The following is a 114153-nucleotide window of genomic DNA, read 5'->3' as shown; positions in this document are numbered from 1 at the left end:
GGTTCTTCACCAGCGTGCCGCCCGACCAGCCGAGCGCCGCCCCGAGCGCCCCGTGACCCGGGATCAGCGCCACGTCGAGGGCGATCGTCACGGCCGTCGCGGCGACCAGGTTGACCAGGCTGGCCGTGGTGTGCCCCGCGGCGGTCAGCACCACGTCCACCATGCCGCAGGCCGTCGCCACCATCATCGTGGCGGCCAGCACGAGCGCGACCGGCGCCGCCGAGGAGTACACGGGGCCGAACAGGCCGAGCGCCCACGGCGCGAGCGCCGCGTACCCCAGCCAGACCGGCCACGTCACCAGCACCAGCCACGCCGTCGTCGCCTGGTACAGCTCCCGGGCGCGGGCCAGCTCGCCCTCGGCCATCGCCCGGACCAGCCGGGCCTGTACGGCCTGCGCCATGCCCTGGCCGGCGAGCTGGCCGACGACCTTGAACCGGGTGGCGGCGGTGTAGACGGCGGCCTGGGCGGGACCGCCGAGCAGGGCGACGACCACGATGTCGAGCCGCTGGAACACCGCCTGCACCGCCCCGGCCACCGCGCGCGGCGCCGTGTGCCGCCACAGGTCGCGGGCCGTGCCCGGCAGGTACGGGGTGCGCGGCGCCCGCCCGCGTACCCCGAACGCGGCCAGGACCAGCACGGGGGCGTACGGCAGCGCCCACGCGAGCGGCAGCCAGCCGGGGGCGGCGGCGAGGGCGGCGGCGGCCACCAGCATGAGCTGGGTGACCGGCAGCAGGAGACCGTCGAGGAGCACGGTGGGCCGCATCGCGCCGAACCCGCGGGTGGCGGCCAGCAGCACGTCGCCCGCGACGATGACCGGGAGCGCCAGCGCGAGGAGTCCCAGCCGGGGGAGCAGGACGGCGGCGGCGAGAGCGGACACCACCGCGCACGGCACCAACGCCGCCCGGATATATCCGGATATGCCGCGGTAGTCGTAGGTCGCGGCCCGGGCGATGAAGAACACCAGCCCGTTGCCCGCGTCCAGCTTGGCCATCCCGGCCGCCATGAGGGCCAGCGCCGTGGCCGTGAAGAACGCTCCGGCCTGCTCGGCGGTGAACACCCGGGTGACGATCACGACGAGCAGGAACTGGGCCAGCGCACCCGCGGCGGCCCCGGCCAGGCCCGCGGCGCCCGCCCGCGCTACCCGCCCCATCGGCGACGCCCCGCCGAGCCTGGGACGCCCGAGGGCCTGCGGAATCAGCGACGCCACGACGGGTCACCGCCCAGCCAGCGCACGAGCCGCGTGTCGTACGCCTCGAAGTGGTCGAGCAGCCGCCGCCGCACCGACTCGGGCAGGGACTTGGGCCGGGACCGGCCGTTGTGCCGCTCGAAGACCGGGTAGCCCAGGTGCGGCACGTCCAGGAACTCCAGCACCCGATCGTAGGCGCGCTCCGGCTCGGCGAAGAACTCGTGGCTGTCCAGCACCAGGATCCGCTCGCGCCCGAGCAGCGGCTCCAGCCGGTCGAGCTGCTCGGCGTAGCGGCCCCGGGCCAGGTAGGCGTGGTGGCGGTGCGAGTGGTGGATCGAGTACGGCCGCGCCCGCAGGCTCTCCTCGGCCCCGGCCAGCCGCCCGGCCTCCAGCTCCACCGCGTACTCGAAGTGCGACTCCGTCTCGAACCCCCGCGCCAGCTCGTGCGCGTGCGCCGAGCAGGCCCGCTCGACCGGGTCACGCACCAGGACGATCAGCTTCACGTCGGGCAGGTCGGCGGCGATGCGCTCGCCGGCCAGCGGATGGAACAGGTAGTACGGCGACGACTCGAACGCCCTCGGCCGGCCGCCGTACCTGCCGGCCAGCACGGCCGCGCCGACCCGCAGCGGGAAGTGCGCCCGGTACCACGCCAGACCGCGTTCGTAACCGACGTCGAAGTAGTGGACGCCCTTGTGCAGCACCGGCTTGAGCAGCAGCGGGTGCTGCGCCAGCGCCCGGTACAGCGACGTGGTGCCGCACCGCTGCGCCCCCACGACGAGGAACGACGGCAGCAGCCGCGCCCCGGCCGTCAGCCGGCCGGCGGTGCGCGACACGGCCAGTACGGCCTGCTTCCGGGTCTTCACGGCAGCAGCTCCTCGTGGTCGACGAGCGGGCTGAGCCACACGTCCGGCGGGCCGAGCGGGCTGTGGCCGTCGGCGGCGTGCCGGTCGGCCAGCTTGATGAGGTACAGCAGCGCCGTCCGCCGCGCCTGCGCGCCGGACAGGCCGTACGGCGCCAGCAGCCGTACGGCCTGCGCCAGGCAGGCACGGGCGGCCGTCGCCGGGTCCATGCGGCGCAGGGCCCGCTGGAAGAAGTGGTGGACCGCGTCGAACCCGTACGGCACGCCCACCTCGTACCGCTCCCAGTCCCACACCAGGAGCCGCCCGTCTGCGGAGGGCGCGATGTTCCACGGCGACAGGTCGCCGTGCCAGGCGGCACCCTCCGTGGCGCCGGTGGCGGCGATCTCCCGGACGGCGTCCCGGAGCAGCTCCCCGGGCACCCGCCCCCGGCCGGGACGGAGCGCCGGGCCCCGGCGCACGGGCAGCGGAGTGACGGCGAGCAGCTCCAGGCAGCGCCAGCGACCGTGGTGCAGCACGGTGGGCGCGACGACCGTCTTGAGCGGCACGGCGGCCAGCTTCCGCAGCGCCGCCGCCTCGTTGGCGACGAGCGCGGCGGTCCGCTCGGTGTCGCCCACCTTCACGTACGCGAGGAGCTCCCCGCCGGAGCGGGCCTCCAGGACCGGCTTGCGGTTGGCCCGCCGGGCGGGCCGGACGTGCAGCACCGTCTCGACGGGCACTCCGAAGACCTCGCCCAGATGGGCCGAGATCGACCCCTCGACGGGCACCACGAGCCGCCGGCCGACGTGCCACCAGCGGCGGGGCGCCAGGCGGCGGGGCAGCAGCGGATGGGGCAGCAGGCTGTGGGCCCGGGGCGAGCCGGAGCCGGGATAGAGCAGCCGGACCGTCTCGTCGAGGTAGCCCAGGCGCATCTTGGCGTCGTTCACGAGGTGTTCCTCCACAGCAGGGCGAAGGAGATGAGATAGAGGATGAGGGGGGTGACCAGGCCGTCGTAGACGAGCATGTAGAGCAGGACCAGGGCCATGACCAGCACCCCGGCCAGCCCGACGGGGCTGCGGTCGGTCCAGTGGCGGCGGATCGCGCCGACGAAGAACGCCACGTACAGGGCCGCCCCGGTGAATCCCTGCGTGATGACGAGCAGCCACAGCTGCCCGTCGCTGCCTAACGGCGGATGGCCGCAGTCCGTGCACCAGGCGGTCCTGCCGGTGGTGATCGTGCGGTGGTTGCCCAGGGCGTTGCGGGTGTTGCCGTAGCCGATCACGGGGGAGTGGGCGGCGGCCCTGATCGTCGCCGTCACCGTGAAGGCCCGGATGTCGTTGGAGTGGGGGTTGTCCAGCCGCTGGCTCACCAGCCCCGACAGCGGGCTCAGCGCGAACACCAGCGCCCCGGCCACCGCGGCCCCGCACAGCGCCGGCCGGGCCCGGCCGCCCACGCGTATGACCACGTACAGGGCGGTCAGCCCGAGCCCGATCCACAGGCCCCGGTTGAGCGAGTAGACGATGGGGACGGCGGCCAGCGCCACCAGCGCCACGGCCGCCACCCTGCGGGCCCGCCCGCCGTTCACCCACCAGCCGACCACGAACCAGATCAGCAGCACCGACACGTTGCTGCCCCAGGCGTTGGCCCACTCGAACGGCGCCTCTGGGCGCGGCGAGGCGTAACCGAGCACCTTCTGGGTCTGGGCGGCGGTGGGGTGGACGAGGTTCTGGACGAACGCGTTGCCGCCGATCCAGTCGGGCAGCAGCAGCTCCACCGGCGAGGTGAACGCGAACCCCGGTGCGAGCACGCCCAGCAGCCCGCCCGCCACGGTCACGACGAACAGCACGCCGAGCATCCGCACCAGCCTGAGCTGCGGCAGCTCCCGCTCGGTGAGGTTGCCCAGGTAGAGCACCATGACCAGCAGGGAGAGGTAGAGGGCCAGCCGCATCACGTACCCGAGGACCCGGCCCGCGCCCAGCTCGCCGTAGGTGCCGGGGGGCGACTCGGACAGCATGAGGGCGCTGAGCCCGTAGCCGGCGATCAGCAGCAGCCACAGCCCGAACCCGCGCGGCACCCGGATCGGCCTGCGCCGCCACAGGATGACGGCCATCGGCACGGCCAGCACGACCACCGAGAGCCCGCCGAACCCCAGCGCCCACCACACGGGATAGCCGAGCAGCAACGCGCCGACGGGCCACGCGGGCCCTCTCACGAGGATAGGCCGGGCGGACGGGGCCGCTCCCACAGGGGCCCGACGTCGGCCACGACGCCCGGCCGGCTCCCGCGCCCGGTCACGCTCGGCTTGCCGGTCGGGTCCGGTCCCCGGAGGGGCGCCACGCCCGGCATACCCGTCCCCGCTTGCCGGACGGGGGACATCTCGGGATCGGTTGCCCCGGGCCGCTGGAAGCTTGCCGCGCCTGGGTCGGGTGCTCCTCCCGGGCCCCGGCGACCGGACGGATCAGGGTCGGTCGTTCCCGGTCGGCGCAGGGGCGTGACGCTCCGGTCGGTCGTTCCGCGCTGCCGGATGCCGCCCACGCCCGGATCGGTGGTCCCCCGGCGCCGGGTGCTCCCGGCGCTCGGATCGGTCGCTCCCAGCCGCCGGAGGCCGGATGGGGTGGAGTCGGCCGGTTGCGGGCGGCGGAGGACCGTCGCGTCCGGGTCGGTCGGAGGGCCGCCGTCGGAGAGAGCCGGCGGTGAGTCACTTCTGGAGCCCGCGACCAGCTTGCCGAGCGCCGTCTGCGAGTCGGCGGGAGCGGACGCCGGGGACGCGGGCTCGCCGGGCGTCGTCACCACGCCGATGACCGGCACCTGATGCCTGCCCAGGTGGCGCGCGGCGTCCAGCACCTGTGCCGAGGTGGTCCGGCCGAGCCCGACCAGCAGCAGGGCGGCGTCGGCCCGGGCCAGGTCGCCCGTGTCGGACCCGTCGAGGACCGACAACAGCGTGCTCGCCGACAGGGATGACGTCACGATCGTCGTGGAGAGTCCGGCGGGCACGGCGCGTACCAGGAGCCGCTTGCCGGGGCACGCGGCGACGGCGGCGGAGGCCAGCTCGTGCAGCGCGTCGCCGAGCCCCGTGCCGTCCCCGTCGTCGCCCTGCCTCCCGGCTCCGCCTCCGGCCCGCTTCCCGCGCGCGCCGTCCGCACCTCTGCGGTCCGCACCCCTGCGGTCCGCGTTCCTCCGGTGGGTGCCTTCTCCGGCGGTGCCGTAACCCGCGCTCGCCCGACCTGCGTCCTCGGACGCCGTGCCCGGTCCCGGTCCGGCGCGTCCGCCGCCGTCCGCCCACATGCCCCGGTCCCTGCCGGTACGGCGGCCGCCCTCCAGATCCGTGTCCCGATCCGTGCCGGTACGGCGTCCGCCTCCCAGGCCCGTGCTTCGGCCCGTGCCGGGACGTCGGCTGCTCTCCGTGCCCCAGTCCGGGCCGGCGCGGCGGTCGCCCTCCGTGACCGGTCCCCAGTCCGGGCCGGTACGGCGGCTGCCCTCCAGATCCGTGCCCCGGTCCGTGCCGGCGCGGCGGCTGCCCTCCGTGCCCCGGCCCGGACCGCCACGGCCGCTGCTCTGCAAGCCCGTGCTCCAGCTCGCGCCGGGACGGGCGGTGTCGTCGGCTTCCATGCCCTCCGCCACCGCGGAGCCCGTGCCCGCGCGGCGGGTACCGTCCGGGCTCGTACGGCCAGCGTGGGGCAGTGCGGCGACCACCGGGATGCCCGTCAGTCGCTCCACGTCGGCCGGTGTGCGCAAGCGCGTGTCGAGGCGGTCGCGGGCCGTCGCGGCGCCCGCCCCCAGCAGGAGCCCGAGCATGAGGCCCGTCCCCAGGAACAGCGGCAGGCTCGGCCACGCCGGGTCGGTGGGCGGCACGGCGTCGCTGATCACCGAGCCGGGCGTCACGGTCGTCGTCTTCAGCGCGTCGTACTTGAGCGTCAGGGTGTATGCCTGCCGGTTGAGCACGCTCTGCCGGTGGGTCGCCAGGGTGTGCTCGGCGGTGCCCTTGCGGAGCGTCTGCAACTGCCTGGTGACGACGGCGAGCGAGGAGTTGACCTGCTTGAGCTTGGCCAGCATGGCCTTCTGCTGGAGCGCCAGCGCGGCCTGCGCGGTGGCGGCGCGGTTGGCGAGGTACGCCTCGGCGTAGGCGCGGGACTGGGCCGCCGCGGCGCCGGGGGTGCCCGCGGTGACGGACAGCGAGAGCACGGCGGAGTTGGGCGGCACGGCCACCTCGACCGGCTCCAGCGCGGGGGCCTTCAGCAGTCTGGCGGCCCGGACGGCGACGACGGCGGAGCTGGCGACCTGGGCCTCGGTGTCGAGGTTGAGCGGCTCGCGCTGCCGGTTGGTCACCTGGTTGCCCTGCTCCTGGAGGCCGACGGCGGCGACGAGCACCTGCGTGGTCGCGTTGTAGGCGGGAGGGGTCAGCCGCATCAGCCCCAGCCCCGCCGTGCCGCCCGCCAGCACGAACCCGGCGAAGATCAGCCGGCGTCTGCGCAGCAGCGACAGGTGCTCCCCCAGATCGGTGCCGGACCGGCGGGCCGGGAGATCCGGCGGCAGGCTCATGAGGCTCCCTGGAGTAAGTGCGTTGCGTGGTGGCGCGGCGACGGTGCGTCACGGCCGGAGGGTGTGTCCACTATAGGCGGGACGAATTTCCCCCAAGTCGAATACGCGAGATTTTCTGCTCTACGGCCGTCGATTTGCTCCTCTATAAAGCGATATATGGCATCCAACTGACAGGCTGATACCTGGGATCACCAGCGGGAACGCCCGCACCGGCTGACGTTCATGAGAATCACATGGCATGGTTCAGGTTTGATGTGTCGGGGTCTTCCGGTGAGAGGGGGCGTACGGTCGTGCTGCCAGCTGGCATTTCGCGTATTTCATGTATTTCGCGGGCTTTTTCGTATGAATGGCGAAGAACGGACACCGGGAGGGGTAAGGGGGGCGGCGCCGGGACCCGTGCCGGCATGGTGGTGCTGCTCGCGGTGGTCCTGGCCGCCTGCTCGGGCACGGGGGGCTCGGGCGCGCGCACGGCCGGAGACGCGGGCATGACCGGCGGCACGAGCACAGGCGGCCCGAGTACGGGCAGCACAAGTACGGGCGGCCCGAGTGCGGGCGGCACCAGTACGGGCGGCACATCGGCCGGTCCGACCTCGCCCGGGGCCGGGGCGACTCCGGCCTGCGCGGTGACCGACAAGCTCATCCCGTCCTGCGGCGCCTGGTGGGGCCTGGCGCCGGAGATCTTCACCGGCGCGCCCGTGGACAAGGCGCTGCGCGGCGCGGAGACCCGCATGGGCGCCAGGGCCGACGTGGTGCACGTCTACCACCGGGGCAAGGACCTGTTCCCCACGGAGCGGGAGATCCGGATGGCCCGCGACCCGGCCGGCCCCCGGCTGCTGCTGGTCAACTGGAAGCCGTCGGTGGACCGCACGTGGGCGCAGATCGCCGACGGCGCCATCGACGGCCGGATCGACCGGCTGGCGGCGCACGTCCGGCGGGCGTTCCCCGAGCGGTTCTTCCTGACCATCCACCACGAGCCGGAGGACGACGTCCGCCCGGGGCCGGGGTCGGGGATGGAGGCGGCCGACTACGCGGCCATGTACCGCCACGTGGTGCTGCGGCTGCGCGAGAAGGGCGTGCGCAACGCGGTGACGGTCATGACGTACATGGGGGCGCCGAACTGGGCGGCGAAGCCCTGGTTCGAGGAGCTGTACCCTGGCGACGACGTGGTCGACTGGGTGGCGATGGACCCGTACGCCGACGACCGGGTGCGCGACTTCGACGGCCTGGTGAACAAGACCCGGCCGGAGTACTCCCGCTGGCCGGGCTTCTACCGGTGGACGCAGCTGCGCTTCCCGGGCAAGCCGGTGATGGTGGCCGAGTGGGGGGCGTTCCTGCGGGGCGAGGACCGGGCGTTCCAGCGGGCCTTCTTCGAGTCCGTACGCGCCCAGTTGTGGCACTACCCGCAGATCAAGGCGCTGGTGTACTTCGACTCCCCGCGGGCGCCGCGCGGGGACACCCGTTTCGACGCCGAGCCGGCGGCCGCCCGTGCCTTCAGCGAGCTCGCGCGAGATCCGCACTTTCGCTCGACGCCCGTGCCGCTGCCCTGACCTGCCACACGCGGCCGCCGATCGTGACGGCGACGGCGGCGGCCAGCGCCCAGAGGGTGGCCACGTTGCCGACGTTCAGCAGCTTGAGCGCGGAGGCGAGCAGCACGATCGCGAGCAGGGCCCTGATGAGGCCGCCGGGCGCCCGGGAGGAGATCCGGGCGCCGAGGTAGACGCCGGGGATCGAGCCGATGAGCAGCGAGACCGTGAGGTGGAGCTGGAAGTCGCCGAAGAGCAGATGGCCGAGCGCGGCCGACGTGACCAGCGGCACGGCCTGCACCAGGTCGGTGCCGACGAGCTGGTTGGCCTTGAGCATGGGGTAGAGCGCGATGAGCGCCACGATGATGAGCGACCCGGACCCGACCGACGACACACCGACGATCAAGCCACCTACCGTACCGACCAGTAGGGTCGGGATGGGGCGTACGACGATCTCGTCGGCCTCCGCCGTGCCGCCCCGGCCGCCCAGCAGCGTCTTGGCGGCCAGGCCCGCGACCGCCAGCAGCAGCGCGACACCGAGGGCGTACTTCACCCCGTCACCCACCGCGAACGCCCGCGCCACGAACACCCCGGCGAACGCCGCCGGCACCGATCCGGCGCACAGCCAGCCGACCAGGCGCAGGTTGACCGTGCCGCGGCGCAGGTGGACGACGCTGCCGACCGGCTTCATCACCGCCGAGGCCACCAGGTCGCTGGAGACCGCGGCGAGCGGCGGCACGTTGAAGAAGAGCATCATCATCGGGGTCATGAGGGCGCCGCCGCCCATGCCGGTCAGGCCGACGACGACGGCGACGAGAAAGGACCCCGCGATCAGGGGAAGGTCGATCAACGGACCCATCCTCCGCTCCGCAGCGCTCCCAGCACCTGGGAGACGGCCGCCTCGATCGAGATGTGCGTGGTGTCGATGACGAGGTCGGCGTCGTCCGGCTCCTCGTACGGGTCGGAGACGCCGGTGAACTCGGGGATGATCCCGGCCCGGGCCTTGGCGTACAGGCCCTTGCGGTCGCGCCGCTCGCACTCCTCCAGCGGGGTGGCGACGTGGACCAGCAGGAAGTCGGCGCCCACGGACTCGACCATCTCCCGCACCTCCTCGCGGGTGGCCGCGTAGGGGGCGATGGGGGCGCAGATGGCGAGGCCGCCGTGGCGGGCCGCCTCGGCGGCGACGAAGCCGATGCGCCGGATGTTGAGGTCGCGGTCGGCCTTGGAGAACGTCAGGCCCTTGGACAGCAGCGAACGCACCACGTCGCCGTCGAGGTAGGTGACGGTGCGGCTGCCGAGCTCCAGCAGCGCGTCGCGCAGGCCGCGCGCGATCGTGGACTTGCCGGAGCCGGACAGGCCGGTGAAGAACACCACGAGACCGCGCCGGTGCGGCGGCCCCGGAATGCTCACCGGCTCCGGGCCGGCCAGGTGCTCGGTCGCGCCGTAGGCGGTGGCGACGTGCTCGCGCAGCTCCAGGTCGAGCTCGGGCTCCTCGCGCGGCGCGAGCGGCACCGGCACGACGAGCGTGCCCTCGGGGAGCCGGTCCTTGGCCTTCAGCGCGGCGCGGACCACGGCGGGGCCGGGCTCGCCGTACGCGAGGGGGAGGAGCACGATCACCGCGTCGAGCTCCTTGGCGGTGGCGGTCACCTCGGCGAGGTCGTCGAGCGGCCCGCGCATGGTGACGACCAGCGACGGACGGCCGCAGAGCAGCTCGCGCACCTCCGCGGGAGTGCGCCGCAGCCGGGCGAACGGGCCGTGCTCGGCGGCGCCGAGACCGCGGAGCGGACCGGCGGCCAGGCCGTCGTGACCGCGCTCGGTCACGGTCAGCACGGCGAGCGGGGCGCCCTCCGGGTCGAGCAGCGTGACCTCGTCACCCGGGGCGACCTCCTCGGGCAGGCGCAGCGTGACGGGCGCCGGCCAGGGAGTGCCGTCGGCCAGGGTGCCGCGCTCGTGGACCGCGTGCAGGTCGTCGTGGCCGAGGAAACCCGTCAGCGGCTCGAACGCCCCCGACAGCAGCAGCTCCAGATCGGCCAGCTCCCGCGCCCCGGGGGTCCACTCCACGTCTCCGCCATCCCAACTATTCCGATTGAATTGGTAGGAAAGGAGTTTAGCGGGTGTCCGCGTGCGTCGCTAGATGAGACGGGCGAAGTGGTTCTGCGGCTTCCTGATGACCATGGTGATCTCGTCGTGCGCCGAAGGGTAGCGGCCCCGCGTCAGCCTGTCGGCCAGCGCCACCGCGGCGCGGCCGGCGGCGTTCATCGCGGGCGCGCTCGTCGCCGTCTCGTCGTCGGTGATCATGAGCCCCCGGCTGAGGCAGAAGGCGTGGATGCCGTCGCGCGAGGTCAGCGGCTCGTACACGGCCGGCAGCGGGCCCGGTGTGCCGTCGGTCACCAGGCGGCGCCACAGCGGGCGGCGCAGCCACCCCGGCGTGAGGCGGTCGCACAGGCCGTAGGCGGAGCGGCGGTCGCGCATGCGCAGCAGGATCAGCCCGCCCGGCCGCAGGGCCTGGAGCAGCCGGTCGAGCACCAGCTCGGCGTGGTGGATGCGCTCCAGCAGGAACGAGACCCGGACGACGTCGAACGACCTCGGGCGGATCGGCGCCGAGCGCAGGTCGCCCAGCACGCACGTGGACAGGTCGGCGCGCCGCCCGGTCGCGCTCCTGGTCACCGGCAGGTCCTCGTCGACCCCGGTGATGCGCGCCTCGATCCAGCCCGGGGCCGTCGCCTCGTCGCGCAGGCAGCCCGCCACCAGCACGTCGAGGCGGCGGCCGAGCTGCTCGGCCCACAGCTCGCGCAGGCGCTGGTCGAAGACGTCGCGGCGCGGGGAGACCGGCCGCAGATCAGGCATGCTACTCACAGTAGTCATCATATGACGGATGGTGGCGGGCCTCTCGTTCCCCTGCCTCGCCCCGCCGTGCCGTCCCGGGACACTGCTAGCGTGCCGCCCCATGGGGGACCAGGTGTACGTGGGCAACGCGGGCGTCGACGGGGCGGCGGACCACGGCTGGCTGCTCGGCCACTTCAAGCCGTACGGCGACCCGCGGCACAGCGAGGACGTCGAGATCAAGTGGGGCGTCCACCCGGCCGGCGAGGAGCGGGCCGCGTGGGTGACCGGCGAGCGGCGCACGGCGCTGCTCGTCCTGATCAGCGGCAGGTTCCGGGTGATGCTTCCCGGGCGCAGCGTCCTGCTGGAGCGCAGCGGCGACTACGTGGTGTGGGGGCGCGGGGTGGACCACTCGTGGCGCGCCGAGGAGGAGTCCGTGGTGCTGACCGTGCGCTGGCCGTCCGTGCCCGGGTACGCGGTCACCGACGGCCCGCCGCCAAGTACCCTTGATGGCTGAGACCCCCGCGACCACACTCGGCCGGGGGTAGTCGTGTTGCCGTCGTGGGGCTGTGGGCGTATCTGATGAGTCTTTCCGGGCTGCTTGACCTTGTTGCCGCCGACCCTAAGCTGACCGCCGCCCTGGATGAGGGCGGCGACGTCGCGCTGGTCGCTCCCGCCGCGCTGCGCCCGTTCGCCGTGGCCGCGCTGTCCGGGCACGACCAGCGCACGGTGCTCGCCATCACCGCGACCGGCCGTGAGGCCGAGGACCTGGCCGCCGCGCTGACCAGCCTCGTCGAGCCCTCGGCCGTCGCGGTCTTCCCCGGCTGGGAGACACTGCCGCACGAGCGGCTCTCGCCGCGCAGCGACACCGTGGGCCAGCGGCTCGCGGTGCTCAGGAGGCTGGCGCACCCGATCAAGGACGACCCGGCGGCCGGCCCGCTCAGCGTGATCGTGGCGCCCGTCCGCGCCCTGCTCCAGCCGCTCATGAAGGGGCTCGGCGACCTGTCGCCCATCCGGCTGCGGGCGGGCGACGACGCCGACCTCGAGGACGTCGTGGCGCGGCTCGTCGAGAACGGCTACCACCGCGTCGACATGGTGGAGCGGCGCGGCGAGGTCGCGGTGCGCGGCGGCCTGCTCGACGTCTTCCCGCCGACCGAGGAGCACCCGCTGCGCCTGGAGTTCTGGGGCGACACGGTCGAGGAGATCCGCTGGTTCAAGGTGGCCGACCAGCGCTCCTTGGAGGCGGCCGAGGGTGGCCTGTTCGCCCCGCCCTGCCGCGAGCTGCTGCTGACCCCCGAGGTGCGGGCGCGGGCCCGGGAGCTGGCCGCGCAGTACCCCGCGCTGGCCGAGGTGCTCGACCAGCTCGCCGAGGGCACGCCGGTCGAGGGCATGGAGGCGTTCGCCCCGGTCCTGGCGGGCGAGATGGACCTGCTGCTCGACCACCTGCCCGCCCGGTCCGCGGTGTTCGTCTGCGACCCCGAGCGCATCAGGGGGCGGGCCGAGGAGCTGGTGCACACCTCCCAGGAGTTCCTGGAGGCGTCCTGGATCACCGCGGCGGCCGGCGGCGAGGCGCCGATCGACCTCGGCGCGGCGGCCTTCCGGACGCTCGACGAGATCCGCCTGCACGCCGACGTGCTCGGCCAGCCGTGGTGGTCGATGGCGCCGTTCGGCGACGGGGTCGAGCTGGACGCCCACGACTCCGAGGCGTACCGGGGCGACACCGCGCGGGCGCTGGCCGACGTCAAGGGCTGGCTCGCCGAGGACAAGGCGGTCGTGCTGCTCAGCGAGGGGCACGGCCCGGCCGAGCGCATGGTCGAGGTGCTCAAGGGCGTCGACGTGCCGGCCAGGCTCCACACCCACCTCGACCAGCCGCCGGAGCCCAAGGTCGTGCACGTCAGCACCGGCCTCATCGAGCACGGCTTCGTCACCCCCGGCCTGGCCGTGCTCACCCACCTCGACCTGGTCGGCCAGAAGGCGTCCACCAAGGACATGCGGCGCCTGCCGTCCCGCCGCCGCAACATGGTGGACCCGCTCCAGCTCAAGGTCGGCGACCACGTCGTCCACGAGCAGCACGGCGTGGGCCGCTACGTCGAGATGGTCCAGCGCACCGTCCAGGGCGCCACCCGCGAGTACCTCGTCATCGAGTACGCCAAGGGCGACCGCCTGTACGTGCCCACCGACCAGCTCGACGAGGTCACCCGCTACGTCGGCGGCGAGGCGCCCACCCTCAACCGGATGGGCGGCGCCGACTGGGCCAAGGCCAAGTCCCGGGCCAAGAAGGCCGTCAAGGAGATCGCCGGCGAGCTGATCCGCCTCTACTCCGCGCGCATGGCCTCGCCCGGCCACGCCTTCGGCGCCGACACGCCGTGGCAGCGCGAGATGGAGGACGCCTTCCCCTACGCCGAGACCGGTGACCAGCTCGAAGCCATCGACGAGGTCAAGCGCGACATGGAGCGCGGCATCCCGATGGACCGGCTGATCTGCGGCGACGTCGGCTACGGCAAGACCGAGATCGCCGTGCGCGCCGCCTTCAAGGCCGTGCAGGACGGCAAGCAGGTGGCCGTGCTCGTGCCCACCACGCTGCTGGTCCAGCAGCACCTGTCGACGTTCACCGAGCGCTTCTCCAGTTTCCCGATCACCATCAAGCCGGTCTCCCGCTTCCAGACCGACGGCGAGGTCAAGGGCACCCTCGAAGGGCTCCGCGCGGGCGCCGTGGACGTGGTCATCGGCACCCACCGGCTGCTCAGCCCGGAGGTGCGGTTCAAGGACCTCGGGCTGATCATCATCGACGAGGAGCAGCGGTTCGGCGTCGAGCACAAGGAGGCCATGAAGCACCTGCGCACCCAGGTCGACGTGCTGGCCATGTCCGCCACGCCGATCCCGCGCACGCTGGAGATGGGCCTGACCGGCATCCGCGAGATGTCCACCATCCTCACCCCGCCGGAGGAGCGGCACCCGATCCTCACGTTCGTCGGGCCCTACGACGAGAAGCAGATCACGGCGGCGATCCGGCGCGAGCTGATGCGCGACGGCCAGATCTTCTTCGTGCACAACCGCGTGGCCTCCATCAACAAGGTCGCCGCGCGGCTGCGCGAGATGGTGCCCGAGGCGCGGATCGCGGTGGCCCACGGCCAGATGAACGAGCACCAGCTCGAAAAGATCATGGTGGGCTTCTGGGAGCGGGAGTACGACCTGCTCGTCTCCACCACGATCGTGGAGTCCGGGCTGGACGTGCCCAACGCCAACACGCTGATCGTGGACCGGGCCGACAACTACGGCCTGTCGCAGCTCCACCAGATCCGCGGCCGCGTCGGGCGGGGCAGGGAGCGGGGTTACGCGTACTTCCTGTACCCGCCGGAGAAGCCGCTCACCGAGACCGCCCACGAGCGCCTGGCGACCATCGCGCAGCACACCGAGATGGGCGCCGGCATGTACGTCGCGATGAAGGACCTGGAGATCCGCGGCGCCGGCAACGTGCTGGGCGCCGAGCAGTCCGGGTTCATCGCGGGCGTCGGCTTCGACCTGTACGTCCGGCTCATGGCCGAGGCCGTGGAGGAGCAGAAGGCCAAGCTGTCCGGTGTGGAGACGCAGGAGGAGCACCACGACGTCAAGGTCGAGCTGCCCATCAACGCGCACATCCCGCACGACTACGTCACCTCCGAGCGGCTGCGGCTGGAGGCGTACAAGCGGATCGCCGCGATCACCACGGAGATCCACATCCACGAGGTGCGGGAGGAGCTGACCGACCGCTACGGCAGGCCGCCCGTCGAGGTGGAAAACCTGCTGGAGGTCGCCCGCTTCCGCATCAGGGCGCGCCAGGCCGGGCTCACCGACGTCACCCTGCAGGGACAGAACATCAAGTTCGGCCCGGCCCGGCTGCGCGAGTCGCAGCAGGTGCGGCTCGACCGCCTCTACAAGAAGGCCATCTACAAGCAGGCGGCCGAGACGCTGCTCGTGCCCGTGCCGAAGACGAAGCCGCTGGGCGGGCAGCCGCTGCGCGACCTCGACCTGCTCAAGTGGTGCGGCGACCTCGTCGAGGCGATGTTCCTGGAGCCTGTGAGGGTAAGCTAGCCGACGGCTTTGAGGCGGACAGCGAGTTTTGTCGTGAAGGGACGCAAGTGAAGTCGATTCGAATGGCTGTGGCCGCCGTCGCGGCAGGGGTGAGCCTCGTCGCGCTGACCGCCTGCTCCGCGCCCATGGAGGCCGGCGCCGCGGCCGTCGTCGGGAACGAGCGCATCTCGGCGGGCGATCTCAAGCGCAACGTCAAGGAGTACGACGCCGCGCTGGCGAAGACCGGCCTCAGCGCCCAGTCGCTCGGCATCCCCGGCTCCACCACCGAGGTGGTGCTCTACCAGCTCGCCAACATCGAGCAGGCCGAGCAGCTCGTGCAGAAGGCCAAGGTCAACGTCACCGAGGGCGAGGTCGACCGGGCCATCACGGGCGCCACCCAGCAGGGCGGCAGCTTCGAGCAGTACATGGTCTCCCAGGGCATGGCGCCAAGCATGGGCCGCCGGTTCATGCGCATCTCGGTGGGACTGCAGAAGCTGCTCTCCCAGTACGGCGGCGGCACGGACCAGGCGGCTCAGCAGCGCGGCAGCGAGCGGATCCAGAAGGAGGCCGCGACCATCCCGATCACCTACAGCCCCCGCTACGGGGTGCTCAACGCGCAGCGGTCGCAGGAGAACCCCGCCCTGTTCGTCGACGGCGGCCGGTTCGGCAAGGCCGTGCCGCAGGGCAGCGCGCAGCAGCAGGGCTGACCGGTGCCGCTGGTCGTCGTCACCACCTCGCCCCGGGTCGCGCCGGGGCTGCTCAGCCACCAGGCGTGGCAGGCGCTGCGGTCCGGCCGGGTGCTCGCCGGGTCGCCGGCGCACCCGCAGCTCCCGTACCTGGCCGAGGCCGGGATCGAGGTGACGGTCGTCGCGCCCGACGCCCACCGGCTGGCCCGTGAGGCCGTCGAGGGGACCGTGGTGTGGCTGGCCGAGGACGACGAGGACTTCATGCGCGCGCTCGGCCACGCCGCGATCGCGCTGGAGGACCCGCCGCTGATCGAGGTCGTGCCCGGCTCGTACGACCTGCCGGGCGCCCGGGTGCTCGACCTGGTGGCGGTGATGGACCGGCTGCGGACCGAGTGCCCGTGGGACCGCAAGCAGACCCACGAGTCGCTGGTGCCGTACCTGCTCGAAGAGGCCTACGAGGTGCTGGAGACCATCGAGCAGGGCGACCACGCGGCGCTGCGCGAGGAGCTGGGCGACCTGCTGCTCCAGGTGGTGTTCCACGCGCGGGTGGCCGAGGGCTTCGACGTGGACGACGTGGCCGCCGGCATCGTCGAGAAGCTCGTGCGGCGGCATCCGCACGTGTTCGGCTCGGTGCGGGCCGACAGCGCCGACGAGGTCAACGACAACTGGGAGGCCATCAAGGCCGCCGAGCGGGCCGCCAGGGACGAGGAGCCGTCCGTGCTGGACGGGGTCCCGCTGGGCCAGCCGTCGCTGTCGCTGGCGGCCCAGCTCCTGCGGCGTGCCGGGCGCGGGGGCGCCCCGGACGCCCTGGCCGCCGCGGTCGGCGAGGGCCTGGGCCGGGAGCTGTTCGACCTGGTACGCCGTGCGCAGGACGCGGGCGTGGACGCCGAGGCGGAGCTGCGCGCGGCGGCCCGCTCCTACCGTGACCGGGTACGCGCCTGGGAGTCCTCCCGGTCCTGACCCGTCCCTCGGTCCGTGCCGGATCACGCGATCCGGTGGCGCCGGACGACGGTGAAATGTCAGGATCGCGGGGTTACGGGGGTGATGCGGGGTGCCTGAGCCACGGGTGTTGCACGCCGACGAGCCGCCGGAGATCGGCGGCTACCGCCTCCTGGGCGGCCTGGGCGACGGCGGCCAGGGGTCCGTGTACCTGGGGAAGGACGCCGGTGGCCGCCGGGTCGCGGTCAAGGTCCTGCACGCCCGGCTCATGGGGAACGACCGGGCCACGCGCCGGTTCCTCCAGGAATGCGTCCTCGCCGGCCGCGTCGCCGCCTTCTGCACCGCCAGGGTGATCGACTCCGGGCTGGCCGACGGCCGGCCGTACATCGTGAGCGAGTACGTCCCCGGCCCGTCGCTGCGGGAGCTGGTGGCGGAGGAGGGCCCTCGGACGGGCGGGGCGCTCGACCGGCTGGCCGTCGGCACCGTGGCCGCCCTGGGCGCCATCCACCGCGCCGGGATCGTCCACCGCGACTTCAAGCCGGCAAACGTCCTGTGCGGCCCCGACGGGCCCCGGGTCATCGACTTCGGCATCGCGAAGGGCGTGGAGGCGGCCACCTCGGCGAGCACGGTCGTCGGGACGCCGGGCTACATGGCGCCCGAGCAGATCGCCGGTGACCCGGCCACGCCCGCCTCGGACCTGTTCGCCTGGGCCGCCACGATGGCGTACGCCGCCACGGGGCGGTCCCTGTTCGCGGGGGAGTCGATTCCCGCGGTGATGCACCGGATCCTCACCGAGGAGCCCGACCTGTCCGGGGTGGACGAGCCGCTCCGCTCGCTGCTGGCCGCCTGCCTGGACAAGCGGCCGGCAGCCCGTCCCTCCGCCGCCGACGCGCTGTCCGCGCTGATGGAGGGCGGCCTGATGGAGGGCGGGCCGGCGGAGGGCGGGCCCGTGCTGGAGCGGACGCTGCTGGAGGGCACCCCGTTCGAGGACGCGGGCCGGCGAGGCGTGGGTGGACGGGGCGAGGACGGGCGGGGCGAGGACGGGCACGGCGCGTTCCCGGCTGAGGTCCGGACCGCCCGCCCCGGTCGGCGTCACGGGCCGCGCGGGACGTCACGGGACGACGGGAACCCCCCTGCCGGGCGGCTCCGGGCCGGAAACCGCCAGGTCGAGGGCCTCGAATCCGGGGACCCGGAGCGGGACGAGGGGTTGGTGGTGAGCCGGCGCGGCCGGGCGGTGGCCGTGGGCGGGCTGGCCGTGCTCGTGCTCGGCGGCGTGGCACTGGGGCTGAACTGGAACGGGAGCTCGCTCGGGAGCAGATCCGGGTCCGCCTCCTCCGCCGCCGGTCGCGGCGGGCCGGACGGTGCCGACGTCGCCGAGGCGTACGGCCCGTCGTCCGGTGTGGCGCTGCGCGGGCGGGAGGCCGCCGCGCTCGCGGTCGGCGAGATGGGCGGCCGGGCCGTCGTGGCCGTCGCGCGGGAAGGGGAGCCCGTCCAGGTGTGGGACGCCGCCACGGGCGGACGGCTGGCCGCCGCGCCGGAGCCGGCTCGGGGCGTGACCTCGCTGGCCTTCGCCGAGGTGGGCGGCGCCCCCACGGTGGTGTGGGCGGCCGAGGACGGCCGCGTCTCACGCTGGACCCCGACGCTCACGCCTGCCGGACCCACCGCGTCACCTGCCGCGGGGGAGGTCTCCGCCGCGTCGGCCGGGGCGCGCGGCGCCGTACGCGCCTTCACCGCCTGTACCAGCCGCAGCCCCCAGGCCGCCGCGACCGCGGCCGTGATGGCCGTCGTGGGCCGCGAGGAGGGCCCCGCCGTGGCGGTCGGCTGCGCCGGCGGCATGGTGCGGGCGTGGGACCTGCTGAGCGGGCGCAAGTCCGGCCTGTTCTTCGCCGGAGAAGCCGCGATCACCGGTGTGGCCTGGCCGGGCAGCGGTTCGCGGGTGGTGTTCGGTACCGCCGCGACCCACTTCCAGATCGGCGACCTGTGGGGCCACGAGAAGGCCGTCAAGGTCCACGTGGACGGCCGGGTCTCCCACGTCGTCAGCCGGGGCGGGCTCGTCGCGGCGAGCGTCGAGGGGAGGGGCGGCGCCACGGTGTACGACGTGACGGGCCGGGAGGTGTGCCGGGTCCCCGCGCAGGAGGCTCCGGGCACGGCCGCGCTGGCGCTCACCGAGGCCGGAGGGCGCGCCCTGCTCGCCGGAGCCGTCACAGCGGGTGGTGGGCTGCGCGTGTGGGACGCCCGTACCTGTGGGCGGGTCGCCACGCTCCTGCCCTCCGGCTCCGTCACGGCCCTCGCCGCCGGCCCGCTCGACGGGAGTCCGGGCCTGGTCGCGGCCGTCGGCGGCACGATGCGCGCGTGGACCCTGCGGGCCGGGAGGTAAGGGTACCGATAGGCTCTGAAGGCATATCGCCTTTCGACTTAGGAGCGCATCCCGTGGCTACCATCGAGGTCGTTTACGCCCGCGAGATCCTCGACTCCCGGGGCAACCCCACGGTGGAGGTCGAGGTCGTCCTCGACGACGGCAGCAGCGGCCGGGCGGCCGTGCCGAGCGGCGCCTCCACCGGTCAGTTCGAGGCCGTGGAGCTGCGCGACGGCGACGAGCGGTACGGCGGCAAGGGCGTGGAGAAGGCCGTGCTCGCCGTCACCGACGAGATCTTCGACGAGATCCACGGCGTCGAGGCCGAGGACCAGCGCATCATCGACCAGATCATGATCGACCTGGACGCGACGCCGAACAAGTCCAAGCTGGGCGCCAACGCCATCCTGGGCGTCTCCCTGGCCGTGGCCAAGGCCGCCGCCGACAGCGCCGAGCTGCCGCTGTTCCGCTACCTCGGGGGCCCCAACGCCCACGTGCTGCCCGTGCCGATGATGAACATCCTCAACGGCGGCGCCCACGCCGACACCAACGTCGACATCCAGGAGTTCATGATCGCGCCGATCGGGGCCGAGACGTTCCGCGAGGCGGTTCGCATGGGCACCGAGATCTACCACACGCTCAAGAAGGTGCTGAAGGAGAAGGGCTACGCCACGGGCCTCGGCGACGAGGGCGGCTTCGCCCCCAACCTGCCGTCCAACCGTGACGCCCTCGACCTCATCCTGGTCGCCATCGAGCGGGCCGGCTACACGCCGGGTGAGGACGTCGCGCTGGCGCTGGACGTGGCCGCCTCCGAGTTCCACAAGGACGGCGTCTACACGATCGACGGCAAGGGCCTGTCGGCCCAGGAGCTGATCGCCTTCTACACCGACCTCGTCGACAACTACCCGCTGGTCTCCATCGAGGACCCGCTGGACGAGGAGGACTGGGAGGGCTGGAAGGCCATCACCGAGGCCCTCGGCGACCGGGTCCAGCTCGTCGGCGACGACCTGTTCGTGACCAACCCCGAGCGGCTGGAGCGCGGCATCCGGAGCGGCACCGCCAACGCGCTGCTGGTCAAGGTCAACCAGATCGGCACCCTGTCGGAGACGCTCGACGCCGTCGACCTGGCCCACCGCAACGGCTACCGTTGCATGATGAGCCACCGCTCCGGCGAGACCGAGGACACGACGATCGCCGACCTCGCCGTGGCCGTCAACTGCGGCCAGATCAAGACCGGCGCCCCGGCCCGCTCCGACCGCGTGGCCAAGTACAACCAGCTGCTCCGCATCGAGGAGCTGCTGGACGACGCCGCTCGCTACGCGGGTCGCGGGGCGTTCCCGCGTTTTCGCCGCTAGTTTCGGGTACGGTCCCCGCGGCCGCCGATCGACCGCGGGCCCGTGACCGGGCCCGCCGCGCGGGCGCGACGTGAGGGGGGATGCGCAGAGCATGGCGAAGAGACCGCAGCTGACCGGCCGGGCCGCCATTCTCGCGGTCGTGGTGTGCGCGATCGCGATGAGTCTGGCCTACCCCGTGCGCGAGTACATCGCCCAGCGCCGCGCCATCGCGCAGTTGCAGGCGGAGAAGGCGCGGGTCGAGGCGGACCGGCGGACGCTGGAGGCGCGGGTGCAGCAGATCCGCGACCCCAACTGGATCAAGCGGACGGCCAAGGAGCGGCTGCACTACTGCGGCGCGGGCGAGAAGTGCTACGTGGTGATGGACGCCGACGAGGGCAGGACGCCGGCCACGGTGAAGCAGCCCGCCGCCCCGCCGCCGTGGTACCAGACGCTGTGGCGGTCCGTCGAGGCGGCCGATTCGGGCACGGGCCACCAGGTGGGCACACGGGAGAAGGAGAGCGTTGGAAAGCCCTGAGAACGAGGCCGGCACCGGCCGGGTCGCCGAGCGGGACCTGGAGGCGGTGCGCCGGCAGCTCGGCAGGCCGCCCAGGGGCGCGCGCGGGGTGGCGCACCGCTGCCCGTGCGGCAACCCCGACGTGGTGGAGACCGCGCCGCGCCTGCCGGACGGCTCGCCGTTCCCGACCCTGTACTACCTGACCTGCCCGCGGGCCGCCTCGGCGATCGGCACGCTGGAGGGCTCGGGCCTGATGCGGGAGATGCAGGCCCGCCTGGCCGACGACCCGGAGCTGGCCGCCGCCTACCAGGCCGCGCACGACGACTACATCGCCAGGCGCGACAAGGCGGCCGAGGACGAGGGCATGGAACCGCTTCCTCGTGGCATGCAGAGCACCGGGGGCATGCCGGCGCGGGTCAAGTGCCTGCACGCGCTCGTCGCGCACGAGCTGGCGGTCCCCGGGGCAAACCCGTTCGGCCGGGAGGCGCTCGATGCCCTCCCCGACTGGTGGAGTGACGGACCATGCGTGTAGCCGCCATCGACTGCGGCACCAACTCCGTACGCCTGCTCATCGCGGACGTCTCCGACGACACGCTCACGGATGTGGAGCGGCGGATGGAGATCGTGCGCCTGGGGCAGGGCGTCGACCGTACCGGCCGGCTGGCCGCCGACGCGCTGGAGCGCACGTTCGCCGCCATGCGCGGCTATCGCAAGCTGATCGACCAGCACGGCGCCGAGCGCACGAGGGTCGTGGCGACGAGCGCGACGCGTGACGCGGCCAACCGTGACGAGTTCACGGCCGGGGTGCGGGAGATCTTCGGGGTGGACCCGGAGGTCGTGACCGGCTCGGAGGAGGCGGAGCTGTCGTTCACGGGTGCGACCAGGGGGCTGGTGCATCTGTCGCGCGAGACCGAGGTGCCCGAGGGGCCGATGCCTCCGTACCTGGTGGTGGACATCGGCGGCGGCTCGACGGAGTTCGTCGTCGGCTCCGCGCACGCGGAGGCCGCGATCTCGGTGGACATCGGCTGCGTGCGGCTCACCGAGCGGCACCTGCGCGACGCCGGCGACCCGCCGTCGGCGCAGGCGCTGGAGGCCGTGGTGGCCGACATCGACGACGCGCTCGACAAGGTGACCGACGCGGTCCCGGTGGAGCGGGCGCACACGCTGGTGGGCCTGGCGGGGTCGGTGACCACCGTCGCGGGCATCGCCCTGGACCTGCCGGCGTACGACCCGGCGCGCATCCATCACTCCCGTGTCGCTGCCGAGCGGGTGCACGAGGTGACGCGGCGGCTGCTCGCGATGACCCATGGTGAGCGAGCCGCCATTCCGGTGATGCATCCGGGTCGTGTCGACGTCATCGGCGTGGGCGCGCTCATCCTCGACCGGATCGTCCGCCGTTTCGCGTTTGCCCAGGTCGTGGTGAGCGAACACGACATTCTGGACGGAATTGCCTGGTCGCTAGCCTGAAACGCCTCTAAATCCGGACATTTCATCTTCGCGTTCGTGTTGAGCGTGCAATCAGTTTTGTGCTTAGGTAAAGGGGCAAAACGGGGGCTTTGCCATATTGCCGTGCATAGGTATGCCGGCGTGGCGACCGTTCCCGAGCGCGTCTTTTCCCTCACGGAATGGAGCACTCTCACATGCAGTCCTCTCCCTTAGCACGCAAGGCGGCGGCGTTCGGCGCCTCCGCCACCGTGCTGGCGGGCATGGTCGCGGCGCTGGTCGCCAGCCCCGCCCAGGCCGCCACCCCGGTCGCGACGGCGGCGCCCGCCGCCGGTACGGCGGGCCTGTCCGCCGCCGCGTCCGCCACGAAGTCGCCCAAGGTCTCGATCTCCACGCCGAAGGCCTCCACGGGCAACTACGAGGGGTCGTGCCCCGTCAACGTGACCGTGTCCTCCAGGATCAAGGTCACCGTCGACGGCAGGACCACGCTGGCCTACCGCTGGCTCCACGGGGACGGTTCCAAGGGCAAGATCAAGACGGTCAAGCTCAAGGGCCACGGGGCCAAGTACGTCAAGGTGAGCGAGAAGCTGAAGTTCGAGGAGAACGTCAAGGGCTGGGAGGCCGTCCAGGTCCTCGGCCCGCGCAAGGCGGTCTCCAAGAAGGGCTACTTCTCGGTCAGCTGTCAGAAGCCGATCGTCATCGAGGAGGAGCAGGGCCCCGAGGTCTCGGCGCGCGTCTGGGCGAGCCCCAGCCGCTACGTCGGCACCTGCGCCACCTCCAGTGACAAGGTCGACTTCACCGGTGTCATCCGGGTCAGCGACCCGGCCTGGGTCAAGTACCGCTGGGTCCTGAACGGCCGCGTCGTCGACTACGGCAGGACCAAGGTCTACGGCAGCAAGCGGGTCGGCTTCGGCATCTCCCCGCGGGAGAGCCAGCGCGGCTACGCGCAGCTGGAGATCCTCGGCCCGGACCGCACCTCCTCCAACCGGGCCTACTACAAGGTCTGGTGCAAGGACGAGGCCCCGGCCACCCGCGTCTCGGTGTCCAGCCTGGTGACCGCGACGAACAACATCGGTTGCAAGGTCGGCGCACACGCCACCCTGAGCTCCACCGGCCGCGCCCGCGTCGAGTACGCGTGGAAGGTCAACGGCACGACCGTGGACACGGACGACGTGTACTTCTCCGGCGCCGGCTCCCGCACCGTCACGCTCTCCGACCAGGTGCTGGCCGGCGACGCGACCAAGGGCGGCAAGATCACGCTGACGGCCTCCGGGGCGGGCAGCACCGACTCGATCACGCAGTCGTACGCCGCCTGCGAGGCTCCCAAGCCCACCGTCTCGGTGTCGGGCGTCTCCCAGACCGGCCAGCGCAACGACATGTGCGCCTCCGGGCGTGGCCCCGGCGTGGACTTCAAGGCCACCCTCACCAGCACGGGTCCCACCACCGTCAAGTACTACTGGCTGGTCAACGGCCAGAAGGACGGCGGCGACCTCACCCGTGAGGTGAACGGCAGCACCGAGGTGCTCTGGGGCGTCGGCGGCACGCACAAGGCCACCGAGACCAAGGGCAACATCGAGCTCGTCGTGGTGAGCCCGAACTCGGTCACCTCGGGCAACGCCGCCTTCTCGGCGGTCTGCCCGAAGCCGGTGGCCGGCTGAACGGCTCGGCACACCGGTTGATCTAGACCGGATGGCGTCCCCGTGGCGCCATCCGGTTTTTCTTGTTGGCAGTACTGCGCAAAACACAGTAGTGTGCAGCGCGTGGATAGCACCCAGCTCCTCAAGGGCGTGCTCGACCTGGCCGTCCTCGCGGTGCTTGCCGAGCGCGACGGCTACGGCTACGACGTCGTGCGCCGGCTGCGCGAAGCCGGCCTGGAGGAGGTGGGCGACGCCTCGGTCTACGGCACGCTCCGCAGGCTCTTCAAGGCGGGCGCGCTCAACTCCTACGTGGTGGCCTCCGACGAGGGGCCGCACCGCAAGTACTACGGGCTGAACGACACCGGCAGGCGGATGTACGCCTCCTACGCCGGCATCTGGGGCTCGTTCGCCGCCACCATGGCATCCCTGCTCAAGGAGGGACACGCATGACAAGCATCGCAGAGTACGCGCAGGCCGTACGGGATGCCCTGGCCGACCACCCGGAGCGGGAGGAGTTGCTGGAGGACCTGGACGACCACCTGGCGGAGATCGCGGCCGAGTCGGACGCGACGCTGGAGGAGCGGCTCGGACCGCCGGCCACGTACGCGGAGGAGCTCGCGGCCGCCTACGGGGGCCGGCCGGCGGGCCGCCAGAGGCGCCGGCTGGACCTTCGCAGGCGGCTGGAGGATCTTCATGCCCTGCTGCTCCGGAAGGGGCCCTACCGCGCTCTCGTGGGCTTCCTGCCGGGCTTACGGCCCGGCTGGTGGGTGCTGCGCGGCTACGTGCTCGCCATGCTCCTGGCCGACCTCGCCACCGACGACCATGTCGTGCCCGACAACCTCGGCGAGTGGGTGATCGTGGCCGCGGCCGTCTGGGCCTCGGTCTGGCTCGGCAGGCGGGGCGGCGGCCGGGTGGCGCTCCCGGTCGCGCTGGTCGCCAACGCGGTGACCGGGGTGACGCTGCTGGCCGGGTACGCGCTCGCCATGCACCTCGCCACCTCGGACGACAGGCTGCAGGCCATCGGGTCGGACCGGGTCATGATGGAGACCGTCTCAGGGGTGGACGGCGAGGTCTACAACATCAAGCCGTACGCCAAGGACGGCACGCCGCTGACCGACGTCTACCTCTACGACCAGGACGGCAACCCGGTCATCACCCACCCCGAGAACTACGGCTACTCGGTCGACCGCTCCTGCGGTGAGCCCATCCTCAACCGCTACCCCCTGCCGCTGGTCGCCGACGAGGGCACCACCGAGGAGTCCGGCGTCACCCGTATGGCCCCGTGCCCCTCCGTCTCGTCGGCCCAGCCCATGCCGAGCGTGCAGCCGGAGGCCACGGCCAGTGCCACGGAAGCCGCTACAGTCACGCCGACCCCCGAGAAGCCGAGCGCCACGCCCACGCCGAAGCGGTCCCGCTGATCGGGCACCATCGGAGGCATGAGCTTCGTACCTCCAGGCACCGGCTGGCCCGGCGACCCGGCGACCGCTGACACCCCGGTCGCCCAGGACCCCGCGGACGTGCGCCGCCTCGCCGCCACCAGTCCCACCCTCGCGGAGCTCACGGCCCGGCAGTCCGTCTGCCGGGCCTGTCCCCGCCTGGTGGAGTGGCGTGAAGAGGTCGCCCGGGTGAGGCGGCGCGCGTTCGCGGACGAGACGTACTGGGGGCGGCCGGTCGCCGGCTGGGGGGACGAGGAGCCGGGCATCCTCATCACCGGCCTCGCCCCGGCCGCGCACGGGGGCAACCGGACCGGCCGCATCTTCACCGGCGACCGCAGCGGCGACTGGCTGTTCGCATCGCTGCACCGCTGCGGCCTGGCCGCGCAGGAGACGAGCACGCACGCGGGCGACGGGCAGCGGCTGATCGGCACCCGGGTGGTGGCCTCCGTCCGGTGCGCGCCGCCCGCCAACAAGCCCACGCCGGAGGAGAAGGCCGCCTGCTTCCCGTGGCTGGCGCGGGAGATCGGCATGGTCGCGCCGTCCGTGCGCGTGGTCGTGGCGCTCGGCGGCTACGCCTGGCAGGCCGGGTGGCCCGCGCTGAGGGAGGCCGGCTACACCCTGCCGCGCGTCAGGCCGCCGTTCGGGCACGGGGCCGAGGCGGTGATCGCGTACGAGGGGACGCCGGTGACGCTGCTCGGCTGTTATCACCCGAGCCAGCAGAACACCTTCACCGGCCGCGTGACGGCCCGGATGCTCGACGACGTCTTCCTCCGGGCCCGCGAGCTGTCGGTGTGACGCGTTGCATTGCTCACGGATTGGAGTTATCGGGTCCACTTGACGTAGGCTTGTGAATGATTTCACAAGCTCCGCGAGGGATGGGCCTCAGGATGAACAAGCACATCTTGATCGTCGGCGGCGGCTACGTCGGCCTCTACACCGCTCTGCGCCTCCAGCGCAAGCTCGGCCGAGAGCTGCGCAACGGCGAGGCGAGCATCACGATCATCGACCCCCAGTCCTACATGACCTACCAGCCGTTCCTGCCCGAGGCGGCGGCGGGCAACCTGTCGCCGCGGCACATGGTCGCGCCCCTGCGCCGGGTCCTGCCCAAGGCGCGGATCCTCAACGGCACGGTGACGGAGGTCGACCACGCCGCCCGCGTGGTCACCTTCCAGCCGGCCGAGGGCGAGGCGCGCAAGGTCTCCTACGACGTCATCGTGATGGCCGCCGGCTCGATCTCGCGGACGCTGCCGATCCCCGGGCTCACCGACATCGGCATCGGCTTCAAGACCGTCGGCGAGGCCATCGCGCTGCGCAACCGCGTCCTGCACCTGCTCGACGTGGCCGAGTCCACCGACGACCCCGAGGTGCGCCGCCGGGCGCTCACCTTCGTCGTGGTCGGCGCCGGCTTCGCGGGCGTCGAGGCGCTGGCCGAGCTGGAGGACATGGCCAAGGACTCCACCCGCTACTACCGCAACATCAGCCCCGCCGACATCCGCTGGGTGCTGGTCGAGGCCACGAACCGGGTGCTGCCCGAGGTCGGCCCCGAGATGGGCAAGTGGACGCTGGAGCAGCTGCGCGAGCGCGGCATCGACGTCAAGCTGGACACGCGTCTGGAGTCGTGCCTCGACGGCCACGTCGTGCTCTCCGACGGCACGGAGTTCGAGGCGGACACCCTCGTCTGGACCGCCGGCGTCAAGCCCAGCGTGGTCGTCAACTCCACCGACCTCCCGCTCGACGAGCGCGGCCGGATCAAGACCACCGCCGCGCTGACCGTCGCCGGCACGAGGGACGCCTTCGCCGCCGGTGACATCGCGGGTGTGCCCGACGTCACCAACCCCGGCCAGTACTGCGCCCCCAACGCCCAGCACGCGGTGCGGCAGGCGAAGGTCCTCGCCGACAACCTCATCCGCCACCTCCGCGGGGAGCAACTGGTCGACTACCGCCACAAGTATGTGGGATCGGTCGCCGGTCTCGGCCTGCACCAGGGTGTGGCGAACGTCTACGGCGTCAAGCTTCGCGGATTCCCTGCGTGGTTCATGCACCGCACCTACCATCTGTCGCGGGTGCCGACGCTGAACCGCAAGGTCCGCGTCGTCGTCGACTGGACCCTGGCGTTGTTCTTCAAGCGGGAGACGATCTCGCTCGGCGAGGTCGAGCACCCGCGTGACGGGTTCCGGGCCGCCGTGGCGACGATGCGTCACTGAGCCCAGTACGGCAGCGCCCCGGTGCACTACGCGCCGGGGCGTTCCGGCGCCCCCGACCTGGCGACTGAAAGGGGAACCCGCGGGTGGCGCTCTCAGCGGTGACCGTGCTCGGGATGGACCGGCCCGGAGTCATCGCCGCGATCACCGGCTCGCTCGCCGAGTGCGGTGCCAACATCACCGATTCGACGATGACGCTGCTCGGCGGCCACATCGCGATGATGTTCCTGGTCTCCGGCCGCCTCGGCGCCGAAGAGATCACCGAACGGCTGCGCACCTCCGACCTCGTGGTGACCGCCGCCGCGGTGGAGGCCCGCCGCCACTTCGACTGCGTCTCCACCGGCCACGGCCACGTGCTGACCCTCCACGGCCCCGACCGGCCGGGGATCATCTCCGCCGTCAGCGCCGTCCTCGCCGCCGTCGGCGGCAACATCACCGGCATGAGCACCCGCCTGACCGGGCGTCTCTACGTGCTCATCGCGGACGTCGACCTGCCGGCCGCGGTCGACACCCGCGCGCTCGCGCGCGATCTCGCGGAGGTCGGATCCGGCCTCGGCTCCGAGATCACCTTCCGCCCCGCCGAACCGGTCCGCTCATGATCGGGCGCTCCGGGATGCCCGGCGGCACCGGCCTTCGATGCCCTCACCTGCACTGCTTGCGAGGAACGAGAGATCCCGTCACCATCGAGTCCGATGCCTCCTTAGCCGGGGGTATTCCGCACCTACGGGACCACTTGATGGGGCTGCCCTTCCTGGACACAACGTCAGGAGCTCTATCACTTGACCGCACACTTCACAGTTGTGACGCATGATGCGAAGTTGTGCTCAACGGAAGCATGGTCCGTTTCGTATGATTGCGGCGCCCCCGTAGCCCAATGGCAGAGGCAAACCCCTTAAAAGGGTTGACGTGCGGGTTCGAATCCCGCCGGGGGCACCTGCGTCTACCACGGGAAATGCGTTTCTCCGGCGATACCGGGTCCGGGAACTCACCGGCCGGCACGTTCGTTGTCGTCCTGGTTGAAGTCTCGAAACTACATAGATCTGAGCGCGAGTTGACCTAGGCGGCGACCCGTCCCATAGGCTCGGCGCACAGGAGGCAGCGATGGAGAGCAAGAACCCGGTTTTCAGCAGGACACGACAGCAGTCAGCCGGGTGGGGCGCCCCCACCCCGACTCCCGGCCAGTTGCAGAACATGTACGACACTCCGTCGTACGCTCCCCCCGTCAGGCCGGCCTTCCGCACGATGACGCTCGACGACGTCGTGGTCCGCGGGTTCATGACCCTCGGCACACTGGTCGTGGGCGCCGCCGCCGCCTGGTACTTCCAGGTCTCGATGGGCGTGGCCGCCGCCGCGGCCATCGTCGCGCTGGTCCTCGGCCTCGTGGCGTCCTTCAAGCAGAGCGTCAACCCCGCTCTGATCCTCGGCTACGCCCTCTTCGAGGGCGTGTTCCTCGGCGCGATCAGCCGGGTGTACGAGTCGTTCTTCAACGGCATCGTGCTCCAGGCGGTCCTCGGCACGGCATTGGCCTTCGGCGCGGTCCTGGCGGTGTACGCGCTGCGCATCGTGCGCGTCACTCCCAAGCTCGTGAAGTTCGTCGTCGCCGCGGGCCTCGCGGCCGTCGGCCTCATGCTGGTCAACCTCGTGGTCGGCATCTTCGTGGACGGCGGACTCGGCCTGCGCACCGACAGCCCGCTCGGCTGGGGCTTCAGCCTCCTGATGATCCTGGTCGGCTGCTTCTTCCTCCTGCTCGACTTCGACTCCATCGAGCAGGGCGTCCGTGAGGGCGCTCCGGAGAAGTTCGCCTGGCAGTGCGCGTTCGGCCTCACGCTGAGCCTCGTGTGGATCTACCTTGAGGTGCTGCGCTTCATCAGCTACTTCACCAACAGCGACTGACCACCCGCGCCGGCGGTGTCCGGCCGGTCGAAGGGGCTCCGCCGATCCGGCGGGGCCCCTTCTGTGTCGCCGGATGATGAACCCCGCGTAACGAAGTGGTGGCGACTTGGGGGTTGCGATCACGGAAGAGGTGTTGCAGTGTCAAGCAAAGGACCTTATTCCGTGGAGGTGCCCATGTCCTTGAACCACTCACCGGAGACGCAGACAAAGCTGATCGCCAGAGTCCCATCGATAACGGGACGCGAACTCCCCGAGTGGTTCCTAGCCATCGACAACGGCCCGTCGTTCCTCAGATGTGACGAGCGGGCCAACTGGCTCGCCGACGAGCACGGGCTGACACACGGCTACGCCGCGGCGATCGTCCACGAGCACGAGCGTCACCGCCGTAACCGGATGGGCTTCATCTAGAGCGCCCCAAGTCCAGATCGACGCGCCCGTGCCTACGGTCCGGGCGCGTCATCATGAACGGATGGATCTGGACAAGGCACGAGACTTCCTGCGGCGCGCGCACCGCGCCGTCCTCCACACCCGGCACGCCGACGGCCGCCCGCAGCTCTCGCCGGTGACGGTCGGCGTGGACGCCGAGGGCCACCTCGTGATCAGCACGCGCGAGACGGCGGTCAAGACACGGAACGTCCGCCGCGACCCGCATGTGTCGATCTGCGCGTTCACCGACGCCTTCTTCGGCGACTGGGTGCAGGTGGACGGCACCGCGGAGGTCGTCAGCCTGCCGGAGGCCATGGACCACCTGGTCTCCTACTACCGGGACATCTCCGGCGAGCATCCCGACTGGGACGACTACCGCGCGGCCATGGTCCGCGACCGCCGCGTCGTCCTGCGGATCACGCCCACCCGCGCCGGGCCTGACGTGCACGGCTGAGCGGCTTTCCCGGCCGCCCGGCACTCAGGTGCCGGGCGGCCGGTGCGCGTCGCTACGAGAGGCGCTCCAGGACCATGGCCATGCCCTGGCCGCCACCCACGCACATCGTCTCCAGGCCGATCGTCTTGTCGTGGTGCTGGAGGCTGTTGACGAGCGTGGAGGTGATCCGGGCGCCGGTCATGCCGAACGGGTGTCCCACCGCGATGGCGCCGCCGTTGACGTTGAGCCGGTCGAGGTCGATCCCCAGGTCCCGGTACGACGGGATGACCTGGGCCGCGAACGCCTCGTTGATCTCCACGAGGTCCACGTCCTCGATGGCCATCCCGGCGCGCGCCAGCGCCTGCCGCGACGCCTCGACCGGCCCCAGACCCATGATCTCGGGCGACAGGCCCGTCACGCCGGTCGAGACGATGCGGGCCAGCGGCGTGATGCCCAGCTCGGCTGCCTTGACGTCGCTCATGATGATCACTGCGGCGGCGCCGTCGTTGAGGGGGCAGCAGTTGCCGGCGGTCACCGTGCCGTCGGGGCGGAAGGCCGGCTTGAGCCCGGCCACGCCCTCGTACGTGGTGCCGGGCCGCGGCCCGTCGTCCTTGCTCACCACGGTGCCGTCGGGCAGTGTCACCGGCGTGATGTCCTTCTGCCAGAAGCCGTCGGCCAGTGCCTTCTCGGCGAGGTTCTGGGAGCGGACGCCGAACTCGTCCTGCTCGCGCCGGGTGACGCCCTTGATCTGGGCGAGGTTCTCGGCCGTCTGGCCCATGGCGATGTAGATGTCGGGCACCTGGCCGTCCTCGCGTGGGTCGTGCCACGTGTGGCCGCCCTCGCCGAACGCCTTGGTCCGCGCCACCGCGTCGCCGAAGACGGGGTTCTGCGTCTCCGGCAGCGAGTCGGAGTTGCCCTTGACGAACCGCGACACCATCTCCACGCCCGCCGAGACGAACACGTCGCCCTCGCCCGCCTTGATGGCGTGGAAGGCCATCCGCGTGGTCTGGAGCGAGGAGGAGCAGTAGCGCGTGATCGTGGTGCCGGGCACGTTGTCCAGGCCGAGCAGGACGGCGACCACGCGGGCCATGTTGAAGCCCTGCTCGCCGCCGGGCAGGCCGCAGCCCAGCATGAGGTCGTCGATGGTCGCGGGGTCGAGCTGCGGCACCTTGGCCAGCGCCGCCTTGATCATCTGCACGGTGATGTCGTCGGGCCGGAGGTCCTTGAGCGACCCCTTGAAGGCACGCCCGATGGGCGAGCGGGCGGTGGCGACGATGACTGCCTCGGGCATGTGGCCCCTCCTTTGTCAGCACTCTAACCAGAACTAGATTTCCAGCGCTGTCGGGGAGCCAGATGCCGTCGGCCGTGGGGATCTCTGCTGTTTTTACCGTCCTGCGAAGTTCGTCAGCCGTACATGCCGGGTGCCGGGGCGGTGTTGTCATTGACGGCGTGCATGCCGCCCTTCTCGTCGCGCCACAGCCGCCAGCCGTTCTGGCTGCCCGTGAACCACGACGGCGGCGCCTGCGTCCCGGAGGTCCGCTTGCCCGTCGCGAGGTCGTACTCGCACAGGGCCGCCACCGAGTAGAACCCGGCCGGCTGCCCGCGCAGTGGCAGCGGCTTGGGGTCGGTCACGCAGAACGACCAGCCGTGCTCCTCCTCGACCGGCACCGGCCGGCCGGTGCCGAGGTCGTAGACGGTGCCCTTGGCGTCGTGCTTGAGGAAGCCCAGCTTGTCCAGGCGGTCGGGGAAGGCCAGCCACCAGCCCGAGCCGGGCACCTCGGCGGCGCTGATCTGGCCGACCACCCGCCCCGTGCCCGCGTCGAGCCGGGCGAAGCCGCCGTAGCCGCCGCGCTGGTCGACCGGGCGCACCACCGGCGCGAAGCCGGGGTTGCCGCTCGGGTAGACGCGGACCACCGACGGCCGCATCCAGTTGACCGTGCCGTCCGCGATCTTCACCGAGAACAGGCCGAACGTGGAGATCTTCTTCGTGCGCGGGTTGGTGTAGGGGGCGACGTAGCCGACCAGGTCGGGCCCCGCCGCGCCGAACGCCCAGCCGCCCGACAGGTCGATGCCCGGGCCGAGCGCCTGCTCGATCGGCTGCTGCCACTGCGGCTTGCCGGTCTTCAGCTCGTACGACTCGATCACCGGATCGGCGGCGAGCCGGAGCACGAGCACCCGCTCGTCGTCGGACCACTCGACCTCGGCGATGCCCGGCAGCTTCCACTTGAGCGCGCCGGTGGCCGGGTCGAGCACGACCACCCGCGCCGACGACAGCGCGGTGTTCTCCGCCAGGCACACGTAGGGGCCGCAGCGCTGCGGGCCGAACGTGGAGTGGATCGGCCGCGTCCACCGCTGCGCTCCGGTGCGGGCGTCGCGGGCGACGAGCGTGGAGGTCCAGTGGCCCTTGTGAGCGGGGTCGAGCGCCACGACCACGGCCTCGCGCCCGCCGCCCTGCCCGGGGAAGTCCACGAGCGCCGGTGCGGAGACGCCCATGCCGGGCAGCCGGCCCGCCATCGTGGCCGGGTGCGCCCACAGCCGCCTGCCGTCGGACAGGCCGAGGGCGACGGTCTCCAGCGTGCCGTCGGGCTTCAACGAGGTGGCAGCGGCGACCCCGCCGGCGGTGACCATCCGGCTGACGACGTTGGCCTGGGTGTCGTGCCAGGCCGGGAAGGCCGCCGTGGCCGCGTCGCTGCCGGAGCAGCCGGCCAGGGCCGTGGTCACGGCGAGGACGCCGGAGAGGGCGAGGGCGGGTTGCGCGAGAGGCCGGAGCACGGGCCATCCACTCCAAAGGGGACGAGGGGTGACGGCCCCGGAGCGGAGAGTGACCGGTGTCAGGCGTCGTTGACCATCTCGCCGGGGCGGCGGCGGAACAACGTCACCCATCTGCCATAGGGACCCGTCGCCCGCCCCGCGACCCGGGTCGCGGAAACCTCGGTGCCGGACTCCTCCGCGGCCGTGGCCGCCGCGAGGTAAATCGGTTGCAGTCCTTCGCCGCGCGCGGGTCGCGGCTCGGGCCACAACCCCAACGCAGTGCATACAGAAGGTAGCACCGCGTAAGCGGCCGAGGCGTAACCTCGGTCAGATGGATGGAAACGATCCGGTCCGAACATCTCGCCCGGATTTGTATCGAATTCCGGCCCCAGGAGGTCGGCGAAGGCCACCGTGCGGCCGCCCGCGTCGACCACCGCCACCATCTGCGCCGCGGCGAGCTGCCGGCTCCAGCGCCTCGTCACCCAGCGCAGGGGCTGCGCGATGGGCCGTACGGTGCCGAGGTCCGGGCAGGTGCCGACGACCACCTCCGCGCCCGCCTCGCGCAGCCGCCGCACCGCCTTGACCAGGTGGCGCACGGCCATCGCCGGCGGCGTCTGCGTCACCACGTCGTTCGCGCCGACGAAGATGACCGCCACGTCCGGGTCGAGGCGCAGGGCCCGGTCCACCTGCTCGGCCAGGGCGGCCGACGGCGCGCCCGACTTGCCGAGCACGTCCAGCCGTACCGGCCGCTCCGCCACGTGCGCGAGGCTGTTGGCGAGCAGCACACCGGGAGTCCTGTCCGGCGAGCTCACGCCGAGCCCGATGGAGGTGGAGTCGCCCAGCATCACCAGCCGCAGCGGCGGGCCGGTGTAGGCGCCGTAGACGCCGTCGGAGGGCAGCCCGTCCAGGCCGTGCGGCTGGCCGATCACCTTGCGCGCCACCAGGCTCTCCACGATCAGCAGCCCGTACGCGGTGGCTCCCAGGGCCGTCAGACCGCCGCCTCCCAGCGCCGCCGCGATGGCGATCTTCCGGGCGGCTCGCGCCACCCCCGCTGCCCAGACCATGTGGGTTCTCCCCTCATCCGAACTCGGCGGTAGCGTTTGCTTGAAAACTAGCCGAGCGCCCGCCACCCCCACGGGATCCCGGCGACGGGCAAGCTGATCAAGCTTTTGCAAAGAAGGTGAACACCTCGGTGCGCGTACACGATTCCCTGGTCGAGCTCATGGGCAACACTCCGCTCGTCAGGCTGCACAAGGTTTCCGCGGGGGTGCCCGCCCAGGTGCTCGCCAAGGTCGAGTACTTCAACCCCGGCGGCTCGGTCAAGGACCGGATCGCCGTCCGCATGATCGAGGCCGCCGAGGCGTCCGGCGAGCTGCGGCCCGGCGGCGTCATCGTCGAGCCGACCTCGGGCAACACGGGGGTCGGGCTGGCCATCGTGGCCCAGCAGAAGGGCTACCGGTGCCTGTTCGTGGTGCCGGACAAGGTGGCCCAGGACAAGATCGCCGTGCTGCGGGCCTACGGCGCCGAGGTGGTGGTCTGCCCGACCGCCGTCGCGCCCGACCACCCCGAGTCGTACTACTCGGTGTCCGACCGGCTGGCGCGCGAGATCCCCAACGCCTGGAAGCCCGACCAGTACTCCAACGTCAACAACCCCGACTCCCACTACCACTCGACCGGGCCCGAGCTGTGGGAGCAGACCGAGGGCAGGATCACCCACTTCGTGGCGGGCATCGGCACGGGGGGCACGATCAGCGGCACCGGCCGCTACCTCAAGGAGATCTCCGGGGGCAAGGTCAAGATCATCGGAGCCGACCCCGAGGGCTCGGTCTACTCCGGCGGTTCCGGCCGGCCGTACCTCGTGGAGGGCGTCGGCGAGGACATCTGGCCCGCCACGTACGACACGAAGATCTGCGACGAGATCATCGCGGTCTCCGACAAGGACTCCTTCACCATGACCCGCCGCCTCGCCCGCGAGGAGGGGCTGCTGGTGGGCGGCTCGTGCGGCATGGCCGTGGTCGCGGCGCTCCAGGTGGCGGCCAAGGCGGGGCCCGACGACGTGGTGGTCGTGCTGCTGCCCGACGGCGGCCGCGGCTACCTGTCCAAGATCTTCAACGACGACTGGATGGCCGACTACGGGTTCCTGACCGAGTCCTCCGACGAGGGCCTGGTGGGCGACGTGCTCGCCCGCAAGGGCGCCGGGCTGCCGGAGTTCGTGCACGCGCACCCGCACGAGTCGGTCGGCACGGCCATCTCGATCATGCGCGAGTACTCCGTCTCGCAGCTCCCGGTCATGAAGGAGGAGCCGCCGGTCATGGCGGCCGAGGTCGTCGGCTCGATCGTCGAGCGTGACCTGCTGGACGCCCTCTACCGCGGCAAGCTGTCGTCCGACGACTCGATCTCCGAGCACATGTCGGCGCCGCTGCCGACGCTCGGCAGCGGCGAGCCGGTGGCGCGGGCGGTCGAGGCGCTGGAGAAGGCCGACGCCGCCGTGGTGCTGGAAGACGGCAAGCCGGCCGGGCTCATCACCCGCCAGGACCTGCTCGCCTTCCTCGCCAACCACTGACCGAGCCGGTCACCGATCGGGCCGGTCACCGATCGGGCCGGTCACCGATCGGGCCGGCCACACCGGCCGATCAGTGGCCGGCCGTTACGGCTTCCTGATCGACTCGAACACGGTGCCCAGGCCCTCGTGGCCGCGCCCCTCGGCGACGGCGCGCTCGAACAGCTCCTTGAGCGCGCCGGGCACCGTGGTCTCCAGCCCCGCGTCACGCAGCGCGTGCACGGCGTGGTCCAGGCCGACGGCCTGCATGAGGAGGCTGTTGAGCTCGCCCGGGTACACCCCGGCCGTGATCTCCTCGGCCAGGATCTTCGCGAACCCCATCGGGCCCTCGCCGCCCAGCTGCGTGAACATCTCCCGGGCGTACGGCAGGAAGCGCGCCGGCTCCACCCCGGCCGTGCCCAGCAGCGCGACGGCGTGCATGTAGCTGGTCAGGCTGGACCAGAAGACCAGGAGCTGCGCCTGGTAGAACATCATCGCCAGGCCCTCGTCGGCGCCCATGTAGTGGACGTCCCCGAGCGCTCCCAGCGTCTCGGCGTGCCGGTCCACGGCCTCCTGGGGGCCGCTGTAGAAGACGTACGAGCCGGGCTTGCCGATGCCGGGCGGCGGCACCATGATCCCGCCCGTCACCAGGACGCCACCCCGCCCGGCCACCCACCGCGCCGCGGCGCGCAACTCCTCGGGAGTGCCGGAGCTGAGGTTCACCAGCACCTTCCCGTCGAGCCTCAGGTCGCCGAGGCTGTCGTACATCGCCTGGTAGTCGAGCTGGCTGAACACCAGCAGCTCGCCCGAGTCGCCGGGGGAGGCGGCGTGCCTGGCCCCCTTCGCCACCAGCGGCTCGGCCTTGCTCGCCGTGCGGTTCCACACCGTCACGTCGTGGCCGGCGTCGAGGAACGTCGCCGCCATGGTCGAACCCATCGGCCCGAGGCCGATCACCGTCACATCAGTCATGCGGCCCAGCCTGCGCCGGGCCGCTACGGAATTCCTTCGGGGCGGCTACCGGTGTCGTCGGTGGTGCTCCGGCCTTCCGGCCGGGGGGTGAAGCCGACATGCCCGCGTAGGGGGGCAGGAGCAGCTGATTCGCCGTCAGGTGAATCGGCGTCCACCCCGTTCAGGTGGGCCGGTTCTGTTGCTCGATGTACTGGCGTAGGACGGACAGGGGTGCGCCGCCCACTGACCCGGCGAAGTAGGAGCCCGACCACAGTTTGTTGGCCCGGTAGTAGTGGCGGGCGAGTTCGGGGAACTCCTGACGCATCCGCCGTGAGGCGTCACGAAAACCAAATGGGCGTGGAGCAGGAAGACGCAGTGTCTGCCGGTCCGGATCTCGCTGTGTTGGGCCATAGGCCAACTGTAGGATGCGCCTCGTGCGGCTTCGTTACTCCTTCCGGCTGGACCCGACCCCGATACAGCGGATCGCGCTGGCACGGGCGTTCGGGTGCGCACGGGTGGTGTTCAACGACGCGCTCACGGCCCGCCGTCAAGCGCACGCCGACGGCCTGCCGTTCATCAGCGACGGCAACCTGTCCAAGCGCGTCATCACCGAGGCCAAGCAGCGCCCGGATCGGGTGTGGCTGGGGGAGGTGTCGGCGGTCGTGCTCCAGCAGGCCCTGGCTGACGCCTGCATGGCCTACCGCAACTTCTTCGCCAGTCTCAGCGGGAAGCGCAAGGGGCCGAAGGTCGCCGCGCCTCGGTTGCGGTCGCGCAGGGACCAGCGGCAGGCGATCCGGTTCACCAGGAACGCCCGGTTCAGGGTGGGGGAGAAGCTGACCTTGCCGAAGATCGGCGACATCGCGGTGCGCTGGTCGCGGCGCCTGCCGTCGGTCCCGTCCAGCGTGACGGTGATCAAGGACGCGGCGGGCCGGTACTTCGCCTCGTTCGTCGTCGAGGTGACCGAACGCCCCTTGCCGCCGGTGGAGGCCGAGGAGAAGAAACTCCGCAAGCTGCACAAGGCACTGTCGCGTAAGGAGAAGGGATCGAACAACCGGGCCAAGGCCCGGATCAAGGTCGCCCGCCAGCATGTCAAGGTCGCCGACGCGCGGCGCGAGTTCCACCACCAGGAATCCACCAGGATAGTTCGCGAGAACCAAGCGATCTTCGTGGAGGACCTGGCGGTCAAGGGACTGGCCCGTACCCGGCTGGCCAAGGGCGTCCACGACGCGGGCTGGTCGGCGTTCACCGCCATGCTGGAGTACAAAGCGAAACTGTACGGGCGGACGTTCATGCGGATCGACCGGTTCTTTCCCTCCTCCAAGCTCTGCTCGGTCTGCGGGACGCTCGCCGGGCAGATGCCGCTGGCTGTACGGGAGTGGGACTGCTCATGTGGGGCACACCACGACCGGGACGTCAACGCCGCGATCAACATCCTCGCCGCCGGACGGGCGGAGAGGCTAAACGCCTCCGGAGGGCAGGTAAGACCACCAGGTGTGGTGGCGCGGCCCGATGAACGAGGAAGCCTTCGAGGTGCCGCATGAACCCATACGGCACGGGCGAGAATCTCCGGGCTTCAGCCCGGTGAGCGCGTCAACGGTTGGGACTGTCGTGGTGCGTTTCGGAGTGCTCGGCCCGCTCGCGGTGTGGGCGCAGGACGGCGGCCCGGTCCGGGTGGCCGAGCCGAAGGTGCGCGCCCTGCTGGCCGACCTGCTGGCGCATGGAGGCGGCCCGGTGCCGCCCGACCGGCTCATCGACGACCTGTGGGGTGAGCGGCCGCCGCGCAACCCGGCTGGGACGCTTCAGGCCCGGGTCTCCCAGCTCCGGCGGGCGCTCGGCGACGCGGGGCTGATCACGTACGGGCCGGCCGGCTACCGCCTCGCGCCGGCCGACACGGACGCGTCCCGCTTCCTCGCCCTCCTCGCCGGCCCTCCCGCCCGTCCCGGGCTCCGGCGGCTCGCCGACGGCCCGCGCGGGGACCAGGGGACCGCCTGGCTGAGGGAACGGCTGGCGCGGCTGGACGAGGCGCTGGGGCTGTGGCGCGGCCCGGCCTACGCCGAGTTCGCCGACGCGGGCTTCGCGCGGCCGGAGATCGCGCGCCTGGAGGAGGCGCGGCTGTCGGCCCTCGAAGAGCAGGCGGAGGTGCGCCTGGCGCTCGGCGGCGACGCCGACCTGGCGGGGCTGGTGACGCTCCACCCGCTGCGCGAACGGCTGCGCGGGCTGCACATCCTCGCCCTCTACCGGCGCGGGCGGCAGAGCGAGGCCCTGGCCAGCTACGCGGAGCTGCGGGAGCTGCTGGCCGAGGAGCTGGGGCTGGACCCGTCGCCGGAGCTGTCGGCGCTGTACCAGGCCATCCTCCGCCACGACCCCGCCCTGTCCGCATCCGTCGCGGACCCGGGTCAGCCCACCGCGGGCTCGGTGCAGGCCGTCGCGGGATCGGGGCAGGCCGGCGCGGACCGGCCCGCGCCGGACCGTGGGCCCATGACCAATCTGCCCGCCTCTCTGACCGACCTCGTGGGCCGCGACGGCGAGCTGGCCGCCGTACGCGACCTGCTCGCCGCGGGCCGGCTGGTGACGCTCACCGGGCCGGGCGGCGTGGGCAAGACCCGCCTCGCCCTGGAAGCCGCCCGCGCCCTCGCCGGACCGGATGTCCCGGACGGCGTGTGGCTGGTCGAGCTGGCCGGGGCCGCGGACGTGGCGGAGGCCGTGGCGGCCGTGCTGGGCGTGCGCGACGACGGCGCGGAGCCGCTGGCCCCGAGGCTGGCGCGGGCACTGGCCGGCAAGCGGGCCCTGCTCGTGCTCGACAACTGCGAGCACGTCGTGGCGGACGCCGCCGGCCTGGCGGCGCGGCTGCTGAAGGCAGTGCCCGGGCTGCGCGTCCTCGCCACCAGCCAGGAGCCCCTGGACGTCACGGGGGAGCGGCTGCTGCCCGTGCCGCCGCTGCCCGAGCCCGAGGCCGTGCGGCTGTTCGCGGCCCGCGCCGGGGTCGAGCCGGACGCCGCCGTCGCGACCATCTGCCGCCGGCTCGACGGCATCCCCCTCGCGCTGGAGCTGGCGGCGACGCGGGTGCGCGCGCTGGGCGTCGAGGGCGTGGCCGCGCGGCTCGACGACCGGTTCAGGCTGCTCAGCGCCGGCATGCGCGACGCCCCCGCCCGCCAGCGGACGCTGCGGGCCGCGATCGACTGGAGCTGGGAGCTGCTGACCGCGCAGGAGCGGGTCGTCCTGCGGCGGCTGGCCGTCCACGCCGACGGCTGCACGCTGGAGGCCGCCGAGGAGGTCTGCGCCGAGCCCGGTGTCGACGTGCTCGACGCCGTCGCGCGGCTCGTGGACCGGTCGCTGGTCGTGGTGACGCCGGGCCCGCGCTACCGCCTGCTGGAGTCGGTCGCCGCCTACTGCGCCGAGCGGCTCGCCGAGGCCGGCGAGCTGGACACGATCAGGCAACGGCACGCGCGCCACTACACCGAGCTGGCCGTACGGGCGGAGCTGCGCGGCCCGCGCCAGCTCGCCTGGCTGGAACGACTCGACCTCGAGACCGCCAACCTCCGGCTCGCCCTGGCCGGGCCCGAGCCGTTGCGCCTGGTCAACGCGCTGGCCTGGTACTGGTACCTGCGCGGCCGGCTGGGCGAGGCCCGCAGGTCGCTGACCGCCGCGCTCGCCCGCCACGACGGTGAGTCCGGGGGCGCGTCCGGTGCGGCGGCCGTGGCGTCCGTGTGGCTGGCCGGGATGACGCTGCTCAGCGGCGAGACGCCGTCCGCCGTCCGCCATGCCGGCCTCGACGCCTCCGGCAGGGCGCTCGCCTCCTGGTTCCTCACCCACGTCCAGTGGGCGTACGGCGACCACGAGGAGCGCCGGGCCGCCGCCGACCGGGCGCTGGCCGCGTACGAGGAGCTGGGCGACCGGTGGGGCGTCGCCGCCGCGCTCTCCCTGCGCGCCAAGCTGGCCCAGGTCCGGTGCGACCTGGAGGTGATGCGGCGCGACGGGGAGCGCAGCCTGGCGCTGTTCACCGAGCTGGGCGACGACTGGGGCCGGATGGAGGCCATGGACGCGCTCGACCGGCGCGCCGAGACGCGCGGCGACTACGCGGAGGCGGCTCGGCTGCGGGAGGAGGAGCTGCGCCTGGCCGAGCGGCTCGGCTTCGAGGTGCCGTTCAAGCTGTCCGCGCTGGGCAGGATCGCGCTGCTGGCCGGTGACTACGCCACCGCCGACGACCTCCACGAGCGGGCCAGGCGGCTGGCCGTGGCGCAGTCGTACAAGTCAGCCGAGGAGTCCGCGGTGCTCGGCCTGGCCATGAGCGCCAGGCGGCAGGGCCGGTACACCGAGGCGGAGGCGCTGCTGACGCCGTGGCTCGACTGGCTCCGGGAGGTGCGCGGGACGGCCGGCGTCGCGTTCGTCCTGGCCGAGCTGGGCTTCGCCGCCGAGCAGCGCGGCGACGCCGCGACGGCGCTGGCCAGGCAGCGGGCCGGTCACGAGGCGGCCCTGGCCAGCGGTGACCCGCGGGCGGTGGCCCTTGCCCTGGAGGGGCTGGCGGGCGCGGTGTCGCTCGTGGGGCACCACGCCGAGGCGGTCCGCCTGCTGGATGCGGCGTCGGCCATGAGACGGGAGGCGGGCACGCCGCGGCCCGCCGCCGAGCGGCTCGACGTGGACCGGATCGCCGCCCGGGTCCACGAGGCCCTGGGTGAGACCGCCTGGGAGCCCGCCCACGCCTAGCGGACGGCCTTCTCAGGGCAGGGGGAACTCGGCCACCACTTCCCAGGCGCCCTCGGGGGTCGGGCCCGCGTACAGCCTGCCGCCGAGCGCCTCCACCCGCTCGGCCATCCCGACCAGCCCGAACCCGCCGCCCAGCCGGGACAGCCGAGGGTCGGACGCCGACCCGAAGTTGCTCACCCGCAGCACCGCGACCCGGTCCGCCAGCCGCAGGGCCGCCTCGATCCACGAGGCCCCTGGCGCGTGCTTGCGGATGTTGGTGAGCGCCTCGCGCAGCACCCGGTGCAGCGTGGTCATCACCTCGGGCGGCAGCGTGTGGTCGTCGATGCCCTGCCCGATCTCGAACGCCACCCGCTGCCCGTTCACGGAGAACCGCTCGGTCAGGTGACGCAGGTCGGCCAGCGACGTGCCGGGCGTGCGGGCCGCCTCGTCCTGTGCCCGCAGGACCGTGACCAGGCGCCGCATGGCGCTGAGCGCGTCGCCGCCGGCCCCGGCGATGGCGTCCAGGGCGGGCACCACGGCCTCCGGCTTCGTCTCCGCGACCGTGCGGGCCGCCTGGGCCTGGACCACGATGCCGGTGATGTGGTGGGCGACGAGGTCGTGCAGCTCCCGGGCCAGCTCCAGGCGCTCGGCCCGTCGTACGGCGTGGACGGCCTCGTTGCGGCGCTCCTGCTGGAAACGGAGGTAACCGCCGATGCCGGTGGCCGTGGACCAGCCCGCGAACAGCAGGAAGGAGAACGCCAGCCCGCTCCCGTCGGCCAGGCGCCAGCCGCCCTCGGCCATCAGCACGACCAGCGCGACGACGCACAGCACCGCCGCCCGCCGCACCGGGTCCACATAGCGCAGCACGCTGATCGTGAGGACCAGCAGCGCGCCGGTCTCCGCCGACCCGGGCGCGCCCGGCGTCGCGGTGACCGCGAGGATCACCGTGACGGCCACCGACATGCCCGCCAGCGCCGCGAACCCCTCCAGCCGCCACCGGCGCCGCAGCGCCACCGCGACGATGCCCGCAGCCCCGGTGATGGGGACGAGCCACTGCGGGCCGCCGTCCTTGGCCGCCACGGCCAGGTCCACCAGCAGCATCATGCCGAGCCAGCCGACCACGGCGATCTCGCTCAGCCGCCTGATCCAGTACACGATGCGCCTGCCGTCCCCCACGTCATGGAGCCTAAGCCGGAAGTCGGAGTGCCCGTATCGGCCGTTCGGCCGAGCGGCGGCGGCCAGGACCGGCCCTTCAGCGGAGGCGGCGGCCGGAGCCCGCGGCGCATGCTGGACACGTCGGAAGGGGGACGGGGCCATGGTGGTCATCGGATTCGCACTGCTGGGGTTGGGACTGCTCGTCGGGCTGCTGCTGGCGCTGGCCGATCCGGTGCTGCTCTCGCGCATCAACGGGGAGCACGTCAGCGAGGACGGCGCGGAGGCGGGCAGCGGCCGGTACATCCCGGTGCCGCGCCGCGAGCCGCTCGGGGAGGCGGAGGTCGTGCGGCTGGCGGACCCGGCGCGCGACGACCGGCACGAGCCCGCCGCCGCCTGAGCCGGTCGCGGGGCGCGTCCGTTACCGTGGGGCCTATGACGAACGGTTTCGAAACCCTGGCGATCCACGCAGGTCAGGAGCCCGACCCGCTGACCGGCGCGGTCGTGCCGCCCATCTACGCGACGTCCACGTACAAGCAGGACGGCGTCGGCGGCCTGCGTTCCGGCTATGAGTACAGCCGCTCGGCCAACCCCACGCGCACGGCGCTGGAGGAGGCCCTGGCGGCGGTGGAGGGCGGGGCGCGCGGGCTGGCCTTCGCCTCGGGCCTGGCGGCCGAGGACACGCTGCTGCGCACGGTCTGCCGGCCCCAGGACCACGTCATCATCCCCAACGACGCCTACGGCGGCACGTACCGGCTGTTCGCCAAGGTCAACGCCCGTTGGGACCTGCACTTCGACCCGGTGCCGCTCGGCGACCTCGACGCCGTGGCCGCGGCGATGACGCAGAAGACCCGGATCGTGTGGCTGGAGACGCCGACCAACCCGCTGCTCGGCATCGCCGACATCGCGGCCCTGGCCCAGCTCGCCCACGACAACGGGTCCCTGCTGGTCGTGGACAACACCTTCGCCTCGCCGTACCTGCAGCAGCCGCTGGCGCTGGGCGCCGACGTGGTCGTCCACTCGACCACCAAGTACATCGGCGGCCACTCCGACGTGGTCGGCGGGGCGCTCGTCGCGGCCGACCGCGGACTCGGCGACGAGCTGGCCTACCACCAGAACGCCATGGGCGCGGTCGCCGGGCCGTTCGACGCCTGGCTCACGCTGCGCGGCCTGAAGACGCTCGGCGTGCGGATGGACCGCCACTGCGACAACGCCGAGCGCGTCGTCGACCTCCTGCGCGCCCACCCGCGCGTCACCCAGGTCCTCTACCCGGGGCTGGAGGAGCACCCGGGGCACGAGGCCGCCGCCAAGCAGATGAAGAGGTTCGGCGGCATGGTGTCGTTCCGGGTCGCGGGCGGCGAGGAGGAGGCCGTCGCGGTGTGCAACCGGGCCGAGCTGTTCACGCTGGGCGAGTCGCTGGGCGGCGTCGAGTCGCTGATCGAGCACCCGGGCCGCATGACGCACGCCTCCGCGGCCGGCTCGCCGCTGGAGGTGCCCGACGACCTCGTGCGGCTGTCGGTCGGCATCGAGACGATCGACGACCTGCTCGCCGACCTGAGCCGCGCGCTGGGCTGACCGCCCGGCCCGGCGGAGCCGGCTAGGTCGGCACCACCATCAGGAAGAGGATGACCAGCCAGATCACCGCCAGCAGCCCGCTGATGGCGGCGATCCGGCCGTTCTGGACCTTGGCGTCGTCGTCCGTCTCGGTGCTCGCGAGCACCGAGACGGCGGAGCGCAGATCCCGGTCGATGATGACGATCAGCACGATGGCGACGATGAACAGCGTCATCGACGCCGTCATGTACCACTTGCCGAGCACGGCTCCGCCCATGACCGCGCCGAGCGCCACCCCGAACACCAGCACGCCCAGCGCACCGATGCCGTAGATACGGGTCGTGCGCTGGATGCTCTGCAGGACGGGCACGTTCTTGTTGCGGATGGCGCGGGGTGCGGCCATGGTCACCGCGGTGAGCGGGCCCACGGTGAAGATGGCGAAGCCGATGTGCAGCCAGAGAAGCAACGACATGCCGCTGAGACTAGTCCCCGGCGATCTCGCCCGTGGGCTCGACACCCAGCGGTGCCTCGACGCAGTCTTTGCCGTCCGGGGAGCAGTGCATGACGAGCTCGGTGACGACCACGGCCACCACCATGAGGGCGATCAACAGAATCATGGCCAACATGAGGCTCCCCTCCTTCCCCGTCTTGAACGTAAATATCGTCCGTAATGACTAGACGGTGTGGCAACGGAATAAGTTCGGCGCGGGTATGGTTGGGGACCGTCCCACTTTTCTCACCCTTTGGACACATGGGGGTGTCTTCCGTGACCATCAGGCACGTCGAGCCGTATACCGATGAGTGGCTGAAGCAGCCGGTCTGCTACGCGCGCCTCGTCGTCGAGCAGCTCGGCGCCGAGGTCTCCGACTGGTGGGAGGGTCCCTGCGACCCCCGCGCCGTCACCGTCCGGCTCGCCGACGGCACGGCACTGGTGTGGGACGAGGAGAGCGGCTGGCGGCTCGGCCGCTACGTCGCCGGCGAACCCGGCCGGCACACCGAGCTCACCGGCGTCCGCTACCTCGGCGGCGGGCTGCTGCCCCGGCCGGAGCGGGTGCCGGCGGCGCTCGCCGACGCCCGCGAGGGCGTGGGCTCCAGCACCGCCTGGCGCCCCTGCTACCGCTCCCACCGCAACTGCCGCGACGGCTTCGACGTCGCCCTCGACTTCTACACCCGGCTCATCGACGCCTGACCTCCCTCGCGGGAGCGGCCGGGTCAGCGGGCGCGGCGCAGCCGCAGGAAGTCGCTGACCACGTACTCGCCGAGCCGCTCGGCGTCGGGGGAGAAGACCCGCCCGCCGTTCCTGCGGGCCACCTCCTCCACGAACTCCTTCAGCCGCTCGTCGGCCGCCAGCATGAAGACGTTGAGCGTCGCCCGCCGCCTGGTCATCTTGTCGACCTCGGCCAGTGTCAGCTCCAGCGTCTCGGCGGAGGGCGGCCACTCGAACGCCGACTGCCCGTTGCGCATCAGGTGCGCCGTCGGCTCGCCGTCCGTCACCACCAGCACCACCGGCTCGAAGTCGGGGTGCCGGTCGAGGTGACGGCCCGCGATGAGCAGCGCGTGGTGCAGGTTGGTGCCCTGCACCATGTCCCAGTCGAGGCCGGCCAGCTCGTCCGGCTGGAGGACGCGCGCGTAGTTGGAGAACCCGATGATCTGCACCGCGTCCTGCGGGAACTTCGAGGCCACCAGCGCCTGCAGGGCCAGCGCGGTCTGCTTGGCCGCGGCCCAGGTGCCGCGCAGCGCCATCGAGTAGGACAGGTCCACCAGCAGGCAGACGGCCGCGGCGCTGCGCCGCTCGGTCTCGGCCACCTCGAAGTCGTCCACCGACAGGCGCACCGCGCTCCCCGGCGACCCCTCGGACCGCCGCAGTCCGCCGTTGCGCACGCCGTTGACCAGCGTGCGGACCACGTCGATGGGCTGCTCGTCGCCGAAGCGCCACGGCCGTGACGAGCCGGTCAGCTCGCCCGCCGAGCCCGCGTCGTGCAGGTCGTGGTCGCCGCGCCGGCCCGTGTCGAGCGAGGAGAACACCCGGCGCAGCGCCGTCTCGCCGAGCCGCCGCACCGCCTTGGGGGTGAGCTCCAGCTTGCCGCGGCGGCGCAGCAGGTAGCCCTGCTCCTCCAGCTCCCGCTCGATCCGCCGCAGCGCCTCCAGGTCGTCCACCGCCGAGCGCCCGAGCGCGCGCCGGACCGCGGCCTCGTCGATGTCGTCGAGCCTGGCGCCCGGATAGTCCTGCCGCAGCGCCGACTCCAGCCGCGTCAGGTCGGCCAGCTCCTCCAGCGCCGTGACGGCGTCGCCCATCGCCAGCGGCTCCTCGCCGCCCAGCCGCTCGGGAGTGTTCCAGGCCAGGTCGGGGCGGCGGGCGTAGAGGGACTCGCCGAGGCGGCGCATCTCGTCCGACAGCCCGGCCTGGTCGAGCGTCTGGTTGATCAGGTTGTTGAGCTCCTCGCGCTGGCCGGGCGTCATCGAGGCCAGCATCCGCTGCGTGGCGGCGGCGCGGCGGGCCAGGATGTCGACCAGCTCCTCCAGGTCGCGCGGGCGCTCGGGGAACAGGTCGCCGTACTTGTCCATGAACGCGGCGAAGTCGGCCTGCGTGTGCTCGCCCCTGGAGTCCTTGTCGAGCATGTCGTTGAGGTCGGCCATCATCTGCCGGACCCGCTCCATGGCCGCCGGGTCGGGGTCGGCCAGCGCGTCGCGCATCCCACGGAACTGGGTGTCGAGCACCTCGCGCCGCAGCAGGTCGCGCAGCTCCTCGAACGTCTGCCGGGCGGCGGGGGAGCGCCACTCGTACGAGCTCAGCTCCTGGATGGCGCTCGCCGTGTCGTCGGGCAGCCCGTCGAGCTCGCTCTCGCGCAGCCGGGCGTCGTCGGACGGGTCGGGGAACAGCTCGGCCCGCTCCTGGCCGATGGCCTTGTCGAGCAGGGCGCGGGCATGTTCGAGGGTGCCGTCGAGGCGGCCGCTGTCGCGCAGCTCGCGGCGGCGGCGGCGCACCTCGCGCAGCATGTCGTCGAGGCCCTTGCGGTCGTGCGCGCCCGGCAGGCCCCGCTTGAGCAGGTCACGCAGGGCGTGGACGGGGGTGGAGCCGGACAGGATGGCGTCGCCCATCTCGTCCAGCGCCGCCCGCACGTCGTACGGCGGGGCCAGGGGGTCGGGGCCGTCGTGGTACTCGCCATAGCGGTAGGCCATCACGGACCCACGCTAACCCCACGAGCCCGTTCACGCGTCCCCGTAGACCTCCCAGACCTGCCGGACCTCCTCGGAGAGGGGTACGTAGTCGACCCGGACCGCCACCGGGTGCCGGACGCCCCGCAGCGCCCCGGCCAGGTCGGCCCCCGTGCACGCCTTCCGGCCGAGGCCGTCCGCGTCCGCGTTGACGGGGTCGCCGGCCAGCCAGCCGTCGCGGCATCCCCGGGTCACGCGGCTGAAGGCCGCCGCCCCGGTGTAGCCGAGCCGCACCGTACGGCCGGCGCGGGTGAACAGCACGGCGGAGTCCCCGGCCGGCCGGAGCGTACCCCGCACCACCAGGGAGGGCGACGGCTGAACCAGGACCTCGCTGACCGTGACCGCCCGGCCGTCGCGGTGCTCGACCCGGACCGGCACCGGGCCGCTCCGCAGGCTCTCGGTCAGGTCGCCCGGAGCGCATCGGGTGGTGCCGCGGCCCCTGCCGTCGATCGCGATCTGGCCCTCGGTCTCCTTGAGGTCGCAGGCCACGGTGACGCGGCGGTAGGCGGCCGTGGTGTAGTCGAGCGTGAGCCGCCGAGCCCCGGCGAGGGCGGTGAAGCGGTGCAGCGGCCTGCGGTAGGTGGCCGCGCGGGGCGTGACGCGCAGCCTGCCGGCGCCGTCGGCCCACGCGTAGCCGAACACCGCCTCGGTCTTCCCTTGGGACTGCGCGGCGCCTGCGGCCGCGGTGGCGGCGGCCGGTGCCGCGGGCGCGCAGAGCAGACCGCACAGGGCCAGGGCGGCGACATGGACGAACGGGCGCATGGGACGGTCCCCCCGGTCAGAGTGATGGACACCCACTCTGACGCCGGAGGGAGGTCAGATGTTCACGTTCGGTAGACGGTCACACCGTCGAGGTCGTCCTTGGACAGCCGGCGCATGAGGTACAGGCCCTCCAGGGCGAACTCCAGCGCCGCGGCGGCGTGCCCCGGCGACTCCTCGCCCGTGCCCATGCCCAGCCGCGACATGATCTTGGCCAGGCCGTCGACCGGGCCGATCCGGTGCAGCAGCTCGCCGGCCGGCACCAGCTCGCCCGACTCCACCTGGTTGCCCTGGGAGAACTTCTCGATCAGCGCGGACAGGTCCATCCCGCCCAGCCGGCTCCGGAACGTCTCCGCCGTGGCCCGGCGCAGCAGGTGGGCGAGGATCTCGGTCTCCCGGCCCTCCTCACTGACCTCGAACTCCACCTTGCCGCGCAGGCTGTGGACGACGCAGGACAGGTCGCACACCCGGGTGACGGCCCGGTCCTCGCCGGTGATCGCGGCCCTGCGCACGGCGGAGGCGGCGGCGGTCTCGGCGGCGGCGATGGAGAAGCGTGCCGAGACGCCCGAGCGGGCGTCGACGGAGGTGGACTCGCGGACCAGCCGGGTGAACCGGGCGATGGTCTCGACCAGGTGCTCCGGCACGTCGGCCCCGATGTCGGGCACCGACTCCTGCCGGATCAGCGCCAGTTCGTCCTCGACCGTCATCGGGTAGTGGGTGCGGACCTCCGCCCCGAACCGGTCCTTCAGCGGCGTGATGATCCGGCCCCGGTTGGTGTAGTCCTCGGGGTTGGCGCTGGCGATGAGCAGGACGTCCAGCGGGAGCCGCAGGTTGTAGCCGCGGACCTGGATGTCGCGCTCCTCCAGCACGTTGAGCAGTGCCACCTGGATGCGCTCGGCCAGGTCGGGCAGCTCGTTGACGGAGAAGACGCCGCGGTTGGTGCGCGGGACCAGTCCGTAGTGGACGGTCTCCGGGTCGCCCAGCCGCCTCCCCTCGGCGATCTTGATGGGGTCGACGTCGCCGATCAGGTCGCCCACCGACGTGTCGGGCGTGGCGAGCTTCTCGCCGTAGCGCTCGTCGCGGTGCTTCCACGCGACCGGCAGGTCGTCGCCCAGCTCCTCGGCGAGGGCCCGGCAGCGCGTGCAGACCGGCGCGTACGGGTGGTCGTTGATCTCGCAGCCCTCGACGACCGGCGTCCACTCGTCGAGCAGGCCCGTCACCGTGCGGATCAGCCGGGTCTTGCCCTGGCCGCGCTCACCGAGCAGGACCAGGTCGTGCCCGGCGAGCAGAGCCCGCTCCAGGTGAGGCAGGACGGTGTCGTCGAAGCCCACGATGCCGGGAAAGCGGGGCTCGCCCGCGCGCAGTCTGGCCAGCAGGTTCTCGCGGACCTCTGCTTTCACGGTGCGATGAACGTGACCGCTTTCTCGCAACTCGCGGAGATTTAGAGGCTGATGCACGGGATCGAGACTACGTCCCCCGCGACGAATGCGGCAGGGTTTCGCGTCCGGCGCAGATTACGGATCTTGATTATTGAGTGACGCGTCGTGTGCGTGCTTGTTCCTTTAGTGGGGAGAATCGGAGCCTAAGGAACTTGGAGCTGCCGAGGGAGGCGGGAAGCGTGGCCCTGATGACGAGCCGCTTCGCGGACGGCCTCGCCGTGGGTGCGGACCTGGAGGAGACGGACCTGGAGAAGCTCGCCGAGCGCGCCGTGGGACAGGCGTTGTCCCGGCTCGGCGACCAGGCGGACCTGGTCTGTTTCTTCATCTGCGGTGACGACCCCGACGACGTCGCACGGGCGGGGCAGCGGGCGATGGCGCTCGCGCCCGACGCGCACGTGATCGGCTGCAGTGCCACAGGAGTGATCGGAGACGGGCAGGGAGTGGAGCTGCGGCCGTCCGTGAGCGCGTGGGCGGCCACGCTGGGGGAGGCGCGGCTGACGCCGTTCGCGCTGGAGACGCTGAACGCCGAGGACCGGTTCGTGGTGGTCGGCCTGCCCGACCGCGGCCCCGACGACCACGTGGCGATCCTGCTGGCCGACCCCTACTCGTTCCCGACGGACGCGTTCGTCGAGCGGTCGGCGGACGTGCTCGGCGACCTCCCGCTGATCGGCGGCCTGGCCAACGGCTCACACGGGCGCGGCTCCGTGCGGCTGTTCGCCGACGGCGAGATCTACACCGAGGGCGCGATCGGCGTGCTGCTCAGCGGCCCCGTGCGGATCAGCACCGTCGTCAGCCAGGGCTGCCGCCCCATCGGCCCGTCCATGGTCGTCACCCGCGCCGAGGACAACCTCCTGCTGGAGCTCGCCGGGCAGCCCGCGCTGGCGCGCCTGGAGGACATCGTCAGCGAGCTCGACGAGGACGACCGCGAGCTGGTCGCCGCCGGCCTGCAGATCGGGCTGGCCATCGACGAGTACGCCGAGCGCCACGAACGCGGCGACTTCCTCATCCGGGGCGTGATCGGCATCGACCCGGAGCGGGAGGCCGTGGCCATCGGCGACATCGTGGAGATCGGGCGTACCGTCCGCTTCCAGGTTCGCGACGCCGCCACGGCCGACGAGGACCTGTATGACCTGCTCGAAGCCCACCGGGCCGAGTTCGGGCAGGCGGACGGGGCGCTGCTGTTCTCCTGCAACGGGCGTGGGTCGGCCATGTTCGGCAGCGCCGACCACGACCCGGTGGCGCTGCGCGACACGCTGGGCCCGATCGGCATGGCCGGGTTCTTCGCGGCGGGGGAGGTGGGACCGGTCGGCGGCCACAACCACGTGCACGCCTTCACGGCGTCGGTGCTGGTCTTCTCACCGGGTACGGCGGGCGGGGCGTGATCCTGGCGATCGACGTCGGCGGCACCAAACTGGCCGCCGGCCTGGTCGCACACGACGGGACGGTGGTGCGGGCGCGACGCGCCGCGACCCCCCAGGGCGCCGACGCCGAGACGCTGTGGAAGGCGCTCCTGGCCCTCATCGGCCCACTGGTCACGCCTCTGACCGGTGTGGGTGCCTCGACCGGTGAAGCCCCGGCGCTGCCCGGCGGGGCGCACGGTGGTCCCGGTGAGGCGCACAGCGGCTCTGTCCGGGGACCCGGGGCGTCGGGCTCGCCGGTGGGCGTGTCCGTCGGGCATGCCCGCACGACGGCGGGGGGTGCGGGCTCCTTCGCGGGGTCGTCCCCAGGGGACGCCGGCGTCGGCGTGGCCGTGGGATCGCTTCCGGGGCCGGAAGACGGAGCGTTCGGTCCCGGGGACGGGCCGGGAGGGTGGCGGATCGAGGGGGTCGGTGTCGGGTGCGGCGGGCCGATGCGGTGGCCCGCCGGTGAGGTGTCGCCGCTCAACATCCCGGGCTGGCGCGGGTTCCCGCTGCGCGCCCGGCTGGCCGAGCAGTTCCCCGGCGTGCCCGTACGCCTCCACAACGACGCGGTCTGCCTGGCCGTGGCCGAGCACTGGCGGGGAGCCGGGCAGGGGACCTCGGACATGCTCGGCATGGTGGTCTCGACCGGGGTGGGCGGCGGGCTCGTCCTGGGCGGCCGGCTGGTGGACGGCGGCACGGGCAACGCGGGGCACGTCGGCCACGTGGTCGTGGAGCCCGGGAACGGCCCGCCGTGCGGGTGCGGGGGCCGTGGGTGCCTGGAGGCGGTGGCCCGGGGACCTGCCCTGACGGCCTGGGCCCTGGCGCGGGGCTGGCGTCCGGGCAGCGCGTCGGCGGACGGCCTGGGACATCCGGCGGACCCCCTGGGACACGGGGACGGCGGAGGGATCGCGGCGGACGCCGTGGGATATGCCGGGGACGTCCTGGGACGTGCCGAGGACGCGGCGGGACGCCTGGGATTGGGCGCGGGACCTCTCGGGGACGCGGTGGGACGTGCCGGGTACGCGGCAGGACGTCTGGGATTGGGCGCGGGACCTCTCGGGGACGCGGTGGGACGTGCCGGGTACGCGGCGGGACGTCGAGGGGACGTGGCGGAAGGTGAGCCGTACCGGGAGGAGCGGGCCGTGACCGCCCGGCTGCTCGCCGCCGACGCGCGGGCCGGCGACGAGGTGGCGCTGGCGGCCCTGCGCCGGGCGGGACGCGCGCTCGGCGTCGCCATCGCCTCCGCGACCCACCTGTGCGACCTGGAGCTGGTCACGATCGGCGGCGGCCTGTCGCAGGTGGGGGAGCCGCTGTTCGGGGCGCTGGAGGAGGCGCTGCGCGAGCACGCCCGGATGGGCTTCGCCAGGCGCGTCAGGGTGACGCCCGCCGCCCTCGGCCAAGACGCCGGGCTGGTCGGCGCGGCGGCGCTGATCCTGGCGGGCGACCGTTACTGGACCAACCCCCAGGTGGCGGCCAGCCGCTCGGCCACGGCCTCCTGCCGGGGGCGGTAGACGGCGAAGAACCGCCCGCCGCACTCCAGGTCGTCGAGCGCGGAGGCGATCTCCCGGCGCAGGTACCGCTCCGCCTCGCGGGCCGGCAGGACCTGGCGCGACTCGTCCGACACGTCGGCGGGGGAGCGCCTCTGCACCCGCTTCCCCTCGCGGTGCCGGGCGGCGGACTTCTCCAGCCTCTTCAGGAGGGCGGCGAACCGGTCGCGCTCCGAGGTGGCCACCTCGGTGGGCGCCGTGGCGGCGACCTCGTACCCCTTGGCGGTGAGGCAGGAGGCGTAGGAGCCCGCCAGGGCGATCAGTCCCGGGTCGGTGTCCAGCTCGTTCTTCCAGGCCCGTCCGAGCGCCCGGACGTACTGCCGGCGCAGGTGGGCCGCGTCCGTGACGTCCCGGCCGAGGGTCTGCTTGACGGTGATGACGAAGCACTCGCTGCCGGCGGCGGCGTAGGCGTCCGTGGCCGCCCCGCCGTCCGCCCTGGTGCCGGCCGCCCTGGTGCCGGCCGGCTCGGCGGCTGCGGGCGGCGGCTCCACGGCGACGGGCGTGCCGATGGCCGGCGGCTCGGGCATGTGCGTCCGCGTGGGCGTGGCGTCCGAGGTGGCGGCCGGCGCTGAGGGGGATGTCGCCGGCGTCCCGGCGGCCGGGAGATCGGCCTGCGGTGGAAGGGTCTCCGGGACGTGGGCGAGCGGGTCGTTCGGGCGGGCGAGCGCGGCGAAGACCCCGTAGCCGTACCGCGACCGGTACGCGCGCATCGCCGCCTGGTCGCCATCGCGGCGCCGCTGCTCGTCGGCGGCCGGCGGCGCGGGAGTCCCCGGTACGGCCGGCGCGTACGCGAAGCCTCGCCCCTTCATGCACGCTGCCATGACCTGCTGCTGCCGCCCCAGCAGGCCCGGGGCCGGGGGCGGCGGCGGCACGAGGCCGCAACCGGTCGCCATGGCGGCGACGCCCAGGAGGGCCACGATCTTGCGCATGACGGCCAGGGTAGGGGCTCCCGCGCCCGGCCCCGGCACGGTCCGCACCCGTCAGCGGCCGACGGACGGTGATTCGTGTCATACATCACAACTGCCAGGCTTGTAACGCTTCGGTGGGCTCCTTCCAAGCAGGGGTGTAGATCGACGAAGGGAGCTGGCCGGTGCGTCGCAAACAGGCGGAGATCGCCACGGATCCCGTGGCATTGGACCTCGGCGGCCCCGAGGGGCGGCCGCCCGCCGGTAGCTGACCCCGCGCCCGGCGGCGGGGCGGGCCGGCGCCGGGCCGCGTGCCGCTCAGGACTCGGGGCGGCTGGGCTGGAAGAGCCAGGCGTCGAACAGCGAGTCGAGCTGCTTGCCCGACAGCCGCTCGGCCAGCGCGATGAACTCGGGAGTGGTGGCGTTGCCGTACTTGTGGTCGGCCACCCACGTCCGCAGCAGCGTGAAGAACGTCTGGTCGCCCACGGCCCGGCGCACCGCCTGGAGCGTCATCGCGCCCCGCCGGTAGACCGACTGGTTGAACAGGTCGTCCGGCTTGGCCCGGCCCGGAGGGTACTTCCAGACCGGGTCGTTCTTGACGGCGTACTGCCGGCGGAACATGGTGTCGGCCGTGGCCCCGCCGGTGTGCTCGGACCACAGCCACTCGGCGTAGGTGGCGAAGCCCTCGTTGAGCCAGAGGTCCTTCCAGCGCTTGATGCTGACGCTGTCGCCGAACCACTGGTGGGCCAGCTCGTGGGCGATGATGCTCGTGTCGGGGTCGAAGCCGCCGTACATCGGCTTGGTCTGGTTCTCCAGGGCGTAGCCCGCGGAGTAGTTGTCGACGACGCCGCCGGTCGAGGAGAACGGATAGGGGCCGAAGAGCTTGCTCCAGTAGTCGGTGACCTCGCCGGAGACGCGGTAGAGCTTGCCGAGCGCGGCGTGGTAGGCGGGGTCGACGGCGGCGATGTTGGGGATGCCGCCGGCGGTCCTGCCCTGGCGCAGCTCGAACTTGCCGAGCGTCGCCGTGGCGAGGTAGGTGACCATCGGGTGGGTCTCGCGCCAGGTGAACGTGGTGCGCCCGCCCGGGGCGGGCTTCTTGCCGGTCAGCTCGCCGTTGGCCAGGGCGGTCAGGCCCTGCGGCACGGTGATCTGGAAGTCGAAGGTGGCCTTGTCGGCGGGGTGGTCGTTGTTGGGGAACCAGGTCTTGGAGCCGGAGGGCTCGGAGGCCACGAACGCGCCGTCGGTGGTGGGGATGAAGCCGTAGGTGCCGAGGTTGGACGGGTCCTTGACCGGCTTGGGCTGGCCCGCGTAGGTGACCTTGACCGTGAAGCGGGCGCCGTCGGCCAGCGGCGCCCGCGGGGTGACGGTCAGCTCGTCGCCCTCGCGCGAGAAGCCGGCCTTGGCGCCGTCGACGGTGGCCTCGCTCACCTCCAGCCCCGCGAGGTCGAGGTTGAAGCGCGACAGCCGCTGGGTGGCCGTGGCGTCGATCGTGGTGACTCCGTCGAGGTGCTTGGTTGACGGGTTGTAGCCGATCGTGATGCCGTAGTGGCCGACGTCGTAGCCGCCGTTGCCGTCGAGCGGGAAGTCGGGGTCGCCGATGCCCGGCGCGCCGGCGTCGGCGCCGCTCACCGCGGCGGGCGTGCCCTTGCCCGTGGGATCGGGGTGGGCCGTTCCGGCCGCGGCGTCGCCGCTCTGTGAGCAGGCGGGCAGCGTCAGGAGCGCGACCAGCGCGGCGCTCGCCTGGCGGGTGAACCTCATGACGTCGCGCTCCCCCTTCGTAGCGTGACACGTAGCTTACGCGGTGTCACGGGCGCGCGGGGAGCTCGACGGACCTCGGCGCGGTCGCGCTCGGACGCCTCAGAGGTTACCCCGCAGCTCCTGCTCCCGCTCGATGGCCTCGAAGAGGGCCTTGAAGTTGCCCTTGCCGAACCCCAGCGAGCCGTGCCGCTCGATGAGCTCGAAGAAGACGGTGGGCCGGTCCTGCACCGGCTTGGTGAAGATCTGCAGCAGGTAGCCGTCCTCGTCCCGGTCCACCAGGATCCGGCGCTTCTTGAGCTCCTCGATCGGCGCCCGCACCTGCCCGATGCGCTCACGCAACTCGGGATCGTCGTAGTACGAGTCGGGCGTGTCGAGGAACTGCACGCCGGCCGCCCGCATGTGGTCGACCGTGGTGAGGATGTCGTTGGTCGCCAGCGCGATGTGCTGCACGCCGGGGCCGCCGTAGAACTCGAGGTACTCGTCGATCTGCGACTTCTTGCGGCTGACGGCCGGCTCGTTCAGCGGGAACTTGACCTTGCGGGTGCCGTCGGCCACGACCTTCGACATGAGCGCGGAGTACTCGGTGGCGATGTCGTCGCCGACGAACTCCGCCATGTTGGTGAAGCCCATGACGCGGCGGTAGAACTCCACCCACTCGTCCATCTTGCCGAGCTCGACGTTGCCGACGCAGTGGTCGACGGCCTGGAACAGCCGCCCGTTCTTCACCGCGGGCGCGGCCACGAGCGGCTCGGCGGCCTGGTAGCCCGGCAGATAGACGCCGCCGTAGTTGGACCTGTCCACGAGCGTGTGACGGGTCTCGCCGTAGGTGGCGATCGCGGCGAGCACCACCTTGCCGTGCTCGTCCTCCAGGGTGTACGGCTCGACGAGCCCCCGGGCGCCCTGCCGTACGGCGTGGGCGTAGGCCGACTCCACGTCCGGCACGTCGAGCGCGAGGTCGATCACCCCGTCGCCGTGCTCGGCCACGTGCCGGGCCATGTCGGTGCCGGGCCTGATCGAGGAGCGGAGCTCGAACCGGGCGGAGCCCGAGGTCAGGACGTAGCCGACCTCGTCGCGGCTGCCGTTCTCCGGCCCGCGGTAGGCCACCAGCCGCATGCCGAAGGCGGTCGAGTAGTAGTGCGCCGCCTGCTTGGCGTTGCCCACGGCGAACACCACGGCGTCCATCCCGTTAACCGGAAAAGCATCAGTCATGCCATCAAATCTCGACTTATCTGAGCTGGTTGTGCAAGAGTTACCTGAAACGCTGGACAACTTGTTCAGCGGAGCCACGAAACGTCCGGAGTTCCTGTACACCATGACGATCGACGATCTCGACGCCCGTCTCATCGCGCTGCTGGCCGCCGAGCCGCGCCTCGGCGTGCTGGAGAGCTCCCGCCGCCTCGGCGTGGCCCGCGGCACCGTCCAGGCCCGGCTCGACCGGCTGATGGCCAGGGGAGTGATCACCGGGTTCGGGCCGGACGTGTCGCCCGTGGCGCTCGGCTACACCGTCACCGCGTTCGTCACGCTGGAGATCAGGCAGGAGGCCGGGCACGACCCGGTGTCGCACGGTCTGGCGCGCATCCCCGAGGTGCTGGAGGTCCACACGATCACCGGCGGCAGCGACCTGCTCTGCCGGGTCGTGGCGCGTACCAACGCCGATCTCCAGCGGGTCATCGACGAGATCGTGGACGTGCGGGGCGTGCGTCGCACCTCGTCCGTCATCGCCCTGGACACACCTGTTCCGTACCGGGTGCTGCCGCTCGTGGCGGACGTTCCGCGCCGCGCGGGAGAGCAGTACGTACGATCGCGGTAGGGACAAGGCACCGTCACCGGTCGTCTACCCTTGACGTTCGCCCAGCATACGGGGGTTTGCGAGGTGCGGAGCGGTGGTGGGAACGGCATGCGGAAACGACGGGTCCTGCGTCGGCTGCTGATTGCCGGCGGTGTGGGGATCATTCTCGTGATCGCCGCGTTCGGCGTGGCGTGGGCCATGACGCCGATCCCCGACAGCACTCAGAAGCAGGCCACGGCGCAGGGGTCCGTCATCTACTACCGCGACGGCAAGAGCGTCATCGCCCGGCAGGGCGTCGACCGCCGCAACGTCGAGCTGGCCAAGGTGCCGCAGCACGTGCGCGACGCCGTCATCGCCGCCGAGAACCGCTCCTTCTACGAGGACGCCGGCGTCTCGGTCAAGGGCACCGGCCGCGCCCTGTGGTCCACGCTCACCGGCCAGCAGCTCCAGGGCGGCTCCACGATCACCCAGCAGCTCGTCCGCAACTACTACAGCGGGCTCAGCCAGGAGCGCTCCGTCACCCGCAAGATCAAAGAAATCATGATCTCGATCAAGGTGGACCAGTCCAAGTCCAAGGACTGGGTGCTGGAGCAGTACCTCAACACCATCTACTTCGGCCGCGGCGCCAACGGCATCCAGGCCGCCGCGCAGGCGTACTTCGGCAAGGACGTCGGCAGGCTCAGCGTGGCCGAGGGCGCCTACCTGGCCTCGGTGATCCAGCAGCCCAGCCGCTTCGCCGACCCCAAGGGCGCCGACCTGGCGGCCGCCCAGGCCCGCTGGCGGTCCGTCGTCGAGGCGATGCGCCAGAGCGGCACGCTCGGGGCGCAGGAGGCCGCGGCCCAGACGTTCCCGGCGCTCAAGGCGCCGAAGAAGCCGTTCGTGCTCCGGGGCCAGGCGCAGTACATGCTGGACCAGGTCACCGCCGAGCTCAACCGGCGCGGCTACAGCGACGAGGCCATCAGCAGCGGCGGCCTGCGGGTCGTCACCACCTTCGACAAGAAGCTCATGCAGGCGGCCGAGCGGGCCGTCAAGAACACGGTGCCCGCCGCCACGCCGAAGCAGGTCCGCACCGGCCTGGCGGCCGTCGACCCGTCCAACGGCGAGGTCGTCGCCTTCTACGGCGGCAACCCCAAGCTCACCGGGTACGACAACGCCTTCTCCGCCAAGGTGCCGGCCGGCTCCACGTTCAAGGCGTACACGCTGGCCGCCGCGCTCAACAACGGCATGGAGCTGACCACCCAGGTCAACGGCAACTCGCCGATGCGCGTGGCCTCCGACCCCACGCACCCGATCCCCAACGACAGCGGCCGCTCGTACGGGACGATCAACCTGGTCCGCGCCACCCAGAACTCCGTCAACACCGCGTTCGTGGACCTCGGCCAGAAGGTCGGCCTCGACAAGGTGGCCGCCACCGCCGAGGCGGCCGGCATCCCCGTGGCGCAGCTCCGGCCGCACCAGTCCGCCGCGACCTTCCCGCTCGGCGTCGCCTCGGTGAGCGCCGTGCAGAACGCCTCCGGCTTCTCCACCTTCGCCAACAAGGGCGTCCACGTGGAGGCGCACGTGGTCAAGTCCGTCACCGACGCCAAGGGCGCCAAGGACGTGATCAAGCCGGCCTCCGCGCGGGCCGTCGCCGAGCAGGCCGCCGCCGACACCACGTACGCGCTCCAGCAGGTCGTCAAGTACGGCACCGGCACCGCCGCCCGGCTCTACGACCGCCCGGTGGCCGGCAAGACCGGCACCACGGACGAGTCCAAGTCGGTCTGGTTCAACGGGTTCACGCCGCAGCTCGCGGTCGCCGTCGACATGTTCCGCTCGGACAACAAGACCGTCAGCGTCCCGGGCTACGGCGTGCAGTTCGGCGGGCAGCTCCCCGCGCAGGTGTGGCGGGCGTTCATGACCGAGGCCATGCGCGGCAAGCCCGTCGAGGAGTTCCCCGAGCCGTCCGACTACGGCTACACCTCCCCGTACGACAACCCCTACGACAATCCGTACGACAACCCCTACGACAATCCGTACGCCCCCCGCGACCCGCAGAGCCCCTACGACGACTGGGACCAGCCCGACCCCCGGCAGTCGACCGGACCGGACGAGCCCACGGGGCCCGAGTTCACCGAGCCGCCGCAGACCCGGGTCCCGGACGACACGCAGGGCCCGCCGGACCTCGGCGACGACCGCGGCCGGTCCACCGACCAGGGCACACTGGTCCCGACCACGGAGCCCGACGGGCAGGGCGCCGTGCGCTCACCCGCCGGCTAGCTCGCGGCGCAGCTCCTCGGGCGTCGTGACCGGCATGCGGCAGGTGAAGCCCCGGCACACGTACGCGGCCGGCGCCCCTCCGAGGAGCCCGCGCCCCTCCAGCAGCGCCGGGCCGCCCGCCACCGCCGCGGCCCGGCCCTCCTCCGGGGGCGCGCCCAGGGCGACGACCAGGCCCGGCACGTCCGCCAGCATCGCCTCGCGGTGCAGCGCCCGCGTGCGCGGGTCGGCCGGCGCGCCCACGACCGCCACCTCCACCGGCCCGTCCAGGGCGGCCCGCGCCACCGCGAGCCCCCACCCGGCGAACCGCGCGTGCCCGCCGGCCAGCACCGACACCGTGCCCAGCGCGGAGTGCGCCGCCTCCCGGTGCCGCGTCGAGCCGGTCAGCGCCGCGTACGACAGCAGCGCGCCCGCGGCGGCGTACTGCCCTGACGGCGTGGCGTTGTCCGTCGGGTCCTGGGGCCGCTGGAAGAGCCGCTCGGCGTCGTCGGCGGTGTCGTAGAAGCCGCCCGTCCCGTCGCCGAAGCGGTCGAGCACCGCGTCGAGCAGCGTCCCGGCCAGCCCGAACCACCGGGTCTCCCCGGTCGCCCCGTAGAGCGCGAGCAGCCCCTCGGCCACGTTCGCGTAGTCCTCCAGCACGCCCGCGTTCGCGCCCGCCCGGCCGTCGCGCGAGGTGCGCAGCAGCCTGCCGTCGCGGACGTGGACGCGGTCGAGCAGGACGGCCGCCGCCGTGGCCGCCTCGACGAGGTCGGGCCGGTCGAACACCGCGCCGGTCTCGGCCAGCGCCGCGACGGCCAGGCCGTTCCACGAGGCCACGATCTTGTCGTCGCGGCCCGGCCGCACCCGCGACTCCCGGGCGGCGAGCAGCCGGGCGCGCACCGAGTCGAGGCGCGCGACGTCGTCCGGGTCCTCCAGGAGCTGGAGCACCGACGTGCCGTGCTCGAACGTGCCGGTGACCGCGAACACCCGGGCCGCCCAGGCGCCGTCGTCCTCGCCGAGCACCTCGCGCAGCTGCTCGGGGGTCCAGACGTAGAACCTGCCCTCCTCGCCCTCACTGTCGGCGTCGAGCGCCGAGGCGAAGCCGCCCTCCGGGGTCCGCATCTCGCGCAGCAGCCAGTCGGCGGTCTCCAGCGCGATCCGCCGGGCCCGCTCGCCGCCGCCCGCCTTCCACCAGTGCGTGTAGACGCGCATGAGCAGCGCGTTGTCGTAGAGCATCTTCTCGAAGTGCGGCACGACCCACCGCGCGTCCACGCTGTAGCGGGCGAACCCGCCGCCGAGCTGGTCGTAGATGCCGCCCCGGGACATCGCGTCCAGCGTCTTCCCGCTCATCCCGCGCTCGCCCGAGCGCAGCAGGAACTCCAGCACCATCGACGGCGGGAACTTGGGCGCCCCGCCGAACCCGCCGTGCCCGGGGTCGAAGGAGGCCCGCAGGTTGTCCATGGCCCGGTCCAGCGTGTCCGCCCCGGGCAGCGGCCCGGTGGGCAGCGTCGTGCCCTGGGTCAGCGCGGAGACCACCTGGGAGCCCTGCCGCAGCACCCCTTCGCGGTTGCCCGTCCACGCCTGGTCGACGGCCGCCAGCAGCCGCTGGAACTCGTGGCGCGGGAAGTAGGTGCCGCAGTAGAACGGATGGCCGTCCGGCGTGGCGAACACCGTCATGGGCCAGCCGCCCTGGCCCGTCATGGCCTGCGTGGCGCCCATGTAGACGGCGTCCACGTCGGGGCGCTCCTCGCGGTCCACCTTGACGTTGACGAAGCGCTCGTTCATCAGCCGGGCCGTCTCGGCGTCCTCGAAGCTCTCATGAGCCATGACGTGGCACCAGTGGCACGCCGAGTAGCCGACGCTCACCAGCAGCGGGACGTCACGCCGCCGCGCCTCGGCGAAGGCCTCCTCGCCCCACGGGTGCCAGTCGACGGGGTTGTCCGCGTGTTGCAGCAGGTACGGACTCGTCGAGTCCTTCAAGCGGTTCATCAAGACCTCCCCGGATCACCCTATGGGCCACCTGCCCCCGGCGCCCGCGCGCATAACCGGATGGGTACGCGCCCGGCGGCGTGGAGGCGTAGGTTACGGAGAGTGGACTTGGAGTTCGTCTGCGCCCACGCCGGGCGCCGTGCCACGGCCCTGACCCGCAGGGACGTCGCGCGGGCGCTGCTGTCCGTGCCCTCGGGCCTGGCCCTGGTGGCGCTGCCGGACCTGCGGCGCGCGATGCTCGCCGCGGGCAACGCCCTGTCGCCGGTCTTCTGGGAGTCGGCCCGGCGGACGCTCATGCTCATCGAGTCCGGCGTGGCCACGGTGGGTGAGGTGCAGCGCTGGGTCGAGTCCACCGGCACCGAGCCGATCCTGCTGATGCCGAAGCTCCAGACGCCCGACTACTTCATCTGGCCGGAGGAGGACGAGCGGGGGCCGGTAAGCCAGGAGATGTACTCCCGGCTCGTACGCCACCTGGAGGAGCGGGTGGAGGCCGGTGACATCGACTCCGACGCGCTGCTCATGGGCGATCCACGGGCCCGGCGCGCCTACGAGGAGCTGCAGGAGCGGTGGCTGAACACGCCGCTGCCCGACGGCCGGGTGCCGGGGTTCGAGGTCAACGACGAGCAGGACGAGGAGCTGATGGCCTTCTGCGACGAGCAGCAGGCCAACGCGCTGAGCGAGCTGCGGCGCGTCCTGGCCGGCATGCCGAGGCGTCCGGAGCCGCCGGCCGCCGAGCTGGAGGGGGCCGCGACGCGGCTCCGGGTGCTGCTCGGCCAGCCGGGCTACCCGGCCAACGTGCTGCGGGCCTGCGCCGGGTTCGAGAGCCTGCCGATGCCCGACGACGACACGGAGCTGTGGCTGTCGGTGGTCGCGGGCATCGCCGGGCCCATCTCCGACCTCTCGGAGGACGACGACACCGTCGAGGAGTTCACCGACCTGGAGGGCGAGCTGCGGCACGAGGACACCGTGCTGGCCGAGCTGTGCGCCATCCAGCTCGCCGACTGGCTCGGGGCGGTGACCGCGCTGACCCGGCTCGGCCCCGGCGTGCTGGCCTCGCCCGAGCGGATCGCGCGGCTCATCGCCGAGTCGCCGGACATCGACACCGGCGAGATCGACATGACCGACCCCGACGAGCTGCGCGCCGGCGAGCGGCTCTTCACGCCGGTGGTCACGCTGTGGGGGCATCTCGGCGTCGTGGACGCCGACGACGTGCTGACGCCGCTCGGCTGGTGGGGGCTCCCGCTGGCGCTCGAACGCGCCTGGTCACGCAAGGAATGGTGAGCCCCGCCGTGGCGGCCGGCGCTCTAGGAGACCTTGGCGTCCACCAGGTCCTTGTACTCGGGGTGGCGCTCGATGTACTTGGCGACGTACGGGCACAGCGGCACGACCCGCAGACCCGTGTCGCGGCTCATGTCGAGGGCGTGGCCGACCAGCCGGCCCGCGAGGCCCTGCCCCTCGAGCTCCGGCCGCACCTCGGTGTGGGTGAACACGATCTTCTCCGGCAGCAGCCGGTAGTCGGCGAACCCGGCGACCTCACCGTCCAGGAGGATCTCGAACCGGCTCTCCGCCGGGTTGTCGACCACGTCGATCGCCATCTACTCGGCCTTCTTCCCCTCGTCGGTGGTGTCGCCCTCGTGCGGCACCTTGATCTTCGACATCTGCTTGTTCATCGACTTGATCAGGATGTAGAGGGCGACCCCGATGAGGGCCACGACGGTGAAGCCGAGCAGGCCGGGGCTGACATCGCCAGCTGCGAGAACAGTCACCCTTCCAGTCTGCCACCGGGGGGCCGTGGTCCAGCCCCCGGTCCTCACGGTGCCCCACCAGGGGCCCAACCAGGGGCCGGACCAGGGGCCGGACCAGGGGCCGGGTCAGGAGTGCGCGGGCGAGACGGCCTCGTCGGCGTGGATGCCGGCGAACAGGTCGTCCTCGGGCAGCTCGGTGTCGACCAGCGAGCGGGCCAGGTGGTAGTCCTCGGTGGGCCAGATCTCCTGCTGGAGCTCACGCGGGCAGACGAACCAGAAGCCGTCGGGGTCCACCTGGGTGGCGTGCGCGAGCAGCGCCTGGTCACGGATCTCGAAGTAGTCGGCGCACGGCACCCGCGTGGTCACCGGCCACTTGGCGGGGCGGTCCTCCCAGCGGGCGATCCAGTCGCTGTAGGGGGAGCCCATGCCGCGCTGGGTCATGGCCTCGTGCAGCGCCTCGAACCGCTCCTTGGTGAAGCCCATCTGGTAGTAGAGCTTGAGCGGCTGCCACGGCTCGCCGGCGTCGGGGTAGCGGTCGGGGTCGCCCGCGGCGTCGAACGCCTCCACCGACACCCGGTTGGTCATGATGTGGTCAGGGTGCGGGTAGCCGCCGTCGTCGTCGTAGGTGATGATCACGTGCGGCCTGAACTCGCGCACGGCCGCCACCAGCGGCGCGGCGGCGTCCTCCAGCTTCTGCAGGGCGAAGCAGCCCTCGGGCAGCTCCTCCTCCTCGCTCTCGGGCAGCCCCGAGTCGACGAAACCGAGGAACCGCTGCTCGACGCCGAGGATCTCACGGGCCCGCTCCATCTCGGCGCGGCGCACCTCGCCGATGTTGGCCACGATCTCGGGGCGGTCCATCTTCGGGTTGAGCACCGATCCGCGCTCGCCTCCCGTGAGCGTACAGACCAGCACCTCCACGCCTTCGCGGACGTAACGGGCCATCGTCGCCGCGCCCTTGCTGGACTCGTCGTCAGGGTGGGCGTGGACGGCCATCAGCCTCAGCGGTGCACTCACGGGCTCGATGTCTCCTCAGTCGGACCGAACAGGCGTCCAGACAGGTTAGTTTCTGCTGGGCGGTCGCGAGGGCGTGGCCCCCGCGGGCGACAATTGTCTCGGATAACGCTGAAGGAGTGCAGGGAGATTCCGCCATGGCCACCAGAGATGTCGGGAACGGGCCTGTTCTCGGCACACCCGACGACTACCCGGACCGTCCCAAACGAGGGGGCCGTCTCGTCGTGCACGTCGTGATCGGCGTGCTGGTGGCCATCATCGCGGGCGGATGGGGCTACGTGATGTGGTCGATGACCGGCAGCTCGTCCGGCGCCGTGGCGCAGGTCGTGTCGTTCACGGTGCAGCCGAACCAGTCCGAGATCGTCTTCACCGTCGACAAGCCGGCCGATCGCGCGGCCGTCTGTCAGATCAGGGCGCTGGACGCCAAGCATGGCGAGGTGGGCACCAAGGACGTAAGAATCGGGGCGGGAGAGGGTACTAAGCAGCTCAAGGAGCGGCTGGAGACCAGCGCTGAGGCTGCTTCGGTCCACATCCAGTACTGCAATCTCATAGAATAAGACGTTTGGGGAAGCGTTGGCGCGGCCGGGCTTGTTAGCCTTTCGCAATTCGACCGCACGGGCGTCCCCAGAGTTCCAGGGCCCCTAGGCAAGCAAGGAGAACCCGTGGCCGACTCTCGCGATGAGAACGTCACATGGCTGACGCAGGAGGCGTACGACCGCCTGAAGGCGGAGTACGAATATCTCTCGGGCCCAGGGCGCGTCGACATCGCCAAGAAGATCGAGGCCGCCCGCGAAGAGGGTGATCTGAAGGAGAACGGCGGCTACCACGCCGCCAAGGACGAGCAGGGCAAGATGGAGGCCCGCATCTTCCACCTCCGCCAGATCCTGGACAGTGCGCAGGTCGGGGAGGCTCCGAAGACCGAGGGCGTCGTGGGCCCCGGCATGACCGTGACGATCCGGTTCGTCGGCGACGACGACGAGGTGACCTTCCTGCTCGCCTCCCGTGAGGAGAGCGGCGCGCCCATCGACGTGTACTCGCCCAAGTCCCCGTTGGGAGCGGCGATCAACGGCAAGAAGATCGGCGAGAAGGCGACCTACAGCATGCCCAACGGCCGTCAGAACACGGTCGAGATCCTCGAGGCCGTGCCGTACATCGGCAACTGACTCCCGGAGAGACGCACCGCCGGGCCCACGACGGCCCGGCGGAGCCTTCTGCTGCCCTGGGGCTGCGCCGCGGCTCGGCCATCCGCCAGGACCTGAGCTACCTGCTGCGCTCCGAGGCGCCTGGAGGTCCTCACCATCCGTACGGGCCGCACGGCCCGTACGGGCGTCCGCCCCGTGTCCGGCGTGACCACACGCGGCTGGTGCCGTTCATCGTGGTGGCGCTGGTCGCGGTGCTGACCGCCGACGTGCTGCTGCTGGTCCAGCCCGGGGCGCAGCGGCAGCCCGTGCGGCAGGGGCCGGCGGCGGCGACGGCGCCCGCGCAGGCCCGGCCCTCGCCCGGGGAGACGCTGGTCGCCGAGGCCGGCCCGACTCCCGAGGTCAAGCCGCTGGGCACGCTGCACAAGCCCAACCTGTTCGTCGTCACCCGCAAGCCGTTCACCACGAAGCTGCTGGAGAGGGTGGCGCGGTTATCCGGCGTGCGGGCGCTGGAGCTGGCCGACGCGGCGTCCATCACGCTCGACGGCAAGCGCGTGCAGACCCTCGCCGTCGATCCCTCGACGTTCCGCTCCTACACGCCGAAGGTGACGGCGGCCTCCGACGCCCTGTGGAAGAACGTGGCGTCGGGTGACGTGGCGGTCTCGTTCGTGCTCGGCAACGACGGCGGGCTCTCGCTGCACAGCCGCGTGAGCGGCCCGACGGGCCCGCTGCGCATCGGCGCCTACGCGACGACGGGCTTCGGCGCGGTGGACGCCGTCGTGTCCAAGCAGACGGGACGGGCGCTCGGCCTGCCCCGCGACAACGCGCTGATCGTCAGCGCTCCCAGGACCAACTCCGCGAAGCTGCGCGACGCCCTGCTCAAGGTCCTGCCGAAGGGCACGCAGGTGGCCATGGTCAACCCGGTGCTGCCCCCGGCCAAGAAGCAGGCGAAGGTGTGGGCGGCCGGCGCGTTCATGTCGGTCGACCAGGTCACGGTGGCGCTGCGGGCGGCGGCCTCCAAGCTCGGCCGGCCGTACGTGTGGGGGGCCGAGGGGCCCGACACGTTCGACTGCTCGGGCCTGGTGCAGTGGGCCTACGCGCAGGCGGGCGTCAAGATGCCGCGCGTGACGCACCAGCAGTGGGTGACGGGCCCTCAGGTGCCGCTCTCGCAGGCGCAACCGGGCGACCTCATCTTCTGGCGCAGCGACCCGACCAACCCCGGCTACATCTCGCACGTGGCCATCTACTGGGGCAACGGCAAGATGATCCAGGCCCCGCGCACGGGTGACGTGGTGAAGATCAGCCCGGTGCACACCCGCAACCTCGCCGGCGTGGTCCGCGTCAGCCCTGTCCTGGCCGGCAGGGTCAGGTAACCGTAGAGTCAGCAGCTTCTTACCCTCCGGTGCATGCGCATGCCACGCAATGGTGTAATTCTGATTACATGGAAAGCGGAGAAAGCACAGCACAGGTACGCGCGTGGTTCACCGGCCGCCTGCCGGAGGGCTGGTTCACCGGCGCGCCCGAGGTCTTCCGCGACCGCGAGGAGATCGCGGTCATCGGCACGCTGCCCGAGCCGTCCGGCGACGTGCCGGAGGAGGAGCGCGCGGCGCTGGTCGACGGGCTCGTCCGGCGGTTCAGGGAGGAGACCCGGGAGCGCCGCGTCGAGATCGCCCGCGAGGCCGAGCGCAGGTTCCGCCAGAAGATCTCCTGGGGCGTCTCCTGCGGCGGGGAGACTGTGATGTTCACCACTCTGTCCGTGCCGGTGATGACCCGGCTGCGGCAGTCGGAGCGCCAGGTTCTCGACACGCTCGTGGCCGCCGGCGTGGCCCGCAGCCGCAGCGACGCGCTCGCCTGGTGCGTGCGCCTGGTCGGCAAGCACACCGACACCTGGCTGACCGATCTCAGGGACGCCCTGCGTCACGTCGACCGCGTCCGCTCCTCCGGGCCCGACGTCGAATCCTGAGACCACGCAGCGAAAACGAAACGGGAAATGGTTTATACCACTCCGGAAATTGGTTTAGACCATGCTCCGGAGGTCGGTGGGAGTGCGGGAAGCCATTCTTTTAAAACGGTTCCCGCTGGGTAGGCTCCCCGAATCGTCAAGGCCCCTGCCTGCGGCGACGCTCACGTGAACAGGTCTATGCCAATTGGCTTTCACGCGGCCTCGTCGTTAATGATGACTGGGCCCTGAAGACTCTGGAGGAGCCGTAGCCGTGTCGCTTTCCATCGATGTATCCGCCCCGACGAGCAATGCCGAATTGGCCGCCTGGGTGAACGAGGTGGCCGCCCTGACCCAGCCCGACCGGATCGAGTGGTGCGACGGCTCGGAGGCGGAATGGACCCGCCTGACCAACCTGCTGGTCGAGCAGGGCACGTTCACCCGCCTGGCCAAGCGGCCCAACAGCTTCCACGCCGCGTCGGACCCGAGCGACGTCGCGCGGGTGGAGGACCGCACGTTCATCTGCTCGGAGCGCGAGGAGGACGCCGGGCCGACCAACAACTGGGTCGCGCCCGCGGAGATGCGCGCGACCTTCGGCGAGCTGTTCAAGGGCTGCATGCGCGGCCGGACCATGTACGTGGTGCCCTTCTGCATGGGCCCGCTCGGCGGCGAGATCTCGCAGCTCGGCGTGGAGATCACCGACTCCCCGTACGTCGCCGTCTCGATGCGGATCATGACCCGGATGGGGGAACGGGCGCTCGGGCTCATCGAGGAACGCGGCGAGTTCGTGCGGTGCGTCCACAGTGTCGGCGCGCCGCTGGAGCCGGGCCAGGAGGACGTGCCCTGGCCGTGCAACTCCACCAAGTACATCAGCCACTTCCCCGAGACCCGCGAGATCTGGTCGTACGGCTCCGGTTACGGCGGCAACGCGCTGCTCGGCAAGAAGTGCTACGCCCTGCGCATCGCCAGCACCATGGCCCGCGACGAGGGCTGGATGGCCGAGCACATGCTCATCCTCAAGCTCACGCCGCCTGCCGGCGAGGCGCGCTACATCGCCGCCGCGTTCCCGAGCGCCTGCGGCAAGACCAATCTCGCCATGCTCCAGCCCACGATCCCCGGCTGGAGGGTGGAGACCGTCGGCGACGACATCGCGTGGATGCGGTTCGGCAAGGACGGCACGCTGCGCGCGATCAACCCGGAGGCCGGGTTCTTCGGCGTGGCGCCCGGCACCGGCGAGGTCACCAACGCCAACGCGGTCAAGACGCTCTGGGGCAACAGCATCTTCACCAACGTCGCCCTCACCGACGACGGCGACGTGTGGTGGGAGGGCCTCACCGACGAGCCCCCGGCGCACCTCACCGACTGGAAGGGCCGTTCCTGGACGCCGGACAGCGACGAGCCCGCCGCCCACCCGAACGCCCGGTTCACCACGCCTGCCGCCCAGTGCCCGACCATCGCGCCCGAGTGGCAGGACCCCGAGGGCGTGCCCATCTCGGCGATCCTGTTCGGCGGGCGCCGCGCCACCGCGGTGCCGCTCGTGACCGAGTCGCTGAGCTGGGAGCACGGCGTCTTCCTCGGAGCCAACGTCGCCTCCGAGAAGACCGCCGCGGCCGAGGGCAAGGTCGGCGAGCTGCGCTACGACCCGTTCGCGATGCTGCCGTTCTGCGGCTACAACATGGGCGACTACTTCGGCCACTGGCTGGAGATCGGCCGGCGCCAGGGCGCGCTGCTGCCGCGCATCTACTACGTCAACTGGTTCCGCAAGGACGCCGGCGGCCGGTTCGTGTGGCCGGGTTTCGGCGAGAACAGCCGCGTGCTCAAGTGGATCGTGGAGCGCCTCAACGGCGAGGCCGGGGCCGTGTCCACGCCGATCGGCCTGGTCCCCGAGACGCTCGACACCGAGGGCCTGGACCTGTCCGAGGAGGATCTGCGCATGCTGCTCTCGGTCGAGCCGGAGGTGTGGCGGGACGAGGCTGCCCAGATCCGCGCCCACTTCGACACCTTCGGCGACCACCTGCCGAAGGAGCTGTGGGACCAGTACAACGCGCTGCTGGACCGCCTGTCGTAGGCCGCCCACGAGTCTCTCGCGGCCGGCCCGTCAACGGCGACGGGCCGGCCGCGTGATCATGCGGCCCCTTGCCGGGCGGGGCGAGACATCCTAGGTTTTGGGGCGTGATCGTGGACGCGCACCAGCACTTCTGGGACCTTGGGACCGGCTCCTACCCGTGGCTGACGCCGGAGCACGGCGTGTTGTACCGCACCTACCGGCCGGCGGACCTGGCGCCCGAGCTGGCCACGGCCGGGGTGGACGCCACCGTGCTGGTGCAGGCGGCCGACTCGTACGAGGAGAACGACGCCCTGCTGGCGCTGGCCGACGCCCACGACTTCGTCGCCGCGGTGGTCGGCTGGGTGCCGCTGACCCGGCCGGACGAGGCCGCCGCGGCCATCGAGCGCTATGCCAGACATCCGAAGTTTCGCGGAGTGCGGCACCTCATCCACGACGAGCCGGACCCCGACTGGGTGGTCCAGGAGACCGTGCTGGAGTCGCTCGGTCTGCTGGCGGAGGCCGGGCTGACCTTCGACATGGTGTCCCAGCTGCCCCGGCACCTCGACCACGTCGTCACACTGGCCGAGCGCCATCCCGCGCTGCGCGTCGTCGTGGACCACCTGTCCAAGCCGCGCGTCAGGGAGCACCTCTGGGAGCCGTGGGCGTCCCAGATCGCGCGGGTCGCGGAGCTGCCCAACGTGTACGCCAAGGTGTCCGGGCTCGTCACCGAGGCCGACCACGAGAGCTGGACCGTGGAGGACCTGCGGCCGTACGTGGACCACGCGGTGCAGGTTTTCGGTCCCGAGCGGCTGATGGCCGGCAGCGACTGGCCGGTGGCGCTGCTCGCCGCCGACTACGGGACGGTCTGGCAGGTGACGTCGTCGCTGCTGGGAGGCACGGACCGGGATCTCGTGCTGGGGGAAACAGCGCGGCGTTTTTACGCATTCGAGTGATCTTCCGTCCGGCATTATGGCTGGGCGTTTTCTTGGGTTTAGGGAACTTTGGGGTGGATAAGCTGCGGATGTGGGGGGACTACGCTGCGTCGATGGATCTTTCCTTACCGTCACGCCCGTCGCGTGCACGGACAGCGTCGGCATGCCCTACGAGGTCACCCTGGAGCTGGCACGCGACGGCACGCCGTACGGCGTCGTGGGGGAGCGGTGCGGCTGGCTGCTGCGACGGCTGGCGCACGGCGTGGACGAGGCCCGCGCGGGGCGCGGGGCGGCCGGGCGGTGGCCGGACCCCGATGACCGCTTCCCCGACGAGGACCCGGACAGCGAGCTGTTCGTGTTCCGGTATCGTACGAGGTCATCCGTGGTGGGAGGAGGCGAGCTGCGCTGCCAGCTCCGCACGATCCCGCTGTGGGTGCCCGGGCGTGGCCGGCCCGGGCGATGGCGGCTGACGCGCCGCGCCTTCGTCGAGGCGTGGGGCACGGGCGGTGTCGGCATGCGAGCTGTGCTCACCTCGGCGGAGCTCGCGAGCTTCGTGCACGCGCTCGTGGCCGAGGCCGACGGCTGCCTCGCGACGACCGCGCCGAGACGGCGGACGCCCCGTCGTCCGGACGAAGATCTCACCAGGAATCCCAATGAGGGAGCAGGCACGGGCGAAACGCGGTGATAATTGCCTGTTAGGTCATTCGACCAAAGGCACAGCACCGCTGGGGAGGGACTCCGTGGGCCTGCGCGACCTGGTCTACCGGCTGTACGAACGCCGGTTGGAGGCCAAGCTGTCCAAGGACAGCGTCCCCCGGCATGTCGGGGTCATCATCGACGGCAACCGCCGCTGGGCACGCGCCATGGGCATGCGCGACGTCTCCAGGGGCCACCGCAAGGGTGCGGACAAGATCTCCGAGCTGCTCACCTGGTGCCGGGAGTCCGGCGTCGAGGTGGTCACGGTGTGGATGCTGTCCAACGACAACCTCAACCGGCCCAGCGAGGAGCTGGAGCCGCTCCTGCGGATCATCGAGGACGTCACGCGGGAGCTCGTGGAGCAGGGCTGGCGGATCAGCCCGGTCGGGGCGCTCGATCTGCTCCCCGACAGGACCGCCAATGTCCTGAAAAACGCGAAAGAAGAGACATCGCACCGTCCTGGCCTGATTGTGAACGTTGCAGTTGGGTATGGAGGAAGACGTGAGATTGCCGATGCGGTGCGCTCACTCCTCCAGGAGCAAGCCAGCAAGGGGGCCAGCATCGAGGACCTCGTCGAGGTACTCGATGTGGAGCACATCGCGGAGCATCTCTACACTCGCGGCCAACCCGACCCGGACCTTCTCATCCGGACCTCGGGCGAGCAGCGGCTGTCCGGCTTCATGCTCTGGCAGAGCGCTCACTCCGAGTTCTACTTCCACGAGGCTTACTGGCCTGACTTCCGCAGGGTCGACTTCCTGCGGGCGCTGCGCGACTACGCCGCGAGGCACCGGCGTTACGGTTCCTGACCCGACATCTGGGTATCCAAGACGTAACGTTGGAAGTGTCCGGTCACAGGCCGGACACTCCGGAGAGGGCCCCGTCCTTGCGCCAAGACTTGCCGAGGGGGCCGGAATTCGGCGTCGCCGGCACGTCGCGGCCGAGGACACGGGTCCGGTCCGATTCCCACCTCGTCTGCAGGGTGCCCCCCGCCAGGGGCGCCCGGGGGAGAACGTGTGGCAGTGTCCTCGAGCAACCCGTCCACCCAGTCCGGCAAGCGCACGTACGTGCTGGACACCTCGGTGCTCCTCGCCGACCCGGCGGCGATGACCCGCTTCGCCGAGCATGAGGTCGTCCTCCCGATCGTGGTCATCACGGAGCTGGAGGCGAAGCGGCACCATCCCGAGCTGGGCTACTTCGCACGCAAGGCCCTGCGCTACCTCGACGACCTGCGCGTCAGACACGGCCGGTTGGACGAGCCGATGCCGGCGGGGGACGGCACCATCAGGGTGGAGCTCAACCACAGCGACCCGACCATCCTGCCCGTGGGCTTCCGCCTGGGCGACAACGACACCCGCATCCTCACGGTGGCCCGCGCGCTGGCCGCCGAGGGCTGCGACGTCGTGCTGGTGTCCAAGGACCTGCCCATGCGGGTCAAGGCGGCCTCGATCGGCCTGGCCGCGGAGGAGTACCGCGCCGAGCTGGTCGTCGAGTCGGGCTGGACCGGGATGGCCGAGATCCAGGTGACCGACGAGGACGTTCAGACCCTCTTCGACCAGGGCTCGGCCGAGCTCGACGAGGCCAGGGAGCTGCCCGCCCACACGGGCCTGCGGCTGCTGTCGAACAAGGGCTCGGCGCTCGGCCGGGTGCTGCCCGACAAGTCGGTACGGCTGGTGCGCGGCGACCGTGAGGTGTTCGGCCTGCACGGCCGCTCGGCCGAGCAGCGGATCGCGCTCGACCTGCTGATGGACCCGGAGATCGGCATCGTGTCGCTCGGCGGCCGGGCCGGCACCGGCAAGTCCGCGCTGGCGCTCTGCGCGGGCCTGGAGGCCGTACTGGAGCGCCGCCAGCACCGCAAGGTGATCGTCTTCCGGCCGATCTACGCGGTGGGCGGCCAGGAGCTCGGCTACCTGCCCGGCACCGAGGGCGAGAAGATGGGCCCGTGGGGCCAGGCCGTCTACGACACCCTGGGCGCGATCACCTCACCCGAGGTGATCGAGGAGGTGCACGACCGCGGGATGCTGGAGGTGCTGCCGCTCACCCACATCCGCGGCCGGTCGCTGCACGACGCCTTCGTGATCGTGGACGAGGCCCAGTCGCTGGAGCGCGGCGTGCTGCTGACGGTGCTCAGCCGCATCGGCGCCAACTCCCGCGTGGTGCTCACCCACGACATCGCCCAGCGCGACAACCTGCGCGTCGGCCGGCACGACGGCGTCGTGGCCGTGGTGGAGAAGCTCAAGGGCCACCCGCTGTTCGCCCACGTGACGCTGACGCGGTCGGAGCGCTCGCCGATCGCCGCCCTGGTGACGGAGATGCTGGAGGACATCAACCTCTAGGTCACCTCAGGCGGGTCACTTCAGGTCGCCGCAGATGAACCGTCCCTCCACCTTGGAGGGGCGGTTCTCGTACCTGTGGACGATCTTGACCTGCTCGAACGCGGCGTCCTGCTGGGCCGTGCACACGATCTGGGCCTTGGCGGGCCGCGACAGGGTGCCCTCGCCCTTGACGATCACGGTGAGCGTCGAGGTGCGGGGCAGCTTGACCTCGTCGCGCCGGATCGGGTTGAGGGAGTCCTCGATGCCCTCCAGGGTGAACCCGCGCAGCGCGGTGTCACGGCCGCCGAGCGGCTGCGTGGAGGCCGCGAACAGGGCCGTCAGGAGGCTCTCCACGGTGTCCGACTCGACGTCCGCCGGCTCCAGCGTCAGCTTGCCGCCCTTGATCAGGTAGATGGTCTTGGACGGCGGAGGCACCGCGACCGTCGGCGGCCTGGCCACCTCCCGCACGTCGGTCGGCGAGATGCCGCAGGCGGACACAGGGACCAGCAGGGCGCCCGTCAGCAGCGCCAGGGCGCCCCGTGCGCCGCGTGGGCGCAGCGCGCCCCGGCCAGGGATCGTCCGTGCCGTGCGGGCCCTCATGCGCGCGGCAGCCAGACCGTGAAGAGCGTGCCCGGCGTCTGCGGGCGCACCGAGATCGTGCCGCCGTGGAGCTGCGCGTTGGCTCGGGCGATGGACAGGCCGAGGCCGCTGCCCTGGCTGCGGGTCCGCCCGGCGCCCGCCTTGAAGAACCGGTCGAAGACATGGGGCATCGCCTCGGGCGGGATGCCCTTGCCGTGGTCGCGCACCTTCACCTCCAGGCCGTTCTCCGTGCCCCGGGCGCTCACCAGAACCGGGGCGTGGCCGTGCTTGAGCGCGTTGCCCACCAGGTTGGCCACGATGACGTCGAACCTGCGCGGGTCAAGGTTGACCGTCAGGCCCGGCGATACGCTCACCTGCACGTCCTCGTCCCAGCCGCGCACCTCCAGGCAGCCCTGGACGGCGTCGGACACGTTGACCGGCTCCAGGTTGAGCGTGGCCGTGCCCGCGTCGAACCGGCTGATCTCGATGAGGTGCTCGATCAGCTCGCGCAGCCGCTCGATCTCCCTGAGCACGAGCCGGACGGCCTGCGCCGTGTCCTCGGGGAGCCGCTCCGCCTCGTCGTTGAGCACGTCCGCCACGGCCGTCATCGCGGTCAGCGGCGTGCGCAGCTCGTGGGAGACGTCCGCGACGAACCGGCGCGACATGGCCTCCAGCGCCCGCAGCTCCGACACGCTCAGCTCCAGCGCCGCCGCCGCGTCGTTGAACCGGGAGGTCAGCTCGGCCAGCTCGTCCTGCCCGTGGACCGGCAGGCGGGTGTCGAGCCGGCCCTGACCGAGCGCCTGCGCCGCCGCGCTCAGCCGCCGGACGGGGAGCAGCACCTGCCGGGCCGACAGCAGGGCCACGACGAGGGCGATGGCGACGATGCTGGCGCCGCCCTGGGTGAGCTTGCCGCGCAGCGTCGCGAGCTGGCTCTGCTCGTCACGCAGCGGGAAGAAGACGAAGGTACGCAGCCCGGTCGGCTCGGCGGTGGTGCCGGCGCGCCGGTAGACCTCGGAGCCGACGACGAGCCACAGCTCGTTGCCGATCACCCTGAGCTGGGTGACGACGTTCTGCTTGGCCCGGCCGTACAGCTCGTTGGGCACGTCGTCCATGGTCAGCGGGCCGTCGGCGTAGACGAGGTCGCGGTACTCGACGACGACGCTGCGTCCTGGGCCGTCGAGCGCCTGGCCGAGCTGCTCCAGGTTCTGCGCGGTGGGGGGCGCCTCGCCCTGCCGCAGTCTGCCGATCGGGAAGGTGACGCGGTCGAGCTCGCGGCTGACCACGTCCACGGCGGTGTCCTCGGCCCGCTCGACCAGCGCGCTCTTGGCCAGCTCGAAGCCGATGGTCGCGACGAGCACCGAGGCGGTGACGGCGACCAGGGTGAACGTGATGACGAGCCGCGCGCGCAGGCCGATGGGCAGTCTGACCAGCCGTCCGAGACGGTTCCTGATCATGGGGGGTTGAACCGGTAGCCGAACCCGCGCACGGTGTGGATGAACACCGGCTCGGCCGGCTTCGGCTCGATCTTCGCGCGTACCCGCTGGACGCAGGCGTCCACCAGGCGGGAGTCGGCGACGTGCGTGTGGTCCCAGACCTCGCGCAGGAGGTAGCGCCGGTTGAGCACCTGGCCGGGGTGGCGCACCAGCTCCAGCAGCAGCCGCAGCTCGGTCGGCGTCAGGTGGATCTCCTTGCCGGCCAGCGTGACCTTCAGCGCGCCCCGGTCGATCACGAGGTCGCCGAACGTGATGCGGTCCGAGGCCGCCGACTCGGCGCGGCGCAGGATGGCGCGGATGCGGGCGTCGAGCACGCGCGGCTCGACGGGCTTGACCACGTAGTCGTCGGCCCCGGCCTCCAGGCCGACCACGATGTCGAGGTCGTCGCCGCGGGCGGTGAGCAGGATCACGGGGAGCTGGTCGAGCCGGCGGATGCGGCGGCACACCTCGACCCCGTCGATGCCGGGGAGCATGACGTCGAGGATGGCGATCTCGGGCCGGCGCGACCGGATGTGGTCCAGGCCCTCCTCGCCGGTGGCGTAGGAGGTGACGGAGTGTCCCTGCCGCGTCAGTGCCAGCTCCAGGGCTGTCCGCACGGAGGCGTCGTCTTCGATCAGGAGGATGCCGGCCACCTGCACATTATTCGTCCAGATATGGGATGCATCTGACGCGCGTCATAGAACTGTGACATGTCACGCACACGACCACAAAGAACCCCCGTCAGCCTATAGGCGGCCTCTGCGCACCGGAAAGCCACGGTAACGTGTGACGAAAATCACACCATGCGGGAAACGGCACGCCAAGTGGCTGGTGGGGCCAGAGTTGTCCTGCCGAATGTCCCGTTTCGGTTGCGGACCACCCCCCAGGACAGGGCAAGCTCATTGCTCGTGAGCCCAGGTCCGCAGTTGAGTGAGCGTCGCGCTCCCGAAACCCCCCGCTCGGCACGCCGACCGGCCCGTTCCTCGAGGCTGACCCCCAAGCGGGTGCTCGGCGTCGGCCTGGCGGTCGTGATCGTCCTGGGCGGCGGCGGCTACGTCGCCTTCCGTGCCGTCCAGAACGCCAACGCGCCCCGCACCCCCCTGTCGCTGACCGACATGGGCAACATCGCCAGCGGCGACTTCGGCGGGTCCGACCCCAAGACCGACGCGCTCAAGGAGGCCGCCGTCCAGGCCTACCGGGCCGACAAGCTGAAGGACGGACGCGCCGGCAAGCCGTCCGGCTTCGACTGGGTCGAGGTCAAGAAGAAGGCCCCGGGCGGCGGCGGCTTCCCGCCCGCCAACTTCCCGCCCGGCAGCACCCCCTCACCGGGCAGCAACAAGGCCGTCGCCAGGACCATGCTCGCCTCGTTCGGCTACGGCGCCGACCAGTGGGGCTGCCTCGAACGGCTCTGGCAGAAGGAGAGCGGCTGGAACGAGCGGGCGATGAACCGCTACTCCGGCGCGTACGGCATCCCGCAGTCCCTGCCCGGCAGCAAGATGGCCTCGGCCGGCGGCGACTGGCAGACCAACGCCGCCACCCAGATCAAGTGGGGCCTCGGCTACATCAAGGGCCGCTACGGCACGCCGTGCGGCGCGTGGGGACACTCGCAGTCCACGGGTTGGTACTGACAGGTCATCCTTTTCCTCAGCAATCGGCAAGCCGCCGGGTCCGATCATGAGGGCGGGCGCACGCTGACCGCATGGCTGTGAAGGTCAGTGTGATCGTCGATGTCCACAACCCGGGTGACACGGCCGACCCGTGCCTGCGCTCCGTCCTGAGCCAGACGCTGCCGGCCGACGACTACGAAGTGATCTTCGTGGACGACGGGTCCGACGACGGGATCGCCGAGCGGCTCGACACCGTCGCCGCCGTGCGCCGCAACGTCCGCGTCCTGCACCTGCCGCACAGCGGCTCCCCGATGCGGGGCCGCAACGTCGGCATCGCGGCGGCCAAGGGCGAGTACGTCTACCTGATGTCCCAGTGCGACCGGCTGGAGCGCGAGGCGCTGGAACGCATGTACGAGCGGGCCGTGGAGACGGACGCCGACGTGCTGGTCGGCCGGCTGGCCCGCGACACGGGGCCGCCCATGAGCGCCTTCCAGCAGAGCCGGGCCCGCGCCGACATCCTGCGCGACCGGCTCTTCTCCCTCCTCACCCCGCACAAGCTCTACCGCAGGGCGTTCCTGGAGCAGCACGGGCTCGGCTTCGCCGCGCCGGGCGGCCAGATCGCCGAGCAGGCGTTCTCCGTGCGGGCCTACCTCCACGCCAAGGTCGTCGCCGTCCTCGCCGAGCAGGTCTGCTGCCATCTCGGCGAGTGGCCCGAGCCCGAGGAGGACCCGCGGACGATCGTGACGGAGCTGGGCGAGCTGCTGGACCACATCGACTCCTGCATCGGCGAGGGCCGGCACCGCGACCGCATGTACGCCTACTGGTTCCGCTCCACCGCGCTGCGCCCGTTCCTCACCAGCAGGTTCGCCGGCTCCTCCATCGACCGGGGCATGCACTTCACCATCCTCAGGGAGCTGGTGCTGGAGCGCTTCCCCGAGCGGCTCGACCGCTACCTGCCCGTTCACCTGCGGGTCGTGGCGGCGCTCCTGCGCGCAGGCCGGCTCGACCAGCTCGTCCTGCTGGCCAACTCCACCCGCCGCGCCGGGCTGGGCGCCGACCTGACCGAGGTCCGCTGGGACGGTCACGTGCTCGTGCTCGCGCTGACCGTCGAGGTGCTGGGCGGCGACGGGCGGCCCACCGTCTTCCGCTCCGACGGCGACCGGCTGCACTGGATCCCGCCCCGCTCGGTCGACCCCTCGCTGCTCCCGGACGGCGTCACCGACGTCACCTCCGCGGTCGAGCGAGCCCGCATCGAGGTCTACGTCCGGCACGCCGAGACGGGCGTCATCCACTTCCTGCCGGTCGCGTACCGGGTCGAGCGCGTCCCGGAGGGGCGCCGCCACACCCGCGTGCGCATCGTCGGCGAGGCCCGCGTGGACGCCACCGAGGCCGCCATGGGCCGGCCGCTGAGGTCCGGCCAGTGGGAGGTCCACGTCCGCATGTACGGCGGCGCGCACCAGTCCAGGGCCCGCGTACGCCGCCCCGAGGGGCCGCTCAACTGCCTCGGCGTGCTGGCCGAGCGGCCGAAGACGCGCCTGGTGGTGCCCTGCTGGACCGACGAGGGCGAGCTGGGCCTGGCCGTCGAGCCGCGCTCGTTCGCCGAGTCCATCGCCCTGGTCTCGCCGGGCGTCACCGTCCGGCGGCAGGAGGGCAGCCTGTACGTGGTGCTGCCGGTGCCGTACGTGCCGCCGAGCGGGGGGCCGCCGCTGGAGCTGGTGCTGCGCGGCACCGGGCGCAGGACGCGCGAGGTGAGCGCGCCCGCCCTCGTCGAGCCGGGCATGACGGAGCGCATCGCCGGCCAGCTCGTGGCCAAGCTCCCGGTCAGGCGGATGTTCGCGCCGCCGGACGTGCTGGGGCCGGGCCGGTGGCTGCCGTCGCTGCGCAGCGCGGAGGAGGAGATCGGGCTGCGGTTCGGGCTGGAGATCCGGCGCGGCGCGGCCATGGTCCGCCCGACCGCCGCCGTGGCCCCGCCCCGCCGCTCGCCGCTCGGCCGCGACACGGCCCTGCACCGGCTCGGCCGGCGCCTGCCCTTCGCCCGCCACCTCGTACGGCTGGCGCGCGCGGGCAGGCACCGCTACCTCAAGGAGTGAGGCTCCTTACCGGCCCGTCCACCGCTCCAGCTCGGCGAAGGCGTCGCGGAAGACCGGCAGCATCGGCTTGAGCCGGTCCGGGTGGACGTCCACCAGGCTGTCGAGGTGGTTGCCGCCCTCCACCCGGTGGTAGCGGAAGGGCCGGTGCGGGCCCACCATCCGCGCGTACACGTCCGAGTCGCGCTCGATCGGCAGCAGCGAGTCGAGCGTGCCGTGCAGCGTGATCAGCGGCTTGGTGATCCGCCCGGTGAGCGCGATCTTCGCGAGCGCCGCGTAAGGCCGGCGCGCGTCGTAGTCGTAGTCGGCCGGGGCGCCGTCGTAGGCCGGGTCCAGCTCCTTCTGGTAGAGCTGCTGGGTGAGCTCCCAGTAGTACTTCCGGTGGAACGGCCACAGGAACTCCGAGCCGGCCGCGAAGCCCGCCCTCCGCACCCCGGCCTCGTCCGGGTACGCCTTCAGCGCCTCCGGCAGGAAGTTGAGGAGGTTGTCGCCCTTGACCCGCCAGAGCGTGCCCTCCCAGTCGACGCCGCCGTCGTAGAGCCACCCGCGATTCTCCAGTTGCCACCTGACCAGGTAGCCGCCGTTGGAGATGCCCGCCATGTACGTGCGCCGCGGCGTCCTGCCGTACCGCTGGGCGGCGACGGCCTTGGCGGCGACCGTGAGCTGGGTGACGCGCTCGTTCCACTCGGCGATGGCGTCACCGGGGCGGCGGCCGTCGGTGTGGAACTCCAGGCCGGTGTTGCCCTTGTCGGTGGCAGCGAAGGCGTACCCCTTGGACAGCACCCAGTCGGAGATCGTGAAGTCGTTGGCGTACTGCTCCCGGTTGCCGGGCGTGCCGGTGACGACCAGGCCGCCGTTCCAGTGCTCGGGGAGCCTGATGACGAACTGGGCGTCGTGGTTCCAGCCGTGGGTGGGGTTGGTGGTGGAGGTGTCGGGGAAGTAGCCGTCGATCTGGACGCCGGGGACGCCGGTGGGGTTGACGGTGGCGGCCGAGTGCAGGCCGGCCCAGTCGGCGGGGTCGGTGTGGCCGGTGCGGGCGGTGCCGGCGGTGGTGAGGTCGTCGAGCGTGGCCGTGACGGCCCGCTCGGCGCCCGGCACGGTGAGCGCCCCGGCCCGCTCGGATGACGGGGCGGCCGGTAACGCCGGGCCGAGCAGGCTCGCGACGAGGGTGAGGGCGACGAGCATCAGGACTCCAGGAGATGCCGGGCCAGCAGGCGCCGGAAGTCGTCGGGGCGTTCCAGGTGGGGGCTGTGTCCGCACTTGTCCAGCACGGCCTCGCGGTACGGGCCGTAGCGGCCGAGCACGGCCCGGGTCTGGGTGACCATGGGCTGCGCCGGCGTGCCGGGGGAGCCGGGCACCACGCCGATGGCGCCCAGGTGGGCCAGGTCGAACAGCGAGGTGTCGGAGACGATGACGTCGTCGGCCCCGCGGATCCACAGGACGGGCGGCTTCGGGCTGATCTCGTGGAGGTCGTCCAGGCGGAAGCGGGTGGGCGCCGCGGCGTTGAGCACCCCCCGGGTGCCGGGCGCGACGCCCGGCCACGCGGGGGAGGTGGCCGCGTCACCCGGGTAGTGGCCGTCGCCGACCCGGGTGGTGAGCATGGCGGCGACGTACCGGTCCTCGTCCTCCACCGGGCCGGCCACGTACGCGGAGCGGAACACCGACCGGGGCGAGGCGGGGTCCTCGTCCGACAGGTCGCCGCGCCGCAGCCGGGCCACGAACTCCTGGTTGACCGCCCCCGCCCCGGACCCGGCGCCGTCGGGATGGGTCAGTGTGCCGTCCGGGCCCTCGGTGCCGCCGAACCCGTAGGGGGAGATCGGGTTGACCAGCGTGACCGACCGGACGGCGGCGGGCCGGTCGCGCAGCGCCTGGAGCACGACGCCGCCGCCGAGGCTCCAGCCGACGAGGTGGACGGCGGGCAGTTCCAGCGCGTCCACCAGCTCCAGCAGGTCGTCGGAGTAGTCCCGCAGGCCGCGCGTGGCGTCCACGGGCTCCGGGTCGGTGTCGCCGAAGCCGCGCAGGTCCACCGCGAGCGGCCGGAAGCCGTCCGGCAGCGCGGCCATGCTCGTGTGCCAGAACGCCGAGGAGGAGACGTTGCCGTGGACGAACAGGACCGGCTCGCCGGCCCGGCCCCCGACGGTCACGACGTGCTGGGTGAGCCTCGGCGTCGTGACCTTCATGGACGTGAGCTCCGGGGCGGCGCTCACACGCGGACCTTCTCGGCCAGGTCACGGCCCTGGGTCTCGCGGGCGGCGAAGACGGCGACGAGCGTGAGCACCGCCGCCGCGGCGAGGTAGACGGAGATCGGCAGGGAGCTGCCGAAGTCCTTGAGCAGGGCGACCGCGATGAGCGGGGCCAGCGCCCCGGCCACGATCGCCGAGAGCTGCGCGCCGATCGACACCCCGGTGTACCTCATCCGGGTGCCGAACAGCTCGGAGAAGAACGCCGCCTGCGGGCCGTACATCATGCCGTGGAAGATCAGGCCCACGGTGACGGCCAGCGTGATCGCCAGGAAGTTGCCCGTGTCGATGAGCGGGAAGAACGCGAAGATCCACAGTCCGATCCCGGCGGCGCCCGCGATGTAGAGCGGCCGGCGGCCGAGCCGGTCCGACAGGGCGCCCCACAGGGGGATCGTGACGAAGTGGATCGCCGAGCCGATCAGCACGGCGTTGAGCACGGTCGAGTTGGCGATGCCGGTGCTCTTGGCGTAGGTGATGACGAAGACCGTGATCAGGTAGAACGAGATGTTCTCCGCCAGCCGCGCGCCGATGGCGATGAGCACGTCGCGCCAGTGGTGGCGCAGCACGCCGATGATCGGCGCCGCCTCCTCCGGCTCGGCCTGCTGGAACACCGGAGACTCCGAGATCGACAGCCTGATCCACAGCCCGAGCAGCACCAGCACGCCCGACAGCAGGAACGGCACGCGCCAGCCCCAGCTCAGGAACGCCGCGTCCGACTGCGTGGCGGCGAGGATCGCCAGCACGCCGGTGGCGAGCAGGTTGCCGCCGGGCGCGCCCGCCTGCGGCCAGGAGGCCCAGAAGCCGCGCCGGCTCGCGTCGCCGTGCTCGGAGACGATCAGGACCGCGCCGCCCCACTCGCCGCCGAGCGCGAAGCCCTGCACCAGCCGCAGCGCCGTGAGCAGCACCGGCGCCGCGGCGCCGATGGTCGCGTACGTGGGCAGGCAGCCGATGAGGAACGTGGCGGCGCCCATCATGAGCAGGCTGACCACCAGGAGGGTCTTGCGGCCGAACCGGTCACCGTAGTGGCCGAAGATCAGGCCGCCGAGGGGGCGGGCGACGAATCCGACGGCGAGGGTGAGGAACGCGAGCAGGGTGCCGGTCAGCGGATCGGCCTGGGGGAAGAACAGCTTGTTGAACACGAGGGCGGCTGCCGAGCCGTACAGGAAGAAGTCGTACCACTCGATGGTGGTGCCGATCAGGCTGGCGCCGACGACCCTTTTGATGGAAGTGGCCATGCCGTCACGCTAGGGAGTGACGGGGATCACTCATATGGGGGCGAAGCCCACAGTCTACGGCGTCGATGTGTGGCCGAGGCGGTGCAGGCGGAGCGCGAGCTGGATCTCCAGCGCCCGCTCCGGCTCCGACCAGCCGTCGCCGAGGAGCTTGCCGATGCGGTCCAGCCGCTGGGTGACGGTGTTGACGTGGATGTGCATGACCTCGGCCGTGCGGGACGGGGAGCAGCCCGTGCCGAAGTAGGCGGCCAGCGTGCCGGTCAGCGCGGTGCCCCGGCGTGCGTCGTAGTCGACGACGGGGCCGAGCGCCGAGCGGACGAAGCCGTGCACGTCGCGGCCCTCGCCGATGAGCAGGCCGACGAAGCCCAGCTCGGCGGCGCTCGCGCCGTCGCCCGCGCGGCCCAGCGCGATCAGCGCCTCCGCGCACCGCCGCGCCTCCCGGTAGGCCGCGGCCACGTCACCCGCCACGTCACCGGACCTGTTGCCCGCCCCGTCGCCCGCCAGGTCGCCCGCCCGTGAGGCGCCCGCCGTCGCCGGCGTGCCCAGCGAGGCGCTCAGCTCGGCGGCGACGCGCTGAGCGAGCGCGCCCGCGTCGTCGCCGGGCAGGAGCAGCACGACCTCGCCGGCCCGGCCCGCGGCCAGCCCGTGACGCACCGCGGCGTGCGAGGACGCCCAGAACGCGGCCCGCTCCCGCTGCCCGTCGTGCCGGGCGGCCACGACCACGTGCGGCGCGCCCAGGTCCACGCCCAGCCGCCGCGCCCGGTCCGTCAGGCCGGGAGTGCCGGGCCGGGAGATCAGGTCGTCCAGCAGCTCGCCCCGCACCCGCCCCTCGGCCTCGGCCACGCTGCGGCGGAACAGCAGCAGCAGCGCGCACACCAGCGCCGCCCGCTCCAGGATCCGCTCGTCGGCGTCGTCGCTGCGCAGGACCAGCGTGCACAGCGGCTCCCCGCCGACGTCCACCGACGCGATCCGCAGGTCGCCCCTGCGCACCGTACGGCCCAGCGCCCGCGACGCCTGCGCGGCCTCGAACACGCCCGCGTCCAGCTCGCCCACGGCCCCGTCGAGCGGCCCCGCGATCGGCCTGCCCAGGTCGTCGAGCACGGCCAGCGAGCCGCCCAGCACGTCGGTCACCACGGCCGCCACGTCCTCGATGCCGCCGCCCCGCAGGACCAGCGAGGTCATGCGGTCGTGCGCGAGCGCGGCCCGCTCCACGGCCTCGGCGTGCGCCCGGGCGGTGCGATGGGCGCTGGACAGCTCCTCCAGCGCGTTGCGCGTCTCCTGGAGCAGCCGGGCGTTGTCGATGGCGACCGCCGCGTGCGCCGCCAGGCTCGCCAGCAGCGACACCTCCTCCTGGTGGAAGGGCCGGGCGCTGCGGTCGGCCGCCATCAGCACACCGATCACCCGCTGCCCCAGCCGCAGCGGAACGCCGAGGATTGCGACCAGGCCCTCCTCCTTGACGGCCTCGTCGATGTCGTGCTTGTGACGGAACCTGGCGTCGGCGAAGTAGTCGGCCGTGGCGTACGGGGTGGCGGACTGCGCCACCAGCCCGCCGAGCCCGGCCCCCATGGCCAGCCGCAGCGCGCGGAACTTCGCCGAGATCGACCCGTCGGTGACCCGCATGTACGTGTCGCCCCGCTCCGGGTCGTGCAGGGTCATGTACGCCGTGTCGGTGGCCAGGAGCTGCCTGGCCCGGTGGACGATCGCCTCCAGCACCGCGTCCAGGTCGCGCAGCGCGGCCAGGTCGCCGGCCGTGTCGTACAGGGCGGACAGCTCGGCCTCGCGCCTGGCCCGCCGTCTCAGCAGCGCCCGCACCTTGAGCGCCTCGATCTTGGCGCGTTCGAGCTCCTCGATCGTCGCCGCGTCGGCCCCCGCGGCGCGCGCCTGGATGATCGGCCCCTCGAACTCCACAGCCGACGCCTCACGGGCGAGCAGCTCCAGGAAGTGGGTGCTCGACGTGCTCATGGCCTCCACTCCGTGGAGGCGGCTCGGTCGCTCACTCCCGTCGCCTTCCCTCGTCGCTCTGGTCGCTTCGCTCCCGTCGCTCCTCAGTCCAGGCGACGGCGCTCCCTCGCGGGCTACCGCGCGGTCCAGCCGCCGTCGACGGGCAGGGAGACGCCCGTGATGAACGAGCCGCTCGGGCCGCACAGGTACGCGACCAGCTCGGCCACCTCCTCCGGCTCGATGAGGCGCTTGATCGCCGCGGGTCTCAGCATGACGTCCTCGACGACCTTACCCGGATCGATGCCGTGGGTCCTGGCCTGGTCGGCGATCTGGTCCTCCACGAGCCGCGTGCGCACGTACCCGGGGCAGACGCAGGTCGAGGTCACGCCGTGCGGGCCGCCCTCCAGCGCGATCGTCTTGGACAGGCCCTCCAGCGCGTGCTTGGCCGTCGTGTACGCCGACTTGTACGGCGAGGCGCGCAGCCCGTGGACCGACGAGATGTTGACGAACCGGCCCCACTCCCGGGCGTACATGCCGGGCAGCACCCGCCGCGCGATGAGGAACGGCGCCTCCACCATGACGCGCAGCATGGTGGCGAAGACCTCCGGCGGGAACTCCTCGATGGGCGCCACGTGCTGGAACCCGGCGTTGTTGACCACGATGTCCACGTCGGCGGGCAGCCCCTCGGCGAACTCCGGATCGCCCAGGTCGGCCACCACGGCCGTGCCGCCCACCTCGGCGGCCACCTTCCCGGCCGCCTCCGCCCGGCGGTCGACGACGAGCACGTGCGCTCCCGCGGCGGCCAGCCGCCGCGCGCAGGCGGCCCCGATGCCGCCGCCCGCCCCGGTCACCAGCGCGGTCCGCCCCGTCAGCTCCACCGCCAGTTCGTTCGCCATACCTCCGACCCTAGGCGCTGCGCCGCAGCCGCAGGATGGGGCCCGGCCACACAGATCGCCATCGCCCTATGTGGGCCGGACCGGCTGGTACAGTTTTCCGCATGACCGCGTATGCGCAGCAGTGGTGGCCCGCCTCCTAGGCGGACCCGCACGCGCATACGCACCCCGGCCGCCTCGACGAGGCGGCCGCCCGCATGTCCGGGACGCCCCCCGTCGAGCACCTCGACCAGCGAAAGGGCGTTCACATGACGATCACCTGGGCCTCCCTGCTCGGCTCGCTCCTCGACGGCTCCTCCCTCCGGGCACACCAGACCGCGTGGGCGATGGATCAGATCATGTCCGGCGCGGCCACGGACGCCCAGATCGCCGGCTTCGCCGTGGCCCTGCGCGCCAAGGGCGAGACCGTGGAGGAGGTGACGGGCCTGGCCGACGGCATGCTGGCCCGCTCGTACGCGATCAGGGTGCCGGGCGAGACGGTGGACCTCGTCGGCACCGGCGGCGACCGGGCGGGCACGGTCAACATCTCCACCATGGCCGCCGTCGTGACCGCGGCGGCCGGGGCCCGCGTGGTCAAGCACGGCGGCCGGGCCTCCTCCTCGACCACGGGCGCGGCCGACGTGCTGGAGGCGCTGGGCGTGCGCGTCGAGCTGCCGCCGGCCGAGGTCGTGCGGGTCGCGGAGGAGGTGGGCATCACGTTCTGCTTCGCCGGGGCCTTCCACCCGGCGATGAGACACGCCTCGCCCGTCCGGCGCCAGCTGGGCGTGCCCACGTTCTTCAACTTCCTCGGCCCGCTCACCAACCCGGCCCTGCCCGCCGCGCAGGCCGTGGGCGTCGCGGACGCGCGCATGGCGCCGGTGATCGCGGGCGTCCTCGCCGAGCGCGGCTGCTCCTCGCTCGTCTTCCGCGGCGACGACGGCCTCGACGAGCTGACCACCACCGGCCCGTCCACGATCTGGGTGGTACGGCGCGGCAAGGTCACCGCGACCCCGTTCGACCCGGCCGACCTCGGCATCCCGCGGGCCCGTCCGGAGGATCTGCGCGGTGGCGACGCCGAGCACAACGCGGCGGTCGCCCGCGCGGTCCTGGCGGGCGAGCCGGGGCCGGTGCTCGACATCGTGCTGCTCAACGCCGCCGCCGCGCTCGTGGCCGCCGAAGGGGCCCCGCCCGCCGCCGACCTCGTCCCGGCTCTGGGAGCCGCCCGCAAGCGCGCGGCCGACGCCGTCGAGTCCGGGGCCGCCGCCGCGCTGCTGGCACGCTGGGCCCGCGCGACCGGCTGAGCGGCGCCGGTCAGTCCTTGCCGGAGTTCGTCATGGCCAGGACGTCGAGGACCGCGTCGAGCTGCGCCTCGGTGATCTTGCCGGACGCGACGTGGCCGCGCTCGACGACCACCTCCCGGACGGTCTTGCGCTCGGCCAGGGCCTGCTTGGCGATGCGCGCCGCCTCCTCGTAGCCGACGTAGCGGTTGAGCGGGGTGACGATCGACGGCGAGGACTCCGCGTACTCGCGCAGCCGCTCGACGTTGGCCGTGATGCCCGCCACGCAGCGGTCGGCGAGCAGCCGCGAGACGTTCGCGAGCAGCCGGATCGACTCCAGGATGTTGCGCGCGATCACCGGGAGCTGCACGTTGAGCTCGAACGTCCCCGAGGCGCCGGCGAACGTGATGGCGGCGTCGTTGCCGATGACCTGCGCCGCCACCATGGCCGTCGCCTCGGGGATCACCGGGTTGACCTTGCCCGGCATGATGGACGAGCCGGGCTGGAGGTCGGGCAGGTTGATCTCGCCGAGCCCGGCGCGCGGCCCGGAGCCCATCCAGCGCAGATCGTTGGCGATCTTGTTGAGGGACACGGCCACGACCTTGAGCTGCCCCGACAGCTCGACGATCGAGTCCTGCGCGCTCTGCGCCTCGAAGTGGTCCAGCGCCTCGCGGAACGGGATGCCGGTCGCCTCGCGCAGCTTGGCGATGGCCTTCTCGGCGAAGCCCGGCGGGGTGTTGATGCCGGTGCCCACGGCCGTGCCGCCCAGCGGCAGCTCCAGCACGTGCCCGAGCGCCGACTTCACCCGCACCAGCCCGTGCTCGATCTGCGAGGCGTAGCCGCCGAACTCCTGCCCGAGCGTCACCGGCGTCGCGTCCATCAGGTGGGTCCGCCCGGACTTCACCACCTGGTCGAACTGGAGGGCCTTGGCTCGCAGGCTCGCCGCCAGGTGCTCCAGCGAAGGCATCAGGTGGTAGGTCACCTCGGTAGCCGCCGCCACGTGAATGGAGGTGGGGAAGACGTCGTTGGACGACTGCGAGGCGTTCACGTGGTCGTTGGGATGGACGGGCCGGCCCAGCCGCTCCTGCGCGAGGTGGGCGACGACCTCGTTGGCGTTCATGTTGGACGAGGTGCCGGAGCCGGTCTGGAAGACGTCGATCGGGAAGTGGTCGTCGTGCTCGTTCTCGGCGACGTCGGCCGCAGCCTGCGCGATCGCCTCGGCCAGGTCCTTGTCCAGGACGCCCAGCTCGGCGTTGACCTCGGCGGCCACGGCCTTGATGAGGCCGAGCGCGGCGATGTGCGACGGCTCCAGCGGACGTCCGGAGATCGGGAAGTTCTCGACCGCCCGCTGGGTCTGCGCGCGCCACCGGGCTCCGGCGGGCACGCGCACCTCGCCCATCGAGTCTGTTTCGATGCGGAACTCGCTCATGCCCCCAGTCTGTCCCACACCGGACGCCTCAATCGGGGGCGCGGGCGTGCCGGATCAGCTTGACAGGATGGCCACGATGAGGATCGCGATCATCACGGCGGCCGCGGCGGCCACCGCCATGAGGACGAGCATGCCCGTGCGGTTGCCGGAGGGCCGCTCCTCGGGCCCCGCGATGGCGAACAGGTCGGTGCCGAGCCCCTTGGAGTCGGGCCGTTCCGTGGCCATCCCCTGCGGCCCGTAGGGTGCCGGGCCCGGCTGACGGGGGCCGGGAGGAGGACCCTGGTAGGGGCCCTGACCGGGAACCGGCTGCTGGGGGTACTGGCCGGGCCGGCTCGGCGGCACGGGGCGGGCGGGCTGCTGTCCCGGAGCCGGCGGGTAGACCTGCTGGCCGGGGGGAGCGCTGTGGGGCCGGGGCGTCTGGATCCGCTGGGTGTGGAGGGACCCCTCGTCGACGGGCGGCCCCTGCTGGGGGCGGCCCGGGAGCGGGGTCTTGGGGCGCATCAGGCTGACTGTGCGCTCGGAGTCGGGCACCGCCCCGCCCGGCCCCTGGCCGCCGGTCCGTTGAGAACCGGGCTGCTGGGGGCCGGACTGCTGGGCGGCGGGCTGCCGGCTGCCCGCCTGCTGAGGTCCGGCCTGCTGGGGGCCGGTCTGGGCGCCGGGCGCCGCCCCGGCCTTGGGGCGCGGCACCGTACCGGAGCCGTCACGACCGGAGCCCTGGGACCCGGCCGTCCCACCGCCCTGCGGACGCGCGCCCGCTCCCCGCTGAGGGCCGGACGCCGGCGAGCCCGGCCTCCCGGGGCCGCCGGTGGAGTTGGTGGCGTCGGGCACGGAGGCCTCCTGGCCGGTCAGGGCCTCGGCGGTGATGACCGGCATCTCGTGGGTGGGGGTGTCGGCGACCATCCGCAGCATGGTCTCGGCCTTGGCCGCGCTCAGCCGCTTCTTGTGGTCCTTGTTCAGCAGCCCGGTCAGCACGGGCCCGAGCTGACCCGCCTGGGTGGGCGGGTCGGCGTTCTCGCTCAGCAGCGCCGCGAGCGTCTCCGCGATCGAGGCCCGCTCGTACGCGGGCCGCCCCTCGACGGCGAAGTACAGCGTCGCCCCGAGCGACCAGATGTCGGACTCGGGACCGGTGTACTCGCCCCTGGCGCGCTCCGGAGCGGTGTAGCCGGGGGAGCCGATCACCATGCCGGTCTTGGTGAGCCTGGGGTCGCCCTCGGCCTTGGCGATGCCGAAGTCGGTCAGCACCACGCGGCCGGTCTCGGTGATGAGCACGTTGCCCGGCTTGACATCGCGGTGCGTGATGCCCTGGGCGTGCGCGGCCCGCAGCGCGCCGAGCAGGTCGACGCCGAGCTCGGCGACCAGCCGGGGCGGCAGCGGCCCCTCCTCGTCGATCACCTGCTCCAGGGAGCGGGCCTCGACCAGCTCCATGATGATCCACGGGCTGCCGTCCTCGATGAGCACGTCGTGGATGGCGGCGACGGCCGGGTGGCTGATGCGTGCCGCGATGCGGCCCTCGCGGACCATGCGCTCGCGCAGCTCGGCCCGCTGCTCCTCGGTGAGTCCGGAGTCCTGCCGGATCTCCTTGACCGCCACCTCGCGGCCGAGGGCGCGGTCCCTGGCGCGCCACACCGTCCCCATCGTCCCTCGGCCGAGCGGAGAGATGAGCTCGTAGCGCTCGGCGAGCAGGCGTGTCTGGTGTTCCGGCATGAGAAGAAGATATCTATTTCGCTTGGAAAGTGCTTTAGCCTCGCTTGCGAAGTTCCCTTGGCCAGAACCGTCGAGGAAGGCACAACTTTATCACCGTCGTCATGACGCGGGCATAGATCGACGGAGTCGCGGGCCGCTGCTCCACCCGCCGGCGATGGACGCCTTCACCGGGCCGGCGCTCCTGCCTGGGCGAGGGCACCGTGACCGGGGCGGCCAGCATGTCGGACCGCTGCATGGCGTCGGCCCTGTGCAGCCCGCGGTGCGCGGGCCTGCGTGGGAAAGAGGCCGCGGTCACCGCCTGTGCCGCTCGTACGGGCCTGCGGGAGGCCAGCGGCTCCTCGGCCGAGCCGCCCGCCGCCACGCGCGCCAGCATGAGCGAGGCGCGCACGGAGTCGAGGCGGGTCTCCGGGTCGATGCGGAGCAGCGCGTCCAGCACGGGCGCGAGCGGGCCCGCCTTGGTCATCGGGATGGGCTCGCCGCTGGTCAGCGCCGCCAGGGCCGCGGCGGCCGTACGGCGGCCGTGCAGGCCCCTGCCCTCGACGGCGGTGTAGAGCGTCGCGCCGAGCGACCACAGGTCGCCGGCGGGACTGGCCTTGGCGCCGAGCACCCGCTCCGGCGCGATGTAGCCCGCCGAGCCCAGCACGATGCCCGCCTGCGTGATAGAGACGTCGCCCTCCAGCGCCGCCAGGCCGAAGTCGGTGAGCACGGCCCGGTCGTCGGTGACGAGCACGTTGCTGGGCTTCACGTCGCGGTGCAGGATGCCCTTGGCGTGCACGGCCCGCAGCGCGCCGAGGATCTGCCGGCCGATCTCCGCGGCCCGGCGCGGATGGAGCGGTCCTTCCTGCTGGATGAGCTGCTCCAGCGACCTCGCCTGCAGCAGCTCCATGACGATCCACGGCCGGTCGTCCTCGGTCACGACGTCGAACACCGTGATGACCGACGGGTGCGCCACCATCGCCGTGGCCCGGCCCTCGCGCTCGGTGCGGGCGCACAGCTCCGCCCGCAGCTCCTCGTCGAGGACCGCCGGCAGGCGTACCTCCTTGACCGCGACGTAGCGGTCGAGCAGCTCGTCGTGCGCCCGCCACACGGTGCCCATGCCGCCGCGTCCGACCGGCTCCAGGAGCCGGTAGCGCGCGGCGAGAAGGTAACCGGAGGGCGCACGCATGCCTGGCAGCTTACCTATTTGTGTAAACCGACCAGTAGAGGCCCGGCCGATAAAATGTTGCGAATCCAAGTCAACCCGTCTGACTCGCCCCGTCAGCGAGCCTGCTCGGCGCGCCCATGGACGCGCGAAGTGTCTGCCCGTCCACATGGTGGGGGCCCGGCCGCCGCACCGCAAGGGATGCGCGCGACGCCGTGGGTACGTGCCCGCCGCGGACCCCGGTCCCGGATGCCGTGACTCCCGACCGTTCCGCACCGGATACGGAATGGCATTCTCCCAGCTCTGGGCCCCTTTCCGGGTAGCTTCCCCAGGTCCGGAGAAAAGCGCATTACGCCGATAAAGGGGGTCGAGTCAGCGCGGGAAGGGGTGCGCCGGGAACTCTGGGGTGCGGTAGGCCGGTTGTAAGGGTGTCGTAAGGGGGTGGGTGCAGAGTGAAGCTACTAACGAGGCGACTCCTCAAGAATCCGGAAAGTGGCCGCCACGATCGGCAGAATGGGGAGCACGCGTCGGAGGCACGACCAAGTCAGCGATCATGACGGCTTCACCCGAAGGACGTGATGAGGATGCGCCAGACCCAGGTTCGCCCCCGGCCGAGGAAGCCGGCCGGCCCCTCCCTCGACCTTCGCACGCCGTCGGGGCGCAAGCTGCCCTTCTGAAACCCATCGCAGGAGCGTCATCTGAGAGGTGCACGATGTGCTGCAGTCACTTCCCCGTCTGCCCCGCCGCGGTATCGCCCGACCGTGAGGCGGCCCATGTGATCTCGGCCCACCCCGACCAGGGCTGGAGCCTGCTCTGCAACGGCGTCGTGCTCTTCGAGGACACCGGCCTGCTGCTGCCCGACGGCAGCGTCGTGGCCCCCCACCGAGCCGCCGTCCTGGCCTGACCCGCCTCCCCGCGCCGCCTTCGGTGATCCCGGAAACGCCGAAGGCCCCGGCCGGTCGGCGTGCCCGGCGGGGCCTCCTCGCGGCTCAGGTCAGCGGCGGCCGATCGACAGCACCGGCCCCGTGCGATCGTCGAAGAAGTCGTCGCCCTTGTCGTCCACGACGATGAACGCGGGGAAGTCCTCCACCTCGATCTTCCACACCGCCTCCATCCCCAGCTCCGGGTACTCCAGGACCTCCACCTTCCTGATGCAGTCCTGTGCCAGCCGGGCCGCCGGCCCGCCGATGGAGCCCAGGTAGAAGCCGCCGTGCTGCCGGCACGCCTCGGTCACCTGGCGCGACCTGTTGCCCTTGGCCAGCATGACCATCGAGCCCCCGGCCGCCTGGAAGCGCTCCACGTAGGAGTCCATCCGCCCGGCCGTCGTGGGGCCGAACGAGCCCGACGCGTAGCCCTCGGGCGTCTTGGCCGGCCCCGCGTAGTAGACGGCGTGGTCCTTCAGGTACTGCGGCATCTCGCCGCCGTCGTCGAGCAACTCGGCGATCTTGGCGTGCGCGATGTCGCGGGCGACGACGAGCGGGCCGGTCAGCGAGAGGCGCGTCTTGACCGGGTACTTGGTGAGCTGGGCGAGGATCTCCGGCATGGGCCGGTTGAGGTCGACCTTGACGACGTCGTCCGACAGGTGCTCGTCGGTAGTCTCCGGCAGGAAGCGGGCCGGGTCGGTCTCCAGCTGCTCCAGGAAGACGCCCTCCGGCGTGATCTTGGCGAGGGCCTGCCGGTCGGCCGAGCAGGAGACGGCGATGGCGACCGGGCAGGAGGCGCCGTGGCGGGGCAGCCGGATGACGCGCACGTCGTGGCAGAAGTACTTGCCGCCGAACTGGGCGCCGATGCCGAGCTTCTGGGTCAGCTCGAAGACCTTGGCCTCCAGCTCCAGGTCGCGGAAGCCGTGCCCGGACGGCGATCCCTCCGTGGGGATCGAGTCGAGGTAGCGGGCGCTGGCGTACTTGGCCGTCTTCAGCGCGTACTCGGCGGACGTGCCGCCGACGACGATCGCCAGATGGTACGGCGGGCAGGCCGCGGTGCCGAGCGAGCGGATCTTCTCCTCCAGGAAGGCCAGCATGCGCTTCTCGTTGAGCACCGCCTTGGTCTCCTGGTAGAGGAACGACTTGTTGGCCGAGCCGCCGCCCTTGGCCATGAACAGCAGTTTGTACTCGTCGGGGTGGCCGTGGGGGTCCTCGGCGTAGAGCTCGATCTGGGCGGGCAGGTTGTTGCCCGTGTTCTTCTCCTCCCACATGGTCAGCGGGGCCATCTGGGAGTAGCGCAGGTTGAGCCGGGTGTAGGCGTCGTACACGCCGTGCGCGATGTGCTCGGCGTCGCGGCCGTCGGTCAGCACGTGGCGGCCGCGCTTGCCCATGACGATCGCGGTGCCGGTGTCCTGGCACATGGGCAGCACGCCGCCGGCCGAGATGGAGGCGTTCTTCAGCAGGTCGAGCGCCACGAACCGGTCGTTGCCGCTGGACTCCGGGTCATCGATGATCTTGCGGAGCTGGGCCAGGTGCGACGAGCGCAGGAAGTGGGAGATGTCGTGCACGGCCGTCTCGGTGAGCAGCCGCAGCGCCTCGGGGTCGACCTCCAGGAACGTGCGGCCGGCCGCCTCGACTCTCCGCACCCCCTCCGATGTGATCAGCCGGTACGTGGTGTCGTCGGCGCCCAGCGGGAGAAGATCGGTGTAGTCGAACTCGGCCATGCCCATCCTTTCGATTTCCCAAAGCGTACGCCCACGCGAGGCCCGCTCCCGCCCGGCCTCCGGGTCCGGGCTCACGTGCGCTCGGCGGCGAGGTCCGGCTCGGGGACGGGCCCGGGAGCGGGCGGCGCGGGGCGGCGGGCGGTGAGGCCGACGACGATGCCGCACACCACCAGCCCCGCGCCCAGCAGGTCGTAGCCGGACGGCGTCGCGATGCCCAGCGCCGCGCCGGTCGCGATGGCGCCCACCGGGATGAGGCCCGCGAACAGCCCGGCCCGCCCCGGCCCGAGCTGCGGCAGCGCCGTGTACCACAGGAAGAACGCCACCACGGTGACCACGAACGCCAGGTAGGCGAACCCGGCCGCCTCCGCGACGGTCGGCACCCGGAGCATGCCCGTGCCCTCCCGCACCACCCCGATCACGGCCAGCAGGGGCACGGCCAGCGTGGTCGAGTACGCGCTCACCCGTACCGCGCCCAGCTTGGGCAGCAGCGGGATGGCCAGCAGCGAGAAGGCGATCTCCCCGGCGAACGCGCCGAGCGCCCACAGCAGGCCGTGCGGGTTGCCGCTGCCGAGCCCGGTGGCCAGCGTCGCGCCCGCCACGACCACGCCCGCCCCCGCCAGCAGCCGGGGCGCGGGCCGCCCGCCCGCCAGCGCCAGGGCCAGCGGCACGGCGCCCAGCACGGTGCCGACCAGCGCGGGGCCCGCGGCGCGGGCCGACTCGGTCACGCACACGTTGAACAGCGCCAGCCCCGTCAGCGACAGCGCGCCGAGCAGCGCCCACTCCCGCGGCGTCAGCCGGACGAACCGCAGCCCCATGGCCCGGGTCATGACCAGCAGCACGACGGCGGCGAGCAGGTAGCGCACCGCCTGTCCGCCGTACACCGGATAGTCCTTGACCAGGCCGGACACCCCGGCCAGCGTTCCGACGAGGAACATCGCGCCCGCGGCGCTCACGACACCTTTGCCCATGTCCGAGCATGCTAGGGAGACAATGGTTCTCCCAAACAGTCCAATCTGCTGCCGTGAACGAGGACCAATATGGCCGATCTGTACGTACCGGTGGATCACCAGCGGGGTGGCGTGGCCGCGCAGGTGGCCTCCGGTCTGCGCGAGGCGGTCCGGTCGGGCCGGCTGGCGCCCGGCGACCGGCTCCCGTCCAGCCGCGACCTGGCCACCGACCTCGGGGTGTCGCGTGGGGTCGTGGTGGAGGCGTACGAGCAGCTCGTCGCGGAGGGCTTCCTCGTCTCGCGCGTCGGCTCCGGCACCCGCGTGGCGCCGGCCGCGGCCGCCTGTCAGCGCGGGCCCGGCGACGAGGAGCAGGTGCCGTACCACGACCACCAGAGCCGGGCGACCTCGCCCGACCTCGGCCACTTCCCGCGCGAGCGCTGGCTGGCGGCGCTGCGGCAGGCCCTGGCCACCATCCCGTCCGACGCCCTCGACTACGGCGACCCGGGCGGCGTCCCGGAGCTGCGTGACGAACTGGCCGGCTACCTGCGGCGGGTGCGCGCGGCGGACGTGGAGCCGGAGAACCTCATCATCGTGGGCGGCGTCGCCCAGGGCCTCAGCCTGGTCCTGCACGTGCTCGCCGCGCAGGCGCCCCGCACGCCGCGGGGCGATGCGTTCGGGCTGGCAGTGGAGGATCCGACCAGCCACCGGCAGATCCCCCTGCTGCGCCGCGCGGGCGCCGAGCCGCTGCCCGTGCCGGTCGACGAGCAGGGCCTCGACGTGGCCGCGCTGCGCGACCGCCCGGCCCGCGCGGTGCTGGTCACACCGGCCCACCAGTACCCGACGGGCGTGGTGCTGTCGCCCTGCAGGCGGGCCGCGCTCGTGGAGTGGGCGCAGGAGGCCGACGCGATCGTGCTGGAGGACGACTACGACGCCGAGTTCCGCTTCGACCGCGACCCGGTGGGCTGCCTGCAGGGCCTCGCGCCCGACCGGGTGGTGCTGGCCGGCAGCGTCAGCAAGGCGCTGGCACCGGGGCTGCGGCTCGGCTGGGTGGTCGCCCCGCCATCGCTGGCGGGCGCGGTCCGGCTGGCGCGGGGCGAGTTCGACCTGGGCTCGCCGGTGATCGAGCAGTACGCCCTGGCCGGCTTCCTGCGCACCGGCGGCTACGACCGGCACCTGCGCCGGATGCGCCGGGAGTACCGCAGCCGCAGGGACGCCCTGGTCGGGGCGCTGGCGGAGCACCTTCCCGAGGTCCGGGTCCGGGGCATCGAGGCGGGCCTGCACGCCTACCTCGACCTGCCGGCCGGCTGGGACGAGCACCAGGTGGTGGAGGCCGCCCGGGAGCTGGGTCTGACCATGGAGGCCGTGGGTCCGATGCGCTTCACGCCGGGCGGTCCGGCGGTGGCCGCGGGCTTCTCCCGGCTGCCGGTGCACCGGGCGGAGCGGGCTGTACGAGGGCTGAAGGTCAGAATGTCAGGACAAAGTGTTGACTGAGGCGTGAGGGCTCGCCTACAAAGAGAGCGACCGTCACCTTGGAGGCGCCATGCGTGTGGGACTGCTGGGCCTGGGCCGGATCGGGGCCTTCCACGCCGAGACCCTGGCCGCGCACCCGCTGGTGGACGAGCTGATCGTGGCCGATCCCGTGCGCACGTCGCCGTACGGCAGGCCGGGCGACCCGTTCGAGGCCGACGCCGTCGTCATCGCCACCCCCACCAGCACGCACGCCGACCTGATCCTGGAGGCGTGCCGCAGGGGCGTCCCCGCGTTCTGCGAGAAGCCGGTGGCGGGCGACGTGGAGCGGACCCTGGAGGTGCTCCGGGCGGCCCGCGGCCACCGGGTGCGCATCGGCTTCCAGCGCAGGTTCGACCCCGGGTATGTGAATGCGGCGGCGGCGCTGCGCGGCGGCGAGGTGGGAGAGCTGCACCGGGTCCACCTGATCACCGCTGACCCGGCGCCGCCGCCCGCCGAGTACGTCCCGCTGTCCGGCGGCATCTACCGCGACTGCCACATCCACGACTTCGACATCCTGCGCTGGGTGACCGGCCGCGAGGTCGCGACCGTCTACGCGACCGGCGCCAACCGGGGCGCCCCGTTCTTCGCCGCGGCGGGCGACGTGGACAACAGCGCGGCGCTGCTCACCCTCGACGACGGCACGCTCGCCACCGTGCAGGGCTCGCGCTACAACGGCGCCGGGTACGACGTGCGCATGGAGCTGGCCGGCAGCAAGGGCACGCACGTCGTGGGGCTGAGCCCGCGGGCGCCGCTGCGCTCCTCGGAGGGGCTGGAGCCCTCGGAGGAGCCGTGGCCGGACTTCGTCACCCGCTTCCGGCAGGCGTACGTCGACGAGATCGACGGCTTCCTGCGCGGCGATCCCGGCCTGTGCCCGATCGAGGACGCGCTGGAGGCCCTGTACGTCGCCGAGGCCGCGGAGCTGTCCCGCCGCGAGCGCCGCCCGGTCGAGGTGGCCGAGGTACGGCGCTGATCCCAGGCCCCGACCCCAGGCCCTGATCCCGGGCGCCGATCCCGGGTCGAACCGCGCTAGGCCGGCGTCCTTACCGCGGGCTCGAAGCCCCGGGCCAGCACGATGATCACGCCCGCCAGCAGGAACGGCGCGGCGAACGCGATCCGCATGTCGAAGGAGTCGGCCAGGCCGCCCACCAGTGCCGCGCCGACGATGAAGCCCACGTAGTTGAACAGGTTGACCCGGGCGATGGCCACGCCCGTGCCCGCCGGGTCCAGCCGCCCCGCCGCCGAGAACGACTGCGGCGCCACCACCGACAGCCCCACGCCGGTCAGCCCGAACGCCACGATGGCCAGCGGCTGGCTCGGCGAGAGGACGATGCCGAGGAAACCGAGCGTCGCGATCGCGCCGCCGATCCGCACGATGGCCGCCGGGCCGTACCTGCGCACCGCCAGGTCGCCGCCGAGCCGTACGGCCAGCGTCGTGGCCTGGTAGGCGGCGTAGGCCAGCGGGACCACGCCGGGGGTGGCGGCCAGGACGTCCTTCATGAAGACCGTGCTGAAGTTCGAGACCGCGGCGTCGCCGACGTACAGGAAGCCCATCGCCAGGCAGAGCGGGATGATCGGCCGCCACGGGAACCGGCCGCCGGCCGTCGCCTCCATGTGCTCGACCTTCTCCTCCTCGACGGTGCAGAGCCTCGGCCCGGCGTAGAGCGAGGCCGCCACGGCCAGCACCATCGGCACGCTCATGATCACCGCGAGGTCGAGCCCGGCCGCGGCCGACGCCCACAGCGCGCCCAGCAGGCTGAACACGCTCCACACACAGTGGAAGCCGTTCAGCACGGCCCGGCCGTACCTCCGCTCGACCGCCACGCCCTGCATGTTGATGCCCGCGTCCACCGCTCCGACCGCCAGCCCGAACAGCAGCAGCGCGACCAGCAGCAGCGGCACGCCCGGGGCGAGACCGGCGAGCACCACGGCGACGGCGACGGCCGGCTGCGCGGCCCGCAGCAGCGGCTTGCTGCCCAGACGCGCGGCGAACGAGCCGGCGGCGACGCTTCCGACGCCCGCGAAGACGGGCACGACGAGCAGGAGCAGGGTGAGCGTGCCCTCGTCGAGTTCGTGCCGGTGCTGCAGACCGGCGACCTGCGTCAGCAGGGTCGCGAACGACAGTCCCTGCACGGCGTAGGCGACGAACGTGGCGATGCGGGCCTGACGATCACGGGGGGTCGGCACGGCGGCCTCCAGGTGGGGGGGTCAGCAAACGTGAGGCGCGGTCAGGTTAGCGCTCGACCGGCCCTTTCGCCAGGGCACACGCACCCAGAGCCACCACGGCGGCCACCTCCGTGACCGCCAGGCCGCGCTCCACCAGACCGAGCGGCATGACCTGCCACCACGCCAGCCCGCCGCGCGCCCCCACCAGCACCACCGCGACGATCCCCGCCACCCACAGCGCCGAGCCCAGGCCGAAGCCGAAGGCCGCCAGCGCGGGGCCGCGCCGCCCGGTGAGCCGCCAGGGGCGGGCGATGACCAGCGCCGCCACCGGCAGGCTGAGGAACGCCACCAGGCTCCCCACCCGGTGGATGCTGCCGCTCAGACTCGGACCGACCGACCAGTCGTGCTTGGGGAACCAGGCCGTCACCAGCAGCCCCGCGCTCCACGCCATCAGCGCCAGCGTGCCGAACACCCCCGCCAGCCGCGTGCGGGCCAGCGCGACACCGATGGCCGCCGACCCGGCCGCGAGCAGCGCCACACCGAGGCCGAAGACCCAGCCGTAGGCGCCCAGGCCGTGCTCGCTGATGGTCCTGCGCAGCGGGTTGATCTCGCCCAGCCCGGCGCCGACCAGGTCCAGGCCGGCGATCACCACCACGCCGGCGCCCACCGCGCCGAGACCCCATCCCGCCGCCTGCCGCACCAGCCCCTCCCTCCGCGCCGCCGCCGGCTCCTCCGCGGGCGCTCTTCCGGTCGGCTTTACCGGTCAACGGGCGGGCACGCCGCCAGATTCCATGCCTTCGCACCGCATGACCGTCCTTCGGCTCGCATGACGGTCCTTCACGCCGCATGACCGTCCTTCGGCCCGCATGACCGTACGAAACAGGGACTCGTACGGAGTCGTCACCTTGGCCGGACCGGCGGAGGCGAGCGTACGGGCCTTGCGCCGGATATCGTCGAGATGTGAACGAGCGCCCGGGAGCCTGGCTGCCCCGCCTGCAGGAGGTCGGCGAGCGACTGGCCGAGGAGTGGATCAGCGCCCGGCGTCCCGCCAGGCCCGACAACCCCCAGCCGCACGAGCTGCGCGCCTCCGACGACGACCGCGAGCGCGTCGCGCAGGTCCTCCAGGACGCCCATGCCGACGGCCGGCTCGCGCTCGACGAGCTGGAGGAGCGGCTAGGGGTCGTCTACTCCGCGCGTACCCTCGGCGACCTCGCCGGCGTCACCGCCGACCTGCTCCCGGAGGAGGAGCAGCCGCTGCGGCTCGACGGCCGGCCGGTGTCGGCGTTCTTCAAGCAGGAGCAGCGCGGCGGCCGCTGGGTGGTGCCGGCCGAGCTGGACGTGACCGCCATGTTCGGCACCACCAAGCTCGACCTGCGCGACGCCATCCTGCAGAACCAGCGCATCGTCATCAACGCCACGCTCGTCTTCGGCGGGCTGGAGATCCACGTCCCGGAGGACCTGGAGGTCATCCGGGTGACCAAGGACAAGACCGTGCGGCTGACCAAACAGCACACCGAGCCCGGAGCGCCCGTGGTGGAGGTGCGCACCACCAACTTCGCCGGCGACGTCAAGGTCAAGGAGCCGCCCCGCCGCAAGCGGCGCCGCTGACACCGCCGGCTCTGCGGGGCGGCTCAGCCCGCGGTGTCGAAGTTGATCGCGCTGTACGCCCGGAGCTTCCAGAGCTGGTGCTCGCTGTCGACCTTGCGGATCGTGCCCGAGCGCCCGCGCATCACCAGCGAGCTGGTCATCGCCACGCCCTTGCTGAACCGCACGCCCTGCATCAGCTCGCCCTGCGTGATGCCCGTCGCCGCGAAGAACACGTCGTCGGAGCTGACCAGGTCGTTGGTGGTGAGCACCTGGCCGAGGTCGTGCCCGGCGTCGACGGCCCGCTGCCGCTCGGCGTCGTCGCGCGGCCACAGCTTGCCCTGGATCACACCGCCGAGGCACTTGAGCGCGCACGCCGCCACGATGCCCTCGGGGGTGCCGCCGATGCCCAGCATCAGGTCGATGCCCGTGCCCACGCGGGCCGCCATGATGGCGCCCGCCACGTCGCCGTCCACGATGAACTTGATGCGCGCCCCGGTCTCCCGGATCTCCTTGACGAGCTGCTCGTGCCGGGGCCGGTCGAGCACCACCACCGTGACGTCGGAGGCCGAGCAGCCCTTGGCCCGCGCCACGGCCTGGATGTTGGCCGAGACCGGAGCCTCGATGTCCACCACGTCGGCCGCCTCCGGCCCGGTGACCAGCTTCTCCATGTAGAACACCGCCGACGGGTCGTACATCGAGCCGCGCTCGCTCACCGCGATCACCGACACCGCGTCGGGCATGCCGAGCGCCGTCAGCCGGGTGCCGTCGATGGGGTCGACCGCCACGTCGCACTCGGGGCCGCTGCCGTCGCCGACCTGCTCGCCGTTGAACAGCATGGGGGCGTCGTCCTTCTCGCCCTCGCCGATGACGACCACGCCGTTCATGGAGACCGTGTTGATCAGCTGGCGCATCGCGTTGACCGCGGCGCCGTCCGCCCCGTTCTTGTCACCCCGCCCGACCCAGCGGGCCGCGGCCATCGCGGCCGCCTCGGTGACGCGTACCAGCTCCAGTGCGAGGTTGCGGTCGGGGGCGTGCTCGCCCGTCGCCAGCGCTGGGGGTACGGACGTCTGATCGGACATGATGGCGGGCCCTCCTCGTGGACAACTGAGTCGATGGTAGTTGTCCATGTATCCCCGGACAGCGGAGGATAATGTGCCTGCCATGAGCAGCGATGTGGAACAGCCGGTCACAGCCCGCACCTCCGAGCGGGGCGCCGCCACGCGCACCGCGCTACTCAAGGCCGCCCGGGAGGTCTTCGTCTCCAAGGGCTTCGCCGAGGCGGGCGTCACCGACGTCGTGGGCCGGGCCGACGCCAGCGTGGGCAGCCTCTACCATCACTTCTCCGGCAAGGCCGACCTCTACCTCACGCTGTTCGAGGAGTTCCAGGCCAAGCAGGCCCAGCGCACCAGCCAGGCCGCCCGCGAGGCGCGCGCCGAGGGTGAGACCGATCCGATGCGGGTGTTCATCCGCGCCGCCCGCGCCTACCTCGACGGGTGCCTGGAGGAGCGGGAGGTGGCCGCGCTGTTCCTGCGCGGCGACGGGCCGCCCGGCTTCGAGGTGGTCATGCGCGACCGGCTGCGCAAGTGGGCCGAGCGCAACGCCGCCCTGTTCGACGACGACGAGGGAGCCCTGGTCGTGGTGATCACCGGCGCGCTCGCGGCGGCGGTGTCGGAGGTGGTGCGCACCGGCGACCGGAAGCTCGCCGAGGACGTGCTCGCCATCATCGGGCAGATCCGACCGGCCGCTTCGGCGACCGGCACCACCAGCGGGTAACCTCGCGAAGTGTGCGACGGTTCACCGATGGGTTCTACGGCTACGCGGTAGCGCTGTTCGTCTGCCTGGGGGCGGCGGGCCTGTTCCTGCTGGTCGCCCCACAGAGCCGGCAGGAGCACATCCCGAGGCGCGAGTACACGATCACCGTCGCCAACTTCGGCCATGCCGTGCCGTACCAGGTGTGGGCCCCCAAGCAGGACCCGGCCGGCTGGGTGCCCAACAGCAACCGCATCGCCAAGGGCGAGAACGGCGCGCAGGTCCTCTACCTCGGCTACGCCACGGCCAAGCGGGAGCACGCCATGCTGGCCCAGAGCGACGAGAAGCCGGCCGCCGGGTTCGCCAGCCGCATGGCCAACACCGACAAGGCGATCGGCACCCAGCAGGTGGCCGGGCAGCCGTGGGAGCGTCGCTTCCGCGAGGACAAGAAGCAGCGGTCGCTGGTACGCGTGCTGCCGGACGTGACGCTGGTCGTCACGGGCACGGCCGACTGGCCCGAGCTGGGCGAGCTGGCCGCCACGCTCCAGCAGCGCCCGAAGGGCTGAGCGGGCACGCCCACGCCCCCGTGACTCTAGGGTGGTGACGTGGCAGACGAGAAGGCACCCTCATACGAGCAGGCCCGCGAGGAGCTGACCGAGGTGGTGCGCCGCCTGGAGACCGGCGGCCTCACCCTGGAGCAGTCGATCGAGCTCTGGGAGCGGGGCGAGAAGCTGGCCGCCATCTGCGAGGAGTGGTTGCAGGGGGCGAGGGTCAAGCTCGCCGCCGCGATGGCCCGCCGCACCGACGCAGGGGCGGCCCGCGACGACGACGCCCCCTTCTAGGAGTTCTCTGGCTTGCTGGTCCTCGCGCCGGCTCAGGCGGGCTGGAGCTCCAGAGCGACGACGGGGATGCGGCGCTCGGTCTTGGCCTGGTACTCGGCGAAGCCCGGGGCGACCTCCACCATGCGCGCGTAGAGCCGGTCACGCTCGTCGCCCTCCATGACCTCCGCCCTGGCCTGGTACTTCTCCGTGCCGACCTCGACCGTGAGCGACGGGTTGGCCACCAGGTTGAGGTACCAGGCGGGGTGGTGGTCGGCGCCCGCGTAGGACGCGATGACGACGATCCGCTCCCCGTCCTTCAGGTACATCACCGGCGAGGTGACCTGCTTGCCGCTCTTCCTGCCCGTGGTGGTCAGCAGGACCAGGTTGGCGCCCTCGAACATGCCGCCGACCTTCCCGCCGTTGGCGCGGAACTCGTCGATCACCTTCTGGTTGAAATCGTTGGCCATGACTGCGCTCCTTGTACCGGAAAAGTCTCCGCTTGAGTGGAGCACAGCCTAAGCGGAGAAAATTCCGGTTAACAACCCGCGGGTATGCTCGCGGCGTGTGCGGACGCGAGCTCCTCCCCGTCGTCGGGCAGCCCCAGCCCGAACGCGCCGACGCCGCCCGCAACCGCCGGCGGATCATCGACGTGGCCGCCCGGCTCATCGCCGAGCGCGGCGCCCGGCAGCTCTCCCTCGACGAGGTCGCCCGCGAGGCCGGCGTCGGCGTGGGCACCGTCTACCGCCGCTTCGGCGACAGGACCGGGCTGCTGTGGGCGCTCATCGACGAGCAGGAGCGGCGCTTCCAGGCCGCGTTCATGACCGGGCCGCCGCCGATCGGGCCAGGCGCGCCGCCCGCCGCGCGCGTCCGCGCCTTCCTGCGGGCGCTGGTGGACCGGATCGTGGCGCAGCAGGACATGTTCCTGCAGTTGGAGATCGGGTCGGCCAGGGGGCGCTTCAGCGGGCCGTACCGGATCCACCACACGCATCTGGCCACGCTGCTCGCCCAGGCGCGTCCGGACCTCGACGCCGGCTTCCTCGCCGACGCGCTGCTCGCCCCGGCCAACGCCCACCTGATCCGCTTCCAGCTGGACGAGCGGGGCATGTCGGTCGAGGCCGTCAAGGCGGGACTCGACGCGCTGGCCGAAACCGTCCTCCGTGCCTGCCCGTGCCCGCACTCGACGGACGGATAGCGGCGCGTGTCAGCTCTCGTCCGCGGGTGGCTTGGCGGCCCGGGGCTTGCGCGCCCTGGCCGGCTTGGGCGCGTCCGTGACGTCGCCGGGGGAGTCGTCCCCCTCCGGTGACAGGGCGCGGACCGTGAGGCGGTCGTCGGTGAGGCGGACCGTCAGCAGCGCCCCCGGTGAGACGTCCTTGGCCAGCCGCACCACGTCGCCCGAGGGATGCTGGACGATGGCGTAGCCGCGTTCGAGCGTGGCGGCCGGCGACAGCGCCACGAGGCGGGCCCGCAGGTGCGACAGCGAGTCCTCGGCCCGGTCCAGCGAGCTCGCGAGCGAGCGCCGGGCCCGGTCGCGCAGCGCCTCGGCCTGCTCCGCGCGCCGTTCGAGCTCCCGTACCGGGTCGGCCAGCGACGGCCGCGAGCGGACCGACGTGAGCCACGACATCTCCCGGTCGAGCCAGCCGCCCACCACCCGCCGCCCGCGGTCGCGGAGCTGGCGCACCAGCGTGAGCTGCTCGCCGACGTCCGGCACCACCTTCTTCGCGGCGTCGGTGGGCGTGGAGGCCCGCACGTCGGCCACCAGGTCCAGCAGCGGGCTGTCCTGCTCGTGCCCGATCGCGCTCACCACAGGGGTACGGCAGGCGGCCACGGCCCGTACCAGCGTCTCGTCCGAGAACGGCAGCAGGTCCTCCAGCGAGCCGCCCCCGCGGGCGATGACGATCACTTCCACCGACGAGTCGGCGTCCAGCTTGCGCAGCGCCTCGGTGACCTCGCCCACCGCGTACGGCCCCTGGACGGCCACCTCCTCGACCTTGAACCGCACGGCCGGCCAGCGGCGCCGGGAGTTCTCCAGCACGTCGCGCTCGGCCGCCGAGTCACGCCCGCAGATCAGCCCCACCGTGCCCGGCAGGAACGGCAGCCGTCGCTTCCGGTCGGCGTTGAACAGCCCCTCGGCGGCCAGCAACTGGCGCAGCCGCTCCAGCCGGGCCAGCAGCTCGCCCACGCCGACCGGCCTGATCTCCAGCGCGGTGAAGGCGAAGGAGCCTCTGTTGACCCAGAAGTCGGGCTTGACGTGGACCACCACGCGGGCGCCGTCGGCCGGTCGTGGCACGGCCGCCTCGTACACGCCACGCGGAGCGGTGACCCGCGCGGACACGTTGGCCACCGGGTCGCGCAGCGTCAGGAACACCGTGCCGCCGCGCGCGCTCAGGTCGGTGATCTGACCCTCGACCCACACCGTGCCCAGCTTGCCGATCCAGCCGCCCACCATCTGCAGGACGGTGCGGATCGGCAGCGGGGACTCGGGCGAGGTCTTCGTGCTCATGCCGGAAGACTACGGGGCCGTGGCGGCTATTCCCCGTCCTGGAGCTTGGCCAGCCGGTTCTCGAACATCCTGATCACCTCGGGCCGGGCGGCCGTGGCCTGCTCGTACGTCAGCAGACCGGTGATCTGTTCGGCCGACTTGCCGCGCATCCTGGCGCGCAGCGAGGCCACGGTCAGGTCCGCGTAACCCGGGAGCGGCTCGGACAGGGACGCGGCGCCGGGCTCGACGCCGGCCACGGCCTCAGGGGTCGCGGCGGCGGCCTCCGCGAGCGCACCGGCAGGCGCACCGGCGGGCTCGGCTGCCGGGGCGCTCTTGGCGGCCTTCGGCTTGGCCTGCGCCCGGGGCTTGGCGGTGCGCTTGGCGGCAGGCTTCGCCGCGGGCTGGTCGGCGGGCTCGGCGGCGGCCTCGGCAGCGGGCGCGGTCACGGGCTCGGCGGCGGCCTCGGCCTCGGCCTTCGGCTTGGCAGTGCGCCTGGTCGTGCTCTTGGCCGTGCTCTTCGGCTTCGCCTCGGCCTTGGGCTCGGCCTTGGGCTCGGTCTTTGCCTCGGGGGACGGCTCGGGCTCGACGCTGACCGGCTTGGCGGCCTCGACGGGCTCCGCGCCCGCGGCGGGCTCGGCCGTAGCGGTCGGCTCAGGTGCGGCGGCGGGCTCGGGGGCGGCGGCGGGCTCGGCGGTCGCGCTCTCCGGCTCGGTCGGGCTCTTCGGCTCGGTCACGGTCTCCGGGGCGGTCACGGCCTCGGGTGCGGCGGCCGAGGGCTCGGCAGTGCCGGACTCAGGCGTGACGGACTCAGGCGTGACGGGCTCGGCGGTGACGGACTCGGACGTGACGGGCTCGGCCGCGGCGGGCGAGGTGGTGGTCTCGGCGGCCGGCTTGGCCGGGGCGAAGATGACCGGCTCGGGCTTGGCCTTGGCGGTGCCGTCGGCCTTCGCGCCGCCCTTTTCGGCGTCGGCCTTCTCCGTGGCGCCCTTCTCGGTGCCGTTCTTCTCAGTGCCGTTCTTCTCGGGGGCGCTCGACGGGCGCGGCGCGAAGATGACGGGCTCCTTGCGGGCGGGCCGCTCCTCCTCGGCCGGCGCGGAAACCTCGCCGGCGACCGAGGGGCGCATCTCGGCGTCCTCCTCCTTCTCCTTGGAGCCCAGCCCCTTGATGGAGTTCTTCATCCGGTCCACCAGCAGCAACGCCTGCCCGGCGGCGCTCAACGTGGACTGGACGACGATGAGAGGAAGCTCCTTGGCCTTCTCCTTGTCGGTGACGGACTTGGCGATGTTGCGTATCACGTCGCTGAGGGACATGACGTCTCCCTGGGAGGTCTGTATCGGAGGGCCAGTGTGGCAAACGGCGAGCGGGCGTGCACGCGCCGTCCTGCCCGTCCTCCACGTAGCATTACCAAGTATGGAGCCCAGTACTTCCCGCAGAGTCCTCGTAGCCAAGCCCCGTGGCTACTGCGCCGGCGTCGATCGGGCCGTGGTTGCGGTCGAGAAGGCTCTGGAGCAGTACGGCGCGCCCGTCTACGTCCGTAAGCAGATCGTCCACAACACCCACGTCGTCAAGACGCTGGAGGCCAAGGGCGCCATCTTCGTCGAGGAGACCGAGCAGGTGCCCGAGGGCGAGATCGTGGTGTTCTCCGCCCACGGCGTCTCCCCGGCCGTCCACGGCGAGGCGAAGCAGCGCGGCCTGCGAACCATCGACGCCACCTGCCCGCTGGTCACCAAGGTGCACAACGAGGCCAAGCGGTTCGCCGCCCAGGACTACGACATCCTGCTGATCGGCCACGAGGGCCACGAGGAGGTGGAGGGCACCTCAGGCGAGGCGCCCGACCACATCCAGCTCGTCGACGGCCTCGACTCGGTGGACAAGGTCCAGGTGAAGGACCCGTCCAAGCTGGTCTGGCTGTCGCAGACCACGCTGTCGGTCGACGAGACCACCGAGACCGTCTCCCGGCTCAAGGAGCGCTTCCCGACGCTGATCGACCCCCCGAGCGACGACATCTGCTACGCCACCCAGAACCGCCAGGTGGCGGTGAAGGAGATCGCCGCCGCCTCCGAGCTGGTCATCGTCGTCGGCTCCGACAACTCCTCCAACTCCAAGCGCCTGGTCGAGGTGGCCAAGGACCACGGCGCCGACGCCGCCTACCTCGTCGACAACGCCTCGCTCATCCGCGACGAGTGGCTGGAGGGCGTCACCACGGTCGGCGTGACCAGCGGCGCCTCGGTGCCCGAGGAGCTGGTGGACGAGGTGCTCGCGCACCTGGCCCGCCACGGCTTCGGCGACGTGGAGCAGGTCGAGTCGGTTCAGGAGAGCATGCGCTTCGCGCTGCCCCACGAGCTGCGCAAGGACCTGCGCGCCTCCTGAGCCCGGCTCGAAGCCGCTCCGCGAGCCGGTTCAGCGGGCGCCGATCCCGTAGATCGGTCCCGCAGATGTCGATCCCGCGGGTCGGGGTCCCGCGGGTCGGTCCCGCGGGACCGACCCGTAAGTCGATCCGGCGGGTCAGTCCTCGGTCTGCGTGCGCGGCGAGCCGTAGACCCGGGGCTCGAAGTAGCCCTCCGGCTCGGGCGCGTACGCCTGCCGGCGGGACGGGCGGGCCGTCTCGGCGCCCGCCCGCAGCTCCTCGCGCAGCTCGCGCACGTTGTCGCGCAGCCCGCGCCGCAGAGCGACCCCGAGGACCACGGCCGAGCCCGCGAACAGCCAGGGCGCGCCCGCCGACAGCGACGTGTACAGCCCGAGGGCCAGCGACTGCGCCAGCGAGGCGGACCCGAGCGCGTGGACCAGCTCGACGACCAGCGTCGCCGCGAAGAACACCAGCGGCGGCGTCACCACCAGCGACAGCAGCTCGCGCCGGTTGACGAGCAGCACGCCGAGCAGGCTGGCGGCCACGAACACCACACCGACCACGACCGGCAGATCGAGCTGCCCGGCCACCGCGTAGGCGGCCACGGTGGCGGCCAGGGCGAGCACGATGGCGCCGCGGGCGGTCAGTCTGACGCCCGAACGCCTGCCCTTCTCACTCACTGGCCCCCGCCCCCTTACTGCGATCCGTTGGCCAACTTACCGTTGACCGGGGAAATCAGAGACGGGGTTTCCAGCAGTTCGGGTGAGGCGAGGGGTCTCGGCAGCCCTTCCAGCATCGTGGGAGAGTCGAGGTCGCCGTCCACGACGCCCAGATCGTGTAGTTTGCGCGCGCTGACGAGCACCCGGCTCTCAAGGGATCCCACGGTCTTGTTGTACGCCTCGACGGCCCGGGTCAGGGACTTGCCCAAGGTATCGACATTCCTGCCCAGCGAGGACAGCCGCTCGTACAGCTCCTTGCCCAGCTCGAACACGGCGCGGGCGTTGTCGCTGAGCGCGGCCTGCTGCCAGGCGTAGTGCGCGGTGCGCAGCATCGTGATGAGCGTGGTCGGGGTGGCGATGTGCACCCGGCGGGTCATCGCGTACTCCAGCAGCGCGGGGTCGCGCTCCAGCGCCGGCGCGAGGAACGCCTCACCGGGGATGAACAGGACGACGAACTCCGGCGACGGGTTGAACGCCTGCCAGTAGGACTTGGCCGCCAGCCGGTCGACGTGCTCGCGGACGTGCCGGGCGTGGGCGTCGAGGCGTACGGAGGCCAGCGACTCGTCGGACGCCTCGGCGGCCTCCAGGTAGGCGGCCAGCGACACCTTGGAGTCGACGACGATGTTCTTGCCCCCGGCCAGCCGCACCACCATGTCGGGCCGCATGGCGCCCTCGGTGACCTGCTCGTCGAAGTCGCAGTGGCGCTGCATGCCGGCGATCTCGGCGACCCGGCGCAGCTGCAGCTCGCCCCACCGGCCGCGCGCCTCCGGACGTTGCAGGGCGCGCACGAGGGCCGTGGTCTGCGAGCGCAGCTCCTGGCTGCTCTGCCGGACGAACTCCATCTGCTTGGCCAGCTCGGCGCGGGCGGCCCGCTGCCCGGCCTCGGTGTCGCGCAGCTGCGCCTCGACGCGGGAGAGGGCGTCCTTCAGCGGCTCGACCAGGTGCTCGACCGCCTGCCTGCGCTGGTCGAGGTCGCCGGCGGCCTCGGCCCGCGTGGCGGAGAGCCGCGTCTCGGCCAGCTCCAGGAACCGCAGGTTGTTGACATCGAGGGCTCGCGAGGACAGGGCCTGGAAGCGCTCGGTGAGCTGCTCCTCGACGTAGGCGAGCTTGTCGCCGGCCGTCCTGGCCCGCGCCTCCGCCTCGGCGATCCGCACCGCCGTTCTCGTACGGGCGACCAGGAAGCCGACGACGAGCCCGAGGGCGAGTCCGATGAGCAGCGAGACGACGTCCACCCACGGATGATGGCAGGCTCGTCCGCGCCGATCCGTCAGACACGCTTGCGCGCGCCTTGACTGTCACGCAGAGTACCCACATGACTACAGGAATGCGCACGGCGGTGTCGCTCGCCGTGGCTGCCGTCGCGGTGGCGGGCGTGGTCGTCCTGGCGGGAACGGCGGTCCGCACGGGCACGCCCGGGCCAGAGGCGGCCAGGCCGCCCCTCCGGTGGGTGCCGGGCGCCTGTGTGAGCGGCTCGGGCCACGGTTACGTCCTGACGCCGTGCAACGGGGGGCAGTACGAGGTGCTGGCGGTCGCCGCCGATCCGCCCGGTCACGGCGGCTGTCCCGACGACACCGACGACGTCGTGCGGATCGGCGACGGCCGCGCGGCCTGCGTCCGCTCCTTCCTCGACCCGCACCTGGGCGCGCCGGGCGCCGGCGGCGGCGTGCTCAGGGCCGGTGACTGCGTCACGCTAGACGGCCGCGAGCGCTCCTGCGAGCGACGCGGCTGGTACGGCAGGGCGCTGGCGATCGAGCCGGCGGCCGCGAGCTGCCCCTCGGGCACGCTGGACACGGTCGGCACCGGGCCCGTGGCCTGCCTGGGCGCCGGTGGCCAGGTGCTCGACCGCGGCATGTGCGTGGCCCGGCCGGGCGACGACACGGTGAACCGCTCCGCGATCACCCGGGTGGGATGCCGCTCAGGCGACGCGTGGGCGCGGGTGACCGCGTTCGAGACCAGGCCGGGAAGCTGCCCGAAGGGCTCGCAGCGCTACCTGCGGGCGCCGGGGGCCTACCGTCCGGTGACCTGCCTGCGTCTCGTCAGCGAGTAAACTCGCTGGACGTGAGCGAGCGTAGCGAGGCAACCACCACCAGCAGCGGCCGGGGGCTCGTGCGGCCGGTTAAGGAGCACGCATGAGCCTGTCCATCGGCATCGTCGGCCTGCCCAACGTGGGCAAGTCCACGCTGTTCAACGCGCTGACCAAGACCGGCAACGCGCTGGCCGCCAACTACCCGTTCGCCACCATCGAGCCCAACGTGGGCATCGTCGGCGTGCCCGACGACCGGCTGCCCAAGCTGGCCGAGATCTTCGGCTCGGCCCGCGTCCTGCCCGCCAAGGTGGAGTTCGTCGACATCGCGGGCCTGGTCAAGGGGGCCTCCGAGGGGCAGGGCCGGGGCAACCAGTTCCTCGCCAACATCCGCGACACCGACGCCATCTGCCAGGTGATCCGGGTCTTCAACGACCCCGACGTGACGCACGTCGACGGCGAGATCTCGCCGAAGCGCGACATCGAGACGATCAACACCGAGCTGATCATGGCCGACCTGCAGACGGTCGAGAAGGCCATCCCGCGCCTGCAGAAGGAGGCGCGTAACAACAAGGACAAGAAGGCCGCTCTGGAGGCCGCCGAGGGCGCCCTGAAGGTCCTGGAGACCGGCAAGACCATCTTCGAGAGCGGGCTCGGCGGCGAGGAGCTGCGCGAGCTCCACCTGCTGACGGCCAAGCCGTTCCTGTACGTCTTCAACCTCGACGCCGACGAGCTGATCGACGCCGACCTGCGGGCGCAGCTCTCGGAGCTGGTCGCCCCGGCCGAGGCGGTGTTCCTCGACGCCAAGATCGAGTCGGAGCTGGTGGAGCTCGACGACGAGGAGGCGCTGGAGCTGCTCCAGTCGGTCGGTCAGGAGGAGTCGGGCCTGTCCCAGCTCGCCCGGGTCGGCTTCGAGACGCTCGGCCTGCAGACCTACCTCACGGCCGGGCCCAAGGAGACCAGGGCCTGGACGATCCGCAAGGGCGCCACCGCGCCGGAGGCGGCCGGGGTCATCCACACCGACTTCCAGCGCGGCTTCATCAAGGCCGAGGTCGTCTCGTTCGACGACCTGGTGGAGACCGGCTCGATCGCCAAGGCCCGCTCGCTCGGCAAGGCGCGCATCGAGGGCAAGGACTACGTCATGCGCGACGGCGACGTGGTGGAGTTCCGCTTCAACGTCTGATGGACGCTTGGGGTCTTTGCGGTCGTACGTGATGCGAGGTCCGATTTCCACCGGCGTCCCGCGCCCGGATCGGGGAGAGTCGTCCAGACTCGACCTCTGTCCGGGAAAGCTGAGGACCAGCAAGAATGCACACGATCTCCGACCTGAAGGTGCTCTACTTCGGGACCCCGGTGGTGCTGATCGGCTCACGCAACGAGGACGGCTCGCCCAACCTGATGCCGATGTCGTCGGCCTGGTGGCTGGGCGACCGCGCCATGCTGGGAGTGGGCCACAGCTCCCAGACCTCGGCCAACCTCGCCCGTGAGCGGGAGTGCGTGCTCAATCTCGTGCCGTCCACCCTCGTGGACGCCGTCGACCGGCTGGCGCTGCTGACCGCGAACCCGGAGATCTCCCCCCTCCGGGTGGAGCAGGGCTATCGGCACGAGCGCGGCAAGTTCGCGGTGGCGGGGCTGACCGAGCAGGCGGCCGACCTGGTGAAGGCGCCACGGGTGCTGGAGTGCCCGGTGCAGCTCGAATGCGTCGTGGAGGAGGCCCACGCGTTCGGCGCCCCCGAGGTGAAGGCGACCGCCTTCCAGGTCAAGGTGGTGCGCGCGCACGTGGAGGAGGAGCTGATCATCCCCGGGACGCACTACGTGGACCCGGTCGGATGGGACCCGCTGATCATGAAGTTCTGCGAGTTCTTCGGCGGCGGTTCCAACCTGCGGCCGTCGCGGCTGGCGGAGGGCTGGCAGATGCCGCACCAGTTGGAGCGGGCGGGGAGCGGCACGCTCGGCTGACGGTTCGGTTCGTGAGGAACGGCGGCTCTGGGAAGGACTCGTGGTCGTGGAGGGCTGAGACGTCAACCACATGAGGCACCTGCGCGTCGAATCGGCACGGCGTTCACGCTGACTCGGGAGGGCCCTCATGATCCGTCGCATCATCCGGAAACGACGTCCCGCACCCTCGCTCACGGGCATCACCCTTGAGGAGGAGCTCGCCCTGCTCAGGGTGGAGCTCATGTACGGCCTGCGCGTCAACCGCGAGGCGTACCTGCGCAGGAAGGCGGACGAGCGGGAGGAGCTGGCCGCGCGGATGCGCGATCGCGACGCCACCACCATGCTCGCCGAGCTGCGGGGCGCCCTGGAGCGCACGGTGCCCCGCCGCGACCTGCCCGCCCCGGCTGGAGAACACCTGCGCGCCCTGCGCGGCATCTCCTCCGCGGGCGACCACGAGCGGGCCTGAGGCGGCCCGCGTCCATGCGGAGTCCCGCGAGCCGGTCTGAGACGGCCCGGCGTGTGCGCGGAGTCCCATGAGCCGGCCTGGAGGCGGCCCGGTGTGAGGCGCCCAGGTGTGTGCAGGGGAGCGCCGGGAGCCGCCCCGAGCATCCTGGCGGGTACGCGGAGCGCGTAACGCCATCCTGGTGACCACCTGTCGCTCGGCAGCCGGCGGTGACGGTGCCGCGCGCCCGTCGGGGCGGGCGGCTGGGCGTCTTATACCAAATGCGCAGGTCGCGACAGTCCCTACGCCCTTTGGACAGGAACCTCTGGCCACCCGGTAATGCGACAGAAGGTGTCTGGCCTGGTCAAAAGCCTATTCCGGACGTTTGCCGCAAGAACCAACGCTCCGGCATGTCATGCGCACTCGGTTTGCCCCCGGACGGCGATGCCTGCAGCATGGGCGTGGCTTTCCTGGAACAATGGCGGAGACCGGATAGGGTGACTGCTTCACCACGGATGATGGGGATCGGCAACGGACGACACCGCGCCAGCCGGGGGGATTGGCGCGAGCGGAGGCGTGATGGCTCGTAGGTCAACCGTCCAGCACGGTCCTCGGATCGCTGGCGACCCCGAGCTTTCGGCACGCCCGGATCTCGCCGACTACGACCTGCCGCCCTCGCGGCGGCCCCGTCGCGGGCGCTGGTCGGGTGGTGGCGGACGCTGGCTGGTCTGGATGGGCCGCGCCATTCTCTGGGCGCTTATCGTGGTAATCGTGGTCAATGGGGTCCGTGCACCATTTGAGCGATTCACCCAGGAAAACGCCCCTGCTCCGAATGCGGTGGCCGAGACCGGCAACGGATTCCCGACCCAGCGTGGCATGGCGTTCGCCGCCCAGTTCGCGGGCGTCTATCTGAATTTCAGTCCGGCCGACGCCACGAGCAGGCAGGGCAAACTCGCCGCGTTCCTGGCCGAGGGCATGGCGCCCCAGCTCGGCTGGGACGGCAACGGCAAGTTCGCCGCCGTCGCCATCCAGCCGTACGACATCAAGGCCAGCGACGCCAGCAACGCCGTCGTCGCGGTCGCCTTCCAGTCGGGCACGCGCAGGATGCTGCTGTCCGTGCCGATCTACTACTCCGGCGACGACGCCGGCGGCAGGTTCGTCGTCTCGGGCAGGCCGGCGATCCTGCCCGCGCCCGCGCCCGCCGACCTTCCGCAGGTCGCCGCGGCCGAGACCGACGACGTCGCGGAGGCCGAGCTCAAGCCCCAGCTGGAGGGCTTCTTCAAGAGCTACGCCTCAGGGGACACCGAGGGGTTGCAGCGTTATCTCGCCGTCGGCACGACCCTGCCGAGTTTCGGTGGCGCGTTCACCTTCGGCGGGTTGCAAGAGCTCGTGGTGCCTGTGGGGGGTGCCACCCGAGAGGTCGACGCGGTGGTGGTGTGGGTCGTGCCCGGCGCCACACCGACGGCCGAACCCACGGCCGACGCGAGCGCGGCGGCCGGCCGCATCGAGCAGGGCTACCGCCTCACCGTCGAGAAGCAGGGCGACAAGTGGTACGTCAAGGACATCCGCGGTGCCGGTCGGGCCGTTGGATAGACGCACGACCGCGCTGCTGATCGGCACCCCCCGGGAGGACAAGAAGTGATCTTGAAAACCATAGTGCTCAACCTGATCGAGATGACGCCGTCGCCCGCCCCGACCGGCGTCAACACCGAAGGGCTCGCCGACTTCCTGCGTGCCTTCTTCGCCCCGCTCTTCCTCGTCGTCGTGTCGGTGGTCGCGCTGTTCTTCCTCTTCACCCGCGAGATCACCCGGTTCGTGCAGTTCCTGATCCTGGCCGTGGCCATCGGCGTGATCTTCTACGTGCCCAACATCATCGAGGTGACGGCCAAGGCGATCGCGGGTGCCCTAGGCATCAAGTAAAGGATTGAGACCGCTCCATGGCGGTCATGAACGAGCGGGTGGAGAGGAGGACCACGTGGACCTGCCCACGTACACGAATATCTGGCGCATCGAGAAGCGGCTCTACAAGCTGTACGACCTACGGCTGCCGATGCCGCTTCCCATTGTCTGGATAGGCGTGTTCGTCGGGGTGTTCGTGCCGTGGTCGCTCCTGCTGGTGCTCGTCGGCGTCCCCGTGGCGATGCCGTGGCACGTGCTGTTCCTGGTGCCGCCGGGCATCGTCACCTGGCTGTCCACCCGTCCCGTCATCGAGGGCAAGCGCCTGACCGAGCTGCTGGAGTCGCAGCTGCGCTACCTCGGGCAGCCGCGCGCCTGGTACCGGCTGGCGCCGATGTCCGAGCCCGAGGCGATCACCTTCTCCGGCCGCGTCTGGCACACCGCGCCCGTCCCGGTACGCGTGAAGAAGGCGCGCAAGGCCCGCGCCGCGCAGCGCAGGTCCCGGGTCGTCGAGGCGCCCGCCGGGCCGCGCGCGGTGCGTCCCGCCGTCGCGGCCGCGGCAGCCGCCGCC

At 72.3% G+C, this 114153-nt stretch carries 104 protein-coding genes, 1 tRNA gene and 1 pseudogene (1 of these 106 only partly in view); 59 read left to right on the top strand and 47 right to left on the bottom strand.

The genetic code is table 11. From position 1 onward, the window contains the following. The 5 genes in view from AB0H64_RS26800 to AB0H64_RS26780 are tightly spaced (each overlapping or abutting the next) and all read right to left on the bottom strand, a layout consistent with a single transcriptional unit that may run on beyond the window. Window positions 1–1207: the 5' portion of a lipopolysaccharide biosynthesis protein gene (locus tag AB0H64_RS26800; protein ID WP_357629632.1), read on the bottom strand. 98 nt of this gene lie to the left of the window's left edge; the window shows 1207 of its 1305 coding nt (coding positions 1–1207); it begins with the start codon at window positions 1205–1207; the stop codon falls past the left edge of the window. Then, window positions 1195–2049 (bottom strand): sulfotransferase, encoded by an 855-nt coding sequence (locus AB0H64_RS26795; protein ID WP_357629630.1) that lies wholly within the window; start codon window positions 2047–2049, stop codon window positions 1195–1197. Before AB0H64_RS26795 ends, AB0H64_RS26800 begins: the two co-directional genes overlap by 13 nt. Then, window positions 2046–2969, bottom strand: coding sequence for a hypothetical protein (locus tag AB0H64_RS26790; RefSeq protein ID WP_357629627.1), 924 nt, complete (start codon window positions 2967–2969; stop codon window positions 2046–2048). Before AB0H64_RS26790 ends, AB0H64_RS26795 begins: the two co-directional genes overlap by 4 nt. After that, window positions 2966–4234 carry a hypothetical protein gene (locus AB0H64_RS26785; protein ID WP_357629624.1) on the bottom strand — a complete coding sequence of 423 codons (1269 nt, stop codon included), beginning with the start codon at window positions 4232–4234 and terminating at the stop codon, window positions 2966–2968. Before AB0H64_RS26785 ends, AB0H64_RS26790 begins: the two co-directional genes overlap by 4 nt. After that, a complete protein-coding gene (locus AB0H64_RS26780) occupies window positions 4231–6561 on the bottom strand; it encodes a Wzz/FepE/Etk N-terminal domain-containing protein (protein ID WP_357629622.1) in 2331 nt (776 codons plus the stop codon). Before AB0H64_RS26780 ends, AB0H64_RS26785 begins: the two co-directional genes overlap by 4 nt. A gap of 404 nt (window positions 6562–6965) precedes the next feature. On the opposite strand from AB0H64_RS26780, the gene AB0H64_RS26775 reads away from it, so the two are divergent. Continuing rightward, complete coding sequence (locus AB0H64_RS26775; RefSeq protein WP_357629620.1) at window positions 6966–8108, top strand: hypothetical protein; 1143 nt, start codon at window positions 6966–6968, stop codon at window positions 8106–8108. Here the strand turns inward: AB0H64_RS26775 and AB0H64_RS26770 are convergent. From AB0H64_RS26770 to AB0H64_RS26760, 3 genes are all read right to left on the bottom strand, one after another. Beyond that, window positions 8053–8934: a sulfite exporter TauE/SafE family protein gene (locus AB0H64_RS26770; protein WP_357629617.1), complete on the bottom strand. Its 882-nt coding sequence runs from the start codon at window positions 8932–8934 to the stop codon at window positions 8053–8055. The two genes, AB0H64_RS26775 and AB0H64_RS26770, sit on opposite strands and share 56 nt — an antisense overlap. Beyond that, window positions 8931–10145 carry an adenylyl-sulfate kinase gene (cysC, locus tag AB0H64_RS26765; RefSeq protein WP_357629615.1) on the bottom strand — a complete coding sequence of 405 codons (1215 nt, stop codon included), beginning with the start codon at window positions 10143–10145 and terminating at the stop codon, window positions 8931–8933. Before cysC ends, AB0H64_RS26770 begins: the two co-directional genes overlap by 4 nt. A 69-nt stretch (window positions 10146–10214) precedes the next feature. Further along, window positions 10215–10931, bottom strand: coding sequence for a class I SAM-dependent methyltransferase (locus AB0H64_RS26760; protein WP_357629612.1), 717 nt, complete (start codon window positions 10929–10931; stop codon window positions 10215–10217). A 100-nt stretch (window positions 10932–11031) separates the two neighbouring features. On the opposite strand from AB0H64_RS26760, the gene AB0H64_RS26755 reads away from it, so the two are divergent. The 19 genes from AB0H64_RS26755 to AB0H64_RS26665 all read left to right on the top strand — a co-directional run bounded on the left by AB0H64_RS26755 (window position 11032) and on the right by AB0H64_RS26665 (window position 30273). After that, complete coding sequence (locus AB0H64_RS26755) at window positions 11032–11424, top strand: signal peptidase I (protein ID WP_357629609.1); 393 nt, start codon at window positions 11032–11034, stop codon at window positions 11422–11424. A 65-nt stretch (window positions 11425–11489) separates the two neighbouring features. After that, window positions 11490–14978 carry a transcription-repair coupling factor gene (gene mfd / locus AB0H64_RS26750; protein WP_357629606.1) on the top strand — a complete coding sequence of 1163 codons (3489 nt, stop codon included), beginning with the start codon at window positions 11490–11492 and terminating at the stop codon, window positions 14976–14978. Window positions 14979–15025: 47 nt separating this feature from the next. Then, the gene (locus tag AB0H64_RS26745; RefSeq protein ID WP_357629604.1) at window positions 15026–15664 is read left to right on the top strand and encodes a SurA N-terminal domain-containing protein; all 639 of its coding nucleotides are present in this window, start codon (window positions 15026–15028) and stop codon (window positions 15662–15664) included. A gap of 3 nt (window positions 15665–15667) precedes the next feature. Then, complete coding sequence (locus tag AB0H64_RS26740; protein ID WP_357629601.1) at window positions 15668–16603, top strand: MazG family protein; 936 nt, start codon at window positions 15668–15670, stop codon at window positions 16601–16603. A 91-nt stretch (window positions 16604–16694) separates the two neighbouring features. Beyond that, on the top strand, window positions 16695–18959 hold the full coding sequence (locus AB0H64_RS26735; protein WP_357629598.1) for a WD40 repeat domain-containing serine/threonine-protein kinase: 2265 nt from the start codon (window positions 16695–16697) through the stop codon (window positions 18957–18959). 53 nt (window positions 18960–19012) lie between these two features. Then, entirely contained in the window at window positions 19013–20290 is a 1278-nt protein-coding gene (eno, locus tag AB0H64_RS26730; protein WP_357629595.1) for a phosphopyruvate hydratase, read from the top strand. 91 nt (window positions 20291–20381) lie between these two features. Further along, window positions 20382–20804, top strand: a complete 423-nt coding sequence (locus AB0H64_RS26725; protein WP_357629593.1) for a septum formation initiator family protein — start codon at window positions 20382–20384, stop codon at window positions 20802–20804. Continuing rightward, window positions 20791–21315, top strand: coding sequence for a DUF501 domain-containing protein (locus tag AB0H64_RS26720; protein WP_357629590.1), 525 nt, complete (start codon window positions 20791–20793; stop codon window positions 21313–21315). Before AB0H64_RS26725 ends, AB0H64_RS26720 begins: the two co-directional genes overlap by 14 nt. Continuing rightward, complete coding sequence (locus AB0H64_RS26715; RefSeq protein ID WP_357629588.1) at window positions 21306–22250, top strand: Ppx/GppA phosphatase family protein; 945 nt, start codon at window positions 21306–21308, stop codon at window positions 22248–22250. The genes AB0H64_RS26720 and AB0H64_RS26715 overlap by 10 nt, the downstream gene beginning before the upstream one ends. 173 nt (window positions 22251–22423) lie before the next feature. Next, entirely contained in the window at window positions 22424–23884 is a 1461-nt protein-coding gene (locus AB0H64_RS26710; protein WP_357629585.1) for a hypothetical protein, read from the top strand. Between the two features lie 102 nt (window positions 23885–23986). Continuing rightward, window positions 23987–24313 carry a PadR family transcriptional regulator gene (locus AB0H64_RS26705; RefSeq protein WP_310709683.1) on the top strand — a complete coding sequence of 109 codons (327 nt, stop codon included), beginning with the start codon at window positions 23987–23989 and terminating at the stop codon, window positions 24311–24313. Continuing rightward, window positions 24310–25281 carry a hypothetical protein gene (locus AB0H64_RS26700; RefSeq protein ID WP_357629583.1) on the top strand — a complete coding sequence of 324 codons (972 nt, stop codon included), beginning with the start codon at window positions 24310–24312 and terminating at the stop codon, window positions 25279–25281. Before AB0H64_RS26705 ends, AB0H64_RS26700 begins: the two co-directional genes overlap by 4 nt. A gap of 18 nt (window positions 25282–25299) precedes the next feature. After that, window positions 25300–26094 (top strand): uracil-DNA glycosylase, encoded by a 795-nt coding sequence (locus AB0H64_RS26695; RefSeq protein WP_357629581.1) that lies wholly within the window; start codon window positions 25300–25302, stop codon window positions 26092–26094. A 92-nt stretch (window positions 26095–26186) separates the two neighbouring features. Next, the gene (locus AB0H64_RS26690) at window positions 26187–27503 is read left to right on the top strand and encodes an NAD(P)/FAD-dependent oxidoreductase (protein WP_357629578.1); all 1317 of its coding nucleotides are present in this window, start codon (window positions 26187–26189) and stop codon (window positions 27501–27503) included. An 83-nt stretch (window positions 27504–27586) separates the two neighbouring features. After that, window positions 27587–28099, top strand: a complete 513-nt coding sequence (locus AB0H64_RS26685; RefSeq protein ID WP_357629575.1) for an ACT domain-containing protein — start codon at window positions 27587–27589, stop codon at window positions 28097–28099. Between the two features lie 261 nt (window positions 28100–28360). Next, window positions 28361–28433: transfer RNA gene (locus AB0H64_RS26680), tRNA-Leu, on the top strand. Window positions 28434–28601: 168 nt separating this feature from the next. Next, window positions 28602–29393 (top strand): Bax inhibitor-1/YccA family protein, encoded by a 792-nt coding sequence (locus AB0H64_RS26675; RefSeq protein WP_357629572.1) that lies wholly within the window; start codon window positions 28602–28604, stop codon window positions 29391–29393. A gap of 174 nt (window positions 29394–29567) precedes the next feature. Further along, complete coding sequence (locus tag AB0H64_RS26670; protein ID WP_310709768.1) at window positions 29568–29801, top strand: DUF4287 domain-containing protein; 234 nt, start codon at window positions 29568–29570, stop codon at window positions 29799–29801. Between the two features lie 61 nt (window positions 29802–29862). Further along, on the top strand, window positions 29863–30273 hold the full coding sequence (locus tag AB0H64_RS26665; RefSeq protein WP_357629570.1) for a PPOX class F420-dependent oxidoreductase: 411 nt from the start codon (window positions 29863–29865) through the stop codon (window positions 30271–30273). A 52-nt stretch (window positions 30274–30325) separates the two neighbouring features. On the opposite strand, the gene AB0H64_RS26660 is transcribed toward AB0H64_RS26665, so the two are convergent. The 3 genes from AB0H64_RS26660 to AB0H64_RS26650 all read right to left on the bottom strand — a co-directional run bounded on the left by AB0H64_RS26660 (window position 30326) and on the right by AB0H64_RS26650 (window position 34067). Further along, window positions 30326–31543: an acetyl-CoA C-acetyltransferase gene (locus AB0H64_RS26660; RefSeq protein ID WP_357629568.1), complete on the bottom strand. Its 1218-nt coding sequence runs from the start codon at window positions 31541–31543 to the stop codon at window positions 30326–30328. 113 nt (window positions 31544–31656) lie between these two features. Continuing rightward, window positions 31657–33024, bottom strand: coding sequence for a PQQ-binding-like beta-propeller repeat protein (locus tag AB0H64_RS26655; protein ID WP_357629566.1), 1368 nt, complete (start codon window positions 33022–33024; stop codon window positions 31657–31659). 59 nt (window positions 33025–33083) lie between these two features. Further along, complete coding sequence (locus AB0H64_RS26650; RefSeq protein WP_357629564.1) at window positions 33084–34067, bottom strand: SGNH/GDSL hydrolase family protein; 984 nt, start codon at window positions 34065–34067, stop codon at window positions 33084–33086. A gap of 128 nt (window positions 34068–34195) precedes the next feature. On the opposite strand from AB0H64_RS26650, the gene AB0H64_RS26645 reads away from it, so the two are divergent. Then, window positions 34196–35566 (top strand): cystathionine beta-synthase, encoded by a 1371-nt coding sequence (locus tag AB0H64_RS26645; protein ID WP_310709693.1) that lies wholly within the window; start codon window positions 34196–34198, stop codon window positions 35564–35566. Window positions 35567–35650: 84 nt separating this feature from the next. On the opposite strand, the gene AB0H64_RS26640 is transcribed toward AB0H64_RS26645, so the two are convergent. Then, window positions 35651–36511 carry an NAD(P)-binding domain-containing protein gene (locus AB0H64_RS26640; RefSeq protein WP_357629561.1) on the bottom strand — a complete coding sequence of 287 codons (861 nt, stop codon included), beginning with the start codon at window positions 36509–36511 and terminating at the stop codon, window positions 35651–35653. A 160-nt stretch (window positions 36512–36671) separates the two neighbouring features. Then, window positions 36672–36824 (bottom strand): annotated as a pseudogene (locus AB0H64_RS26635) (transposase); the annotation flags it as partial. 100 nt (window positions 36825–36924) lie between these two features. Here AB0H64_RS26635 and AB0H64_RS26630 point away from each other — a divergent pair. Next, window positions 36925–38031, top strand: coding sequence for a transposase (locus AB0H64_RS26630; RefSeq protein ID WP_357629558.1), 1107 nt, complete (start codon window positions 36925–36927; stop codon window positions 38029–38031). A 67-nt stretch (window positions 38032–38098) separates the two neighbouring features. Beyond that, entirely contained in the window at window positions 38099–41194 is a 3096-nt protein-coding gene (locus AB0H64_RS26625) for a BTAD domain-containing putative transcriptional regulator (protein ID WP_357629555.1), read from the top strand. 12 nt (window positions 41195–41206) lie between these two features. Here the strand turns inward: AB0H64_RS26625 and AB0H64_RS26620 are convergent, their stop codons facing one another. Beyond that, the gene (locus tag AB0H64_RS26620) at window positions 41207–42349 is read right to left on the bottom strand and encodes a histidine kinase (RefSeq protein WP_357629552.1); all 1143 of its coding nucleotides are present in this window, start codon (window positions 42347–42349) and stop codon (window positions 41207–41209) included. 139 nt (window positions 42350–42488) lie between these two features. Between AB0H64_RS26620 and AB0H64_RS26615 the strand changes: the two genes are divergently transcribed. Together AB0H64_RS26615 and AB0H64_RS26610 are read left to right on the top strand one after the other, a co-directional pair. Continuing rightward, a complete protein-coding gene (locus AB0H64_RS26615) occupies window positions 42489–42725 on the top strand; it encodes a hypothetical protein (protein WP_357629550.1) in 237 nt (78 codons plus the stop codon). A gap of 35 nt (window positions 42726–42760) precedes the next feature. Further along, entirely contained in the window at window positions 42761–43900 is a 1140-nt protein-coding gene (locus AB0H64_RS26610) for a cystathionine gamma-synthase (protein WP_357629547.1), read from the top strand. A gap of 22 nt (window positions 43901–43922) precedes the next feature. Here AB0H64_RS26610 and AB0H64_RS26605 read toward each other — a convergent pair whose 3' ends face one another. Beyond that, entirely contained in the window at window positions 43923–44351 is a 429-nt protein-coding gene (locus AB0H64_RS26605) for a DUF2269 family protein (protein WP_357629545.1), read from the bottom strand. A gap of 10 nt (window positions 44352–44361) precedes the next feature. Then, a complete protein-coding gene (locus tag AB0H64_RS26600; RefSeq protein ID WP_357629542.1) occupies window positions 44362–44505 on the bottom strand; it encodes a hypothetical protein in 144 nt (47 codons plus the stop codon). Window positions 44506–44645: 140 nt separating this feature from the next. On the opposite strand from AB0H64_RS26600, the gene AB0H64_RS26595 reads away from it, so the two are divergent. After that, window positions 44646–45068, top strand: coding sequence for a DUF6292 family protein (locus AB0H64_RS26595; RefSeq protein WP_310709701.1), 423 nt, complete (start codon window positions 44646–44648; stop codon window positions 45066–45068). A gap of 23 nt (window positions 45069–45091) precedes the next feature. On the opposite strand, the gene AB0H64_RS26590 is transcribed toward AB0H64_RS26595, so the two are convergent. The 3 genes from AB0H64_RS26590 to AB0H64_RS26580 all read right to left on the bottom strand — a co-directional run bounded on the left by AB0H64_RS26590 (window position 45092) and on the right by AB0H64_RS26580 (window position 49311). Then, complete coding sequence (locus AB0H64_RS26590; RefSeq protein WP_357629707.1) at window positions 45092–47059, bottom strand: hypothetical protein; 1968 nt, start codon at window positions 47057–47059, stop codon at window positions 45092–45094. Between the two features lie 30 nt (window positions 47060–47089). Further along, a complete protein-coding gene (locus tag AB0H64_RS26585; protein ID WP_357629539.1) occupies window positions 47090–47857 on the bottom strand; it encodes a hypothetical protein in 768 nt (255 codons plus the stop codon). Between the two features lie 62 nt (window positions 47858–47919). After that, window positions 47920–49311 (bottom strand): sigma 54-interacting transcriptional regulator, encoded by a 1392-nt coding sequence (locus AB0H64_RS26580; RefSeq protein WP_357629536.1) that lies wholly within the window; start codon window positions 49309–49311, stop codon window positions 47920–47922. Between the two features lie 170 nt (window positions 49312–49481). Between AB0H64_RS26580 and AB0H64_RS26575 the strand changes: the two genes are divergently transcribed. Then, on the top strand, window positions 49482–50675 hold the full coding sequence (locus AB0H64_RS26575; protein WP_357629705.1) for an FIST N-terminal domain-containing protein: 1194 nt from the start codon (window positions 49482–49484) through the stop codon (window positions 50673–50675). Continuing rightward, window positions 50672–52204 carry an ROK family protein gene (locus AB0H64_RS26570; RefSeq protein ID WP_357629533.1) on the top strand — a complete coding sequence of 511 codons (1533 nt, stop codon included), beginning with the start codon at window positions 50672–50674 and terminating at the stop codon, window positions 52202–52204. The genes AB0H64_RS26575 and AB0H64_RS26570 overlap by 4 nt, the downstream gene beginning before the upstream one ends. On the opposite strand, the gene AB0H64_RS26565 is transcribed toward AB0H64_RS26570, so the two are convergent. The 3 genes from AB0H64_RS26565 to hppD form a co-directional block, all read right to left on the bottom strand. Further along, window positions 52141–53169: a hypothetical protein gene (locus AB0H64_RS26565; RefSeq protein ID WP_357629531.1), complete on the bottom strand. Its 1029-nt coding sequence runs from the start codon at window positions 53167–53169 to the stop codon at window positions 52141–52143. The two genes, AB0H64_RS26570 and AB0H64_RS26565, sit on opposite strands and share 64 nt — an antisense overlap. A gap of 294 nt (window positions 53170–53463) precedes the next feature. Next, window positions 53464–54903, bottom strand: coding sequence for a M1 family metallopeptidase (locus AB0H64_RS26560; protein ID WP_357629528.1), 1440 nt, complete (start codon window positions 54901–54903; stop codon window positions 53464–53466). A 99-nt stretch (window positions 54904–55002) separates the two neighbouring features. Then, window positions 55003–56112 carry a 4-hydroxyphenylpyruvate dioxygenase gene (gene hppD / locus AB0H64_RS26555; RefSeq protein ID WP_357629525.1) on the bottom strand — a complete coding sequence of 370 codons (1110 nt, stop codon included), beginning with the start codon at window positions 56110–56112 and terminating at the stop codon, window positions 55003–55005. A gap of 103 nt (window positions 56113–56215) precedes the next feature. On the opposite strand from hppD, the gene AB0H64_RS26550 reads away from it, so the two are divergent. Both AB0H64_RS26550 and AB0H64_RS26545 read left to right on the top strand, forming a co-directional pair. Further along, the gene (locus AB0H64_RS26550; protein ID WP_357629522.1) at window positions 56216–56713 is read left to right on the top strand and encodes an Lrp/AsnC family transcriptional regulator; all 498 of its coding nucleotides are present in this window, start codon (window positions 56216–56218) and stop codon (window positions 56711–56713) included. An 87-nt stretch (window positions 56714–56800) separates the two neighbouring features. Then, window positions 56801–58948 (top strand): transglycosylase domain-containing protein, encoded by a 2148-nt coding sequence (locus AB0H64_RS26545; protein ID WP_357629519.1) that lies wholly within the window; start codon window positions 56801–56803, stop codon window positions 58946–58948. Here the strand turns inward: AB0H64_RS26545 and AB0H64_RS26540 are convergent. After that, window positions 58934–60913 carry a thioredoxin domain-containing protein gene (locus tag AB0H64_RS26540; protein WP_357629517.1) on the bottom strand — a complete coding sequence of 660 codons (1980 nt, stop codon included), beginning with the start codon at window positions 60911–60913 and terminating at the stop codon, window positions 58934–58936. The genes AB0H64_RS26545 and AB0H64_RS26540 overlap by 15 nt on opposite strands. A gap of 102 nt (window positions 60914–61015) precedes the next feature. On the opposite strand from AB0H64_RS26540, the gene AB0H64_RS26535 reads away from it, so the two are divergent. Beyond that, a complete protein-coding gene (locus AB0H64_RS26535) occupies window positions 61016–62194 on the top strand; it encodes a hypothetical protein (protein WP_357629514.1) in 1179 nt (392 codons plus the stop codon). Between the two features lie 23 nt (window positions 62195–62217). Here the strand turns inward: AB0H64_RS26535 and AB0H64_RS26530 are convergent, their stop codons facing one another. From AB0H64_RS26530 to mca, 3 genes are all read right to left on the bottom strand, one after another. Continuing rightward, window positions 62218–62508, bottom strand: a complete 291-nt coding sequence (locus AB0H64_RS26530; protein WP_357629511.1) for a GNAT family N-acetyltransferase — start codon at window positions 62506–62508, stop codon at window positions 62218–62220. Continuing rightward, window positions 62509–62679 carry a hypothetical protein gene (locus AB0H64_RS26525; RefSeq protein WP_310709714.1) on the bottom strand — a complete coding sequence of 57 codons (171 nt, stop codon included), beginning with the start codon at window positions 62677–62679 and terminating at the stop codon, window positions 62509–62511. It lies immediately after the preceding gene. 105 nt (window positions 62680–62784) lie between these two features. Beyond that, on the bottom strand, window positions 62785–63672 hold the full coding sequence (mca, locus tag AB0H64_RS26520; protein ID WP_357629508.1) for a mycothiol conjugate amidase Mca: 888 nt from the start codon (window positions 63670–63672) through the stop codon (window positions 62785–62787). Window positions 63673–63806: 134 nt separating this feature from the next. Here mca and AB0H64_RS26515 point away from each other — a divergent pair, with 134 nt between their 5' ends. From AB0H64_RS26515 to AB0H64_RS26475, 9 genes are all read left to right on the top strand, one after another. Next, window positions 63807–64226, top strand: coding sequence for a DUF4307 domain-containing protein (locus AB0H64_RS26515; protein WP_357629506.1), 420 nt, complete (start codon window positions 63807–63809; stop codon window positions 64224–64226). A gap of 105 nt (window positions 64227–64331) precedes the next feature. After that, complete coding sequence (gene greA / locus AB0H64_RS26510; protein WP_049557273.1) at window positions 64332–64832, top strand: transcription elongation factor GreA; 501 nt, start codon at window positions 64332–64334, stop codon at window positions 64830–64832. Between the two features lie 200 nt (window positions 64833–65032). After that, the gene (locus AB0H64_RS26505) at window positions 65033–66181 is read left to right on the top strand and encodes a C40 family peptidase (RefSeq protein ID WP_357629502.1); all 1149 of its coding nucleotides are present in this window, start codon (window positions 65033–65035) and stop codon (window positions 66179–66181) included. Between the two features lie 68 nt (window positions 66182–66249). Further along, window positions 66250–66771: a hypothetical protein gene (locus AB0H64_RS26500; RefSeq protein ID WP_357629499.1), complete on the top strand. Its 522-nt coding sequence runs from the start codon at window positions 66250–66252 to the stop codon at window positions 66769–66771. Between the two features lie 250 nt (window positions 66772–67021). Beyond that, window positions 67022–68815: a phosphoenolpyruvate carboxykinase (GTP) gene (locus AB0H64_RS26495; protein WP_357629497.1), complete on the top strand. Its 1794-nt coding sequence runs from the start codon at window positions 67022–67024 to the stop codon at window positions 68813–68815. A 104-nt stretch (window positions 68816–68919) separates the two neighbouring features. Beyond that, a complete protein-coding gene (locus tag AB0H64_RS26490) occupies window positions 68920–69747 on the top strand; it encodes an amidohydrolase family protein (RefSeq protein WP_357629494.1) in 828 nt (275 codons plus the stop codon). 142 nt (window positions 69748–69889) lie between these two features. Next, window positions 69890–70411, top strand: coding sequence for a hypothetical protein (locus AB0H64_RS26485; RefSeq protein WP_357629493.1), 522 nt, complete (start codon window positions 69890–69892; stop codon window positions 70409–70411). A 55-nt stretch (window positions 70412–70466) separates the two neighbouring features. Continuing rightward, window positions 70467–71228 (top strand): isoprenyl transferase, encoded by a 762-nt coding sequence (locus AB0H64_RS26480; protein WP_357629490.1) that lies wholly within the window; start codon window positions 70467–70469, stop codon window positions 71226–71228. Between the two features lie 207 nt (window positions 71229–71435). Further along, entirely contained in the window at window positions 71436–72755 is a 1320-nt protein-coding gene (locus AB0H64_RS26475; RefSeq protein WP_357629489.1) for a PhoH family protein, read from the top strand. A gap of 15 nt (window positions 72756–72770) precedes the next feature. On the opposite strand, the gene AB0H64_RS26470 is transcribed toward AB0H64_RS26475, so the two are convergent. From AB0H64_RS26470 to AB0H64_RS26460, 3 genes are read right to left on the bottom strand one after another with little or no spacing between them, the layout of a single operon-like run. Continuing rightward, window positions 72771–73334 (bottom strand): hypothetical protein, encoded by a 564-nt coding sequence (locus AB0H64_RS26470; protein ID WP_357629486.1) that lies wholly within the window; start codon window positions 73332–73334, stop codon window positions 72771–72773. Next, window positions 73331–74767 carry a HAMP domain-containing sensor histidine kinase gene (locus tag AB0H64_RS26465; RefSeq protein ID WP_357629485.1) on the bottom strand — a complete coding sequence of 479 codons (1437 nt, stop codon included), beginning with the start codon at window positions 74765–74767 and terminating at the stop codon, window positions 73331–73333. The genes AB0H64_RS26470 and AB0H64_RS26465 overlap by 4 nt, the downstream gene beginning before the upstream one ends. Continuing rightward, the gene (locus AB0H64_RS26460) at window positions 74764–75438 is read right to left on the bottom strand and encodes a response regulator transcription factor (RefSeq protein WP_357629482.1); all 675 of its coding nucleotides are present in this window, start codon (window positions 75436–75438) and stop codon (window positions 74764–74766) included. The genes AB0H64_RS26465 and AB0H64_RS26460 overlap by 4 nt, the downstream gene beginning before the upstream one ends. Window positions 75439–75711: 273 nt before the next feature. Here AB0H64_RS26460 and AB0H64_RS26455 point away from each other — a divergent pair, with 273 nt between their 5' ends. Both AB0H64_RS26455 and AB0H64_RS26450 read left to right on the top strand, forming a co-directional pair. After that, a complete protein-coding gene (locus AB0H64_RS26455; RefSeq protein ID WP_357629479.1) occupies window positions 75712–76413 on the top strand; it encodes a lytic transglycosylase domain-containing protein in 702 nt (233 codons plus the stop codon). 71 nt (window positions 76414–76484) lie between these two features. After that, window positions 76485–78482 (top strand): glycosyltransferase family 2 protein, encoded by a 1998-nt coding sequence (locus AB0H64_RS26450; RefSeq protein ID WP_357629476.1) that lies wholly within the window; start codon window positions 76485–76487, stop codon window positions 78480–78482. Window positions 78483–78488: 6 nt separating this feature from the next. On the opposite strand, the gene AB0H64_RS26445 is transcribed toward AB0H64_RS26450, so the two are convergent. The 5 genes from AB0H64_RS26445 to AB0H64_RS26425 form a co-directional block, all read right to left on the bottom strand. Next, window positions 78489–79664 (bottom strand): tannase/feruloyl esterase family alpha/beta hydrolase, encoded by a 1176-nt coding sequence (locus AB0H64_RS26445; protein ID WP_357629473.1) that lies wholly within the window; start codon window positions 79662–79664, stop codon window positions 78489–78491. Then, a complete protein-coding gene (locus AB0H64_RS26440; RefSeq protein ID WP_357629470.1) occupies window positions 79664–80686 on the bottom strand; it encodes an alpha/beta hydrolase in 1023 nt (340 codons plus the stop codon). Before AB0H64_RS26440 ends, AB0H64_RS26445 begins: the two co-directional genes overlap by 1 nt. Then, a complete protein-coding gene (locus tag AB0H64_RS26435) occupies window positions 80683–81954 on the bottom strand; it encodes an MFS transporter (protein WP_357629467.1) in 1272 nt (423 codons plus the stop codon). The genes AB0H64_RS26440 and AB0H64_RS26435 overlap by 4 nt, the downstream gene beginning before the upstream one ends. A 54-nt stretch (window positions 81955–82008) precedes the next feature. Next, on the bottom strand, window positions 82009–83913 hold the full coding sequence (locus AB0H64_RS26430) for a helix-turn-helix domain-containing protein (protein ID WP_357629465.1): 1905 nt from the start codon (window positions 83911–83913) through the stop codon (window positions 82009–82011). Window positions 83914–84026: 113 nt separating this feature from the next. Continuing rightward, window positions 84027–84788 (bottom strand): 3-hydroxybutyrate dehydrogenase, encoded by a 762-nt coding sequence (locus AB0H64_RS26425; protein WP_357629462.1) that lies wholly within the window; start codon window positions 84786–84788, stop codon window positions 84027–84029. A gap of 245 nt (window positions 84789–85033) precedes the next feature. On the opposite strand from AB0H64_RS26425, the gene trpD reads away from it, so the two are divergent. Continuing rightward, the gene (gene trpD / locus AB0H64_RS26420) at window positions 85034–86065 is read left to right on the top strand and encodes an anthranilate phosphoribosyltransferase (RefSeq protein WP_357629460.1); all 1032 of its coding nucleotides are present in this window, start codon (window positions 85034–85036) and stop codon (window positions 86063–86065) included. A gap of 10 nt (window positions 86066–86075) precedes the next feature. Here the strand turns inward: trpD and AB0H64_RS26415 are convergent, their stop codons facing one another. The 3 genes from AB0H64_RS26415 to AB0H64_RS26405 are packed head-to-tail and all read right to left on the bottom strand — an operon-like array spanning window position 86076 to window position 90339. After that, window positions 86076–87470 (bottom strand): class II fumarate hydratase, encoded by a 1395-nt coding sequence (locus AB0H64_RS26415; RefSeq protein WP_357629457.1) that lies wholly within the window; start codon window positions 87468–87470, stop codon window positions 86076–86078. A 54-nt stretch (window positions 87471–87524) separates the two neighbouring features. Further along, on the bottom strand, window positions 87525–89174 hold the full coding sequence (locus AB0H64_RS26410) for a protein kinase (RefSeq protein ID WP_357629454.1): 1650 nt from the start codon (window positions 89172–89174) through the stop codon (window positions 87525–87527). Window positions 89175–89208: 34 nt separating this feature from the next. Next, window positions 89209–90339: a serine/threonine-protein kinase gene (locus AB0H64_RS26405; RefSeq protein WP_357629451.1), complete on the bottom strand. Its 1131-nt coding sequence runs from the start codon at window positions 90337–90339 to the stop codon at window positions 89209–89211. A 688-nt stretch (window positions 90340–91027) separates the two neighbouring features. On the opposite strand from AB0H64_RS26405, the gene AB0H64_RS26400 reads away from it, so the two are divergent. After that, window positions 91028–91219, top strand: a complete 192-nt coding sequence (locus AB0H64_RS26400; RefSeq protein ID WP_310709737.1) for a DUF5999 family protein — start codon at window positions 91028–91030, stop codon at window positions 91217–91219. A gap of 90 nt (window positions 91220–91309) precedes the next feature. Here AB0H64_RS26400 and AB0H64_RS26395 read toward each other — a convergent pair whose 3' ends face one another. Continuing rightward, window positions 91310–92962 (bottom strand): fumarate hydratase, encoded by a 1653-nt coding sequence (locus AB0H64_RS26395; RefSeq protein ID WP_357629447.1) that lies wholly within the window; start codon window positions 92960–92962, stop codon window positions 91310–91312. Window positions 92963–93033: 71 nt separating this feature from the next. Further along, window positions 93034–93930, bottom strand: a complete 897-nt coding sequence (locus AB0H64_RS26390) for a DMT family transporter (RefSeq protein WP_357629444.1) — start codon at window positions 93928–93930, stop codon at window positions 93034–93036. Between the two features lie 69 nt (window positions 93931–93999). Between AB0H64_RS26390 and AB0H64_RS26385 the strand changes: the two genes are divergently transcribed. Both AB0H64_RS26385 and AB0H64_RS26380 read left to right on the top strand, forming a co-directional pair. Continuing rightward, window positions 94000–95400: a PLP-dependent aminotransferase family protein gene (locus AB0H64_RS26385; protein WP_357629442.1), complete on the top strand. Its 1401-nt coding sequence runs from the start codon at window positions 94000–94002 to the stop codon at window positions 95398–95400. Between the two features lie 49 nt (window positions 95401–95449). Beyond that, window positions 95450–96388 (top strand): Gfo/Idh/MocA family oxidoreductase, encoded by a 939-nt coding sequence (locus tag AB0H64_RS26380; RefSeq protein ID WP_357629439.1) that lies wholly within the window; start codon window positions 95450–95452, stop codon window positions 96386–96388. A gap of 56 nt (window positions 96389–96444) precedes the next feature. Here AB0H64_RS26380 and AB0H64_RS26375 read toward each other — a convergent pair whose 3' ends face one another. Next, window positions 96445–97602 (bottom strand): MFS transporter, encoded by a 1158-nt coding sequence (locus tag AB0H64_RS26375; protein WP_357629437.1) that lies wholly within the window; start codon window positions 97600–97602, stop codon window positions 96445–96447. Between the two features lie 46 nt (window positions 97603–97648). Continuing rightward, window positions 97649–98281: a DUF998 domain-containing protein gene (locus AB0H64_RS26370; RefSeq protein ID WP_357629434.1), complete on the bottom strand. Its 633-nt coding sequence runs from the start codon at window positions 98279–98281 to the stop codon at window positions 97649–97651. A 260-nt stretch (window positions 98282–98541) separates the two neighbouring features. On the opposite strand from AB0H64_RS26370, the gene AB0H64_RS26365 reads away from it, so the two are divergent. Further along, window positions 98542–99189, top strand: a complete 648-nt coding sequence (locus tag AB0H64_RS26365) for a DUF1707 domain-containing protein (protein ID WP_357629432.1) — start codon at window positions 98542–98544, stop codon at window positions 99187–99189. A gap of 23 nt (window positions 99190–99212) precedes the next feature. On the opposite strand, the gene glpX is transcribed toward AB0H64_RS26365, so the two are convergent. Beyond that, a complete protein-coding gene (glpX, locus tag AB0H64_RS26360) occupies window positions 99213–100247 on the bottom strand; it encodes a class II fructose-bisphosphatase (protein WP_357629429.1) in 1035 nt (344 codons plus the stop codon). 82 nt (window positions 100248–100329) lie between these two features. Between glpX and AB0H64_RS26355 the strand changes: the two genes are divergently transcribed. From AB0H64_RS26355 to AB0H64_RS26345, 3 genes are read left to right on the top strand one after another with little or no spacing between them, the layout of a single operon-like run. Further along, the gene (locus tag AB0H64_RS26355) at window positions 100330–100941 is read left to right on the top strand and encodes a TetR/AcrR family transcriptional regulator (RefSeq protein ID WP_310709746.1); all 612 of its coding nucleotides are present in this window, start codon (window positions 100330–100332) and stop codon (window positions 100939–100941) included. An 11-nt stretch (window positions 100942–100952) separates the two neighbouring features. Further along, the gene (locus tag AB0H64_RS26350) at window positions 100953–101483 is read left to right on the top strand and encodes a DUF4245 domain-containing protein (RefSeq protein WP_357629426.1); all 531 of its coding nucleotides are present in this window, start codon (window positions 100953–100955) and stop codon (window positions 101481–101483) included. Window positions 101484–101522: 39 nt separating this feature from the next. Continuing rightward, entirely contained in the window at window positions 101523–101759 is a 237-nt protein-coding gene (locus tag AB0H64_RS26345) for an exodeoxyribonuclease VII small subunit (protein ID WP_310709748.1), read from the top strand. A 32-nt stretch (window positions 101760–101791) separates the two neighbouring features. On the opposite strand, the gene AB0H64_RS26340 is transcribed toward AB0H64_RS26345, so the two are convergent. Further along, window positions 101792–102205, bottom strand: a complete 414-nt coding sequence (locus AB0H64_RS26340) for a nitroreductase family deazaflavin-dependent oxidoreductase (RefSeq protein WP_357629423.1) — start codon at window positions 102203–102205, stop codon at window positions 101792–101794. A gap of 95 nt (window positions 102206–102300) precedes the next feature. On the opposite strand from AB0H64_RS26340, the gene AB0H64_RS26335 reads away from it, so the two are divergent. Beyond that, a complete protein-coding gene (locus tag AB0H64_RS26335) occupies window positions 102301–102930 on the top strand; it encodes a helix-turn-helix domain-containing protein (protein ID WP_357629420.1) in 630 nt (209 codons plus the stop codon). A gap of 9 nt (window positions 102931–102939) precedes the next feature. Here AB0H64_RS26335 and xseA read toward each other — a convergent pair whose 3' ends face one another. Then, window positions 102940–104238 (bottom strand): exodeoxyribonuclease VII large subunit, encoded by a 1299-nt coding sequence (gene xseA / locus AB0H64_RS26330; protein ID WP_357629417.1) that lies wholly within the window; start codon window positions 104236–104238, stop codon window positions 102940–102942. A gap of 26 nt (window positions 104239–104264) precedes the next feature. Next, the gene (locus tag AB0H64_RS26325) at window positions 104265–105527 is read right to left on the bottom strand and encodes a hypothetical protein (protein WP_357629414.1); all 1263 of its coding nucleotides are present in this window, start codon (window positions 105525–105527) and stop codon (window positions 104265–104267) included. Between the two features lie 100 nt (window positions 105528–105627). Between AB0H64_RS26325 and AB0H64_RS26320 the strand changes: the two genes are divergently transcribed. Continuing rightward, entirely contained in the window at window positions 105628–106587 is a 960-nt protein-coding gene (locus AB0H64_RS26320; RefSeq protein ID WP_357629412.1) for a 4-hydroxy-3-methylbut-2-enyl diphosphate reductase, read from the top strand. A gap of 135 nt (window positions 106588–106722) precedes the next feature. Here AB0H64_RS26320 and AB0H64_RS26315 read toward each other — a convergent pair whose 3' ends face one another. Together AB0H64_RS26315 and AB0H64_RS26310 are read right to left on the bottom strand one after the other, a co-directional pair. Further along, the gene (locus tag AB0H64_RS26315; RefSeq protein WP_357629409.1) at window positions 106723–107244 is read right to left on the bottom strand and encodes a DUF6542 domain-containing protein; all 522 of its coding nucleotides are present in this window, start codon (window positions 107242–107244) and stop codon (window positions 106723–106725) included. Between the two features lie 14 nt (window positions 107245–107258). Next, window positions 107259–108515: a DNA recombination protein RmuC gene (locus AB0H64_RS26310; protein ID WP_357629406.1), complete on the bottom strand. Its 1257-nt coding sequence runs from the start codon at window positions 108513–108515 to the stop codon at window positions 107259–107261. An 80-nt stretch (window positions 108516–108595) separates the two neighbouring features. Here AB0H64_RS26310 and AB0H64_RS26305 point away from each other — a divergent pair, with 80 nt between their 5' ends. The 7 genes from AB0H64_RS26305 to AB0H64_RS26275 form a co-directional block, all read left to right on the top strand. Continuing rightward, on the top strand, window positions 108596–109330 hold the full coding sequence (locus AB0H64_RS26305) for a hypothetical protein (RefSeq protein ID WP_357629403.1): 735 nt from the start codon (window positions 108596–108598) through the stop codon (window positions 109328–109330). An 82-nt stretch (window positions 109331–109412) separates the two neighbouring features. Next, the gene (ychF, locus tag AB0H64_RS26300) at window positions 109413–110489 is read left to right on the top strand and encodes a redox-regulated ATPase YchF (protein ID WP_357629399.1); all 1077 of its coding nucleotides are present in this window, start codon (window positions 109413–109415) and stop codon (window positions 110487–110489) included. A gap of 125 nt (window positions 110490–110614) precedes the next feature. Beyond that, on the top strand, window positions 110615–111265 hold the full coding sequence (locus AB0H64_RS26295; RefSeq protein ID WP_357629398.1) for a flavin reductase family protein: 651 nt from the start codon (window positions 110615–110617) through the stop codon (window positions 111263–111265). Window positions 111266–111392: 127 nt separating this feature from the next. Next, window positions 111393–111710, top strand: a complete 318-nt coding sequence (locus tag AB0H64_RS26290; RefSeq protein ID WP_357629395.1) for a hypothetical protein — start codon at window positions 111393–111395, stop codon at window positions 111708–111710. An 852-nt stretch (window positions 111711–112562) separates the two neighbouring features. Further along, on the top strand, window positions 112563–113279 hold the full coding sequence (locus AB0H64_RS26285) for a conjugal transfer protein (protein ID WP_357629392.1): 717 nt from the start codon (window positions 112563–112565) through the stop codon (window positions 113277–113279). A gap of 81 nt (window positions 113280–113360) precedes the next feature. After that, the gene (locus AB0H64_RS26280) at window positions 113361–113606 is read left to right on the top strand and encodes a hypothetical protein (protein ID WP_205303807.1); all 246 of its coding nucleotides are present in this window, start codon (window positions 113361–113363) and stop codon (window positions 113604–113606) included. Window positions 113607–113661: 55 nt separating this feature from the next. Then, the coding region (locus AB0H64_RS26275; protein ID WP_357629389.1) for a conjugal transfer protein at window positions 113662–114153 on the top strand (492 nt) is incomplete at its 3' end.

Source organism: Nonomuraea sp. NPDC050733, assembly GCF_040654215.1.
Classification (GTDB): domain Bacteria; phylum Actinomycetota; class Actinomycetes; order Streptosporangiales; family Streptosporangiaceae; genus Nonomuraea.
The sequence above is the reverse complement of the archived record's forward strand: the minus strand, read 5'-3'. Positions and strand labels throughout refer to the sequence as shown.

Excerpts from the sequence above, each read along its gene's own strand:
- AB0H64_RS26780 (WP_357629622.1), bottom strand. The coding sequence starts at position 6,561 with ATGAGCCTGCCGCCGGATCTCCCGGCCCGCCGGTCCGGCACCGATCTG.
- AB0H64_RS26775 (WP_357629620.1), top strand. The coding sequence starts at position 6,966 with ATGGTGGTGCTGCTCGCGGTGGTCCTGGCCGCCTGCTCGGGCACGGGG.
- AB0H64_RS26760 (WP_357629612.1), bottom strand. The coding sequence starts at position 10,931 with ATGCCTGATCTGCGGCCGGTCTCCCCGCGCCGCGACGTCTTCGACCAG.
- AB0H64_RS26755 (WP_357629609.1), top strand. The coding sequence starts at position 11,032 with ATGGGGGACCAGGTGTACGTGGGCAACGCGGGCGTCGACGGGGCGGCG.
- mfd (WP_357629606.1), top strand. The coding sequence starts at position 11,490 with ATGAGTCTTTCCGGGCTGCTTGACCTTGTTGCCGCCGACCCTAAGCTG.
- AB0H64_RS26725 (WP_357629593.1), top strand. The coding sequence starts at position 20,382 with ATGGCGAAGAGACCGCAGCTGACCGGCCGGGCCGCCATTCTCGCGGTC.
- AB0H64_RS26715 (WP_357629588.1), top strand. The coding sequence starts at position 21,306 with ATGCGTGTAGCCGCCATCGACTGCGGCACCAACTCCGTACGCCTGCTC.
- AB0H64_RS26710 (WP_357629585.1), top strand. The coding sequence starts at position 22,424 with ATGCAGTCCTCTCCCTTAGCACGCAAGGCGGCGGCGTTCGGCGCCTCC.
- AB0H64_RS26700 (WP_357629583.1), top strand. The coding sequence starts at position 24,310 with ATGACAAGCATCGCAGAGTACGCGCAGGCCGTACGGGATGCCCTGGCC.
- AB0H64_RS26695 (WP_357629581.1), top strand. The coding sequence starts at position 25,300 with ATGAGCTTCGTACCTCCAGGCACCGGCTGGCCCGGCGACCCGGCGACC.
- AB0H64_RS26690 (WP_357629578.1), top strand. The coding sequence starts at position 26,187 with ATGAACAAGCACATCTTGATCGTCGGCGGCGGCTACGTCGGCCTCTAC.
- AB0H64_RS26675 (WP_357629572.1), top strand. The coding sequence starts at position 28,602 with ATGGAGAGCAAGAACCCGGTTTTCAGCAGGACACGACAGCAGTCAGCC.
- AB0H64_RS26670 (WP_310709768.1), top strand. The coding sequence starts at position 29,568 with ATGTCCTTGAACCACTCACCGGAGACGCAGACAAAGCTGATCGCCAGA.
- AB0H64_RS26665 (WP_357629570.1), top strand. The coding sequence starts at position 29,863 with ATGGATCTGGACAAGGCACGAGACTTCCTGCGGCGCGCGCACCGCGCC.
- AB0H64_RS26660 (WP_357629568.1), bottom strand. The coding sequence starts at position 31,543 with ATGCCCGAGGCAGTCATCGTCGCCACCGCCCGCTCGCCCATCGGGCGT.
- AB0H64_RS26650 (WP_357629564.1), bottom strand. The coding sequence starts at position 34,067 with ATGGTCTGGGCAGCGGGGGTGGCGCGAGCCGCCCGGAAGATCGCCATC.
- AB0H64_RS26640 (WP_357629561.1), bottom strand. The coding sequence starts at position 36,511 with ATGACTGATGTGACGGTGATCGGCCTCGGGCCGATGGGTTCGACCATG.
- AB0H64_RS26615 (WP_357629550.1), top strand. The coding sequence starts at position 42,489 with ATGGTGGTCATCGGATTCGCACTGCTGGGGTTGGGACTGCTCGTCGGG.
- AB0H64_RS26610 (WP_357629547.1), top strand. The coding sequence starts at position 42,761 with ATGACGAACGGTTTCGAAACCCTGGCGATCCACGCAGGTCAGGAGCCC.
- AB0H64_RS26605 (WP_357629545.1), bottom strand. The coding sequence starts at position 44,351 with ATGTCGTTGCTTCTCTGGCTGCACATCGGCTTCGCCATCTTCACCGTG.
- AB0H64_RS26600 (WP_357629542.1), bottom strand. The coding sequence starts at position 44,505 with ATGTTGGCCATGATTCTGTTGATCGCCCTCATGGTGGTGGCCGTGGTC.
- AB0H64_RS26590 (WP_357629707.1), bottom strand. The coding sequence starts at position 47,059 with ATGGCCTACCGCTATGGCGAGTACCACGACGGCCCCGACCCCCTGGCC.
- AB0H64_RS26585 (WP_357629539.1), bottom strand. The coding sequence starts at position 47,857 with ATGCGCCCGTTCGTCCATGTCGCCGCCCTGGCCCTGTGCGGTCTGCTC.
- AB0H64_RS26575 (WP_357629705.1), top strand. The coding sequence starts at position 49,482 with ATGACGAGCCGCTTCGCGGACGGCCTCGCCGTGGGTGCGGACCTGGAG.
- AB0H64_RS26565 (WP_357629531.1), bottom strand. The coding sequence starts at position 53,169 with ATGCGCAAGATCGTGGCCCTCCTGGGCGTCGCCGCCATGGCGACCGGT.
- AB0H64_RS26560 (WP_357629528.1), bottom strand. The coding sequence starts at position 54,903 with ATGAGGTTCACCCGCCAGGCGAGCGCCGCGCTGGTCGCGCTCCTGACG.
- hppD (WP_357629525.1), bottom strand. The coding sequence starts at position 56,112 with ATGACTGATGCTTTTCCGGTTAACGGGATGGACGCCGTGGTGTTCGCC.
- AB0H64_RS26550 (WP_357629522.1), top strand. The coding sequence starts at position 56,216 with ATGACGATCGACGATCTCGACGCCCGTCTCATCGCGCTGCTGGCCGCC.
- AB0H64_RS26545 (WP_357629519.1), top strand. The coding sequence starts at position 56,801 with ATGCGGAAACGACGGGTCCTGCGTCGGCTGCTGATTGCCGGCGGTGTG.
- AB0H64_RS26540 (WP_357629517.1), bottom strand. The coding sequence starts at position 60,913 with ATGAACCGCTTGAAGGACTCGACGAGTCCGTACCTGCTGCAACACGCG.
- AB0H64_RS26530 (WP_357629511.1), bottom strand. The coding sequence starts at position 62,508 with ATGGCGATCGACGTGGTCGACAACCCGGCGGAGAGCCGGTTCGAGATC.
- AB0H64_RS26515 (WP_357629506.1), top strand. The coding sequence starts at position 63,807 with ATGGCCACCAGAGATGTCGGGAACGGGCCTGTTCTCGGCACACCCGAC.
- AB0H64_RS26500 (WP_357629499.1), top strand. The coding sequence starts at position 66,250 with ATGGAAAGCGGAGAAAGCACAGCACAGGTACGCGCGTGGTTCACCGGC.
- AB0H64_RS26485 (WP_357629493.1), top strand. The coding sequence starts at position 69,890 with ATGCCCTACGAGGTCACCCTGGAGCTGGCACGCGACGGCACGCCGTAC.
- AB0H64_RS26470 (WP_357629486.1), bottom strand. The coding sequence starts at position 73,334 with ATGAGGGCCCGCACGGCACGGACGATCCCTGGCCGGGGCGCGCTGCGC.
- AB0H64_RS26465 (WP_357629485.1), bottom strand. The coding sequence starts at position 74,767 with ATGATCAGGAACCGTCTCGGACGGCTGGTCAGACTGCCCATCGGCCTG.
- AB0H64_RS26450 (WP_357629476.1), top strand. The coding sequence starts at position 76,485 with ATGGCTGTGAAGGTCAGTGTGATCGTCGATGTCCACAACCCGGGTGAC.
- AB0H64_RS26445 (WP_357629473.1), bottom strand. The coding sequence starts at position 79,664 with ATGCTCGTCGCCCTCACCCTCGTCGCGAGCCTGCTCGGCCCGGCGTTA.
- AB0H64_RS26435 (WP_357629467.1), bottom strand. The coding sequence starts at position 81,954 with ATGGCCACTTCCATCAAAAGGGTCGTCGGCGCCAGCCTGATCGGCACC.
- AB0H64_RS26430 (WP_357629465.1), bottom strand. The coding sequence starts at position 83,913 with ATGAGCACGTCGAGCACCCACTTCCTGGAGCTGCTCGCCCGTGAGGCG.
- AB0H64_RS26425 (WP_357629462.1), bottom strand. The coding sequence starts at position 84,788 with ATGGCGAACGAACTGGCGGTGGAGCTGACGGGGCGGACCGCGCTGGTG.
- trpD (WP_357629460.1), top strand. The coding sequence starts at position 85,034 with ATGACGATCACCTGGGCCTCCCTGCTCGGCTCGCTCCTCGACGGCTCC.
- AB0H64_RS26415 (WP_357629457.1), bottom strand. The coding sequence starts at position 87,470 with ATGAGCGAGTTCCGCATCGAAACAGACTCGATGGGCGAGGTGCGCGTG.
- AB0H64_RS26410 (WP_357629454.1), bottom strand. The coding sequence starts at position 89,174 with ATGCCGGAACACCAGACACGCCTGCTCGCCGAGCGCTACGAGCTCATC.
- AB0H64_RS26405 (WP_357629451.1), bottom strand. The coding sequence starts at position 90,339 with ATGCGTGCGCCCTCCGGTTACCTTCTCGCCGCGCGCTACCGGCTCCTG.
- AB0H64_RS26400 (WP_310709737.1), top strand. The coding sequence starts at position 91,028 with ATGTGCTGCAGTCACTTCCCCGTCTGCCCCGCCGCGGTATCGCCCGAC.
- AB0H64_RS26395 (WP_357629447.1), bottom strand. The coding sequence starts at position 92,962 with ATGGCCGAGTTCGACTACACCGATCTTCTCCCGCTGGGCGCCGACGAC.
- AB0H64_RS26390 (WP_357629444.1), bottom strand. The coding sequence starts at position 93,930 with ATGGGCAAAGGTGTCGTGAGCGCCGCGGGCGCGATGTTCCTCGTCGGA.
- AB0H64_RS26385 (WP_357629442.1), top strand. The coding sequence starts at position 94,000 with ATGGCCGATCTGTACGTACCGGTGGATCACCAGCGGGGTGGCGTGGCC.
- AB0H64_RS26380 (WP_357629439.1), top strand. The coding sequence starts at position 95,450 with ATGCGTGTGGGACTGCTGGGCCTGGGCCGGATCGGGGCCTTCCACGCC.
- glpX (WP_357629429.1), bottom strand. The coding sequence starts at position 100,247 with ATGTCCGATCAGACGTCCGTACCCCCAGCGCTGGCGACGGGCGAGCAC.
- AB0H64_RS26355 (WP_310709746.1), top strand. The coding sequence starts at position 100,330 with ATGAGCAGCGATGTGGAACAGCCGGTCACAGCCCGCACCTCCGAGCGG.
- AB0H64_RS26340 (WP_357629423.1), bottom strand. The coding sequence starts at position 102,205 with ATGGCCAACGATTTCAACCAGAAGGTGATCGACGAGTTCCGCGCCAAC.
- xseA (WP_357629417.1), bottom strand. The coding sequence starts at position 104,238 with ATGAGCACGAAGACCTCGCCCGAGTCCCCGCTGCCGATCCGCACCGTC.
- AB0H64_RS26325 (WP_357629414.1), bottom strand. The coding sequence starts at position 105,527 with ATGTCCCTCAGCGACGTGATACGCAACATCGCCAAGTCCGTCACCGAC.
- AB0H64_RS26320 (WP_357629412.1), top strand. The coding sequence starts at position 105,628 with ATGGAGCCCAGTACTTCCCGCAGAGTCCTCGTAGCCAAGCCCCGTGGC.
- AB0H64_RS26305 (WP_357629403.1), top strand. The coding sequence starts at position 108,596 with ATGACTACAGGAATGCGCACGGCGGTGTCGCTCGCCGTGGCTGCCGTC.
- ychF (WP_357629399.1), top strand. The coding sequence starts at position 109,413 with ATGAGCCTGTCCATCGGCATCGTCGGCCTGCCCAACGTGGGCAAGTCC.
- AB0H64_RS26295 (WP_357629398.1), top strand. The coding sequence starts at position 110,615 with ATGCACACGATCTCCGACCTGAAGGTGCTCTACTTCGGGACCCCGGTG.
- AB0H64_RS26290 (WP_357629395.1), top strand. The coding sequence starts at position 111,393 with ATGATCCGTCGCATCATCCGGAAACGACGTCCCGCACCCTCGCTCACG.
- AB0H64_RS26285 (WP_357629392.1), top strand. The coding sequence starts at position 112,563 with ATGGCGTTCGCCGCCCAGTTCGCGGGCGTCTATCTGAATTTCAGTCCG.
- AB0H64_RS26280 (WP_205303807.1), top strand. The coding sequence starts at position 113,361 with ATGACGCCGTCGCCCGCCCCGACCGGCGTCAACACCGAAGGGCTCGCC.